72 protein-coding genes are annotated in these 88,294 nt (G+C 74.1%); 37 read left to right on the top strand and 35 right to left on the bottom strand.

Annotation, left to right across the window (positions count from 1 at the left end):
• Window positions 1-35: 35 nt before the first annotated feature.
• Both ACFVGO_RS09165 and ACFVGO_RS09160 read right to left on the bottom strand, forming a co-directional pair.
• Entirely contained in the window at window positions 36-269 is a 234-nt protein-coding gene (locus tag ACFVGO_RS09165) for a DUF397 domain-containing protein (protein ID WP_380631227.1), read from the bottom strand.
• Window positions 256-1,092, bottom strand: a complete 837-nt coding sequence (locus tag ACFVGO_RS09160) for a Scr1 family TA system antitoxin-like transcriptional regulator (protein WP_380631226.1) — start codon at window positions 1,090-1,092, stop codon at window positions 256-258. Before ACFVGO_RS09160 ends, ACFVGO_RS09165 begins: the two co-directional genes overlap by 14 nt.
• 130 nt (window positions 1,093-1,222) lie before the next feature.
• Here ACFVGO_RS09160 and ACFVGO_RS09155 point away from each other — a divergent pair, with 130 nt between their 5' ends.
• Window positions 1,223-1,543, top strand: a complete 321-nt coding sequence (locus ACFVGO_RS09155; protein WP_380631225.1) for a hypothetical protein — start codon at window positions 1,223-1,225, stop codon at window positions 1,541-1,543.
• Between the two features lie 8 nt (window positions 1,544-1,551).
• Window positions 1,552-1,794 carry a hypothetical protein gene (locus tag ACFVGO_RS09150; protein ID WP_380631224.1) on the top strand — a complete coding sequence of 81 codons (243 nt, stop codon included), beginning with the start codon at window positions 1,552-1,554 and terminating at the stop codon, window positions 1,792-1,794.
• Window positions 1,795-2,008: 214 nt separating this feature from the next.
• On the opposite strand, the gene ACFVGO_RS09145 is transcribed toward ACFVGO_RS09150, so the two are convergent.
• From ACFVGO_RS09145 to bioB, 4 genes are read right to left on the bottom strand one after another with little or no spacing between them, the layout of a single operon-like run.
• Window positions 2,009-2,455 carry a hypothetical protein gene (locus ACFVGO_RS09145; protein WP_359913369.1) on the bottom strand — a complete coding sequence of 149 codons (447 nt, stop codon included), beginning with the start codon at window positions 2,453-2,455 and terminating at the stop codon, window positions 2,009-2,011.
• Window positions 2,456-2,507: 52 nt separating this feature from the next.
• A complete protein-coding gene (gene bioD, locus ACFVGO_RS09140) occupies window positions 2,508-3,266 on the bottom strand; it encodes a dethiobiotin synthase (RefSeq protein ID WP_380631223.1) in 759 nt (252 codons plus the stop codon).
• Window positions 3,263-4,567 (bottom strand): adenosylmethionine--8-amino-7-oxononanoate transaminase, encoded by a 1,305-nt coding sequence (locus ACFVGO_RS09135; protein WP_359913348.1) that lies wholly within the window; start codon window positions 4,565-4,567, stop codon window positions 3,263-3,265. The genes bioD and ACFVGO_RS09135 overlap by 4 nt, the downstream gene beginning before the upstream one ends.
• 27 nt (window positions 4,568-4,594) lie before the next feature.
• Window positions 4,595-5,848: a biotin synthase BioB gene (gene bioB, locus ACFVGO_RS09130; RefSeq protein WP_380350633.1), complete on the bottom strand. Its 1,254-nt coding sequence runs from the start codon at window positions 5,846-5,848 to the stop codon at window positions 4,595-4,597.
• Between the two features lie 282 nt (window positions 5,849-6,130).
• On the opposite strand from bioB, the gene ACFVGO_RS09125 reads away from it, so the two are divergent.
• On the top strand, window positions 6,131-6,985 hold the full coding sequence (locus ACFVGO_RS09125) for a hypothetical protein (protein WP_359913343.1): 855 nt from the start codon (window positions 6,131-6,133) through the stop codon (window positions 6,983-6,985).
• Between the two features lie 201 nt (window positions 6,986-7,186).
• Here ACFVGO_RS09125 and ACFVGO_RS09120 read toward each other — a convergent pair whose 3' ends face one another.
• From ACFVGO_RS09120 to ACFVGO_RS09095, 6 genes are all read right to left on the bottom strand, one after another.
• Complete coding sequence (locus ACFVGO_RS09120) at window positions 7,187-9,679, bottom strand: DEAD/DEAH box helicase (protein WP_380631255.1); 2,493 nt, start codon at window positions 9,677-9,679, stop codon at window positions 7,187-7,189.
• 88 nt (window positions 9,680-9,767) lie between these two features.
• Window positions 9,768-10,430: a hypothetical protein gene (locus tag ACFVGO_RS09115; RefSeq protein ID WP_380350635.1), complete on the bottom strand. Its 663-nt coding sequence runs from the start codon at window positions 10,428-10,430 to the stop codon at window positions 9,768-9,770.
• Window positions 10,423-11,178, bottom strand: a complete 756-nt coding sequence (locus ACFVGO_RS09110) for a hypothetical protein (protein ID WP_359913335.1) — start codon at window positions 11,176-11,178, stop codon at window positions 10,423-10,425. Before ACFVGO_RS09110 ends, ACFVGO_RS09115 begins: the two co-directional genes overlap by 8 nt.
• 28 nt (window positions 11,179-11,206) lie before the next feature.
• On the bottom strand, window positions 11,207-11,917 hold the full coding sequence (locus ACFVGO_RS09105; protein ID WP_380350637.1) for a hypothetical protein: 711 nt from the start codon (window positions 11,915-11,917) through the stop codon (window positions 11,207-11,209).
• 41 nt (window positions 11,918-11,958) lie between these two features.
• A complete protein-coding gene (locus tag ACFVGO_RS09100) occupies window positions 11,959-14,190 on the bottom strand; it encodes a hypothetical protein (protein WP_380631222.1) in 2,232 nt (743 codons plus the stop codon).
• A gap of 32 nt (window positions 14,191-14,222) precedes the next feature.
• Complete coding sequence (locus tag ACFVGO_RS09095; protein ID WP_359913327.1) at window positions 14,223-14,675, bottom strand: hypothetical protein; 453 nt, start codon at window positions 14,673-14,675, stop codon at window positions 14,223-14,225.
• 176 nt (window positions 14,676-14,851) lie between these two features.
• Between ACFVGO_RS09095 and ACFVGO_RS09090 the strand changes: the two genes are divergently transcribed.
• The gene (locus tag ACFVGO_RS09090; protein ID WP_380350639.1) at window positions 14,852-16,075 is read left to right on the top strand and encodes an 8-amino-7-oxononanoate synthase; all 1,224 of its coding nucleotides are present in this window, start codon (window positions 14,852-14,854) and stop codon (window positions 16,073-16,075) included.
• Window positions 16,076-16,244: 169 nt separating this feature from the next.
• On the opposite strand, the gene ligD is transcribed toward ACFVGO_RS09090, so the two are convergent.
• Window positions 16,245-17,252 (bottom strand): non-homologous end-joining DNA ligase, encoded by a 1,008-nt coding sequence (gene ligD, locus ACFVGO_RS09085; protein ID WP_359913322.1) that lies wholly within the window; start codon window positions 17,250-17,252, stop codon window positions 16,245-16,247.
• A 66-nt stretch (window positions 17,253-17,318) separates the two neighbouring features.
• Here ligD and ACFVGO_RS09080 point away from each other — a divergent pair, with 66 nt between their 5' ends.
• Complete coding sequence (locus ACFVGO_RS09080; protein ID WP_380631221.1) at window positions 17,319-18,380, top strand: ATP-dependent DNA ligase; 1,062 nt, start codon at window positions 17,319-17,321, stop codon at window positions 18,378-18,380.
• A 112-nt stretch (window positions 18,381-18,492) separates the two neighbouring features.
• Here ACFVGO_RS09080 and ACFVGO_RS09075 read toward each other — a convergent pair whose 3' ends face one another.
• The gene (locus tag ACFVGO_RS09075; RefSeq protein ID WP_380631220.1) at window positions 18,493-19,956 is read right to left on the bottom strand and encodes a serine hydrolase; all 1,464 of its coding nucleotides are present in this window, start codon (window positions 19,954-19,956) and stop codon (window positions 18,493-18,495) included.
• Window positions 19,957-20,544: 588 nt separating this feature from the next.
• On the opposite strand from ACFVGO_RS09075, the gene tdh reads away from it, so the two are divergent.
• Entirely contained in the window at window positions 20,545-21,573 is a 1,029-nt protein-coding gene (gene tdh, locus ACFVGO_RS09070; RefSeq protein ID WP_380631219.1) for an L-threonine 3-dehydrogenase, read from the top strand.
• A gap of 80 nt (window positions 21,574-21,653) precedes the next feature.
• Window positions 21,654-22,847 carry a glycine C-acetyltransferase gene (locus ACFVGO_RS09065; RefSeq protein ID WP_380631218.1) on the top strand — a complete coding sequence of 398 codons (1,194 nt, stop codon included), beginning with the start codon at window positions 21,654-21,656 and terminating at the stop codon, window positions 22,845-22,847.
• 206 nt (window positions 22,848-23,053) lie between these two features.
• On the opposite strand, the gene ACFVGO_RS09060 is transcribed toward ACFVGO_RS09065, so the two are convergent.
• The 4 genes from ACFVGO_RS09060 to ACFVGO_RS09045 all read right to left on the bottom strand — a co-directional run bounded on the left by ACFVGO_RS09060 (window position 23,054) and on the right by ACFVGO_RS09045 (window position 29,428).
• Entirely contained in the window at window positions 23,054-24,646 is a 1,593-nt protein-coding gene (locus tag ACFVGO_RS09060; RefSeq protein WP_380631217.1) for a TolB family protein, read from the bottom strand.
• A gap of 164 nt (window positions 24,647-24,810) precedes the next feature.
• Window positions 24,811-26,220 carry a hypothetical protein gene (locus tag ACFVGO_RS09055; RefSeq protein WP_380631216.1) on the bottom strand — a complete coding sequence of 470 codons (1,410 nt, stop codon included), beginning with the start codon at window positions 26,218-26,220 and terminating at the stop codon, window positions 24,811-24,813.
• Between the two features lie 193 nt (window positions 26,221-26,413).
• The gene (locus tag ACFVGO_RS09050; RefSeq protein ID WP_380631215.1) at window positions 26,414-27,823 is read right to left on the bottom strand and encodes a hypothetical protein; all 1,410 of its coding nucleotides are present in this window, start codon (window positions 27,821-27,823) and stop codon (window positions 26,414-26,416) included.
• A 150-nt stretch (window positions 27,824-27,973) separates the two neighbouring features.
• Window positions 27,974-29,428, bottom strand: a complete 1,455-nt coding sequence (locus ACFVGO_RS09045) for a hypothetical protein (RefSeq protein ID WP_380631214.1) — start codon at window positions 29,426-29,428, stop codon at window positions 27,974-27,976.
• Between the two features lie 228 nt (window positions 29,429-29,656).
• Here ACFVGO_RS09045 and ACFVGO_RS09040 point away from each other — a divergent pair, with 228 nt between their 5' ends.
• Entirely contained in the window at window positions 29,657-30,568 is a 912-nt protein-coding gene (locus ACFVGO_RS09040; RefSeq protein WP_359911184.1) for a LysR family transcriptional regulator, read from the top strand.
• 277 nt (window positions 30,569-30,845) lie between these two features.
• The gene (locus ACFVGO_RS09035) at window positions 30,846-31,388 is read left to right on the top strand and encodes a TetR/AcrR family transcriptional regulator (RefSeq protein ID WP_380631213.1); all 543 of its coding nucleotides are present in this window, start codon (window positions 30,846-30,848) and stop codon (window positions 31,386-31,388) included.
• 73 nt (window positions 31,389-31,461) lie between these two features.
• On the opposite strand, the gene ACFVGO_RS09030 is transcribed toward ACFVGO_RS09035, so the two are convergent.
• Entirely contained in the window at window positions 31,462-32,478 is a 1,017-nt protein-coding gene (locus ACFVGO_RS09030) for a hypothetical protein (protein ID WP_380631212.1), read from the bottom strand.
• Window positions 32,479-32,744: 266 nt separating this feature from the next.
• On the opposite strand from ACFVGO_RS09030, the gene ACFVGO_RS09025 reads away from it, so the two are divergent.
• The 7 genes from ACFVGO_RS09025 (at window position 32,745) to ACFVGO_RS08995 (ending at window position 42,659) form a co-directional block, all read left to right on the top strand.
• Window positions 32,745-34,304, top strand: coding sequence for a DUF3604 domain-containing protein (locus ACFVGO_RS09025; protein ID WP_380350656.1), 1,560 nt, complete (start codon window positions 32,745-32,747; stop codon window positions 34,302-34,304).
• A 125-nt stretch (window positions 34,305-34,429) separates the two neighbouring features.
• The gene (locus tag ACFVGO_RS09020; protein WP_380631211.1) at window positions 34,430-35,227 is read left to right on the top strand and encodes a heparin lyase I family protein; all 798 of its coding nucleotides are present in this window, start codon (window positions 34,430-34,432) and stop codon (window positions 35,225-35,227) included.
• Window positions 35,228-35,276: 49 nt separating this feature from the next.
• A complete protein-coding gene (locus ACFVGO_RS09015) occupies window positions 35,277-36,839 on the top strand; it encodes an ABC transporter substrate-binding protein (RefSeq protein WP_380631210.1) in 1,563 nt (520 codons plus the stop codon).
• Window positions 36,840-36,926: 87 nt separating this feature from the next.
• Window positions 36,927-37,886 (top strand): ABC transporter permease, encoded by a 960-nt coding sequence (locus tag ACFVGO_RS09010; RefSeq protein ID WP_380350662.1) that lies wholly within the window; start codon window positions 36,927-36,929, stop codon window positions 37,884-37,886.
• The gene (locus ACFVGO_RS09005) at window positions 37,883-38,734 is read left to right on the top strand and encodes an ABC transporter permease subunit (protein ID WP_359911202.1); all 852 of its coding nucleotides are present in this window, start codon (window positions 37,883-37,885) and stop codon (window positions 38,732-38,734) included. The genes ACFVGO_RS09010 and ACFVGO_RS09005 overlap by 4 nt, the downstream gene beginning before the upstream one ends.
• A gap of 14 nt (window positions 38,735-38,748) precedes the next feature.
• Complete coding sequence (locus ACFVGO_RS09000) at window positions 38,749-40,611, top strand: dipeptide ABC transporter ATP-binding protein (RefSeq protein ID WP_380631209.1); 1,863 nt, start codon at window positions 38,749-38,751, stop codon at window positions 40,609-40,611.
• Window positions 40,612-40,628: 17 nt separating this feature from the next.
• Window positions 40,629-42,659: a hypothetical protein gene (locus tag ACFVGO_RS08995; RefSeq protein WP_380631208.1), complete on the top strand. Its 2,031-nt coding sequence runs from the start codon at window positions 40,629-40,631 to the stop codon at window positions 42,657-42,659.
• Between the two features lie 43 nt (window positions 42,660-42,702).
• Here the strand turns inward: ACFVGO_RS08995 and ACFVGO_RS08990 are convergent, their stop codons facing one another.
• The 3 genes from ACFVGO_RS08990 to ACFVGO_RS08980 form a co-directional block, all read right to left on the bottom strand.
• A complete protein-coding gene (locus ACFVGO_RS08990; RefSeq protein ID WP_380631207.1) occupies window positions 42,703-44,058 on the bottom strand; it encodes a sulfatase in 1,356 nt (451 codons plus the stop codon).
• 3 nt (window positions 44,059-44,061) lie between these two features.
• Complete coding sequence (locus tag ACFVGO_RS08985; RefSeq protein ID WP_359911213.1) at window positions 44,062-45,090, bottom strand: hydroxyacid dehydrogenase; 1,029 nt, start codon at window positions 45,088-45,090, stop codon at window positions 44,062-44,064.
• A 91-nt stretch (window positions 45,091-45,181) separates the two neighbouring features.
• On the bottom strand, window positions 45,182-46,396 hold the full coding sequence (locus ACFVGO_RS08980) for an ROK family protein (protein ID WP_359911216.1): 1,215 nt from the start codon (window positions 46,394-46,396) through the stop codon (window positions 45,182-45,184).
• A gap of 108 nt (window positions 46,397-46,504) precedes the next feature.
• Here ACFVGO_RS08980 and ACFVGO_RS08975 point away from each other — a divergent pair, with 108 nt between their 5' ends.
• From ACFVGO_RS08975 to ACFVGO_RS08955, 5 genes are all read left to right on the top strand, one after another.
• A complete protein-coding gene (locus ACFVGO_RS08975; RefSeq protein ID WP_359911219.1) occupies window positions 46,505-47,320 on the top strand; it encodes a sugar phosphate isomerase/epimerase family protein in 816 nt (271 codons plus the stop codon).
• Window positions 47,321-47,487: 167 nt separating this feature from the next.
• Window positions 47,488-48,198 carry a hypothetical protein gene (locus tag ACFVGO_RS08970; protein ID WP_359911222.1) on the top strand — a complete coding sequence of 237 codons (711 nt, stop codon included), beginning with the start codon at window positions 47,488-47,490 and terminating at the stop codon, window positions 48,196-48,198.
• A gap of 162 nt (window positions 48,199-48,360) precedes the next feature.
• A complete protein-coding gene (locus tag ACFVGO_RS08965) occupies window positions 48,361-49,314 on the top strand; it encodes a Gfo/Idh/MocA family oxidoreductase (RefSeq protein WP_359911225.1) in 954 nt (317 codons plus the stop codon).
• 225 nt (window positions 49,315-49,539) lie between these two features.
• Window positions 49,540-51,408 (top strand): endonuclease/exonuclease/phosphatase family protein, encoded by a 1,869-nt coding sequence (locus ACFVGO_RS08960; protein WP_359911228.1) that lies wholly within the window; start codon window positions 49,540-49,542, stop codon window positions 51,406-51,408.
• A 129-nt stretch (window positions 51,409-51,537) separates the two neighbouring features.
• Window positions 51,538-52,071, top strand: coding sequence for a GNAT family N-acetyltransferase (locus ACFVGO_RS08955; protein ID WP_359915054.1), 534 nt, complete (start codon window positions 51,538-51,540; stop codon window positions 52,069-52,071).
• Window positions 52,072-52,100: 29 nt separating this feature from the next.
• On the opposite strand, the gene ACFVGO_RS08950 is transcribed toward ACFVGO_RS08955, so the two are convergent.
• The 3 genes from ACFVGO_RS08950 to ACFVGO_RS08940 all read right to left on the bottom strand — a co-directional run bounded on the left by ACFVGO_RS08950 (window position 52,101) and on the right by ACFVGO_RS08940 (window position 56,468).
• Entirely contained in the window at window positions 52,101-54,476 is a 2,376-nt protein-coding gene (locus ACFVGO_RS08950; protein ID WP_380631206.1) for an ATP-binding cassette domain-containing protein, read from the bottom strand.
• A 179-nt stretch (window positions 54,477-54,655) separates the two neighbouring features.
• A complete protein-coding gene (locus ACFVGO_RS08945; protein ID WP_359915048.1) occupies window positions 54,656-55,069 on the bottom strand; it encodes a VOC family protein in 414 nt (137 codons plus the stop codon).
• A 166-nt stretch (window positions 55,070-55,235) separates the two neighbouring features.
• Entirely contained in the window at window positions 55,236-56,468 is a 1,233-nt protein-coding gene (locus ACFVGO_RS08940) for a C40 family peptidase (protein WP_359915046.1), read from the bottom strand.
• A gap of 309 nt (window positions 56,469-56,777) precedes the next feature.
• Here ACFVGO_RS08940 and ACFVGO_RS08935 point away from each other — a divergent pair, with 309 nt between their 5' ends.
• The 9 genes from ACFVGO_RS08935 (at window position 56,778) to ACFVGO_RS08895 (ending at window position 70,458) form a co-directional block, all read left to right on the top strand.
• The gene (locus ACFVGO_RS08935; protein WP_380631205.1) at window positions 56,778-57,329 is read left to right on the top strand and encodes a pyridoxamine 5'-phosphate oxidase family protein; all 552 of its coding nucleotides are present in this window, start codon (window positions 56,778-56,780) and stop codon (window positions 57,327-57,329) included.
• A 157-nt stretch (window positions 57,330-57,486) separates the two neighbouring features.
• Window positions 57,487-58,443: a helix-turn-helix transcriptional regulator gene (locus tag ACFVGO_RS08930; protein ID WP_380631204.1), complete on the top strand. Its 957-nt coding sequence runs from the start codon at window positions 57,487-57,489 to the stop codon at window positions 58,441-58,443.
• 246 nt (window positions 58,444-58,689) lie between these two features.
• On the top strand, window positions 58,690-60,366 hold the full coding sequence (locus tag ACFVGO_RS08925) for an acyclic terpene utilization AtuA family protein (protein WP_380631254.1): 1,677 nt from the start codon (window positions 58,690-58,692) through the stop codon (window positions 60,364-60,366).
• The gene (locus ACFVGO_RS08920) at window positions 60,363-61,961 is read left to right on the top strand and encodes a carboxyl transferase domain-containing protein (protein WP_359915035.1); all 1,599 of its coding nucleotides are present in this window, start codon (window positions 60,363-60,365) and stop codon (window positions 61,959-61,961) included. The genes ACFVGO_RS08925 and ACFVGO_RS08920 overlap by 4 nt, the downstream gene beginning before the upstream one ends.
• A gap of 15 nt (window positions 61,962-61,976) precedes the next feature.
• Window positions 61,977-63,971, top strand: coding sequence for an acetyl/propionyl/methylcrotonyl-CoA carboxylase subunit alpha (locus ACFVGO_RS08915; protein ID WP_380631203.1), 1,995 nt, complete (start codon window positions 61,977-61,979; stop codon window positions 63,969-63,971).
• A 12-nt stretch (window positions 63,972-63,983) separates the two neighbouring features.
• The gene (locus ACFVGO_RS08910; RefSeq protein WP_380631202.1) at window positions 63,984-65,156 is read left to right on the top strand and encodes an acyl-CoA dehydrogenase family protein; all 1,173 of its coding nucleotides are present in this window, start codon (window positions 63,984-63,986) and stop codon (window positions 65,154-65,156) included.
• A gap of 345 nt (window positions 65,157-65,501) precedes the next feature.
• Window positions 65,502-67,100, top strand: a complete 1,599-nt coding sequence (locus ACFVGO_RS08905) for a 4-coumarate--CoA ligase family protein (RefSeq protein ID WP_380631201.1) — start codon at window positions 65,502-65,504, stop codon at window positions 67,098-67,100.
• Between the two features lie 113 nt (window positions 67,101-67,213).
• Window positions 67,214-67,834 carry a TetR/AcrR family transcriptional regulator gene (locus tag ACFVGO_RS08900; protein WP_359913666.1) on the top strand — a complete coding sequence of 207 codons (621 nt, stop codon included), beginning with the start codon at window positions 67,214-67,216 and terminating at the stop codon, window positions 67,832-67,834.
• 146 nt (window positions 67,835-67,980) lie between these two features.
• Entirely contained in the window at window positions 67,981-70,458 is a 2,478-nt protein-coding gene (locus tag ACFVGO_RS08895; RefSeq protein ID WP_359913663.1) for a SpoIIE family protein phosphatase, read from the top strand.
• A gap of 68 nt (window positions 70,459-70,526) precedes the next feature.
• Here the strand turns inward: ACFVGO_RS08895 and ACFVGO_RS08890 are convergent, their stop codons facing one another.
• The 7 genes from ACFVGO_RS08890 to ACFVGO_RS08860 all read right to left on the bottom strand — a co-directional run bounded on the left by ACFVGO_RS08890 (window position 70,527) and on the right by ACFVGO_RS08860 (window position 77,074).
• Window positions 70,527-72,098, bottom strand: coding sequence for an MFS transporter (locus ACFVGO_RS08890; RefSeq protein WP_380352942.1), 1,572 nt, complete (start codon window positions 72,096-72,098; stop codon window positions 70,527-70,529).
• Complete coding sequence (locus tag ACFVGO_RS08885) at window positions 72,095-72,742, bottom strand: TetR/AcrR family transcriptional regulator (RefSeq protein WP_359913657.1); 648 nt, start codon at window positions 72,740-72,742, stop codon at window positions 72,095-72,097. Before ACFVGO_RS08885 ends, ACFVGO_RS08890 begins: the two co-directional genes overlap by 4 nt.
• 175 nt (window positions 72,743-72,917) lie before the next feature.
• Complete coding sequence (locus ACFVGO_RS08880; protein ID WP_359913654.1) at window positions 72,918-73,310, bottom strand: cell division protein SepF; 393 nt, start codon at window positions 73,308-73,310, stop codon at window positions 72,918-72,920.
• 282 nt (window positions 73,311-73,592) lie between these two features.
• Window positions 73,593-74,105, bottom strand: coding sequence for a DinB family protein (locus ACFVGO_RS08875; RefSeq protein ID WP_359913652.1), 513 nt, complete (start codon window positions 74,103-74,105; stop codon window positions 73,593-73,595).
• A gap of 79 nt (window positions 74,106-74,184) precedes the next feature.
• Window positions 74,185-74,901 (bottom strand): TVP38/TMEM64 family protein, encoded by a 717-nt coding sequence (locus tag ACFVGO_RS08870; protein WP_380352945.1) that lies wholly within the window; start codon window positions 74,899-74,901, stop codon window positions 74,185-74,187.
• 62 nt (window positions 74,902-74,963) lie between these two features.
• Window positions 74,964-75,734 carry a dienelactone hydrolase family protein gene (locus ACFVGO_RS08865; RefSeq protein ID WP_380352947.1) on the bottom strand — a complete coding sequence of 257 codons (771 nt, stop codon included), beginning with the start codon at window positions 75,732-75,734 and terminating at the stop codon, window positions 74,964-74,966.
• Between the two features lie 95 nt (window positions 75,735-75,829).
• Complete coding sequence (locus ACFVGO_RS08860) at window positions 75,830-77,074, bottom strand: MFS transporter (protein ID WP_380631200.1); 1,245 nt, start codon at window positions 77,072-77,074, stop codon at window positions 75,830-75,832.
• A 109-nt stretch (window positions 77,075-77,183) separates the two neighbouring features.
• Here ACFVGO_RS08860 and ACFVGO_RS08855 point away from each other — a divergent pair, with 109 nt between their 5' ends.
• From ACFVGO_RS08855 to ACFVGO_RS08825, 7 genes are all read left to right on the top strand, one after another.
• Complete coding sequence (locus ACFVGO_RS08855) at window positions 77,184-78,368, top strand: ROK family transcriptional regulator (RefSeq protein WP_359913642.1); 1,185 nt, start codon at window positions 77,184-77,186, stop codon at window positions 78,366-78,368.
• A 91-nt stretch (window positions 78,369-78,459) separates the two neighbouring features.
• On the top strand, window positions 78,460-78,876 hold the full coding sequence (locus ACFVGO_RS08850) for a TOBE domain-containing protein (protein WP_359913640.1): 417 nt from the start codon (window positions 78,460-78,462) through the stop codon (window positions 78,874-78,876).
• Window positions 78,877-78,961: 85 nt separating this feature from the next.
• Window positions 78,962-79,408 (top strand): hypothetical protein, encoded by a 447-nt coding sequence (locus ACFVGO_RS08845; protein ID WP_380631199.1) that lies wholly within the window; start codon window positions 78,962-78,964, stop codon window positions 79,406-79,408.
• 5 nt (window positions 79,409-79,413) lie between these two features.
• Window positions 79,414-80,109: a glycerophosphodiester phosphodiesterase gene (locus ACFVGO_RS08840; RefSeq protein ID WP_359913635.1), complete on the top strand. Its 696-nt coding sequence runs from the start codon at window positions 79,414-79,416 to the stop codon at window positions 80,107-80,109.
• Window positions 80,106-81,203 carry a winged helix DNA-binding domain-containing protein gene (locus ACFVGO_RS08835; protein ID WP_380631198.1) on the top strand — a complete coding sequence of 366 codons (1,098 nt, stop codon included), beginning with the start codon at window positions 80,106-80,108 and terminating at the stop codon, window positions 81,201-81,203. Before ACFVGO_RS08840 ends, ACFVGO_RS08835 begins: the two co-directional genes overlap by 4 nt.
• Before the next feature lie 98 nt (window positions 81,204-81,301).
• Entirely contained in the window at window positions 81,302-82,402 is a 1,101-nt protein-coding gene (locus ACFVGO_RS08830; protein ID WP_380631197.1) for an AI-2E family transporter, read from the top strand.
• A gap of 103 nt (window positions 82,403-82,505) precedes the next feature.
• Entirely contained in the window at window positions 82,506-83,414 is a 909-nt protein-coding gene (locus ACFVGO_RS08825; RefSeq protein ID WP_380631196.1) for a virginiamycin B lyase, read from the top strand.
• Here the strand turns inward: ACFVGO_RS08825 and ACFVGO_RS08820 are convergent.
• The 3 genes from ACFVGO_RS08820 to ACFVGO_RS08810 are packed head-to-tail and all read right to left on the bottom strand — an operon-like array spanning window position 83,405 to window position 87,925.
• The gene (locus tag ACFVGO_RS08820) at window positions 83,405-83,962 is read right to left on the bottom strand and encodes a GAF domain-containing protein (protein ID WP_359913624.1); all 558 of its coding nucleotides are present in this window, start codon (window positions 83,960-83,962) and stop codon (window positions 83,405-83,407) included. The genes ACFVGO_RS08825 and ACFVGO_RS08820 overlap by 10 nt on opposite strands.
• Window positions 83,946-84,812: a S8 family serine peptidase gene (locus ACFVGO_RS08815; protein ID WP_380352956.1), complete on the bottom strand. Its 867-nt coding sequence runs from the start codon at window positions 84,810-84,812 to the stop codon at window positions 83,946-83,948. The genes ACFVGO_RS08820 and ACFVGO_RS08815 overlap by 17 nt, the downstream gene beginning before the upstream one ends.
• Window positions 84,809-87,925 (bottom strand): adenylate/guanylate cyclase domain-containing protein, encoded by a 3,117-nt coding sequence (locus ACFVGO_RS08810; RefSeq protein ID WP_380631195.1) that lies wholly within the window; start codon window positions 87,923-87,925, stop codon window positions 84,809-84,811. Before ACFVGO_RS08810 ends, ACFVGO_RS08815 begins: the two co-directional genes overlap by 4 nt.
• Window positions 87,926-88,294: the final 369 nt, after the last annotated feature.

Raw genomic sequence — 88,294 nt, 5'->3', positions numbered from 1 at the left:
CCCGGAGCGGGCGAGGCCCACTCCGCCACCACTTCTCAGATGCTGCCGAACTCGCCGGCGGAGGTGGCGGAGATGAAGGCGGCGAAGGCCTCGGGAGAGACGGCGAGATGGGCGCCCGGGGTTTTGGTGTCGCCGATGAGGATCAGGTCGTGGGTGGCGAGGAAGCTGGTGGCTACCTGTACGCAGTCGCCGTCGCCCTGGGGATCGCTGTAGGTCGACTTGACCCAGTGGGCAGTGGAGGGGTCCAGGGCCGAATCATGTGGGGTCATTCCGGGGATCCTCCGATGCTCTCTGCAGCCACGCCAACGACTCATCAGGCGTAAGGGCGACTGTTCGGAGCGTATCGTAGATCAGTGCCAAATCGGTCACCTGGTCTGGGGTCTCGACGAGTTGGCCCGACTGCAGTCCCTCCAAGTAGGCGACCCGAGGGGCGTCGTCGAAGTGGAGAAGGGTCAGCGAACCGCCGATGGCGCCGTGACCTCGATCGATGGGCAGAATCTGTACGGCAGCGTTCCTGCCCTGTGCGATGGCGATCACGTGCCTGATCTGTTCGCGGGTGATCTCAGGGCTGCCGACGACCCGGCGGGCAGCTGCTTCGTCCAGAACGACCCAAATGAATGGAGGTGTGGGGCCATGGAGGATTCGCTGTCGAGCCTTACGACGGTTCCAGCGTTCCCGGACTTCCTGTTCGGATGCCCGAGGTCGGCCCAGTCGTAGGAGAGCCAGGCCGTAGTTCTCGGTCTGCCACAGGCCCGGAATCGACAGCGCGAACTTCAGATGGGTGTTCGCTGCCGGTTCGAGTGCCATATAGCGCCGCGACCAGTCCGGAAAGGCCTCGCTGCTCACGAGGGGGAAGAACCGGGTGAAGAAGCCCTCGGAAGAGGGAAGCGCAGTGTCGAGCAGTGGGGGGAGATCCGGCGGTGGAGTCCGGTGTGCAGCCTCGATGTTGGCCATGTGGGACTTGCTGTAGCGAACCTGCTCGGCCAGATCGGCAATGGACAATCCGGCGCAGGTTCGGTGGTGCCGGATCTCTGACCCGAAGAAGTGTCGGGCGGAGCGGCCGGGGGTGAGGTCGCGAGGCTGGGCAGACATCTGAGGCCTCCGGATGTCTTCAAAAGGGGTGGGGACATGCCGCTTCTTCACAAGCGTAGCCCGAGGCGTGACGCTTGAATCACGAACGGTGACGGCCGAATCCGGCGAACACCTCAGTGGAGTGGCAAATATGACCAACAATCAATCTGCTGAAAGCCTCATCCTGCGGCGGAACTTTCCGCCCTGCCGCTGCGCGCAGTGCGGCGACTCCGTCCCCGAGGCGCGGGTGAACGCCTCCTCCCTGACCCCCGCGGCGCCGGCCGCGCGGCGGGTGGCGCCGCCCTCCAACCCCTACCGCCCCTCCATCGTCGGCGAGCGGGTCTTCGACGTCCGCTCGGGACGCTGGGCCGCCTTCATGGGGTGGCAGCACGGCCGCGCCTACCTCCGGCCCCCCGGCGGCGGCATCGAGTGGGACGCCGAAGCGCGTTGGATCACGAACACCGAACAGTGAGATGCCCGATGAGCAGCATGATCGACAAGACCACGGCCGAGGACCGTCGCACCGCGGCCGACGTCCTCGACGACCTCCAGGCCGTCCTGAACGCCGCCGACGTGAAACTCCCGTCCCTCGGGATCGACTGGCGCTCGGCCAAGGCCACCGGCGTCGTCCTGATCGACCTCGGGGCCGCCCGGCCGGACGTCATCGAGCGGCTGGTCGTCGTCCTCCGCAGAGGTATGCGGCCGTCGCCGCCGCCGGCGTGATCGTCGTCGGGAGTCTCGCGGTCGCCGCCGTCGCCGCCCTCATGATTCCCGAGGGCGTATCGACCCCGGCGAGTGCCATGGCGTTCGTCCTCGTCTTCCTCGCATCCTCTACGGGCGGATTCGCCTTCGCCGCAGGGTGGATGAGGGCGCACACGTAGCAGCGCGGGCTTCGAGCACTCTCGAAGCCCGCGCCGACTCGCGAATTCCCGTCCTCTCAGGTGCCGTTGAGGGCGTAGCTGCGGAAGGTGGCCAGCAGCGGCAGCACCTCGGTCTTGCTGGGGTCCTCGGTGACGGCCCGCATCGCGTCGATCACGGTGTGGGCGATGATCTTCGTCACCGAGAGGTCCTCCGCCGGAGCGAGGGTGCCCCAGGCCTTCAGGGTCTGGGTCAGCAGGGCGCTCATTCGGGCGCCGATGTTGGAGCTGACGGCGTCGGAGATCTCGGCGATCTCCTCGTCGCTCATGGTGGCGCGCAGCCCGAAGGCGAGCGCCATCAGGGTGTCCATGGCGTGCTCGCCGTACGCGGCGACCAGTGCCGGCAGCGGCCGTTCACCGGTGCCGCCCGCCGCCAGGGCGAACAGCGCCTCGTCGTCGTCCTTCCACGCCGCCTCCAGGGCGGCCAAGGCCCGCAGGGCCTCGTCTGCGGTGAGCCCGTCTGTCATGGAAAGAACGGTATTGAGCCGTCCCGGCTTCCGACAGGGGCGGAAGCCGGGATCACCCCTTCGAGCGAAGCGGGGTCGAATCGGGCCGGTGGGCGTGCGCGAAGTGCTCGGCGTCCCAGCTGCCGCCCAGCTCAGGGGCCAGCGAGGCGTACGCGAGGGCGGCGAAGTCCTCGGCGCCGCCCGCTCGTTCCGGCAGGGCGCCGAGCAGTGGGGCGCCGGCGGAGCGGGGCAGGTCGGCCAGGTTGCAGCGCTCGGCGAGGCCGGGCTCGGCGGGCCAGGAGCCGACGAGCACACCCGCGAGCGGCAGGCCCCGGGCCGCCAGGGCCTCCGCGGTGAGGGAGACGATGTTGAGCGTCCCGAGCCCGGCCGAGGCGATCAGCAGCACCTCGGCCGGAAGCCCGGCGTCGAGCACCGCCCGGGCCTGGTCGGCGAGCGTGCGGCCCTCGTCGTCGTAGCGGACCAGCAGCCCGCCCGCGCCTTCCACCAGGACCAGGTCGTGTGTGGAAGCCAGCTCGGCGACCTCGGACACCACCTCGGCGGGGGAGAGGTACGGCATCCCGGCCCGTCGGGCGGCGGTGTCGGGCGCCAGCGGCTCGGGGTAGCGCACCAGCTCACGGATCGTCAGCTCGCCCGCCAGGCACCGGACTTCGGCTGCGTCGCCGGGCTCGTCGGCCGTCACGCCGGTCTGCCCGGGCTTGAGCACGGCTACCTTCAGCCCGGCCCGCAGCGCCGCCGAGGCGACGGCGGCCGTGGCAACGGTCTTGCCGACGTCCGTGTTGGTCCCCGTCACGAAGAGGATGCGCGCGCTCATCCCTTCACCGCCGCGGCGGTCACGGCGGCAGCGATCCGTGCCACGTCCTCGTCCTCCGTCACATAGGGGGGCATCGTGTAGATCAGGTCCCGGAAGGGCCGCAGCCACACGCCTTCGCGCGCCGCCGCCTCGGTGGCCGCCGGGACGTCCACCGGGTGGTCCAACTGCACGACGCCGATGGCCCCTTGGACCCGTACGTCGAGTACGCCGGGGACGTCCGCGGCCGCCGCGAGACCCTCGGTCAGCCCGGTCCCGATCCGCTTGACCTCCGTCGACCAGTCCTGCCCGAGCAGCAGCTCCAGCGAGGCGTTGGCGACCGCGCAGGCCAGCGGGTTGCCCATGAACGTGGGCCCGTGCGCGAGCACCGGCACCTCGCCGCGGCTGATCCCGTCCGCGACCTCGCCGGTGCACAGGGCGGCGGCCAGCGTCAGGTAGCCGCCGGTCAGCGCCTTGCCCAGGCACATCACGTCCGGCGAGACGCCCGCGTGGTCGGCGGCGAACAGGGCGCCGCTGCGCCCGAAGCCGGTGGCGATCTCGTCGAAGACCAGCAGCACCCCGTAGCGGTCGCACAGTTCGCGCAGCATCCGCAGGTAGGCGGGGGAGTGGAAGCGCATCCCGCCCGCGCCCTGGACCACCGGTTCGACGATGACGGCGGCCAGCTCGTCGGCGTGACGCGCCATCAACTCCTCGAACCGAGCGGCGTATTCGGGGTCGAGCGGAGCGTCGAACCCGGCCGGCGGCTCCGGGGCGAACAGCTGGCCGGGCAGCACCCCGCCCCACAGGTGGTGCATCCCGCCGTCCGGGTCGCACACCGACATCGGGTGGAAGGTGTCCCCGTGGTAGCCGCCGCGCCAGGTGAGCAGCCGGCGCTTGGCCGGCCGCCCGATGGACTGCCAGTACTGGAGGCACATCTTCATCGCGACCTCGACGGCCACCGAGCCCGAGTCGGCGAGGAAGACGTGCCGCAGCGGCTCCGGAGTGATCTCCACCAGCCTGGCGGCCAGCCGGACGGCGGGCTCGTGGGTGAGCCCGCCGAACATCACATGGCTCATCCGCCCCAGCTGCTCGCGCACCGCCTCGTCCAGCACCGGGTGCCGGTAGCCGTGGATCGCCGCCCACCAGGACGACATCCCGTCGACCAGCTCGCGCCGCCCGCCCGCGACCGGCTCGGCCAGGCGCAGCCGCACCCCGGAGGCGGACTCGACCACGTACGGGGTGACGGTCCCGGGCATCGGCCCGTACGGGTGCCACACATGGGCGCGGTCGAGGGCGAGCAGGTCGGCCGCGGACGGCTGGAGCATGGTGCGTTCTCCGGAGGGTCGGAACTGTCAGGCGTTGGGCGCGAGTTCGGTGCCGGCGCCGCGGCGGCGGACCTTGACGAGGTCGCTGCGGAGCTCGTCCTCGGCGCCGGATCCGGCGACGGCCGCCGGGGAGACGGTCTCCGAGGGGACGGTCTCCGGGGCGGAGGCGTCCGAGGTGTGGGCGTGCCCGCCGCAGGGCCCGCAGCCGCCGCCGCTGCCGCAGGCCGAGGCCGCGGTGCCGCAGCCGCCGCCCGCCCGGTCTGCCTCGGCGACGTCCGCGCGGTGGCGCGGCAGGGTGGCCTCGCCGGCGCCCTCGACCTCGAAGCCGGCGTCCTTGATCATGTCGAGGTCGGTCTGCCCGGCCTGGCCCTCGCTGGTCAGGTAGTCGCCGAGGAAGATGGAGTTGGCGATGTGCAGGCCGAGCGGCTGCATCGAGCGCAGGTGCACCTCGCGCCCGCCGGCGATCCGCACCTCGGTGTCCGGGTTGACGAAGCGGACCATCGCCAGGATGCGCAGGCAGCGCTGCGGGGTGAGGTTCCACTCCTTGGCGAGCGGGGTGCCCTCGAACGGGATGAGGAAGTTGACCGGGACGGAGTCCGAGCCCAGGTCGCGCAGGGCGAAGACGACGTCGACCAGGTCCTCGTCGCTCTCGCCCATGCCGGCGATCAGGCCGGAGCAGGCGGACAGGCCCGCGCCGTGGGCCTTCTGCACGGTGTCCACCCGGTCCGCGTAGGTGTGGGTCTTGGTGATGGTCCCGTAGGTGCCCTCGGAGGTGTTGAGGTTGTGGTTGTAGGCGTCGGCGCCCGCCGCCTTGAGCCGCTCCGCCTGGTTGTCGGAGAGCAGGCCGAGGCAGACGCAGATCTCGACCTCCGGGTCGGCGTCCTTGATGGCGGCCATGGTGTCGGTGACCCGGTCGATGTCGCGGTCCGTCGGACCGCGGCCGCTGGCGACCAGACAGACCCGCTTGGCGCCGCCGGCCACCCCGGCGCGGGCCGCGTCGGCGGCCTGGTCGGGCTTGAGCCAGGTGTACTTGAGGATCTCGGCCTTGGACCCGAGCCGCTGCGAACAGTACGAGCAGTCCTCCGGGCAGAGCCCGCTCTTCAGGTTCACCAGGTAGTTGAGCTTGACCCGGCGGCCGAACCAGCGGCGGCGCACCTTGCCGGCCGCGGCGACCACGTCGAGCAGCTCGTCGTCGGTGGTGGCGAGGACGGCCAGGGCCTCCTCGCGGGTCGGGACTTCGCCGCGCAGGCCCTTGGCGGTGAGGGTATCGAGCAGATCCATGGGGCCGATCCTGCCTGGTGGTGATCGAGCGGCGCCAGAGCAAACCCGCCAGAAGATCGGTGTGAGGATGTGCCGATTGCCACAGTGTCGAAGGTCACGGCTCCGCCGCTGGTCACGCGCTTGACGCGAGGTCGGGCCAGAGGTTACCGGTGGGTAGGGAGCGAGTGGTGAACGGGCGGCGAGGGTGGCGCCGGGCCGGTGGCCGAGGCCTGCGGCGGACGATGATCCACAACCCCCGACCCCGTGATCCACGCCACCCCCGGGGTGCTTAGAATCTGCGCCATGACCACGCAGGGGGAGCGCACCCCGACTCCGGGAGAAGGCCGGGAAGGCCGGGCAGAGCAGCGGATCGGCGGCGACGCCGACACCGATGGGGGGACGGACCGCAGGCGGGGCCGTCGGCTGACGGTCCGTCGAACGGCCGGGTGGATCGTCGTCGTCGGGGTGGTCGCGGCCGGGGGATGGATCATCACCCGCCCGATGCCCGGCGACTACATACCCGGGCTCGGCCCGTCCAGCAAGGACGCGACCGCGACGCCGAAGGTGGTCGGCGCCCCGCCGCCGCGCACCGACCCCGAGGCCCTCAACGTCGACAACCTCTTCCCCGCCCAGCGGCCCGTCGAGGTCGGTGCCTTCAAGGCGCGGCGCAATGGCGTCCGGCAGGGCGAGAACTGCGCCGAAGTGCTCCAGGACCGCGCCCAGGACCCGCTCAAGGACACCGGCTGCCAGAGCTACCTGACCGTCAGCTTCAGCGGCCAGGACCGCCCGGTGCTCAGCAGCGTCACCCTGCTGCGCTTCCCCGACCAGCCCTCCGCCGCCAGGGCCGCCGACGCCCTGCGGGCCAAGCCCGGCGCGGTCGCCTTCATCCTCGCCGACACCACCACCGCCCCCGCCCAGCCGCCCGGCGGCGCCCGGACCGGCGGCGAGCCGCGGATCGAGGCGGTCGGGCACTACGTGACCGTCACCAGCTCGCGCTCGGGCGACGGCCGGCCGGCGGCCACCACCCCCGGCGGCACCGGGGCGCCGGCCACGCCGCTCCCGGGGGCCACCGGCACGGCGCCCAGCAGCGAACAGACCCTGGACGAGGCCACCCGCGCGCTCTCCTACGCGGCGGGCTCGCCGTTCGCCTGGATGTGACGGCGGCGGCCTGACGGCGGCCCGTGACGGTCCGACGGCGGCCCGATGACGGCGGCCTGACAGCGGCCCGATGACGAATCCCCCCGGAAGCCGCGGCCTCCGGGGGGATTCGTCATCGTCAGGACCGGGCCCGTGACCGGACCCGTGGCCGGGCCCGTGACCGGACCCGTGACCGGACCCGTGACCGGACCGGGATCCGGCTCAGCCGCCGAGCCGGTCCACCGCGGTCACCCGCAGCACCGCCCGGCCCTCCTCGTCCGAGCCGTACAGGTCGACCTCGGCGCTGATGCCCCAGTCGTGGTCGCCCTCCGGGTCGTCGAAGATCTGCCGGACCCGCCAGGAGGAGTCCTCCTCCTCGATGATCAGCATCTTGGGGCCGCGCGCGTCCGGGCCGGTGCCGAGGTCGTCGTACTCCTCCCAGTACCCGTCCATGGCGTCCGCCCAGCGGTCCGCGTCCCAGCCGTACTCGCCGTCCAGCTCGGCGAGCTCCTCGTAGTGCTCCAGCGCGCACAGCTCGACCCGGCGGAACATCTCGTTGCGCACCAGGACGCGGAAGGCGCGGGCGTTGGCGGTGACCGGCGCCGGCTTGTCGTCCAGCCGCACCTCGGCGGTGGCCGCCTCGGTCGGGTTGGCCAGCTGCTCCCACTCGTCCAGCAGGCTGGAGTCGACCTGGCGGACCAGCTCGCCGAGCCAGGCGATGACGTCCTTGAGGTCGTCGGTCTTCACGTCCTCGGGGACGGTCTGCTCCAGCGCCTTGAACGCGCCGGCCAGGTAGCGCAGCACGATGCCCTCGGTCCGGGCCAGCTCGTAGAAGCCGACGTAGTCCGAGAAGGTCATCGCCCGCTCGTACAGGTCGCGGACCACCGACTTCGGCTGCAACTGGTGGTCGCCGATCCACGGGTGCGCCCGGCGGTACACCTCGTAGGCGTGGGTGAGCAGCTCCTCCAGCGGCTTCGGGTACGTGATCTCCTGGAGCCGCTCCATCCGCTCCTCGTACTCGATGCCGTCCCGCTTCATCTCGCCGACGGCCTCGCCGCGCGCCTTGTTCTGCTGGGCGGCGAGGATCTGGCGCGGGTCGTCGAGGGTCGCCTCGACGACCGAGATCACGTCCATCGCGTACGAGGGCGAGGTCGGGTCGAGCAGCTCGAAGGCGGCCAGCGCGAAGGTGGACAGCGGCTGGTTGAGCGCGAAGTTCTCCTGGAGGTCCAGGGTGAGGCGGACGATCCGGCCCTCGGAGTCGGGCTCCGGCAGCCGCTCCACCACGCCGCCCTCCAGCAGCGAACGGTAGATGGCGATCGTGGTGCGGATGTGCCGGCGCTGCGCGGCCCGGTCCTCGTGGTTGTCGGTCAGCAGCTTGCGCATCGCCTCGAAGGCGTTGCCCGGGCGGCCGATCACCGACAGCAGCATCGCGTGGCTCACCTTGAACCGGGAGACCAGCGGCTCCGGGTCGGCGCCGATCAGCCTCTCGAAGGTCTCCTCGGTCCAGCCGACGAAGCCCTCCGGCGCCTTCTTGCGGACCACCTTGCGCTTCTTCTTCGGGTCGTCCCCGGCCTTGGCGATCGCCTTGTCGTTCTCGATCACGTGCTCCGGCGCCTGCGCCACCACCTGGCCGACGGTGTCGAAGCCGGCCCGGCCGGCCCGGCCGGCGATCTGGTGGAACTCGCGGGCGCGCAGGATGCGCACGCGCTGCCCGTCGTACTTGGACAGGGCGGTGAACAGCACCGTGCGGATCGGCACATTGACGCCGACGCCGAGCGTGTCGGTGCCGCAGATGACCTTCAACAGGCCCGCCTGGGCGAGGCGTTCGACCAGCCGACGGTACTTCGGCAGCATGCCCGCGTGGTGCACGCCGATGCCGTGACGCACGAAACGGGACAGGTTGCGGCCGAACTTGGTGGTGAAACGGAAGCCGCCGATCAGATCGGCGATGGCCTCCTTCTCCGCCTTCGAGCACATGTTGATGCTCATCAGCGACTGGGCCCGCTCCACCGCCTCCTTCTGGGTGAAGTGCACGACGTAGACCGGCGCCTGGCCGGTCTGCAGCAGCTCCTCCAGGGTGTCGTGCATCGAGGTGCGGCGGTACTCGTAGAACAGCGGCACCGGGCGGGTCGCGTTGCGCACCACCGTGGTCGGACGGCCCGTGCGGCGGGTCAGGTCCTCCTCGAAGCGGCGGACGTCGCCGAGCGTCGCGGACATCAGCAGGAACTGCGCCTGCGGCAGCTCCAGCAGCGGGATCTGCCACGCCCAGCCGCGGTCCGGCTCGGCGTAGAAATGGAACTCGTCCATGACCACCTGGCCGATGTCCGCCCGGCTGCCGTCGCGCAGCGCGATCTGGGCCAGCACCTCGGCGGTGCAGCAGATGATCGGCGCGGTCGGGTTCACGCTCGCGTCGCCGGTCATCATGCCGACCTGCTCGGTGCCGAACATCTTCACCAGGTCGAAGAACTTCTCCGACACCAGCGCCTTGATCGGGGCGGTGTAGAACGTCCGCTGCCCGTCCGCCAGCGCCGCGAAGTGCGCCCCCGCCGCCACCAGGCTCTTGCCCGACCCGGTCGGCGTCGCCAGGATCACGTTGTTCCCCGACACCAGCTCGATCAACGCCTCCTCCTGCGCCGGGTACAGGGTGATCCCCCGATCCTCCGCCCAGGCTGCGAACGTCTCGTACAGCGCGTCGGGGGTGGCGGGCTTCGGCATCAGATCAAGGAGGGTCACCCGGCTATCTTGCCTGCTCGCCGCCACCCCCGGCAAAGCCCGGGGCCGCGACGGGCCGGTCGGGAGGCCGTCAGAACGGCGCGGCGGGCGCCCGCGCGGCCAGCTGCGGGTCGTTCGTGCAGCCCTGGGCGCGGACCAGCTCCCTCGCTGTGCGCAGGGCGGCGGCGATACGGATCCGGTGGACCTCGGTGACGGGGGTGTCCGAGGACCAGCGGTCGCCGGTGATCGTGACCAGGCGGTACGGCCGGCCGGAGGGCTGCCCGTCCGTGTCCAGGTAGTCGCAGCGGACCAGCAACTGCACCGTGCCCTCGTGGAACAACCAGCCCTGGGCTCCCGGGCCGAAGTCCAGCGGCGCGGGGCGGATCGGCTCCCAGCCGGTCGACTCGGCCTTGGTCTTGGCCTGCCGGAACTTCTCGTCACGATTCTCGGTGGAGATCTTCGCGACCGCGTGGTTCAGCGGATTGTCGTCCTCCCACGTGACGTCGCAGGCGGCGTCGTGGGAGTACTCCCGGTCCGTGAGCGCCTTCCGGTCCTGCCATGCGACGGCCTTGTGTCCCTTGCCCACCAGGGCGGCCAGGTCGTCATGGGTGAACGCGTTCCAGCAGGCGCTCTGCGGCACGTCCACCCCCTGCCAGGGCTTGACGTACCAGAGCCCGCCGCCGACCCCGGCCACGAGCACCGCAGCGCCGAGCGCGATCGGCAGGACACGACGCCGGCGCGGGCGCTCAGCCACCGGCCTTCCCCTTCGACAGCTCCGGCACGGCGGGGGCGGCGGCGGGCAGCTGCACCTGGTTGGTGCACCGGTACTCGGCGGCGGCGACCCGGGCGACCTTCAGCGCGGCATCGGCGTACGCCTGGCGGGCCCCGGCCGGCGAGGCGCCGTCCACCGGGTCGCCCCCGGCCTCCACGCGGACGTACGGCGGGGCCTTCAGGTCGGGGCGGTCCCCGGGCGGCACCTGGAAGTCGCAGCGCACGTAGAGCCGGACGAAGTGATCCGAATCGTCGCTGGCCAGCCCCACCGCGCCGGGGCCGAAGTCCAGGTCGGCGACGGCGTGGTGCTCCCCGGTGTCCCGGGCGCGGTCGGCGTCCACCCCGTCCCAGGCGGGGTAGACCCGGACGTCGAGGAGGAAGCCGCCGGAACCGTCGTCCCCGTTCCAGACGACCCGGCAGTCGGTACTGCGGACCCGGGGCTCGTCCGGCACGGCCGGCGTCTGGAGCCGGGCCCGCGGCACGGCCTCGTACACCTTCCCGAACCGCCCGGCCAGCGGCTTCAGGTCATCGCGTGACAGCGCCGACCAGCAGGCGCTCTGCGCGATCTCCAACGACCGCCACGGCTGCCAGGCCCACAGCCCGCCCCCCACGGCGGCGGCCACCGCGAGGCCCCCGGCCAGCCACGGCAGCACCCGGGGCCGCCGCCACCACGGCGGTGGCGGCGGCGGGTCGTCGGGCGAGCGCGGGATGATGTGTGCGACGTCGACCACGGTTCAGGCAGCTCCTGTTGTCCGGGCGCTAGGAAGCGACGCGGGGGGCGGTAGCGGTCAGCGTCATGGTGTTCCGGCACTCGTACGCGGTCGCGGCGGCTCTGCCGATCTTGAGGGCGATGTCCGCATACGCCTGATGGGCCTTGCCGAGGGAGGCGCCGTGGACGATGTCCCCGGAGACCAGCACGCCGAAGTACTTCGGCGGGGGCTGGTCGCTGTCGTCCCTCGGGGCGTCGAAGTCGCACGGCACGTAGAGCCGGACCGACGCGTTCCCGGGGACGATGCTGCTGGCCGTGACCCACCCGGTCGTGCCGGGGCCGAAGTCGAGCGGGGTGACCGACCCGCCGCCCGCGTCGTTCTTCCGGTCGGCGTCGATCCGGTCGCGTGCCGGTCGCACCTCCGCGTCGAGCAGGATGGTCGCGTCCGGCCACATGACGCGGCAACGGGAGTCACGGCTCCCCGAGGCGGGCTTCGCCGGGGTTGCGATCTCGCGGGACGGCCGGGGCTCGGTGGCCTTCCCGTCCGGGCCCGTCAGCGGCTTGAGGTCGTTCGCATCCAGTACCCCCCAGCACGCGCTCTGTGGCAGCTCCACCGACTGCCACGGCTGCCAGGCCCACAGCCCGCCCCCCACGGCGGCGGCCACCGCGAGGGCGACGACGGCGTGCCAGGGACGGACCCGTGATCGGCGCGGGGACGGGTCTTCCGGGGACGGCGGGATGATGTGGGCGACGTCAACCATTTCTCAGCGCTCTCGGTCGTGGCAGGTGGTGGGACGCGGGGTCAGCCCTTGTGGGTGGCATCGTGGTACAAGCCCCGGCCGCTGGTGTAGCCGGTGTCCTCCTCCTGGGCGGCCCGGCGGGCCACGTCGTTGATGTAGTTCGGGTCGGCGCCCGCGTTGCGGCCGGCATCGTGGATGGCGTTGATGATCGCCTGATGCGACTTGCGCTCGGCTGCCGCCCTCGCGGTAGCGGCCTCGTCGCTGGCGTCGTTGTGGGTGTCCACCTTGTAGCCGTTGGCGACGTTGTCCATGATCTGGTTGACCGCGGTGTCGATGCCCTCGCCGATCAGGGGCGCTCGTCCCTTGATCGCGTCGCCGGCGAACGACCAGACCTGACCGGCGATCTCCCGCTTGGTGTCGATGGCGGCGTTGAACTCGGCGTCGCTGGCGGTGTGCTTCTCATAGATGGCGTCGATCATGGCGCTGGTGATCAGACCATTGACCTTCCCGGCCGGGTTGGCGACGTTCTCGACCGCCATGCCGAGATCCTTGTGCAACTCGGGGTGGGCCAGGACGTCCTGGAGCTGGGCTGTGGTGTACGCCTGCTGCGCGGCCGCGATCGACGCGTAGGCGTCCGGATCCTGGCCGAGCGCGCCGAGCAGGCGCGCGACCTCGGGCTGGCCGAGGAGGTTCGAGTCGGCGCCCGCTCCCTCCAGCGCGTTCTGGACGTCGCCGATGTAGTTGGCGGTCATGTTCCCGAGGCTGCTGTTGAGGTTCGCGAACAGGCCGCCCTTGAGTAGGTCCGGGCCGTCCTTGGTGCCGAACGTCTTCACCACGTCATTCATGATGTCGTTCATCGCGGCGGTGTGCGGGGGGAACCTGCCGTCGGCGTCGTCGTACGCCTTGCCCGTCGTGGCCGCCTCCAGGGCGTGGCCGAGCGCGGTGACGTCGAACGGGTCGGCGGTGCCCGGGTTGGGACGGGGCGGGTACTGCTGGTCGATCAGGATCGACCGGGGACCGGTGTCGGTGAGCATCTTGAGGTAGGTGTTCTCGCCGCCGGTGCTCTTGACCGTGCCGTCCGGGTTGAACGTGGTCGGTGCGTCGTGGAAGAACTTGGTGGCGGCCTCGGGGCTGTGGCCGAGTCCGTCCAGGATCGCGGACATCGGGTTGATGCCCCTGATGTTGCCGTCCTTGTCGGGCACGCCGATGAACTTGAGCTCGGTGTACGGGTACGTGGCCTTGGTGGCCGCGTCCCAGCGCATCGGGTTCTCCTGGGTGAGCTGGGTGATGTGCTGGGCGACCGGGACGAGGAAGTGGTCGTCGTACTTCCCGTTCCGCAGCAGGTTGGCCATGATCTGGTAGCCGTACGGGCTGTGCGCCGGGTTTGCGCCGGCGGGGACGGGGATCTGCGTGGCGCCGGCCGCGCGGAACCGCTTCTCCCACTCGTCCGAGACGTGCAGCGGCTGCTTGGTGTCGGTCGCGGTGGCCAGGGTGAGGCCGAGGTCCTGCTGGATGCCCTTGATCGCCGCGCTGCGGGCCGTGCTGTTGGCGTAGTCCCCGCTCTGCGCCATGGCGCCGTACTTGGCCATGAAGGTCGCCGGGTCCTGGTTGCCGTAGAAGGACGTGGCGAACCGCGGGTCGCTCTTGTGGTGGTCCAGGATGTCCTGGAGGTGCTTGAGTTGGGCGTCGCTGGCCTGGTCGCCGAGGCCGAGGATGTAGGTGGCCGCCTTGGCCTCCTCCTCCGGGATGCCGCCGACGGGGTTGGCGTTGAACGCGGTGCCGTCGCTGCCGGTGTCGTCGCCCAGGGCCCGGGAGGCGTCCTGGTCGGCTTCGGTGGCGCGGTCTATGGCGTCGCCGATGGCCTTGGCGGCGGTCTCGGCCTTGGCCTTCCAGCTCCTGGCGTACTCGGCGTCCTTCTTGTCCTCCTGGGTCGTGGGCGGCGGCCAGTGCACCGCGCCCTCGCCGTCGACGGTGAGGCCCTCGTGGGTCGCGTTCTGGACCGCGGTGGTGAGGTCGTTCTTCGCCGCCGTGATCTCGGTGTGGGCGTCGCGGAGCGTCTTGGCCAGGGCCGAGGCCTCCTCGAAGGCCGCGTGGATCTGGTCGCGGGCCCAGGTGAGCTTGGCGTTGGCGAGGCCGGCGGCGTCGCCGTGCCAGCCGGACTGCTGGATGGTGCCGATGACCTCGTTCTGCATCCGCTGGGTGAGGTCCCACTTGCGGACGAGGCTCTCGAAGTCACCGGCCGCGGAGGCGAGGCCGCCGAGGTCGACCTGCTGGAGCTGACTGAACGTCACCATGATCGTGCTGTATCCCCCCGTTCGCGCCGGCGCTAGCGTCCGGCGCCCTGCGCCTGGTTGAAGTGGGCCTGGATGTCCGTGTCGGTCCTGGTGTAACTCTGGGCCGTGGTCTGCAGGTTGGTGCCGATGTCGCCGACGGTGGTCTGCAGCCCGCCGGACTGGCTGGTCCAGGTGCCCCAGGTGGCGGTGAGCGCGCCGCCGAGGTTCCAGCCCTTGAGGGACCCGGCGGCGGCGTTGACGTGCTCGCCGGGCTGGTCGCACTCGGTCTTGACGGCGTCCCGCAGGGCGAAGGCGTTCTGCGCGGCCTGCTGGAGCACGCCGGGGTTCACGGCGACGGTCTTGCCGCCGGCCGCCGGGCTCAGTGAGACCGGTGCGGCGTTGGCGCCGGCCAGGTCCGGGAACTGCTTCTTCGCCTCTTCGGTGAGATTGCCCTTGTCGTCGAAGAGCCATGGATTCATTCGACGCTCGAATTCGAGGTCGGTCATTGTTTTCCCCCCGGATAAATGATCGGCAAGGATCGTACTATTTTTGCGGCCATGATTTCGGTGAATTGAATATTGATACCTGGTTAACAGATGGTGAATCACGACTGGATTGACCGGTTCATACTGTGCCGATCCGCACATTGCCCGACACGCGGCGGCATGCCAGAGTGCCGGGCATGAACCATCCGCTCGCGGCCGAGCCGCGCTCCGCCGTCCCCGCCCCTGCCTCCGCCCCGGCCGCCGCTCCCGCGCACGTCTTCGACTGGCTCGACCAGACGGCCGCGATGCGGGCCGAGGCCGGGCTGACGCGGACGCTGCGCAGCCGGGCCGCGGACGACCCGGTGCTGGACCTCGCGGGCAACGACTACCTGGGCCTGACCAGGCATCCGGTCGTCACGCGGGCGGCCGCGGACGCGGCACTGCGCTGGGGCGGCGGCTCGACCGGATCGCGGCTGGTGACCGGGACGACCGCGCTGCACACCGAACTGGAGCAGGAGCTGGCCGAGTTCTGCGGAACGGAGGCCGCGCTGGTGTTCTCCTCCGGGTACACGGCCAACCTCGCGGCGCTGACCGCGCTCACCGACCCGGACACCCTGATCGTCTCCGACGCCTACAACCACGCCTCGCTGATCGACGGCTGCCGGCTCTCCCGCGCCGACGTCCACCGGGCCCCGCACAGCGACCCGGCGGCCGTCGCCGAGGCGCTCGCCGGGCGGGCCCGGCCGCGGGCGCTGGTGGTCACTGACTCGGTGTTCTCGGTGGACGGCGACGCGGCCCCGCTGCCCGCGCTGTCGGAGGCCGCCCGCGCGCACGGCGCCGCCCTGCTGGTCGACGACGCGCACGGGCTGGGCGTGCTCGGCCCCGGCGGCACCGGGGCGCTCGCGGCGGCCGGGCTCGCCGGGCAGCCGGACACCGTGGCCACCGCCACCCTCTCCAAGTCGCTCGGCTCGCAGGGCGGTGTCGTCCTCGGCCCGCGCCGGGTGATCCGCCACCTCACCGAGACCGCCCGCACCTTCATCTTCGACACCGGTCTCGCCCCGGCCGCCGCCGGCGCCGCCCTCGCCGCCCTGCGGCTGCTGCGCGCCGAGCCGGCCCGCGCCGAGCGCGCCCGCGAGGTGGCCCGCACCCTGGCCCGGCAGCTCACCGCCGCCGGACTGCACAGCTGCGAGCCCGAGGCGGCCGTGGTGTCCGTCCGCGCCCCGGGCCCCGAGGCCGCCGTGGCCTGGGCCGCCGACTGCCGCCGCGCGGGCCTCGCCGTCGGCTGCTTCCGCCCGCCGTCCGTCCCGGACGGCATCTCCCGGCTGCGGCTGACCGCCCGGGGCGACCTGACCGACGGGCAGATCGCCGAGGCCGTCCGCATCATCGCCGAACTGGCCCCGGCCGGTGCGCGGGGCGAATGAGCGGACAGCGGGGAGATAGGCCGCTCGGAGCGACCGGGCCCGCCGGGCAGGACGGCGGGATGACCGATCCGCGCCGGGACGAGCACGTGGCACGGCCTCGGGTACGACGCGGCCGCCGACCGGGTCCGGGGGCTGTGGACGCCGCCGGTGGACTGACCGGGCCGGCCGACTACTTCTTCCTCGCCCGGCTCGGCTGGACCCGGGTGGGCTCGCCGGCCGCCTTGGGGTGGTCCGGCGGGTACGGGAGTTCGCCGAGGCCCTCGTCGCGCAGCTGCTTCTCGTACAGCTCCAGCAGGGGCTCCAGGCGGAACGCCAGGCCGTCCATCTCCGCGTTCAGGTCGCCGAGTTCGGCGAAGCGGGCGGGGAGGGTGCGCAGGTCGAAGTCCTCGGGGGCGGCGTCGTCCAGTTCCTCCCAGCGCAGTGGGGCGGAGGCGGTGGCGCGCGGGCGGGCGCGCAGCGAGTAGGCGGAGGCGATGGTGCGGTCGCGGGCCATCTGGTTGTAGTCGACGAAGATTCGCTCGCCGCGTTCCTCCTTCCACCAGGCGGTGGTGACCTTTCCGGGCATCCGCTGCTCCAGCACCCGGCCGAGGGCGATCACCGCGTGCCGCCCGTCGGTGAACGTCCACTCGGGCGCCAGCGGCACGTAGACGTGCAGTCCGCGCCCGCCGGAGGACTTGGGCCAGCCGCGCAGCCCGTACTCCTCCAGCAGGGCGCGCAGTTCGTGGGCGGCGCGGACGGCGTCGTGGAAGTCGGTGCCGGGCTGCGGGTCGAGGTCGATCCGCAGCTCGTCGACGTGGCCGGTGTCGGAGCGCCGCACCGGCCAGGGGTGGAAGGTGAGGCAGCCCAGGTTGGCGGCCCACAGCACGGCGGCCGGCTCGGTGGGGCAGATCTCGTCGGCGGAGCGGCCGGAGGGGAATTCGATCCGGGCGGTGGGCAGCCATTCCGGCAGGCCCTTGGGGGCGCGCTTCTGGTAGAAGAACTCGCCGTCCACGCCGTCCGGGAAGCGCTGCAGGGTGGTCGGCCGGTCGCGGAGCCCGCGCAGCACCCCGTCGGCGACGGCCAGGTAGTACTGCGCGACGTCCAGCTTGGTGAAGCCGCGCTCGGGGTAGTACACCTTGTCCGGGTTCGACAGCCGGACGGTGCGCCCGGCGACTTCCAGTTCCACGGCTGAGCCCATGCCCCACACGCTAAGCGCCGGGCGCCCGGCGCGCGCTCCGGGGCGATGCGGGCGAGGATCGGACGCATGGACCTGCCCGTGATGCCGCCGGTGGCGCCGATGCTCGCCAAGTCGGTGGCCAGGATCCCGCCCGGGATGCAGTACGAGGCGAAGTGGGACGGCTTCCGCTCCGTCGTGTTCCGCGACGGGGACGAGGTGGAGCTCGGCAGTCGCACCGGAAAGCCGCTGACCAGGTACTTCCCCGAGCTGGTCGAGGCGTTCAAGCGGGAGTTGCCGCCGCGCTGCGTGCTGGACGGCGAGGTGGTGATCGCCCGGGACGGCCGGCTGCGCTTCGAGGAACTGCTGGAGCGCATCCACCCGGCCGCGAGCCGGGTCAGGCTGCTCGCCGAGCGGACCCCGGCCTCCTTCGTCGCCTTCGACCTGCTCGCCCTCGGGGAGGAGAGTCTGCTGGACGAGCCGCTGTCGGTGCGCCGTCCGGCCCTGGAGGCCGCGCTCGCCGACGCCGCCGACCCGGTGTTCACCGCCCCCGCCGCCACCGACCTCGACCTCGCCCGGACCTGGTTCGCCGAGTACGAGGGCGCCGGGCTGGACGGGGTGGTCGCCAAGCCGCTGGACCAGCCGTACCGGCCGGGGGAGCGGACCATGTACAAGATCAAGCACGAGCGCACCGCCGACTGCGTGGTGGCCGGCTACCGCGAGCACAAGAGCGGCCCGGTGGTCGGTTCGCTGCTGCTCGGCATCTTCGACGGGGATGGCAGGCTCCAGCACGTCGGGGTCTGCGCCGCCTTCCCGATGGCCCGTCGGCGCGAACTCGTCGAGGAACTGGCCCCGTTGCGGATGGACGACCTCTCGCAGCACCCCTGGGGCGGCTGGGCGGACGAGGCCGCGCACGCCGAGGGCCGGCTGCCCGGCGCGGTCAGCCGCTGGACCGGCGGCAAGGACCTCTCCTGGATCGCGCTGCGCCCCGAGCGGGTGGTCGAGGTCGCGTACGACCACATGGAGGGCACCCGCTTCCGGCACACCGCGCAGTTCCGCCGCTGGCGACCGGACCGTACGCCGGAGAGCTGCACCTACGCGCAGTTGGAGGAGCCGGTCTCGTACGACCTCGGCAAGGTGCTGGGGAGCTGACGACGCGCCGGACAGCGCGGCGGCGCGGGAGGGCCCGACCCGGTCGACCGGGGGGGGCCCCCACCCTCCCCACTGGGTCGGGCCCTCCCGCGTGCGTGCGTGCGGGTGCGGTTCAGGAGATGTGGAGTGTGGCGGCGGCGGTGGGCGTGGCCGACGCGGTCTCCGCGGGCGAGGCCGTCGGAGAGCCGGTCGGGGAGCCGGTCGGAGAGCCGGTCGGCGAGCCCGTCGGGGAGCCCGTGGGCGAGGGGGAGGCCGTCGGGGAGGCCGAGCCGGGCGGGGTGGGCAGCGTGTAGACGTTGTTCGGCGAGACGATCTGGGTGATCGCCCGCGCCAGGAACGTCGAGGGCTCCGAACCGTCGTGCAGGATGTCGGTGTTGAGCAGGATGGCCAGGCTGGCCCTGGCCTGCGGCAGGTAGATCACCACGCTCTCGTACCCGGGCAGCGAGCCGTTGTGGCCGATCCACCCGTGGGTGGTGAACACCCCGAAGCCGTAGCCGAGGTCCGGGGTCGGCCCGACCGGCACGAACTTCAGCCGCTCCGCCTGGGTGGCGGGCTTGATCAGCGGCTCCCCGGTGGCCAGCACCTTCGACCAGGTCTGCAGGTCGGCGAGGCTGGAGATGACGGCGCCGGCCGCCCAGCCCCAGGACGGGTTCCAGGTGGTGGCGTCCTCGACCGCGCCGCTGGCCGTCTGGTTGGTGTAGCCGTGGGCGTGCGGGTCCGGGAAGGCCGCGTCGGTCGGCAGGCTGGTCCTGGAGAGCCCGGCCGGGGTGAACACCTGCTGGTTCAGGAAGTCCTGGAGCGGCTGCCCGCCGACCTTCTCGACCACCAGGCCGAGCAGGATCAGGTTGGTGTTGGAGTACTCGAACTGGGCGCCCGGGGCGAAGTTCGCGGGGTGCTTGAACGCGTACGCGAGGAGCTGGTCCGGGGTGAAGGGCTGGTTGGGGTCGCCGAAGAACGCCTGCTGGAAGCCGGAGTCCAGGGTGTAGTTGAACAGGCCGCTGCGCATCTCGCCGAGCTGGCGCAGGGTGATGCCGTCGCCGCCGGGCACGTTCGGGACGTATTTGGAGATCGGGTCGTCCAGGCCCAGCTTGCCCTGGTCCACGAGCCGCAGGATGCCGGTGGCGGTGAAGGTCTTGGACACGCTGCCGATCCGCATGTACATGTCGGCCGAGATCGGCGCCCCCGAGTTCTTGTCCGCGACGCCGAAGGTGCGCTGGTAGCTGCCGTCGGGGGCGGTGTAGCCGACGATCACCCCGGGGATGGAGACCTCGCTCATCACCTGCTTGATCGCGGTGTCCAGCTGGTTCATGACGTCCTGGGTGAGCGGCACCACCGCGCCGGAGGCGACGCCCGTCGGAGTCGCGGTCGGGCTCATCGCGGCCGGTTCGGCGGTGACGGCCGGATCGGCCTGCCGTGCGGGCGCGGCGTCCCCGGAGCAGGCGGAGACGGCGAGCAGGCCGCTCAGCGCGAGGGCGGCGGAGGCCACCCGTACGGACCGGGGGACGGCCGGGCGCGGAGTGCGGGGGACCCGCACGGAGCGGGGAACGGCCGGTCGGGGCCGTCGGGTGTCGGTCATCGGCGCAGGCGCCTCTCTGGGGCGGACGGCCCCTTGGCGAAGGGCCCCGGAGCGCTGCTCGGGCAGGCCGGGGCGCTGCTCCACGGGGCCGCGGGGGGAGCGTCGCCACCGTAAGCACCGCCGCCGTACGGGCGCGCGCGGGTCGGTGCCGGGCTGGACCGAACGGGAGCGCGGTCAGCCGAGTGCCCCGTCCCACTGGCGGCCCGGTGTCAGCCATTCCGGCCGAGCCACGCACCCCTGGCCGGCGCCACGCACCCCTGCCGAGCCACCCGTCCCCGGCCGGCGCCACGCACCCCTGCCGAGCCACCCGTCCCCGGACGGCGTCCCGTCGGACGGCGTCACGGCGGCCGCCCCGCGCTCGGCCGGACGGGTGAGCACCGGCATGCCGCACCCCCCGTCGGCCGCTGCTCGGGCACGATCGTTCAGCCCAGCTGTGGCCGCCCTTAAGAATTCCTCGATGGACCGCACCCCCTCCGACCAGGCAGATTTCTGCCTGCCCGGAGTGCACCCGTCAGGGACGGCCGAACCGGGCTCCCTCGGCCTGCCCCCGCACCCGCAGGCCGTCCCACCCGCACGTCAGGAGCCGCCGTGAAGGCACTCGTCAAGCAGCAGGCCGAGCCCGGGCTCTGGCTGATGGACGTCCCCATGCCCGAGATCGGCCCCGGCGAGGTGCTGATCAAGGTGCTGCGGACCGGCATCTGCGGCACCGACCTGCACATCCGCAAGTGGGACGGCTGGGCCCAGCAGACCATCAGGACCCCGCTGGTGCTGGGCCACGAGTTCGTCGGCGAGGTCGCCGAGCTCGGCGCCGGCGTCGCGGACATCGCGGTCGGCGACCTGGTCAGCGGCGAGGGCCACCTGGTCTGCGGCAAGTGCCGCAACTGCCTGGCCGGCCGCCGCCACCTGTGCCGCAACACCGTCGGCCTGGGCGTCAACCGTGACGGCGCCTTCGCCGAGTACGTGGCGCTGCCCGCCTCCAACGTCTGGGTGCACCGGGTGCCGGTCGACCTGGACGTGGCCGCGATCTTCGACCCGTTCGGCAACGCCGTGCACACCGCGCTGTCCTTCCCGCTGGTCGGCGAGGACGTGCTGGTCACCGGCGCCGGCCCGATCGGCATCATGGCCGCCGCCGTCGCCAAGCACGCCGGCGCCCGCAACGTGATGATCACCGATGTCTCCCCGTACCGCCTCGACCTGGCCCGCCAGGTCGGTGTGACGCTGGCGCTCGACGTCTCCGAGCACACCATCGAGGAGGGCCAGCAGAAGCTGGGCCTGCGCGAGGGCTTCGACGTCGGCCTGGAGATGTCCGGCCGTCCCGAGGCGATGCAGTCGATGATCGCCAACATGACCCACGGCGGGAAGATCGCCATGCTCGGCCTGCCCGCCGAGCAGTTCCCGGTGGACTGGGCCTCGATCGTCACCTCGATGATCACCATCAAGGGCATCTACGGCCGCGAGATGTTCGAGACCTGGTACGCGATGTCCGTGCTGCTGGAGGGCGGCCTGGACCTCAGCCCGGTGATCACCGGCCGCTACGCCGCCACCGACTTCGAGGCCGCGTTCGACGACGCCGCGGGCGGCAACTGCGGCAAGATCATCCTCGACTGGACCGCCTGAGCCCGCCCCAGCCCCGCCGGCGTTCCCCCGCCGAAGTTCCCCGCCGAACCGCCCCCGCCGAACTGATTGAGGAGACCGCAGTGTTCGACAACGTGCGTGCCGACGTCGCCGCCACCCTGGACGAGATCCGCGAGGCCGGCCTGTTCAAGCCCGAGCGGGTGATCGGAAGCCCGCAGAGCGCCGCCGTCACCGTGACCGGCGGCGGCCGCCCGGGCGAGGTGCTGAACTTCTGCGCCAACAACTACCTCGGCCTGGCCGACCACCCCGAGGTGCTCGCCGCGGCCAAGGACGCCCTGGACCGCTGGGGCTACGGGATGGCCTCGGTCCGCTTCATCTGCGGCACCCAGGACGTCCACAAGGAGCTGGAGGACCGCCTCTCGGCCTTCCTCGGCCAGGAGGACACGATCCTCTACTCCTCCTGCTTCGACGCCAACGGCGGCGTCTTCGAGACCCTGCTGGACGACCGCGACGCCGTCATCTCCGACGCGCTGAACCACGCCAGCATCATCGACGGCATCCGGCTCAGCAAGGCCCGCCGCCACCGCTACGCCAACCGTGACCTGGCCGACCTGGAGAAGCAGCTCCAGGACACCCAGGACGCCCGCCGCCGCCTGATCGTCACCGACGGCGTGTTCTCCATGGACGGCTACGTCGCCCCGCTGCGCGAGATCTGCGACCTGGCCGACCGCTACGACGCCATGGTCATGGTGGACGACTCGCACGCCGTCGGCTTCGTCGGCGCGGGCGGCCGGGGCACCCCGGAGCTGCACGGCGTGATGGACCGCGTGGACATCATCACCGGCACCCTCGGCAAGGCGCTCGGCGGCGCCTCCGGCGGCTACGTCGCCGCCCGCCGGGAGATCGTCGCCCTGCTGCGCCAGCGCTCCCGCCCGTACCTGTTCTCCAACTCGCTGGCCCCGGTGATCGCGGCCGCCTCGCTCAAGGTGCTCGACCTGGTCGAGAAGTCCAACGAGCTGCGCGAGCGGCTCGCGGCCAACACCGCGCTGTTCCGGGCGCGGATGACCGAGGCCGGGTTCGAGATCCTGCCCGGCGACCACCCGATCGCCCCGGTGATGATCGGCGACGCGGCCGAGGCCGGCCGGCTCGCCGAGCTGCTGCTGGAGCGCGGCGTGTACGTGATCGGCTTCTCCTACCCGGTGGTGCCGCACGGCCAGGCCCGGATCCGGGTGCAGCTGTCCGCGGCGCACTCCACCGAGGACGTCGAGCGCGCCGTCGCGGCCTTCGTGGACGCGCGCGCCGCCCTGGAGGGCTGACCTCCACCCAGGCTGCCCGTGGGCCGGACCGCTCGGAACCGGACCGTCCCACGGGCTCACAACCGCCGCGCGGCGGAGGCGAATCGACGCGCCCCCGCCGTACGGCCCCCAGACCACCTGCCCCACCCTCCCGCAACGGGGGCGGGACGCCGGCCGCGCCGACGTCCCGCCCCCGTCGTGGTTATCTATCGGAGGACGGCTGCCGGTCAGTCGTCCTCGTTCTCGCCCTGGTCGTCGCCGGCACCGCTCCGGTGGAACCCGGCGGGCTTGGCGAAGACCTGGCCGTTCTCGACCGCCGGGCCGGTGCCGCCGGTGACCAGGTTGCCGCTGGTCGAGTCGAACACCACGGTGTTCCCCGAGGCGGAGACGAACGGCTGCGTCGACGAGCCGTTGCCGAGCGAGCCGTCCGGCGCGGCGGCGACCCGCTCGGTGCGGCCGGTGCGAAGGTCCTGGCGGTAGACGTCCCAGCCCGGGTGCTGGGGGCCGGCCACCAGGTTGTCGGCGGCGGACTCGAAGTAGATCCAGCGGTTGTCGGCGGTGATCGAGCCGTGGTCGGAGGAGCCGACCGAGCTGGTGCCGGGCAGGCCGCCGCTGACCTTCGTCACGGTGCCGGTCCGCAGGTCCCGCACGTGGAGCACGGTGTGGTAGCGGTGGCCGCCGGTCGAGCCGCCGGGCTCGGACAGGGTGTAGATCGCGCGCCGCCCGTCGGGGCTGATCGTCGCCTCGAAGCTGGAGCTGCCGATCGTGCCGTCGAGGCCCGCGCTCACCGGTGTGAGCGTCCGGGAGCGGACGTCGTAGGTGTAGTAGGGGGCGGCGGTCGGGCGGGCCAGGCTCGGCTGCGCCGCGGACTGCGGGATGCTGCGGCGCGCGGCCTCGACGGCGCTCGGGGCGAGCTCCACGTCGGCGGAGGCGTCGGCGGAGGCGGAGGCCGTGGCCGCCGCCGCGGCGGTCGCGGCGGCGAGGCCGGGGGCCTGCTCGTCCGGCAGCAGGCTGGAGATGGAGCCGAAGCCGATGGTGCGGCCGTCCGCGCTGATCGTCGGTCGGAAGGACGTGCTCTCGCCCGGCTTGCCGTTCACGTCGTGGGAGACCAGCCGGGTGGTGTGGGTCCAGCGGTCGGTGAGGTAGACGTTGATCTTCCAGGTGTAGGGCCGGGCGAGCGAGGGCTCGGGGGCGGGCTCCGGCTCGGGGTCCACGACGGTCGGGTCCAGGTCGGTCCGGGAGGACACGTAGACCACGTACCGGCCGTTGCCGCTGACCTGCGCGTTGTACGAGGAGTGGTACTGGTCGGTGTCGGTGTTGGTGGGGCTGCTGCTGACCAGCTCAGTGCGGCCGGTCCTGCGGTCCCTGATGTACACCTCGGTGCGGTTCTTGACCTGCGCGCCGGGCGCCACGTTCTCGTCCTCGCTCTCGAAGACGACGTAGCGGCCGTCGGCGCTGATCCCGGCCTGGTCGGTCGAGCCGCTCAGCGCCCCGCCCGCGTCGGACAGGTTGACCTGTTCGAGGCGGCCGGTGCGCAGGTCCTTCACGTAGGCGTTGCTCCAGCCCACCGAGGGGTGGGGCAGCAGGTTCGTGGCCCGGGAGGTGAACAGGGCGTAGCGGCCGTTCGCGCTGATGCCCTGGGCCGTCGACTGGTTGTCGGGCGCCGCGCCGTTCGGCCCGAGGCTGACCTGGGTGGTGCCGCGCGGCACCGGTCCGGCCTGGGCCGGGGCGGCGGCGACGGCGAGCAGGGCGGCCGCGACCAGGACGCTGCCGCCGCCCGACAGCCAACGGTTGCGGGTCGTCCGGGTGGTTCGTGTCATGAAGGTGTTCCTCCCCAGCGATCACCCGGCCGGGCTCCCTCCCGGCAACGGGCTTTCGGCAGAGCCAATCGTCGGGAGGGCCGGGGGGTCAACGCCCTCCGGTAATGTCGGCGTAAAATACGTCAACGGACGTATGCCGCAAGGGAATCAAGCCATCCGGATCATCACGGGCGGCGCACGAAGACGTCCGCGGCGGCGTTGGTGTCGCCCGGGACGAGGTCACCGTCGTCGGCGGTGAAGACCACCGTCCCGCCGCCGGCGTCCACGAACGGGTCCGAGGAGTCGGAGGTGCTCTGCCCGCCGTCCCGGGTGAGGCTGACCCGTTCGATCGCGCCGGTCCTCAGATCGCGGCGGAAGACGTCGCTGACGCCGTTGGTGTCGCCGGGGACGAGGTTGTCGGCGGCGGAGTCGAAGTAGACCCAGTGGCCGTCGAAGGTCATGGCGGGGTCCTGGGCGCTCGCGGTGGTCGTGGTGCCGGGCAGGAAGGCGTTGAGCCGCGTCAGCCGGCCGGTGGCCAGTTCCCGGGCGTACAGGTCCGACCGGAAGTGGTTGGAGCCGGGCCCGCCGATGCGGAACGGCAGGCCGAACAGGGCGTAGCGGCCGTCGGGGCTGATCCGGGAGCCCCTGCTGACGCCGCGCAGGGCGCCCTCGTCGTCCACGCTGGCGCCGGAGACCTTCCCGGTGTCGGCCTTCCAGACGAAGTACGGGTAGAAGCGGGCCGGGGCCAGCCCGGGTGCACCGGCGTCGGTGCCAGAGGCGGTGTCGGCGGCGGGGGCGGTGCCGGGGGCGGCATCGGGGCCGGCGGGCGGGTCCTGCGGGAGCAGGTTGGTCGCCCGGGAGGTGAAGCCGACGGTGGCGCCGTCCGCGCTGATCGTCACGCCGTAGGAGGTGTTGTTGGCGGCCCCGCCGTCCGCACCGGTGGTGACCACCCGGGTCGTGCCGGTCCAGCGGTCGGTGATCAGGACGTTGAAGTGGCGCGGGTCCGAGCCCGGGGCGAGGTCGGTGCGGTTGGAGGTGTAGGCGACGTAGCGGCCGTCCCGGCTCAGGGACGGACTGTCGGAGTAGCCCTCGTCGTCGCCGGACCCGCCCCCGGTGACCAGTTCGGTGCGGCCGGTCCAGCGGTCGCGGACGAAGACGTCGCTGAAGCGCCTCGGCTGGCCGGGTACCACGTTGGTGGCGCTGGTGCTGAAGGCCACGAACCGGCCGTCGGCGCTGATCGAGGCGTCCGCGGTGGGTGCGTCCAGCCGGGAGCCGTCGTCGGCGACGCTGACCCGTTCGACGTGTCCGTTGCGCAGGTCGCGGACGTAGACCTCCTCCGCGTTCGGGGTGCCGGGCCCGGGCAGCAGGTCGGCCGCGGTCGAGGTGAACAGCGCGGAGCGGCCGTCCTCGCTCAGCCCGATCGCGATCGAACGCCCGTTGATCTGCCCGCCCTTGGCGGTCTCGCTGACCCGGGCGGTGTCGCCCTTGGGCGGCCTGGCCTCGGCGGCGGGCAGCGCCGCTCCGGCGGCCACGGCGGTGGCGGCCAGCACGGCGGCGGTGCGGGCGAGCCGGCGTCGGGTGCGTGCGTGCGTCATGGATCGTCCTCCCCTGATGGCGGTCCCGGGCCCACGGCCCCCGCGGCCCGGTCGGGGAGAGCCAAGCGTCGTGCGGACGGTTGGTCAACGACCGGTGGCGATTCCGCTCGGAAATACGCCACCGGTCGTATGCCGCAAGGGAGTCAGGGCATCGGACCGTCGGACCGTCGGAGCTTCAGGGTGCGTCGGGCCGTCACAGCCGGCGCAGGAAGACGTCCAGCACCTGGTTGGTGTCGCCCGGCACCAGGTCGCCGTCGTCGGCGGTGAAGAGCACGGTGTCGCCGGTGGCGTCCACGAACGGGCTGAAGGACGAGGAGGTGCTCTGCCCGCCGGCCCGGGTGAGACTGACCCGTTCGATCCGGCCGGTCCACAGGTCGCGGCGGAAGATGTCGCTGGCGTCGTTGGTGTCGCCGGGGACCAGGGTCTCGGCGCTGGAGTCGAAGTAGACCCAGTGGCTGTCGGCCGTCATGACGCCGCCGGACGAGGACCACTTGGTGCTGGTGCCCGGCAGATCGGTGTTGACCTTGGTGACCCTGCCGGTGGCCAGCTCGTGGACGTAGAGGTCCAGCCGGGTGCCGTGGGCCGGGCCGGGGAAGCCGCCGACGAACACCGGGACGCTGTAGATCGCGAAGCGGCCGTCCGGGCTGACCCTGGCGTCGTAGGAGACGCCGGTCAGCTCGCCGGCGTCGTTCAGGCTTGCACCGACGATCTTTCCGGTGTCGGCCTTCCAGACGTAGCACCGGTAGTAGTGGGGCCCGGCCAGCTGGGGCGAGTCGGCGGCGGGGTCGGCGTCGGTGGTGCTGCCGGCGCCGGGGTCGGTGGCCGGGGGCTCCGGCAGCAGGTTCCCCGCGCGGGAGGTGAAGGCGACGGTGGAGCCGTCCGCGCTGATCGTCGGGGCGAAGGAGCCGTTGTCGGCACCCTCGCCGTCCGCGCCGACGGTGACCAGCCGGCTGGTGCGGGTCCAGCGGTCGGTGACGTAGACGTTGTTCCTGCCGCGCCGCAGGGTGCCCGGGGCGAGGTCGCTGCGGTTGGAGACGTAGGCGACGTAGCGGCCGTCGCGGCTGATGCTGGGGCTGAGGGCCCCGAACCCGCTCTGGTCGTCGGTGCTCGGCACGGCGGCGGCGGTGACCAGTTCGGTGTGTCCGGTCCAGCGGTCGCGGACGAAGATGTCGCTGGGGTGGCTCGGCCGGCCGGGCACCACGTTGGTGGCGGTGGTGCTGAAGGCCACGAACCGGCCGTCGGCGCTGATCGAGGCGTCGGTGGTGGCGGCGTTCAGCGCGGAGCCGTCGTCGGCGACGCTGACCTTCTCGACGTGCCCGTTGCGCAGATCGCGGACGTAGACCTCGTCCGTGTTCGGGGTGCCGGGCCCGGGCAGCAGATCGGTCGCGGCGGAGGTGAAGAGTGCGGACCGGCCGTCCTCGCTCAGCCCGAGCGGCGTCGAGTAGGCGTTGAGCTGGGCGCCCTTGGCGGTCTCGCTGACCCGGGCGGTGTCGCCCTTCGGCGGCTTGGCCTCGGCGGCGGGCATCACGGCCCCGGCCACGGCGGTGGCGGCCAGGACGGCGGCGGCGCGGGCCGGCCATCTGCGGGTGCGTGCGGTGGTCATGGAACGTCCTCCCCTGGATCGCCCGACCGCGCTCCCTCCCGGCGGCGGGCCCTCGCAGAGCCAACCGTCGGGAGGGCCGGTGGTCAACGGCCGGGGGTGATCCCGTCCGGAAATACGTCAACGGACGTATCCCGCAAGGGAGTCGGGACCTTACAGGCGGCGCCGGAAGACGTCCGTGGTGGCGCTGTCGGCGACGGGCGCCAGGTTGCCGTCCTCGGCGCTGAACAGCAGGGTCGTGTCGTCGGCGTCGACCTGCGGGAAGAAGGCGGAGGTGGTGCTCTGCGAGCCGTCCTGGGTGAGGGTGACCCGCTCGGTGTGCCCGCTGCGCAGGTCGGTGCGGAAGATGTCGGCCTGCCCGTTGGTGTCGCCGGGCACCAGGTCGGCGACGTCGGAGGTGAAGTACACCCAGCGGTCGTTCAGCGGCATGACGGGGTTGTAGGAGGATTCGAGGGCGCTGCCGGACAGCGGCTGGTTGACCTTGGTGGTCCGGCCGGTGGCCAGCTCGCGGGCGTAGACGTCCTGGTGGACACCGTGCGAGCCGGGCCGGCCGCCCTCCTCGTAGACCGTGTAGAGCGCGTAGCGGCCGGAGGGGCTGATCCGCCCGTCGTTGCCGGCGCCGATGAGCTCGCCGGTCCCGTCGTAGCTGGCGCCGGTGATCTTCCCGGTGCGGGCGTCCCAGACGTAGTACGGGTAGGCGCGGATTCCGGTCAGCTCGGCGCCGTCGGCGGTGTCGGCGGTGTCGGCCGCAGACGCGGCGGAGGCGGCTCGGTCGGCTGCGGCGGCTTGGTCGGCTCGGTCGGCTCGGTCGGCGAGCGAGGACGGGGCCTGGTCGGCCGGGAGCAGGTTGCCGGCCCGCGAGGTGAAGCCGATCACGGTGCCGTCGGCGCTGATCGTCGGGCGGGAGGAGTTGTGGTCGGCCGGGGTGCCGTCCGCCCCGGTGCTGACCACCCGGGTGGTGCGGGTCCAGCGGTCGGTGACGAAGACGTTGAACCTGCCGCGGCGCACGCCGGGTGCGAGGTCGGTGCGGTCGGAGGAGTAGACCACGTAGCGGCCGTCCCCGCTGATGGCGGCGTCGAAGGCGTTGCGGGCGCTCTGGTCGTCGCCCGCGCCGGAGGTGCCGTCGCCCGTGGTGACCAGCTCGGTGCGGCCGGTCCAGCGGTCCCGGACGAAGACGTCGGTGGTGTGCTTCGGCCGGCCGGGCACCACGTTGGTCGCGTAGCTGCTGAACGCCACGTACCGGCCGTTGCCGCTGATCGCCGCGTCGTTGGTGCCGGCGTCCAGCGCGGAGCCGTCGGCGGCGACGCTGATCCGCTCGGTGCGGCCGTTGCGCAGGTCCCGGACGTAGACGTCGCCGACGGCCCCGGCGCCGCCGGGCAGCAGGTTGGTCGCCGACGAGGAGAACAGCGCGTACCGGCCGTCGCCGCTCAGCCCGAGCGCGAACGAGGGCCCGTTCAGGGCCTCGCCCTTGGCGCCCTCGCTGACCCGGGCGGTGTCGCCCTTGGGCGGGCGGGCCTCGGCGGCGGGCATCGCGGCTCCGGCCGCCGTGACGGCCGCCAGGACGGCGGCGGTACGGGCCAGTCGGTGGCGGGTGCGTGCAGTGGTCATCGATCATCCTCCCCTGATGACTGCCCCGGGCCCTCGGCCCCCCGTGGCCCGGTCGGCACGAGCCAAGCGCCGCGCGGATGTCCGGTCAACGGACAGGAGCGATCTCGTCCGGAAATGCGCCACCGCGCGTGCCTCCGGCCGAAACCGCCGCTCCGGCGGGCCCGCCCGGCCCGCCCGGGTTCCGGCCCGCCGGTCCGGCACGCCGCGCCGCGCTGGCAGAATTGGTCCGTGATCGACGCACGACGGCTGCGGACCCTGCGGGCCGTGGCGGACCACCGCACCGTGACCGCCGCGGCGGCCGCCCTCTACCTGACCCCCTCCGCGGTCTCCCAGCAGCTGGCCGCCCTGGAGCAGGAGACCGGCCACGACCTGCTCGCCCGGGAGGGCCGGGGCGTACGGCTGACCGCCGCCGGGGAGATCCTGCTCGGCCACGCCGACGTGGTGCTCGCCCAGCTGGAGCGCGCCGAGGCCGACCTCGCCGCGTACAGCGCGGGCGTCTCCGGGGAGGTCACCGTCGCCTCCTTCGCGACCGCCATCGCCTCGGTGCTCGCCCCCGCCGTCGGCCTGCTCGCCGAGCGCGCCCCCGGGGTGCGGCTCAAGGTGCTGGACGCCGAGGGCGACGCCAGCCTGCCGATGGTGCTGGACGGCCGGGCCGACCTCGCGGTGGCCGTCGAGTACCGGGGCGCCCCGCGCGCCGACGACGCCCGGCTGACCCGGGTGCCGCTGTACGCCGAGCCCTTCGAGGCCGTCCTGCCGCTCGGCCACCGGCTGGCCGACGAGTCCGGCCCGCTGGCCGTCGCCGCGCTGGCCGACGAGCCGTGGATCGGGCCGTACCCGGGTAACCCCTGCCACGACGTGGTGCTGCTGGCCTGTGAGCACGCCGGGTTCCAGCCCCGGCTGCTGCACTCCTCCGACGACTTCCGGGCCGTGGTGGCGCTCGCCTCGGCGGGCCTCGGGGTGGCGCTGGTGCCGCGCTCGGCGCTGCGCGGCGTCGACCTCCGCGAGGTCGCGGTGCGGCCGGTGGACAGCGAGCTCGCCACCCGGCGGGTCTTCGCCGCCGTCCGGACCGGTGCCGACGGGCACCCGCTGGTCCGGCCGGTCCTGGACTCCCTCGCGCAGGCGGCGGCCGCGGGCGCGTGAGCCGACCGCGCGCGGGGCGGCCGCGGGTCCTGCGGCCCTCGGCGCCTGCGGCTGCTCGGGCCCTGCGGCTGCTCGGCGTCCCGGGTCGGGCGGCCCGCCGTGGTGCTTCCGGCGTGGCGTCCCGGTCCGGGCGGCCGTGCAGCCGCTGGTCCGTGCGGGCGGTCGAGGTTCGGCGCCCCCCTCGGGACCGCCCCCGCTAAACGGTACCGACCGGTACCGACTGGAGGACGGTACCGACCGGTACCGTTTGGCGTCAAGAGTGGATAGGATCGGCCGCGTGGCAGTCAACGCACGGGCGCGCCTGCTGAGCACGGCCGAAACCCTCTTCTACGCGAACGGCATCCGCGCGGTCGGCGTGGAGCGCATCCTCTCCGAGTCCGGCGTGGGCCGGGCCTCCTTCTACCGGCACTTCACCGGCAAGGAGGAGCTGGTGACCGCGGTCCTGGAGGGCCGCGACGTCCGGTGGCGGGCGTGGCTCTCCGAGCGGGTCGCGGCGCACGGCGGCCACCCGCTGCACGTCTTCGACGCGCTGGCCGAACGGTTCGCGACCCAGGACTTCCGGGGCTGCGTCGCGATCAACACGATGACCGAGATCGCCGACCCGGCCAGCCCGGCCCGCCGGATGGCGGCCCTGCACAAGACCCGCGTCATCGACCTGGTCGAGCGGCTGATGCGGGACGCCGGCGTCCCCGAGCCCGGGGAGCGCGCCCGGCAGTTCGCCCTCCTGATGGACGGCGCCATCGTCACCGCCCTGCGCGAGGGCACCCCGGACGCCGCCTGGCGGGCCCGCTGCATCGCCGAGGCCCTGCTGGCCGCCTGACGCCTGAGGTCTGAGGCCTGAAGCCCGAGCCTGACGCGGCGGCCCGGGCGGACCGGGCCGCCGCTCCCCGCGCTCAGGCGTGGTGCGGCGGCGCCGGGGTGCCGTCGGGGCGGACTCCAGCGAACTCGTCCAGGACGGCGACCCGCAGCTCGTGGGCGCCGTCCGGCCGACTCTGCTCGTAGTAGAGGTACCAGCGGCCGCGGGCCGGGACGAGGTCGGCGTACCGGATGTCCAGCCAGGGGCCGTCCGGGGTGAGGCGGTGCCAGCCGCGCAGGTCGGTGGAGGCGGCCAGGCCGCAGCGCTCCTCGTAGTTGCCGGCGGCGTCCGCCGAGCCGTCGTAGAGCGCGAGCCAGCCGCCCCGGCCGTCGGGCAGGACGGTGGTGATCCGGGACTCGTAGCCGTCCCAGGCGCCGGCCGGGCCGACGTCCAGCGCCTCGGCGGCGCGGCCCGGCGGGGCGGTGAAGCGCAGCCCGTCCGGGGACACCGCGAGCGCGGTGGGCTGGACGGTGAGGCCGGTGGTGTGGATGTCGGCGTCGGCGTGGGCGCGGTCCTGTTCCTCGGGGGTGAACGGCCGGGCGCGGGAGACGGTGGCGAACAGGTGGACGCCGGCGTCGGTTTCGAGCAGGTACGGGTCCTTGACGCCCTCGGTGCCGGTGGTCGCGGCGGTGAGGACGGGGGTGCGGGTGGCGAGGTCGAAGGACTCGGGGGCGTCGGCGCGCAGGGCGTCGACGCGCCAGCGGTTGTCGGCCGGGTCGACGTAACTGAGGTGGAGCAGGTAGTCGCCGTCGCGGCGCAGCAGGGCGAGGCGTTCCATCGAGGGGGAGCCCAGTTCGTCGCGCCGGACGGACCACAGGTCGTGGAAGGCGATGCCGTCGGTGCTCTCGGCGACGGCGCAGCGCCAGCCCCGGTCGGGCCCGTGCGTCGCGCCGCGCGGGCGGCGCTCGCGGTAGGTGAGCAGGAAGCGGTCGAGGTCCGGCTCGTACCGGACGCCCGGGCAGCCGGCCCAGTAGCCGGGTTCGGGGCGCTCGGGGGCGCGGACGAGGTGGGAGGCGCCGAGGTCGGGCGCGGCGGGCAGGGCGGGGTGCGGCATGGATCCGTCCTTCGGGGGAGGGGTGTCGCGAAGTTTCTATCAGATCGATCAAAAGTCCGGGCCAGGCGCGGTCGGTCGTCGTCGACCGGCTGACCAGCAAGATGGCCAGCTTCACCAGCAGGTCTTCTATGAAGACGATGTTTCGCCCGATGGCGATCGCACGACACCGAACCGCCGAGCCTTGACCGTTCCCTGGAGATCGCGGCTACCTTCTTCTCAGAGTCGATCAAACATGGCCGACCAGGACCCGAGGAAGCCCCGCCCCGATGACCGCCCCCAGCACCGACGCACCCGGCTACGCCGGCCTGGGCCTGTACGTCGGCGACCTCCACAACCACTGCGGCATCAGCTACGGCCACGGGAGCATCGAGGACGCCTACGCCAACGCCCGGCTCCAACTCGACTTCGCCAGCGTCACCGGCCACGGCTGGTGGCCCGACCTGCCCGAGCGCACCCCCGAACTGGCGAGCCTGGTCGACTACCACACCGAGGGCTTCGCCCGGCTGGCCCGGCTCTGGGACCACGTCCAGGACGTCACCGCCGCCGCCCACGAGGACGGCCGCTTCGTCACCTTCCAGTCCTTCGAGTGGCACAGCCTCGCCCACGGCGACCACTGCGTGTACTTCGACGGCCCGCGCGGCGAGATCATCCGGGCGGCGGACCTGGACGAACTGCGCGCCCGGCTGCGGGTGCTCGCCGCACAGGGCGTGCGCACCTGGGCGCTGCCGCACCACATCGGCTACGGGCCGGCCCGCCGCGGCATCGACTGGGCCTCCTACACCGAGGAGTTCGCCCCGGTGGTGGAGATGATGTCGATGCACGGCTGCGCCGAGTCCGACGAGGCGCCGCGCAGCTACCTGCACACCATGGGCCCGCGCGCCGGCGCCGCCACGGCCGTCCACGGCCTGCGCCTGGGCCACCGCTTCGGACTGATCGGCTCCACCGACCACCACAGCGCCTTCCCCGGCAGCCACGGGCACGGCCGGGTGGCGGTCTGGGCCCCGGAACTGACCCGGGACGGCATCTGGAACGCCGTCCAGCAGCGCCGCACCTACGCGATCACCGGGGACCGCATCCTGCTCGCCACCTCCGTCAACGGCGCCCCGATGGGCGCCGAGGCCGCCTCCGCCGACCGGCGCCGGATCCACGTCACGGTCCAGGGCCGGGACGCGCTCGACCACGTGGAACTGCTCCGCAACGGCGTACCCGTCCACCGGGTCAGCCGGCCCGAACTCCTCTCCGGCGCCGGCGGATCGGACGCCTTCTCCGGCACCCTGGGCTTCGCCGTCGGCTGGGGCCGGCGCGGCGAACCCGTGCACTGGGACGTCGTGCTGCGGATCGAGGGCGGGCGGCTGCTGGACGTCCAGCCCCGGTTGCGCGGCCCGGAGACCGTCGCGCCGGCCGAGGCCGAGCCGGACACCTACCGGCCGTCCTGGTGGGAGCGCACCGGGCCGGGCGAGATCCGGCTGCGGACGGTCACCGACGGCAACCCCAACACCGCCACCGACAGCACCCAGGGCTTCTCGCTGCGGATCGAGGGCGACACGCGCACCCGGCTGGTCGCCGTCGTGAACGGCGCCGAGAGCGCCCACGCCGTCGGCGAACTCCTCGCCGGCGCGCGGACCGGATTCACCGGCGGGTTCGTCTCCGGCGCCTACCGCTTCGACCGGGCCGTGCCCGACCGGGAGACGACCGCCGAATTCGAGCTGACCGACGAACGCCCCGGCGGCGACGGGGACTTCTACCACGTGCGGGTCCGGCAGCTGAACGACCAGTGGGCCTGGTCCAGCCCGACCTGGGTGGGACCGGCCGACTCCTGTAGTTAGGGCCTGTCGTCGAACTCCCGTCTGCGGGGCGTTCGACGACAGGCCCTTGGCCGGCTGACGCCGTCCCCCGTCAGCCGGCCGCGCCCCCGGTCGATCAGTCCCGAACCCCCAGAAGGAGAAGAACCATGTCCCGCTTCCCCGGCCGCCTCGCCGGCGCCGTGCTCACCGCCGCCCTGGCCGTGACCGCCGCCGCCCCGGCCCACGCCGCCGTCCCCGCCCCTGCCGCTCCCACCGCTCCCGCCCTGGTGTCCGGTACCGACGTCTTCGCCGACGACTTCGAATCCGGCACCGTCTCCGCCTGGACCCGCCAGCGCGTCGACGGCAACGGCAGCATCACCGTGGCCGGCGCTCCCGCCGGCGGCAGCGGCCTGGCCGCCCGCTTCGCCGTGCCGAACGACGGCGTCTCCTACCGCTCCGAGGTCGCCGTCAACTCCCTCGGCTGGGGCAGCTACCGCTTCGCCCTCGCCGACTACCTGCCCGCCGACTGGGTGCGGACCCCCACCGAGACGATCGTCGCCCAGTGGCACGGCTACCCGCTCGCGGACGGCAGCGACACCAAGCCGCCGATCGCCCTGACCGTCAAGGACGGCAGCTGGCGGCTCAAGGTGCACTGGCTGTCCGACCCCAGCACCGTCCAGGAGGCGGTGATCCCGCTCGGCGACGTGCAGTTCGGCCACTGGAACCAGTGGGCCTTCGACATCACCTGGTCCACCGACACCACCCCCGGCGCCGTCACCGTCTTCCGGGACGGCGCGCAGGTCGGCGCGTACAGCGGCCTCAACAACTACCACCAGAACCAGTCGCCGTACTTCAAGACCGGCATCTACCGGGCCAACTGGAACCCGGCCAAGAACATCCCCTACCCGACCGGCGGCCCCGACGTGGTGGCCTGGAGCGACAGCGTCGTCGTGACCAGGTACTGACCCGCGCGCACCGACCCCGGACCCCGAGAACCGAAGAGGTAGCACCACCATGAGCGACGCAGCCCGTCACCGCGGCCTTCCCCGAAGAGGCTTCCTCGGCCTGAGCGCCGGAGCGGCCCTGCTGGCGGCGGGCTGCCGCTCGGCCACCGAGGACGCCGCCGGCGGGGCCGCGGCCTCCGCCACCGCCTCCGCGCCGGACCTCCAGATCGTCTACGGCGCCGCCCCCGACCCCACCCAGCTGCTCCACCGCGGCCCGGACACCCCGGTGTTCGTCAACCTGGTGCTGGACCGGCTGGTCGACCTCGACCCGCAGACGCTGCAGCCCGTGCCCTGGCTCGCCTCCTCCTGGGAGTGGAGCGCCGACCGCACCCGGCTGGTGCTCAAGCTGCGCGAGGACGTCACCTTCCACGACGGCCGCCCGCTCGACCCGGACGACGTCGTCTTCTCGCTCACCGGCGCCGCCAAGTCCTCCCAGGTCAAGCCGCTGCTGGAACGGCTCGCCGACATCAGGGCGAGCGCCCGCAACGAGGTCACGCTCACCCTCGCCAGGCCCACCAGCAACCTGTTCGACGCGCTCGCCTTCAACCCCGTGGTGGACGCCCGCAGTTACGTCGACGGCAAGGCCGCCGAGAAGGTCAACGGCACCGGGCCCTTCACCTGGCAGTCGTTCAAGGGCGGCAACCAGCTCGACCTGGCCCGCTACGACCACTACTGGCAGAGCGGGCGGCCCCGCTTCGAGCGGATCACCGTCCGGTCGGTGACCAGCAGCCAGGCCGCGCTGTCCGCCCTCCAGTCGGGACAGTCCCACCTGATCGGCGCGGTGCCCGGACGCGACCTCAAGGTGCTGGGCGGGAACCCGGGCTTCGCCGTGCAGTCCGCCAAGTCCTCCTACCAGCAGGCGTTCCTCGGCGTGAACACCACCAGCAGGCCCTTCGACGACCGCCGGGTGCGCCAGGCCCTGCAGTACGCGGTGGACCGCGAGCGCATCGTCGCCCAGGTGTACGGCGGCCACGCCGAGGCGAGCAGCCTGCCCTGGCCGTCCAACACCCCCGGCGTCACCCCCGACCAGGTCACCCGCTACCCGCACGACCCGGAGAAGGCCCGCGGGCTGCTCCGGGAGGCCGGTGCGGAGGGCGCGCGGGTGCCGCTCACCGCCGCCAACTCGCCGGTGTTCGCCTCCCTCGTGGAACTGGTCAAGTACGACCTGGAGCAGGCCGGCTTCGGCGTCGACGTCCAGCTGCTCGACAACGCCGCGCTCCAGCCGAAGATCCAACAGGGCACGCTGGAAGGACTGTTCATCGCCAACCACGGCATGGTCAGCGTCTCCCCGCTGAGCGGGATCACCGTCTCCGGCCCGCTCCAGGTCGGCCGGAACACCTCGCACGTCACCGACCCCGCCTACGCCGAACTCCAGTCCCGCGCCTTCGCCGCCGCCGACGAACAGGCCCGGGCCGACGTCAACCACGAACTGTCCGAGTACCTGCTCGCCGAGTCCTTCCACATCACCCTCGCGCACGCCTGGGAGACCTACGCCTTCGCCTCCTCGGTCCACGGCGTGGCCACCAGCGCGCTCGGCTACCTGCGGCTCGACGACACCCGCCGCACCGCCTGACGCGCCGCAACGCGACCGCCGTCCCAGGGCGACCCCCACCGTCCTGGGACGGCGGCCCCCGCCCGCCCGACCACCCGGAGTACTCCCGTGCCCTACTGGACCAGAAAGGCGGCCGGCGCGCTGGCCACGCTCTGGCTCGCCTCCGTCGCCGTCTTCCTGCTGCTCCGCCTCGCCCCCGGCGACCCGGTGTCCGCCGCGCTCGGCGCCGAGGCCGACCAGGAGCAGCGCGACCGGCTCGCCGACAGCCTCGGCGTGGACCGGCCGATGCCCGTCCAGTACCTGGGCTGGCTGCACGGGCTGCTCACCGGCGACCCCGGCAGCTCCTTCCACTACCGGGAACCGGTCACCCGCCTGATCGGCCAGAGCGTCGGCAGCACCGTTCAGCTCGCCCTCGCCGCCGGCCTGCTGATGCTGGTCCTCGGCCTGCTGCTGGGCGTCGCCCTGGCCTCCGAGCGGCGGGGCCGGCTCGCCCGGGTGCTCGACCCGCTGGCCACCGCCCTGCTGGCGCTGCCGGTGTACGTCACCGCCGTGCTGTTCGTCTTCGTCTTCGCGGTGCTGCTGCGCCTGCTGCCCGCCGGCGGCGAGCGGGACCTGTTCGCCGCGCCGGACCTCGCCGTCCAATACCTCGCCCTGCCCGCGGTGGCGCTCGCGCTGCCGGGCTCGGCGGTGCTGGCCCGGCTGCTCGCCACCGAGCTGCGCCGCACCCGCCAGGAGGAGTTCGTGCTGACCGCCGTCGCCAAGGGGGCGTCGCCCCGGCGGGTCCTGGCCCGCCATGTGCTGCCCAACAGCCTGGCGCCGTTCTTCGTCGAGTTCGGCCTGCACCTGGGCGAGCTGCTCGGCGGCGCGGTGGTCGCCGAACAGCTCTTCGCCCGGCACGGCCTCGGCCAGCTGCTGCTGGACGCCATCAACCAGCGGGACTACCCGGTCGCCCAGACCCTGATCATGCTCGCCGTCGCCGTCGCCGTGCTCGTCCAGCTCGGCTCGGAGCTGCTGGTCGGCCGGCTCGACCCGCGGATCGCCCGCGCCGGCACCGGGGAGGACCGGTGACCGCCACGACCACCCCCGCTGCGCGCCGCCGGCGGCTCGCCCCGCCCGCGCTCCCGGCCGCGCTGCGCACCCGGCGCGGCCGCACCGGCGCCCTGCTCGTCCTCCTGGTGGTGCTGCTGGGGCTGCTCGGCCCGCTGCTGGCCGCGGACCCCTACCGGCAGGGCCCGGACGCCCTGGCCGGGCCGTCGGCGGCCCACCTGCTGGGCACCGACGAGGTCGGGCGCGACCTGCTCGCCCGAGCGCTGGCCGGGATCCGCACCGAGCTGCTGGTCTGCCTGCTGGCCGTCCCGGCGGCCGCCGTGCTCGGCACCGCGCTGGGACTGCTCGGCGGGCTGAACCGGCTGCTGGGCGAGGCCGTCCAGCGGCTGTTCGACCTGCTGCTGGGCCTGCACGGCGTCCTGCTCGGACTCGCGCTCGCCCTGCTGGTGCGCCCCGGAATCGGCACCGTGGTGGCCACCATCGTGCTCAGCGCGCTGCCCTCCTTCGGCCGCCAGGCACGGGCCGCGCTGCTCGCCCAGCTGGCCCGCGACCACGTGGTGGCGGCCCGGGTGCTCGGCGTGCCGCGCGGCCGGATCCTGCGCCGCCACGTGCTGCCGAACGTCGCCGACGCCACGACCGCGCTGCTGGCCGTGGCGATGGCGCACGCCGTCAAGACCGAGGGCGGACTGAGCGTGCTGGGCCTCGGCATCCAGCCGCCCGCCCCCTCGCTCGGAACGATGATCAACACCGGCTCCAAGTACCTCTTCCTCCACCCGGGTTACGCCCTGGCGCCGGTCCTCCTGCTCGGCCTGCTGGTGTTCGGCCTGACCCTGCTCGCCGACTCGTTCAACCGGGAGAGACTGCGTTGACCACGACTGATCCGGTGACCACGACCGATGCGGTGACCACGACTGATCCGGTGACGACGACCGGTGCGGTGACGACGACCGGGACCGACCGGGCCCCGACCGCCGCCGCGGTGCCGGGCCCGCCGCTGCTGGAGGTACGCGGCCTGCGCGTCACGGCGGGCGGCGGCGAGGCGGTGCGCGGGGTGGACTTCACCGTGCGGCCGGGCGAGATCCTCGGCCTGGTCGGCGAGTCCGGCTCGGGCAAGACCCTCACCGCGCTGGCCGTCAACCGGATGCTGCCGCCGGGCTGCCGCACCACCGGCGGCACCGTCCGGTTCGACGGCACCGACCTGCTCGCCCTGCCCGAACCCGCCGTGCGCGCGGTGCGCGGCCGACGCATCGGCATGGTCTTCCAGGACCCGCTGGCCCACCTCAACCCCCGGATGCCGGTCGGCCGCCAGCTCGCCGAGGCGGCCCTGGTGCACGGCGCGAGCCGCCGGGCCGCCCGCGACCGGGCGCTCGAACTCCTCGACCTGGTCGGCATCGCCGAGCCCGCGCGCCGCTACCGCGACCGGCCGCACGAGTTCTCCGGCGGCATGCGCCAGCGCGTGCTGATCGCCATGGCGATGGCCAACCGCCCGGACCTGCTGATCGCCGACGAGCCGACCACGGCGCTCGACCCGAGCACCCGGGTGGAGATCCTGGACCTGCTGGTCCGGCTTCGTGACGAGACCGGCACGGCCGTCCTGCTGATCACCCACGACCTCGGCGTGGTGGCCCGCGGCTGCGACACCGTCCAGGTGATGTACGCCGGACGGATCGTCGAACGGGCTTCCACCGCCAACCTGTTGGCCGCACCCCGACACCGGTACACCGCCGGGCTGCTGGCCGGCGTGCCCCGGCTGGACGGTCCGCCCGGCGCACCGCTCGCCGTCATCGGCGGACGCCCGCCGGCGGCCGGCCGGGCACCGGACGGCTGCGCCTTCGCTCCGCGCTGCGCGGCCGCCGACGACCGCTGCACGGCCTCGGCGCCGCGGTGGACCGGTGCGGCCGACTCCGGCTTCGCCTGTCATCTCCCGGTGTCCCAAGCTGTGGTGACGGAGCGTCAGGACAGCGGGCCGCGACGGTCGGAGCGGGCCGCCGAGCCCGTCCTGGTCGCCGACGGCCTCACCGTCCGCTACGGCCGCCGCCGCCCGCCCGCCCTGGAGGGCGTGAGCCTGAGCGCCGCGCCCGGCCGCGCGGTCGGGGTGATCGGCGAGTCCGGCTCCGGGAAGTCCACCCTGGCCCGCGCGCTGCTCGGGCTGGTGCGCCCGCAGGCCGGGACGGTGCGGGTGGACGGCCGGTCCTGGGCCGAGGCCGACCGCGCCGAGGAACGCGAGCTGCGCCGCCGGGTGCAACTGGTCTTCCAGGACCCGTACGCCTCGCTCAGCCCCCGGATGACGGTGCGCGAGGCGCTGGCCGAACCGCAGGCCGCCCACGGGCCGCGGGACCGCGATCCGCGCGGGCTGTGCGAGCTGGTCGGCCTGCCGGAGGCGGTGCTCGACGCCCGGCCGCACCGGCTCTCCGGAGGCCAGCGCCAGCGGGTCGCGATCGCGCGGGCCCTGGCCGTCGGCCCGCAGGTGCTGGTCGCCGACGAGCCGACCTCCGCGCTGGACGTCTCGGTCCAGGCGCAGATCCTCAACCTCTTCGCCGAACTGCGCGAACACCACGGCGTCGGGCTGGTGTTCATCTCGCACGACCTCGCGCTGGTCCGGCACCTGTGCGACGACGTGCTGGTGCTGCGGCACGGCCGGGTGGTCGAACGGGCCCCCGCCGCCGAGCTGTTCGCCGCCCCCGCCCACCCGTACACCCGGGAGCTGCTGGCCGCCGCCGGCGCCCCCGGCCCGACCCGCCCATGACCGGACTCTGGAGCCCCATGCCTGCCGTGCCCCCTTCGCGTCGCCAACTCCTGCTCGGCACCGGTGCGGTGGCCGCGCTCTCGGTGCTCGGACCGGCCGGGACCGCCGTCGCGGCGCCGCCGAACGGGCCGTCGACCCGGCCGCCGACCCGGCCGTCCAGCGGACCGGACGTGACCGAACTCGGCCCCGGGAACAGCGACTTCCCACTGATGAGCGCGACGCTGATCGGCGACACCCTGTGGATCGGTTCGCGCAACCTCGCCCCGGCCCGGGTGATCGGCCACCACCTGCCGACCGGCCGGGTCACCGCCACCGTCGAGCTGCCCACCGGCAACTTCGTCCAGGGCTCGGCCGCCCGGGACGGCGTGCTCCACCTCGGCGTCACCGACGCCCCGGGCGCGGCCAACCTCTACCGCTACGACGGCACGCTGACCGCGCTCGGCAACGTCCCCGGCGCCGACGTCCGCGACGTGGCCGTCGCACCGGACGGGACGGTCTACGCGACCGGACGGCAGAAGGGCCGGGCCGCCGGTCCCGGCCTCTACGCCTGGAGCCCGGCCACCGGCGCCGTCACCGAGGTCGCCTCCCCGGCGCCCGGCGCCACCCAGGGCCGCGCCGTGGCGGCCACCGCGACCCACGCCTACCTCGGCGTCGGCAGCAACCTCGCCGGCGGCGGCGGAGCGACCCGGGCGAGCCTGTACGCCGTCGAGCGGGCCACCGGCGCCGTCACCGACATCACCCCGCCCGACCTGCGCGGCGACACGATCATCCGCCGGATCACCGTCCTCGGCGACGACCTGCTGGCCGTCTCCACCGAGGGGGCACCCGCCCACGTCGCGCTCCTCGACCCGGCCGGCCACCGGGTGCTGCGCTCCTTCGCCGTCCCCGGCACCAAGAGCGTCACCAACTTCCAGCGCCGCGGCGACACCCTCTGGTTCACCTCCACCGAGCACGGCGTGCTGTGGCGCCACGACCTCGCCACCGGCGCCCTCGACCAGCTCGCGGTGCCCGTGCCGGACGGCAACTCCTGGGGCCTCGGCCGGCTCGGCGACACCCTGGCGGGCGTCACCGAGGGCGGCACCGTCTGGACCCTGGACCTCGGCACCGGGACCGTCACCACCCGGGACCTGGTCGAGGCCGGCGCGCCCGCGGCCCCCCAGCTCGGCATGTCGGTGGCGGCCCGCGCCGGGCGGGTGTACGTCGGCGGCAACGGCTCGATCGCCCTGCACGACCTGGCCGCCGGCACCGTCCGCAAGCTCCCGGTGCCGGGCGAGGCCAAGGACACCCTGGTCCTCGACGACGGCACCCTCTACCTGGGCGTCTACTCCTCGCAGGGCATCTGGCGCTACCGGCCGGGCGCCGACCGGGCACCGGTCGAGGAGGCGGCGCTGCCCCAGGAGCAGAACCGGCCCCAGGTGATCCGCCGGGACCCCGACAGCGGCCTGCTGCTGCTCGGCGTCCAGGCCGACACCACCGGCGGCGGCTCCTTCGTCACCTACCGCCCGGGCAGCGGCCGGCCCACCGTGCACACCGACCCGCTCGGCCCCGAGCAGATGGTGCGCGCCGTGGCCGCCGGGCGCGGACAGGCCTTCCTCGGCGGCGACAACGCCCGGCCCACCGGCCCGCGCGGCGACCTGGCCGGCTGGGACCCGGTGGCCGGCCGTGAACTGTGGCGCACCGCGACCGACCTGGGCGCGGGCGTCAGCAGCCTGGCCGTGCACGGGCACACCCTGTACGGGCTCACCGTGAACGGCCGGGCGTTCACCGTCGACCTGCGGGGCTCCGGGAGGCGCGGGTTCACCCCGGTGATCGGGCGGCGCGCCGACCTGGGGGCGGTGTCCGGCGCCAACCCGCGGCTGCTGGCCCTCGGCGGGGCCCTGTACGGGGTCAGCGAGCGCACCCTGTTCCGGCTGGACCGCGACACCCTGGCCGCGACCGTGCTGGTCGAGCTGGACGCCGAGTGGTACAGCGGCGCCCGGCTGGCCGCGGACGAGGACGGGGTGCTCTACACGCTGCGCGGGCGCGAACTGATCGCCGTCCGGCCGTAAACGGCGGGGGAGGGGCCGGCCCGGGCGGGCCGGCCCCTTCGCGTCAGTGCGCGGCGTGCGGTTCCCCGGCGGCCCGCGGTTCCCCGGCGGCCCGCGGTTCCCCGGCGACCGACGGTTCCCCGGCGACCCGCGGGACGAAGCGCGCGAACGGGTCGGCGACCTCCGCGCAGTGCTCGGACAGCAGGGCCCGGAAGCGGTCGAGCAGTGCCGCGTGCCGGGCGTCGACCGCGAGGTTGACCAGTTCGCCGGGGTCGGCCGCGAGGTCGAAGAGCTGCTCCCGGTGGTCGCCCCAGGCGTAGCACACGTACTTGTGCCGCCCGGCGCGGACCATCCGGCCCAGGGCGTTGTTGAAGCCGGGGATCTCCCAGCGGGTCTCGACCACCACGCTGTCGTGCGGCCGCGGGGCTCGGACGCTGCGGCCGGGCAGCCCGTCGGGCCCCTCGATGCCGGCCAGGTCGCAGAGCGTCGGGATGAGGTCCAGCCCGGCCGCGACCAGCCGTTCGTCGACGGCGCCGGCGGCCACCCCGGGCGCGGAGACCACCAGGGGCACCCGCACGCACTCCTCGTACAGGGCCCACTTCTGGTTCCAGCGGTGGGCGCCCGCGCCGTCGCCGTGGTCGGAGCTGAACACCACCACGGTCCCGCGGTCCGTGCCGCGCTCCGCCAGGGCCGCCAGCAGCTGTCCGATGTGCCGGTCCACCCGCTCCACCAGGGCGTAGTAGGCGTGCCGGTAGCGGCGCCAGTCGTCCTCCCGCCACTCGGCGGTCGGGTGGGTGTGCGGCTGGGCCAGCCGGGCCAGCCGGGGCAGCGCCGGATCGTACGGCCCGACCGGGAAGTTGGCGGGCAGCGGCGGGAGTCGCGGGACGGGCGGCGCGGGCGGGAGCGGACCGGTGCGCGGGTCCTGGCCGCGGGCCCACTCGCAGATGCCGTGCGGCTCCAGGAAGGAGGCGACCAGCAGGAACGGCCGCTCGCGCGGGGCGCGGACGAACTCCGCGGCCGCGCGGGCGAGTCCGGCGTCGTCCCCGCCCGCCGGGTGGATCCGGCGAAAGCCCCGGTCCGCGGGCAGGTCGAGCTCGGGCAGGTGCCACTTTCCGCCGTAGCCGCAGTCGTACCCGGCCTCGGTGAACAGCCGTCCGAGCAGCGGGTCCTCGGGGCCGCCGGTGTTGCCGGTCACGCCGACCGTGCTGGGCAGGCGGCCGGTCATCAGACTGGCCCGGGAGGGGGTGCAGAGCGGCTGGGCGCAGTAGGCGTTGGGGTAGCGGGTGCCGGCGGCGGCCAGCGCGTCCATCGCGGGGGTGCGCAGGTACGGGTTCCCGGCGGCGCTCATCGCGTCGGCGGTCTGCTGGTCGGTCAGGATCAGCACCACGTCCGGGCCGCTCCGGTTCAGGGGGTCGGGCACGGGTCAGGCCATCCGTTCGTAGGTGTGCGGGTCCAGCGCCCGGCGCAGCGGCGCTCCGCGCAGCCAGCTCTCGAACTCGTCGACGACCAGATCGCCGAGGCGGCGGCGCTCCAGCCCCCGGCTGCCCGCCAGGTGCGGGGTGACGACGACGTTGGGCAGGGTGAACAGCGGGGAGCCGGGCAGCGGCGGCTCGGGGTCGGTGACGTCCAGCACGGCGAAGAGGTCCGGTCGTTCGGCGAGGACGGCCAGCAGCGCGGGCTCGTCCAGGACGGCTCCGCGCGAGGTGTTGACCAGGGTGGCGCCGGGCTTCATCGAGGTCAGCAGCCGCCGGCCGACCAGGCCGCGGGTCCCGGGCAGCAGCGGGGTGTGCACGCTCACCACGTCGGCGGTGGCGAAGAGTTCCTCCGGGCCGACGGCCCGGACCCCGGGCGGCGGCGCCGGGGCGTACGGATCGTGCGCGAGGACCTCGACGTCGTAGCCGCGCAGCATCTCGCAGACCAGCCGCCCGGTCGCGCCGAGCGACAGGACGCCGACGGTGGAGCCGTACGCGCCCGGGGTGCGGGCGGCCGGGACGGCGGCCCGGGCGGCCCGGGCGGCGAGGACGTGGCGCCAGCCGCCCTTGAGGGCGTAGACGATCTGGGCCACGGTGAACTCGGCGACCGGGACGGCGTTGGCGTGCGCGGCGGTGACGATCGGGATGCCCGCCGCCCAGAACGCCTCGCCGGCGATCCGGCGCACCGAGCCGGCGGCGTAGAGCACCAGTCGCAGGCGGGGGAGCCGGGCCAGGGCGGCGGCGTCCAGGACGGGGCCGCCCCAGCCGGTGAACAGCACCTCGACGTCGCGCAGCGCCTGCGGTGCGGCGGCCAGCCGTTCGGCGCTCCACACCCCGTCGGGCGAGGCCGGGTCGGCCAGCACCTCGGCCCGGGCGGCGACCCGGGCGCGCGCCCGGGGGCCGTACACGTCGGGGAAGCGCTCCGGGTCCATCGCGAAGGCGGCGGTGGGCATCCGGTTCTCCTCGGGTCGCTGACGCACAAGGAGTTTCTATCATAGTGAGAAATAGTGGGGGTTCCGTCGTGCCGGCGTCGTGCCGGCCGTCGCGCCCGTGACGCGTGGCCCGCGGGCCTCAGCGGGTGATGAAGGTCGCCCCGTCCGCGAGCCGCACCGCCGCCGAGGCCGCGCCGACCAGCTCGGTGGTGGTGCTGTGCACGACCACCAGGCGCGGCAGCACCGGCACCCGCCCCTGCAGCCGGCTCTCGATCGCCGCCGGGAGCTCGCCCCCGCTCTCCCAGAACAGCCGCCCGCCCAGGGCGATCAGCTCCGGCGCCAGCACCGCGCTCAGGTTGGCCACCACCAGCGCCAGGTCGTCGGTGAGTTCGCCGATCAGCCGGACCGCCGCCGGATCGCCCTCGCGGCCCAGCCTGAACAGGCCCGCCACCCGCTCCGCCGGGGTGCCGGACACCGTCAGGCCGGCCTCGGTGATCCGCCGGTCCACCGCGTGGTCGCCGATCCTCGCCTGGGTGTCGCCGGTCCGTCCGAGCGGCCGGTCCAGCGCCGCGTGGCCGGACATCAGATGGCCCAGCGCCCCGGCCGCGCCCAGCCGGCCCCGGTGCAGCCGACCGTCCAGCACGATCCCGGCGCCGACCTCGATGCCCACCACGACGGCCGCCAGGTCGCCCACGCCGGACGCGGCCGGCGACTGCCGCACCGCCAGTGCGACCAGGTTGACGTTGCTCTCGACCGCCACCGGGACGCCGTAGCGCTCCTGGAGCAGCACGCCCAGCCGCAGCCCGGGCCAGTCCAGGGCGGGCGCGAACTCCACCAGCCCGGTGCGGTCCCGGACCACCCCGGGCACGCCCACGACGAGGGCGCGCGGCGCCCCCGCGTGCCGCCCGGCCCAGTCCCGCAGGCCGTCCACCAGCGCGAGCAGCGGGCCGGTCAGGTCGCCGGCCGCGATCTCCCGCGGCCGGTCCGGGCCGGGGAACGCCCAGTGGTGCTCGGCCTCGTGCAGCACCGTGCCGTCCAGGGCGGCCACCACGCCGACGATCCGGCGCGGGCGCATCGCGATCGCCAGCACGGTCTGCGCGCGGGCGTTGTACCGGATCAGCTGCGGCGGCCGGCCCCCGCTGGACGGCGCCCGTTCCGTCTCCACCTCCACCAGCCCCTCGGCGCGCAGCACCTCGACCAGCCGGTGCACGGTCGCGGTGCTCAGCCCGCTCTCGGCGGCCAGCTGCTGCCGGGACAGCGTGCCGTGCCGCCGCAGCACCTCCAGCAGGACGGTCTGGTTCACCTGGGCGACGGTCTGCGTCGTGGCGGTGGCGGGGGTACGGCTCGGGGGCATCGCGGGCTCCTCGGCCCGGGTCGGGCCCGGGCGGTCAGGACTTTGTCTCAGCTTGAATATATCCTTGGCCCGGCCGTCCGGGGCCGCCCGACAAGCCATGGAGCCGCCATGCCGCTCGCCTACTCCACGCTCGGCGTCCCCGGGCTCCCGCTGGCCGAGGCCGCCCGGCTCGGCGCCGACCACGGCTGGGACGGGCTCGAACTGCGCTGCGCCGAGGGCGAGTCCGTCCACCCGGCGATGACCCCCGGGGAGCGCCGCGCCGCCGCCCGCACCCTCCGCGCGCACGGCCTCACCCCCCTCGCGCTCGCCTCCTACGTCGGCGTCGCCGCCCCCGGACCGGACGCCCCGGTGACCGACGCGCTCCGCTCCCACCTGCGGCTCGCCGCCGACCTGGGCGCGGGCGCCGTGCGGGTCTTCCCGCGCGGCGGCGACGGTCCGCGGGCCGAGGCCGACGACCGGGGCGCCCGGCGGCTCGCGGCGGTCGCGCGGGAGGCCCGGGCGCTGGGCGTCCGGGTGCTCGTCGAGACCCACGACTCCCACCGGGGCGGACGGGCGGTGGCCGGGTTGCTGGCCCGCGTCGCCCACCCGTCCGTGGGCGCCCTGTGGGACCTGATGCACACCCACCTCGCGGGCGAGACACCCGCCGAGACCCGGGCCGCGCTCGCCCCGTACCCCGGCCACGTGCAGGTCAAGGACATCGCCGGACCGCACGACCGCACCCCGCTCCCGCTGGGCGCCGGCGTCCTGCCGATCACCGACTGCCTGCGCCTGCTGCCGCCCGGCGCCTGGGTCTGCTGGGAGTACGAGGCGCCCTGGCACCCGGCGGCCGCCCCGCTGCCCCCGCTGCTCGCGTCCGGCGCGGCCTTCCTCGCGGCAGCGGTCGAAGGAGCGTCGGGGCCGGGAGCCGTGCCTGACGGGGCGTGACCGGTGCGAAGCGGTCCGGGCGTTGCCGTTCGGTGACACGGAATGCTCCATTCCGTCGACTGTTCGCACTAGTTTCGAATTGCACCCGGCGCCCGCCCTCCGGCCCACACAGGAGGGACGACCCGCACCGGCTGCTCCTCACCCGTACTGCGCTCAGGAGAACCCGCATGCCCCTCTCGACGATCCGCCGTGCGACCGCCACCCGTACGCTGGCCGGAACCGTCCTGGCCGCGGCCCTGCTGGTTCCCGCCGCGACGGCCTGCTCTCCCACCTCGGACACCCAGGGCTCGGCCGCACCGGCCACCGCGCCCGCCGCCACCGCACCGGCCACCACCCCCGCCGCCACGGCACCGGCCACGACGCCCGCCGCGTCCGGCACCCCCGCCACGCGCGGCGCCACCGCCCCGACCGCCGCCCCCACCGGGCGCGCCGCGACGACGCCGGGCACGCCGCCCAAGACGGCCCCGGGCGTCCGCACCGAGACCCTGGTGGACGGCAGCACGGCCGAGATCAAGGACCTCGGCAACATGCACTACGTCGCCAGGATCCTCAACAAGGGTCAGGTCCTCGCCACCATGGAGACGAAGGAGCACGACGACGGGCTCGACGCCAACGGCATGTTCGTCATGCTCTCGCTGGACGGCCGGATCCACTCCTGGATGGGCGGGAGCCACCAGGGACCGGGCACCTTCAAGCTGGCGGGCGGCTGGACGGCCAAGGTCACCAAGCTCGGCGAGCTCCGGTACCGCGCGGAGATCCTCGGCAACGACAACGCCGTGTACGGCACGCTGGAGACGGACCAGCACGACGTCGGCGTCGACGCCAACGGCGTCTCCATCGTGCTCTCCGCCGGCGGTGAGATCAGCGCCCACGCGTGAACGCGCGGGGCCCCGCCCCGCGAGGCGCGCACCCCGACCCCGCGCCCTGATCCGACACGATCCGCCCCGGCCGTCCCGGGGGTGCCGGCGGCGGGTTGGTGGCGCGGGGGAGCCGGTGCATAGGGTGGGGCCGATGGTGTCGCCGTATCCGTGGAGAATCCGATGAATTCGACCCCTGTTTCCGACGGCCTTCTCCCGGTCGGGGTGATCGGGCTCGGTGACATCGCGCAGAAGGCGTACCTGCCGGTGCTCACCGCGCTGCCGGGGCTGGACGTCCGGCTGATGACCCGGGACGCGGCGAAGCTGGACAGGATCGGCGAGGCCCACCGGATCGCGCCCGAGCACCGCTTCACCGACCTCGGCGCCCTGATCGGCAGCGGGATCCGGGCGGCGTTCGTGCATGCCGCGACCAGTCAGCACGTGCCGATCGTCGAGCAGCTGCTCACCGCCGGGGTGGACGTCTACGTCGACAAGCCGCTCGACCAGACCCTGGACGGCGCCCGCCGGCTGGTCGACCTCGCCGACCGCACCGGCCGCTCGCTGATGGTCGGCTTCAACCGCCGCCACGCGCCCGGCTACGTCCAGGCCAAGGAGCGCCCGCGCGATCTGATCGTGCTGCAGAAGAACCGCGAGGGCCTGGCCGAGGCGGCACGCCCGCTGGTGTTCGACGACTTCATCCACGTGGTGGACACCCTGCGCTTCCTGGCCCCCGGCGAGATCGAGCACGTGGACGTCCGCTCGCGGGTCCGCGACGGCCTGGTCGAGCACGTCGTCCTCACTCTGGCCGGCGACGGCTTCACCGCCCTGGGCATCATGAACCGGGTCTCCGGCTCCACCGAGGAGGTGCTGGAGGTCTCCGGCGGCGACTCCAAGCGCGAGGTGCGCAACCTGGCCGAGGTGGTCGACCACCGCGGCCAGCCGACCGTCCGCCGCCGCGGCGACTGGGTGCCGGTGGCCCGTCAGCGCGGCATCGAGCAGTGCGTGCTGGCCTTCCTGGCGGCCGTCCGCGCCGGGCACACCCTGGACGCCCATGACGCGCTGCGCACCCACGAGCTGTGCGAGCTGGTCGTGGAGCGGATCGGGGCTTCCTGGGAGTCGGCTGGGAGCGGGCTGTGAGGATTCCGGGCTGACCTGGTGTCAAGTCATCTCCGGGGAACCGACAGTTCACCGGCAGGGTCTTGTCGGGGCATTTTCTACGCGCGTATCTTGAGGGGCGCCGCGGGGGGTGGGTGTCCGTCCCCCGCTTCTTCTCTACGCGAGTAGCGCGCGCTCGAAGCGCGCCTCCGCCCGGACCGCCGTGCCACGCCAGTGCCGCACGACGGAGCTAGGAGTCCAGCCCCGGTGACCACCGCCCCCGCATCCCGCCCCCGCAGAGCCCTGCTGCGCGCCGCCCTGATCCCGGCCTCGCTGGCCGCCTCGCTGGTGCTCGTCCCGCTGCCGGTGGCCAACGCCGCCGCGCCCGCGACCCCCGCCCCGACCGAGGTCGGCCCGCTGCGGATCCACGACATCCAGGGCGGCACCCGGATATCCCCGCAGGCCGGCAAGCCCGTCACCGGCGTGCCCGGCATCGTCACCGGCGTGCGCGCGTACGGCAGTTCCAAGGGCTTCTGGCTCCAGGACCCGAACCCGGACGCCGACCCGGCCACCAGCGAGGGCGTCTTCGTCTTCACCGGCGGCAACCCGACCGTGAAGGTCGGCGACTCGGTGCTGGTCAGCGGCAAGGTCACCGAGTACTACCCGAACTTCGGCGGCGGCTCGCAGTCCCTCACCGAGATCTCCGCCCCGGGCGTCACCGTCCTGTCGGCCGGCAACCCGCTGCCCGCCCCGGTGGTCGTCGACACCCGCAACATCCCCGGCACCTACGCCCCGCCGGCCGGTGCGGACGGCTCCGTCGACGGCGTGGCGCTCAACCCGGAGAAGTACACCCTGGACTTCTACGAGTCCCTGGAGGGCATGCTCGTCCAGGTCAAGGACGTCCGGGTGATCCAGGCGACCGACAAGTACAACGAGCTGTGGGTCGCCGCCGACCGCCAGGACCAGCGCAGCAAGCGCGGCGGCGTCCTGTACGAGTCCTACCGCGAGCCCAACGTCGGCCGCCTGATGATCCAGCAGCAGGCCGCGGTCACCCAGCAGCCCTTCCCGGTCGCCAACGTCGGCGACGAGCTGACCGGCACCACCACCGGCCCGCTGGACTACAACAACTTCGGCGGCTACACCCTGGTCGCCGGCACCATGGGCACGCTGAAGGACAACCACCTCCAGCGCGAGGTCACCGCCCAGGCGACCGACCGCGAGCTCACCCTCGCCACCTACAACGTGGAGAACCTGGCCCCGGGCAACCCGGACGCCAAGTTCGCCGAGCTGGCCCAGGGCGTCGTCACCAACCTGCGCTCGCCCGACATCGTCGCCCTGGAGGAGATCCAGGACAACAACGGCGCCAAGAACGACGGCACGGTGGACGCGAGCCAGACCGTGGCCAAGTTCATCGCCGCGATCAAGGCGGCCGGCGGCCCGGCCTACGACTGGCGCTCGGTCGACCCGCAGGACGGCAAGGACGGCGGCGAGCCCGGCGGCAACATCCGCCAGGTGTTCCTGTTCAACCCGCAGCGGGTGTCCTTCACCGACATCCCCGGCGGCGCCGCCACCTCGGCCGTCGGCGTGACCGGCACCGGCGCGAGCACCGCGCTGACCGCCTCGCCCGGCCGGATCGAGCCGAACGACGAGGCCTGGACCAACAGCCGCAAGCCGCTGGTCGGCCAGTTCTCCTTCCGCGGCAAGAACGTCTTCGTCATCGCCAACCACTTCAACAGCAAGGGCGGCGACCAGGGCATCGACAGCCGCTTCCAGCAGCCGGTCCGCAGCTCCGAGGTGCAGCGGATCAAGCAGGCCACCGTGGAACAGGCCTTCGTCGCCCAGCTGCTGGCCGCCGACAAGGAGGCCAAGGTCGTCTCCCTCGGCGACTTCAACGACTACCAGTTCTCGCCCGCGCTCGGCGCGCTCACCAAGGACGGCGTGCTGCGCGACCTGGTGAACGAGCTGCCGGAGACCGAGCAGTACTCGTACGTCTACCAGGGCAACTCCCAGGTGCTGGACCACATCCTGGTCAGCCCCGAGGTCGGCTACGCCAAGTACGACGTGGTGCACATCAACGCCGAGTTCGCCCAGCAGGCCAGCGACCACGACCCGCAGGTGGTCCGCATCAAGCCGTAGGGCCGCACGGAGCCGTAGGGCCGTATCGAGCCGTGGGACCTCGGGAATCCGGGGACCCCGGCACGGCTATCCTGCCTCCGCCGCCGGTGATCACCGGCGGCGGAGGCAGCGTCGTGCGACGGGGAGACCATGGACTACCGGATCGAGCGGATCGGGCGCGCGGACTGGCAGCGCCTGCGGAAGGTGCGGCTGGCCCAACTCCTCGACACGCCCCTGGCCTTCGGCGAGACCCACGAGGACGCGAGCCGCCACGGCGAGGGCGAGTGGATGGCCCGGTGCGGCTGGGTCAACGAGCCCGACCGCCTCGGCCTGGTCGCGGTGGACGCCGCGGGGGAGTGGGTCGCCACCATGCTGTCCGTCCCGAACCGGAGCCAACCGGGCGCGCTCGACCTGATCGGCGTCTGGGTGGACCCGGCGCACCGCGGCCGGGGCCGCGGCGTCGCCGACGCCCTGCTGGACGCGGTGCTCGCCTGGGCGCGGGTCCGGGGCGCCGGGCGGATGCTGCTCGGGGTGCACGAGGCGAACCCCCGCGCCGCCGCCTTCTACCTGCGGCGCGGGTTCGCCTACACGGGACAGGAGACGCCGTACGTGCTGGACGCCTCGGCGCGGATCCTGGAGATGGCCCTCCCGCTCGACCGGGCGGGAGCGGACCGGCCCCGGTAGGGCCGGCCCGGGCGCGGCCCGGGTACGGCTCAGCCCAGGTACTGGGCCAGCGCCTCGCCGGTCGGCGTGGAGCGGGCGGCGACCAGTTCGGCCGGGGTGCCCTCGAAGACCACCCGTCCGCCGTCGTGGCCCGCCCCCGGACCGAGGTCGATGATCCAGTCGGCGTGCGCCATCACCGCCGGGTGGTGCTCGATCACGATCACCGACTTGCCGGACTCGACCAGCCGGTCCAGCAGCCCGAGCAACTGCTCGACGTCGGCCAGGTGCAGCCCGGTGGTCGGCTCGTCCAGCACGTAGACGCCGCCCTTGTCCGCCATGTGGGTGGCCAGCTTGAGCCGCTGCCGCTCGCCGCCGGACAGCGTGGTGAGCGGCTGGCCCAGGCTGACGTAGCCGAGCCCGACGTCGGCGAGCCGCTCCAGGACGCGGTGCGCGGCCGGGAGCTTCGCCTCGCCCGAGCCGAAGAACTCCTCCGCCTCCGTCACCGACATCGCCAGCACCTCGGCGATGTCCCGCCCGCCCAGGCGGTACTCCAGCACCGCCGGCTGGTACCGCTTGCCCTCGCAGTCCTCGCAGGTGGTGGCCACCCCGGCCATCATCGCCAGGTCGGTGAAGACCACCCCGGCGCCGTTGCAGGTCGGGCAGGCGCCCTCGGAGTTGGCGCTGAACAGGGCCGGCTTCACGCCGTTGGCCTTGGCGAAGGCCTTGCGGACCGGTTCGAGCAGACCGGTGTAGGTGGCCGGGTTGCTGCGCCGGGAGCCCTTGATCGCTCCCTGGTCGACGGAGACCACGCCCTCCTCGCGCGGGATCGAGCCGTGGATCAGCGAGCTCTTGCCGGAGCCCGCCACCCCGGTCACCACCGTGAGCACCCCGAGCGGGACGTCCACGTCCACGTCCCGCAGGTTGTGGGTGCCCGCGCCGCGGATCTCCAGCTTCCCGGCGGGCTTGCGGACGTCCTCCCGCAGCGCCGTCCGGTCGGACAGGTGACGGCCGGTCACCGTGCCGCTGGTGCGCAGCCCCGGCACGTCGCCCTCGTAGCAGACCGTGCCGCCGGCCGTGCCCGCCCCGGGGCCGAGGTCGACCACGTGGTCGGCGATCGCGATGGTCTGCGGCTTGTGCTCCACCACCAGCACCGTGTTGCCCTTGTCGCGCAGGCGCAGCAGCAGCTGGTTCATCCGGTCGATGTCGTGCGGGTGCAGGCCGGTGGTGGGCTCGTCGAAGACGTAGGTGGTGTCGGTGAGCGAGGAGCCGAGGTGGCGGACCATCTTGACCCGCTGGGCCTCGCCGCCGGAGAGGGTGCCGGAGGGGCGGTCGAGCGAGAGGTAGCCGAGGCCGATCTCCACGAAGGAGTCCAGGGCCTGCCGGAGCGTGCCGAGCAGCGGCGCCACCGACGGCTCGTCGAGGTCGCGGACCCAGGCGGCGAGGTCGCTGATCTGCATCGCGCAGGCGTCGGCGATGCTGATCCCGGCGATCCGGGAGGAGCGGGCGGCCGCGCTGAGCCGGGTGCCCTCGCAGTCGGGGCAGGCGGTGAAGGTGACGGCCCGCTCCACGAAGGCCCGGATGTGCGGCTGCAGCGCGTCCTTGTCCTTGGACAGCATCGACTTCTGGATCTTGGGGATCAGGCCCTCGTAGGTGAGGTTGACGCCGTTGACCTTGACCTTGGTCGGCTCCCGGTACAGGAAGTCCCGCATCTCCTGCTCGGTGAACTCGCGGATCGGCTTGTCCGGGTCGAGGAAGCCCGAGTTGGCGTAGACGCCGACCGTCCACCAGCTGTCCGTCTTCCAGCCGGGGATGGTGAACGCGCCCTCGGAGATCGACTTGCCGTCGTCGTACAGCTGGGTGAGGTCGATGTCCGAGACGCTGCCGCGGCCCTCGCAGCGCGGGCACATGCCGCCGGTGATGCTGAAACTGCGCTGCTCCTTGACGGTCTTGCCGGCGCGCTCGACGGTGACGGCGCCGGCACCGCTGATCGAGGGCACGTTGAAGGAGAAGGCCTTGGGGGAGCCGATGTGCGGGGTGCCGAGGCGGCTGAAGAGGATGCGCAGCATCGCGTTGGCGTCGGTGGCGGTGCCGACGGTGGAGCGCGGGTCGGCGCCCATCCGCTGCTGGTCGACGATGATCGCGGTGGTCAGGCCTTCGAGGACGTCCACCTCGGGGCGGGCTAGGGTGGGCATGAAGCCCTGGACGAAGGCGCTGTACGTCTCGTTGATCAGCCGCTGGGACTCGGCGGCGACGGTGTCGAAGACCAGCGAGCTCTTGCCGGAGCCGGACACCCCGGTGAACACCGTCAGCCGGCGCTTGGGGATGTCGACGCTGACGTCCTTGAGGTTGTTCTCGCGTGCGCCGTGCACGCGGATCAGGTCGTGGCTGTCGGCGAGGTGCGGCTGCGCGTCCGTCCGCTCGGTCATCGTTCTCTTCGCTCCCTGGCTCTCGGCGGTCTGTGGAGGGGCCTGCTGGGCGGGCCCGTCCCGCGGCCGCCGTCGGTGTGCTCGAACCGTTCGATCCAACCATCGATCCGGCCGGGATCGAACGGGTTTCGGGTGCGGTCGACGAGGGGCGGGGCGGGCCCGGTGCCCGTGGGCCCGGCTCAGCCCAGTTCGTTGAAGCGGACCATGTTGCCCGCCGGGTCGCGGAACGCGCAGTCGCGGACGCCGTACGGCTGCTTGGTCGGCTCCTGGACCAGCTCGGCGCCGCCCGACTTCAGCCGGTCGTACACGCCGTCCAGGTCGCGGGTGCCCAGGACGACCCGGGCGTAGGTGCCCTTGGCCATCATCTCGGTGATGGTCCGCTGCTCCTCCTCGGTGCGGCCCGGGTCGGCGGACGCCGGCTCCAGCACCAGGGAGACGTCGGGCTGGCCGGCGGGGCCGACGGTGATCCAGCGCATCGGGCCGCCGCCGATGTCGCTGCGCACCTCGAAGCCCAGCAGGTCGCGGTAGAAGGCGAGGGAGGCCTCGGGGTCGGTGTGGGGGAGGAAGGTCCAGTGAATGGTGATGTCGCTCATGACTGCAACGCTAGGCGCGCACCCCGGCCGGGCGCTTCTCGAATCCTGATCGGTCCGGGCGGCCGCGAATCCCGTCGGGTAGAGCGGCCGTGCCGGCCGCGGCCCCCGGGGGAGGGGCTGCGACCGGCACGGCCGGAACGGGTCCTGAACGGGTCCTGGACGGGTCCTAGCAGTCGGGGATGGTGGTGCCGTTGTTGTCCTTGGCCACGTCGTTGCCCCACCGGGACAGGTAGTAGGCGGACACCCACTGGCCGGCGGGGCCGCCGTCCGAGTCGGTCTTCAGCCACCAGTGGTTGTAGCCGGCGCCGCTGGAGACCTCACGGCCCCAGGCCTTGCAGTACACGTAGTTGGTCCCCTGGTACAGCGTCCCGGTGGCGTTGGTGGAGGTCGGCGAGGCGTAGACGTTCGCGGTGGCGTTGGTGTCCACCCAGTACTTGCCGGTGGCGGGCGGGGTGCCGCCGCCCGGGCAGTCGGGGATGGTGGTGCCGTTGTTGTCCTTGGCCACGTCGTTGCCCCACCGGGACAGGTAGAGCGCGGACACCCACTGGCCGCCGGGGCCGCTGTCCGGGTCGGTCTTCAGCCACCAGTGGTTGTAGCCCGCGCCGCTGGAGACCTCACGGCCCCAGGCCTTGCAGTACACGTAGTTCGTGCCCCGGTACAGCGTTCCCGTGCTCGTGGTGGAGGTCGGGGAACCGAACACCGGCGCGTTGGCGTTGGTGTCCACCCAGTACTGGCCGCTGTTCGACGGAGGCGGGGTGGTGGGCGGCGTCGTCGGGGAGGTGCTGCCGGGGCCGTACAGCCGGATCGCGCCGTAGTAGTCGCCGTGCGAGGAGAGCGCCGCCACCTGGACGTAGCCGCCGGAGTAGGGGGCCTCGACGATCCAGCCCTGCCCGAGGTACATCGCGACGTGGTGGATGGTGGAGGCGGTGTTGCCGAAGTACACCAGGTCGCCGGGGAGCAGCGGTGCGGTCCCGTCCGCCCGGTAGTAGCGGGCGACCGCCCGGGAGGTCGGCCACTGGGTCCGGGTGGTGCCGTTGATGACGTCCGCGCCGACCGCCAGGTCGTAGGCGTAGCGGACCATGCCGGAGCAGTCCAGGCCCCGGACGTTGCAGTCGTTGGGGGCGCCGTTGGCGGGGTCGCAGAGGCCGTACGTCGGACCGGGCTGCGAGCCGTGGCCGCCGCCCCACGAGTACGGGGTGCCTATCAGCCCGCAGGCGGAGCGGACGGCGGCGGTCGCCTGCGGCGCCGCGCCGGTGGAGAGCACCCCGCAGGCGGGTGCCGCCTGAGCGGCTCCGGCCCCGGCGAAGAACACGCCGACCGACACCAGTACCGACAGCAGAGCCGCCCACCGCAGCGGGGCGACCAGCCACCGCGACAGAAGGTTTACGCGCGTAGTCATGGTCGCGAATCTTTCCGGAGGCGCTGACTCCGGGTCAATGGTTCGGCGGCACACGGATCCTGGGGTTCCGGTAGTTGCCGGTTCGCTGGTCACGGGCGCGGAAACCGGCAACTGCGCGGCAGGCGGCGAGGGCGTTGCCGGGTGATCCGCCGAGGGCCGGGGGCCCGTCGCGCCCGCGCAAGTCGCGGGGGAAATACGACAGAGGATGTCGGGTTCTGCGGAGACAGTGGGGTCACCGGCCGGCGCCGAGACGCCGGCCGGGACGACGCACGGAAGACCCACGGAAAGACGCACGGAAGAAGGACCCCCATGCGCGAAACACCCGACGAGCTGCGCCGGCTCCAGGCCCTCCTCGACACCTCGCTCTCCCGCTCCACGGCGCACCTGCGGTCGATCATCAGCAGCGAGCGCACCCTCACCGCCGGGCAGCTCACCGGCGTGCTCACCGGCATGTGCACGCTCGCGCTGTCCACCGTGACGGCGAAGGGCGAGCCCCGGATCAGCGGCGTGGACGGGCACTTCCTGCACGGCGCGTGGCACTTCGGCACCGCCCGGGGCGCCGCCAAGGCGCGGCACCTCGCCGCCCGGCCCGCCGCCAGCGCCGCGCACCTGCGCGGGGAGGACCTGGGCGTGTTCACCCACGGCACCGTGGAGGTCCTCAACCCCCACGGCGGCGAGCCGGCCGCGGACTGGCCGGACCTGCTCGCGTACTTCCGGGACTTCTACGGCGCCGACGCCTTCGACTGGGACAACGACGTGGTCTACTACCGGCTGCACCCGCAGTGGATGGCCGCGTTCGCCCCCGACCCCGCCGAGCTCGGCGAGGCCGGCCAGCTCGGCGGGAGGGCGGAGGAGGCCTGACCCCGCCCGCACCGGACCCGTGCGCACCGGACCCGTGCGCACCGGGCCCGCCCCCGGGCCGGGGCGGGCCCACGGCGCCGCGCTCGGCGAGAATGGTGCCGGCGCCGCCGTGGGACCACCGGGCGCCCGACGACGGCGGACGAGCGGAAGGAGCGACGTGCGGGCGAGCCGGGCCATCGCGCTGCTGCTGCTCCTCCAGTCCCGGCGGGAGATGACCGCCGCGGAACTCGCGGTCGAGCTGGAGGTCTCCGAGCGCACCGTGCAGCGGGACGTCGCCGCCCTGGTCGAGGCCGGGGTGCCGGTGTACGCCGAACGCGGCCGGGGCGGCGGCTACCGACTGGTCGACGGCTACCGCACCCGCCTCACCGGCCTCGAACGCGCGGAGGCGGAAGTCCTGCACCTGGCCGGCCTCCCGGGCCCGCTGCGCGACATGGGCCTGGCCGGGCGGGCCCTGGCCGCCCGGCTGAAGGTCGCCGCCGCGCTCGGCGACGCCCCCGCGGCCGCCGTCCAGCGGTTCCACCTCGACGCACCGGCTTGGTTCCGCGAGGCCGGGACGCCCGCGCTGCTCGCCGAGGTGTCGCGCGCGGTGTGGGAGGACCGGGTGCTCCACGCCCGCTACGCGGCGCGCGGCGGCACCCGGGACCGGCGGCTGGAGCCGTACGGCCTGGTCCTGAAGGCCGGGCAGTGGTACGCCGTGGCGCGCGGGCCCTCCGGCCGGTTCGGCTCGTACCGGGTGGACCGCTTCGAGACCGCCGAGGCCGGCGAGGAGCGGTTCGAACGCGACCCGGAGTTCGACCTCGCCGAGCACTGGGCCGCGGCGGCACGGGAGTTCACCCGCGCCATGCTGCGCGAACGGGCCCTGGTGCGCCTGAGTCCGTTCGCCGTGGAGAACCTCGCCGTCCTGCTGGAAGCGACCGCCGCCGCCGACGCCCTCGCCACCGCGGGCCCGCCGGACGCCGACGGCTGGGTCACCGTGACCCTGCCGGTCGAGAGCTGGGACATCGGCTTCTTCGAACTCCTCCGCCTCGGCCCGGAGGCCGAGGTCCTCCAACCACCCGAATTCCGCGCCCGCCTCGCCGAGGCCACCCGCCGCGCCGCCGCCCTCTACACCTGACGGGCGGTCCCCGGGGAAGCGCCCGGCCGGTCGCGGCCGGCAACGGCGGAGGGCCGCGAGCAGCACAGGTGCAAGAAAACAAGCAAGCATGATTGCTTTTTTCTGTCGACGGTGCCACGCTGCTGCCCGGTGGCGCCCGTCCGAGGGTGCGCCCAACTCACCGGCAGGGGAGGCGCCTTGGTGTGCGACGGCACGGTACTGCGGATCGGCAACGCCTCGGGGTTCTACGGGGACCGCTTCACCGCGATGCGGGAGATGCTCACCGGCGGGCCGCTGGACGTGCTCACCGGGGACTACCTGGCCGAGCTGACGATGCTGATCCTCGCCCGGGACCGGCTGAAGGACCCGTCGCTCGGCTACGCCCGGACCTTCCTGCGCCAGATGGAGGAGTGCCTCGGCCTGGCCCGCGAACGCGGCGTGAAGATCGTGGTCAACGCGGGCGGCCTCAATCCGGCCCGGCTCGCCGATGAGCTGCGGGCGCTGGCGGGGCGGCTCGGGGTCGAGACGGCCGTCGGCCATGTCGAGGGCGACGACCTGCTTCCGCGCCGGGCCGAACTCGGCCTGCCGGGCGGTCTGTTGGCCGCCAACGCCTACCTCGGCGGGTTCGGCATCGCCGCCTGCCTGGCCGCCGGCGCCGACGTGGTGGTGACCGGCCGGGTGACGGACGCGGCACTGGTCGTCGGCCCCGGGATCGCCCACTTCGGCTGGACCCCGGAGGACCTGGACGCCCTGGCCGGCGCCGTGGTGGCCGGGCACGTCCTGGAGTGCGGCGCCCAGGCGACCGGCGGCAACTACGCCTTCTTCCGCGAGCACGACGTCACCCGGCCCGGTTTCCCGCTCGCCGAACTGCACGCCGACGGCTCCAGCGTGATCACCAAGCACCCGGGCACCGGCGGCGCCGTCACCACCGGCACCGTCACCGCCCAACTCCTGTACGAGACCGGCGGACCGCACTACCTCGGCCCGGACGTCACGGCCCGGCTGGACAGTGTGCGGCTCACCGGGGAGGGCCCGGACCGGGTCCGGATCGACGGCGTGCGCGGCGAGGCCCCGCCGCCCACCCTGAAGGCGGGCCTCAACCGGCTCGGCGGCCACCTCAACGAGGTGGTGTTCGTCCTCACCGGCCTGGACATCGAGGCCAAGGCCGACCTGGTGCGGCGGCAGTTCGCCGACGCCCTGCCGCCCGACGCCCGGCCCGCCGAACTGCGCTGGACCCTGGCTCGCACCGACCACCCGGACGCCCCGACCGAGGAGGGCGCCTCCGCCCTGCTGCGGCTGGCCGCCCGCGACCCGGACCCGGCCAAGGTCGGACGCGAACTCGGCAAGGCGGCCGTCGAGTTGGGTCTCGCCGGGTACCCGGGCTTCCACCTCACCGCCCCGCCCGGACCGGGCGCGCCGTACGGCGTGTTCAGTGCCGCGCACGTCGACGCGAAGGCCGTCGAGCACACCGCCGTGCTGCCGGACGGCCGCCGGATCGCCGTACCGCCGGCGCCCGTCACCACCGCGGCCCAACAGCCCCACCGGGCCCGCCCGGTGGAGGCCGAGCTGCCCGAACCGCTGCCGGCCGGCCCCACCCGGCGGGCGCCGCTCGGCCTGGTGGCCGGCGCCCGCAGCGGCGACAAGGGCGGGGATGCCAACCTCGGTGTCTGGGCCCGCTCCGCGGACGGCTGGCGCTGGCTGGCGCACGCCCTCACCGTCGAGCGGCTGCGCGAACTCCTTCCGGAGACCGCCGGGTTGAGCGTCACCCGGCACGTTCTGCCGAACCTGCGCGCGGTCAACTTCACCCTCACCGGCCTGCTCGGCGAGGGCGTCGCCGCCCGGCACCGCTTCGACCCGCAGGCCAAGGCCCTCGGGGAGTGGCTGCGCTCGCGCCACCTCGACATCCCGACCCTGCTCCTGGACAGCCCGGAGGCCCCGCTGTGACCGTCCTGACCACCCGTGTCGACCCGGCCGGGCCCGATCACGCCGAGCACCGCGCCGCGATGGTCGCCAAGCTCGCCGAACTCGACGCCGAGCACGCCAAGGCGCTGGCGGGCGGCGGCCCCAGGTACGTGGACCGCCACCGCAAGCGCGGCAAGCTGCCGGTCCGCGAGCGGATCGAGCTGCTGGTCGACCCGGACTCCCCGTTCCTGGAGCTGTCCCCGCTGGCCGCGTGGGGCAGCGACCACCCGGTGGGCGCGGCCCTGGTCACCGGGATCGGCACGATCGAGGGCGTGGAGTGCGTGATCACCGCCAACGACCCGACGGTGCGCGGCGGCGCCAGCAATCCCTGGACCCTGCGAAAGGCCCTGCGGGCCAACGAGATCGCGCTGAACAACCGCCTCCCGCTGGTCAACCTGGTCGAGTCGGGCGGCGCCGACCTGCCCAGCCAGAAGGAGATCTTCATTCCCGGCGGCGCCCTCTTCCGCGACCTCACCCGGCTGTCCGCCGCCGGAATCCCCACCGTGGCCGTGGTGTTCGGCAACTCGACGGCCGGCGGCGCCTACGTGCCGGGCATGTCCGACCACACCGTGCTGGTCAAGGAGCGCGCCAAGGTGTTCCTCGGCGGCCCGCCGCTGGTCAGGATGGCCACCGGAGAGGAGGCCGACGACGAGTCGCTGGGCGGCGCCGAGATGCACGCCCGCGTCTCCGGCCTGGCCGACCACTTCGCGGTGGACGAGGCGGACGCGCTGCGGATCGCCCGCCGGATCGTCGCCCGGCTCGACCACCGCAAGCCCGGCCCCGGCCCGGACCGGCTCGCCGAACCGCCCGCGTACGACGAGGAGGAACTGCTCGGGATCGTCCCCGGCGACCTCAAGGTGCCCTTCGACCCGCGCGAGGTGATCGCCCGGATCGTCGACGGCTCCGACTTCGACGAGTTCAAGCCGCTCTACGGCACCAGCCTGGCCACCGGCTGGGCCCGCCTCCACGGCTACCCGGTCGGCGTGCTGGCGAACGCCCAGGGCGTGCTGTTCAGCCAGGAGTCCCAGAAAGCAGCCCAGTTCATCCAGCTGGCCAACCAGCGGGACACCCCGCTGCTCTTCCTGCACAACACCACCGGCTACATGGTCGGCAGGGACTACGAGCAGGGCGGCATCATCAAGCACGGCGCGATGATGATCAACGCGGTCGCCAACTCGAAGGTCCCGCACCTGTCGGTCCTGATGGGCGCCTCGTACGGGGCCGGCCACTACGGCATGTGCGGGCGGGCCTTCGAGCCGCGGTTCCTGTTCGCCTGGCCGAGCGCCAAGTCCGCGGTGATGGGCCCGCAGCAGCTCGCCGGAGTGCTGTCGATCGTCGCCCGGCAGTCCGCCGCGGCGAAGGGACAGCCCTACGACGAGGACGCGGACGCGGCGATCCGGGCGATGGTCGAGCAGCAGATCGAGGCCGAGTCGCTGCCGGTGTTCCTCTCCGGCCGGCTCTACGACGACGGCGTGATCGACCCGCGCGACACCCGGACGGTGCTCGGCCTGTGCCTGTCCGCGATCCACAACGCGCCCGTCGAGGGCGCGCGCGGCTACGGCGTCTTCCGACTGTAAAGGACCCCCGAGACGATGATCACCAATCTGCTGGTCGCCAACCGGGGTGAGATCGCCCGCCGGGTCTTCCGCACCTGCCGGGAGCTCGGCATCGCGACCACCGCCGTCCACTCCGACCCGGACGCCGGCGCCCCGCACGTGCGCGAGGCCGACGCGGCCGTCCGGCTGCCCGGCGCCGCGCCCGCCGACACCTACCTGCGGGCCGACCTGATCGTCCGGGCCGCGCTCGCCGCCGGGGCCGACGCAGTCCACCCCGGCTACGGATTCCTCTCCGAGAGCGCGGACTTCGCGCGGGCCGTGCAGGACGCGGGACTGCTCTGGATCGGCCCGCCGCCGGCCGCGATCGCCGCGATGGGCTCCAAGACCGCCGCCAAGGAGCTGATGGCCGCGGCCGGGGTGCCGGTGCTCGGCGCGCTGACCGAGCCCACCGAGGCCGACCTGCCCCTGCTGGTCAAGGCCGCGGCGGGCGGCGGCGGGCGCGGCATGCGGGTCGTCCGGAGCCTGGCGGACCTCCCCGGCGAACTGGCGGCCGCCCGCGCCGAAGCGGCCAAGGCCTTCGGCTCGGACGAGGTGTTCTGCGAGCGCTACCTGCCCGCCGGACGGCACGTCGAGGTCCAGCTGCTGGCCGACGCCCACGGCACCGTCTGGGCGGTCGGCGACCGCGACTGCTCGCTGCAGCGGCGGCACCAGAAGGTGATCGAGGAGGCCCCGGCCCCCGGCCTGCCCGCGGAGGTGCGCGCCGGCCTGCACGCGGCGGCCCGCGAGGCGGCCAGGGCGATCGGCTACACGGGTGCCGGCACCGCGGAGTTCCTGCTCACCGGGGACGGCCGGTTCTTCTTCCTGGAGATGAACACCCGCCTGCAGGTCGAACACCCGGTCACCGAGGCCGTCACCGGGCTGGACCTGGTGGCGCTGCAGCTCGCCGTCGCCGAGGGGGAGGCGCTGGCGCCCGAGCCCCCGGCCTCCGGCGGCCACGCGATCGAGGCGCGGCTCTACGCCGAGGACCCGGCCAAGGACTGGCAGCCCGCGACCGGGACCCTGCACCGGCTCGAACTCACGCTCCCGTACCAGGAGTTCACCGGAGCAGGAGCAGGAGCAGGCACAGGAGCAGGCGCAGGCGCAGGCGCAGGAACGGGCACGTTCACCGGACGAGGCACCGGACTGCGGCTGGACTCCGGGGTGGAGGCCGGCAGCGAGATCACCCCGCACTACGACGCGATGCTCGCCAAGGTGATCGCCTGGGCGCCCACCCGCGCGGCCGCCGCCCGCCGGCTCGCCGACGCGCTCGCCCGGGCCCGCATCCACGGCCCGGCCACCAACCGGGACCTGCTGGTGCGCGCCCTGCGCCACCCGGCCTTCCTGGCCGCGGAGCTGCACACCGGTTTCCTGGCCGAGCACGCGGCCGAACTCACCGCCCCGGACGGCAAGGGCGCCGACCGCGCCGCGCTGGCCGCCGCCCTCGCCGACGCCGCCGGCCGCCGCGGCGCCCTGCCCTCCGGCTGGCGCAACCTGCCCTCGCAGCCGCAGCTCAAGCGCTACCGGGCCGAGGACGGCACCGAGACGGCCGTCCGCTACCGGCTGACCCGCGCAGGTCTGCTGGCCGAGGACCACCCGGGCGTCGAGCTCGTCGAGGCCGCGCCGGACCGGGTGGTGCTGTCCGAGGACGGGCTGCGACGCACCTACCGGGTCGCCCGCTACGGCGACCGGGTGCACGTCGACACCCCGGCCGGCGGCACCGTGCTCACCGCCCTGCCGCGCTTCCCCGACCCCACCGTCCGCACCGAGCCCGGAGCGCTGCTCGCCCCGATGCCCGGCACCGTCGTCCGGGTCGTCGCAGCTGTCGGGGACACCGTCACCGCCGGCCAGCCGCTGCTGGTGCTGGAGGCGATGAAGATGGAGCACCGCGTCGCCGCCCCGTCCGACGGCACCCTCGTCGAACTGCGCGCCACCCCCGGCCGGCAGGTCGAAACCGGCACCCTGCTGGCCGTCGTCCAGCCCATCGAAGCCTGAGGAAGGACCCGCATGTCCACCATCGGCAGTCAGCTCCTGGAGACCCCCGAGCGCCAGGCCCTGCGCCGGGCCGTCGGCGACCTCGGCCGCCGCTACGGCTCCGCCTACTACCTCGCCAAGGCCCGGGCGGGCGAACCCGCCGACGAGCTGTGGGCGGACGCCGGCAAGGCCGGCTACCTCGGCGTCAACCTGCCCGCCGAGTACGGCGGCGGGGGCGGCGGCATCACCGACCTCGCCATCGTCCTGGAGGAGCTCGGCACCGCCGGCTGTCCGCTGCTGCTGCTCATCGTCTCGCCGGCGATCTGCGGCACGGTGATAGCCCGCTACGGCACCGAGGAGCAGAAGCGCCGCTGGCTGCCGGGCCTGGCCGACGGCAGCCGCCGGATGGCCTTCGGCATCACCGAACCGGACGCCGGCTCGAACTCCCACCGGATCTCCACGGTGGCCCGCCGGGACGGCGAGGACTGGCTGCTGACCGGCCGCAAGGTGTTCGTCTCCGGTATCGACCACTGTGACGCGGTGCTGTTCGTGGCCCGCACCGAGGACGCTCGTACCGGCAAGCTGAAGCCCTGCCTGTTCATCGTCCCGCGTGAGACCCCCGGCTTCGAGTTCCGGGCGATCCCGATGGAGCTCGTCGCCCCGGAGAAGCAGTTCCAGGTCTTCCTGGACGACGTCCGGCTGCCCGCCGACGCCCTGGTCGGCGACGAGAACGCGGGCCTGCTCCAGCTGTTCGCCGGCCTCAACCCCGAGCGCGTCCTCACCGCGGCCTTCTCGCTCGGCCTCGCCCGCCAGGCCCTCGGCAAGGCGGTCGAGTACGCGAAGACCCGCACGGTCTGGTCCACCCCGATCGGCGCCCACCAGGGCCTGGCCCACCCGCTCGCCCAGTGCGCGGTGGAGATCGAGCTGGCCCAGCTGATGACCCAGAAGGCCGGGCTGCTCTACGACGCGGGGGAGGACCTCGCCGCCGGGGAGGCCGCCAACATGGCCAAGTACGCCGCCGGCGAGGCCGCCGCCCGTACCGTCGACCAGGCGGTGCAGACCCTCGGCGGCAACGGCCTGACCCAGGAGTACGGGCTGGGCGCGCTGCTGGCCGCCACCCGGGTCGGCCGGGTCGCCCCGGTCAGCCGGGAGATGGTGCTCAACTACGTGGCCCAGCACACCCTCGGGCTGCCGAAGTCGTACTGATGCACGAGACCTCGCCCAGGTGTGCGATCGAGCCGGTGCTGTCCCCGGTGTGCTGCGGCCGGTCCGAGGGCGGTCGCCGGGGCGTCGGGCGCGAGCGCGGGGAGCCGGATCCCGGGTGAGTGGCGCGGCGGGCGGCGGTGCTCACCCGGACGGTCCATTCGAGCCCGTGGTGCACACCGTCCCGTCGGGCGCCCCCCGGGAGCAACCGCGCCACGCACGGACGGTCACGGGTTCCCCACAATGGCCGAGCCGGACCCCCGACTGTCCGTATGCTCCTGAACGCGCCCCGCACGGAACTGCTCGCCGGTTTTGTTGCTACGTCAACTTCCTTACTGGAGGCTCACCTTGGTGTTCCGCAGCGAGTTCCCCGACGTCTCCGCGGTCGACCAGCCGATCCACGAGGCGGTACTCGGCGCCGCGCACAGGTACGGCGACCGCCCGGCCCTGATCGACGGCGTCACCGGCGAGAGCACCAGCTACGCCCAACTCGCCGCCGCCGTCGAGCGGGTGGCCGCCGGGCTGGCCGAGACAGGCGTGCGCCGCGGTGACGTCGTCGCCCTCTTCAGCCCCAACTCGACCGCCTACCCGATGGCCTTCTACGGCGCGACCAGGGCCGGCGCCACCGTCACCACGGTCTCCTCCTTCGCCAAGCCCGCCGACCTGGCCGGCCAGCTGCGCGACAGCGGCGCCCGCTGGCTGGTCACCGTCTCCGCCTTCCTGCCGACCGCCCGTGCGGCCGCCGAACTCCTCGCCGAACAGGGCCACCCGCTGGCCGGGACCGTCGTCCTGGACGGCGCCGAGGGCCACCGCTCGCTCGCCGACCTGCTGGCCGCCACCGGCCCCGCCCCCGAGGTGACCATCGACCCGGGCGAGGACATCGCCGTGCTGCCGTACTCCAGCGGCACCACCGGCCTGCCCAAGGGCGTGATGCTCACCCACCGCTCGATCGCCACCAACCTCGCCCAGTGCGACGCCCTCTACCGCCCCGCCGAGGGCGAACGGGTGCTCGCCGTCCTGCCCTTCTTCCACATCTACGGGCTGGCCGCGCTGCTCAACCAGCCGCTGCGCTGCGGCGCCACCGTGGTCGTGCTGCCCCGCTTCGACCTGGAGCAGTTCTGCCGCACCGTCCAGGACCACCGGGTGCAGGCCCTGGTGGTCGCCCCGCCGATCGCCCTCGCACTGGCCCGGCACCCGATCGTGGACCAGTACGACCTCTCCTCCGTCGAGTACCTGCTGTGCGCCGCCGCCCCGCTGGACCATGAACTCGCCGACGCCTGCGCCCGGCGCCTGGGCCTGCCGCACCTGCTCCAGGGCTACGGCATGACCGAGCTCTCCCCGGTCACCCACGTCGTCTCCCCGCGCGAGGGCGACCCCTCGCCCGGCTCGGTCGGCCGGATGGTCCCCTCCACCGAGCTGCGGATCGCCGCCCTGGACGGCTCCGACGGCGACCTCGGGCCCGGCGAGCGCGGCGAGCTGCTGATCCGCGGCCCGCAGGTGATGAAGGGCTACCTCGGCCGCCCCTCCGAGACCGCCGCGGTGGTCGACGCCGACGGCTGGCTGCACACCGGCGACGTCGGCTTCGTGGACGAGCGCGGCTACCTGCACATCGTCGACCGGGTCAAGGAACTGATCAAGTACAAGGGCTACCAGGTCGCCCCCGCCGAGCTGGAGGCCGTCCTGCTCGGCCACCCGCAGATCACCGACGCCGCCGTGATCGGGGTCCCGGACGCCGAGGGCACCGAGTGCCCCAAGGCCTTCGTGGTCCGCGCCCCGGGCAGCGCCCTGACCGAGGAGGAGGTCACCGGGTACGTCGCCGGGCAGGTCGCCCCGTACAAGAAGGTCCGCGCGGTGGAGTTCGTGGACGCCGTCCCCAAGTCCGCGGCCGGCAAGATCCTCCGCCGCGAACTGCGCGCCCGCGAGGCCGGGCGCGCCGGCGTCCGCTGACCGGACCGGGCCGCCCCGGCGGCCGAAGACCGGCGCCCGTCTGTGAGGATCTTCCTGCCGCGCCCCGACCGGGACCCGCCGCGCCCCGATCGGAACAGGAACCGCCCGCCGCCATGACCAGCCACCCCGCCGCCCGCGCCCCTCAGCAGGACCGCAGCCGAGCCACCCGGGCCCGGCTGCTCGCGGCGGCCGTGGAATGCCTGGCCGAACTCGGCTGGCACGGCTCGACCGTCACCGTCGTCGCCGAGCGGGCCGGGGTCTCCCGGGGCGCGGCCCAGCACCACTTCCCGACCCGCGAGGACCTCTTCACCGCGGCCGTCGAGCACGTCACCGCCGAGCGGCTGGCAGCCGTCCGCGCCCACGCGGACGAACTGCCGGCCGCCGGGCCGGACCGCACCGGGGCCGTGGTCGACATGATCGTGCGCCTCTACACCGGCCCGCTGTTCCGCGCCGCCCTGCACCTGTGGACCGCCGCCGCCACCGAGGAGGTGCTGCGTGAGCGGATCATCGCCCTGGAGGGCCGCGTCGGCCGGGAGGCCCACCGGGCCGCCGTGGAGTTCCTGGACGCCGACGAGAGCCGCCCCGGCGTGCGCGAATCCGTGCAGGCCACACTGGACCTCGCCCGCGGACTGGGCCTCGCCAACCTGCTCACCGACGACAGCCACCGACGTTCCGGAGTGATCCGGCAGTGGGCGGGCGTTCTGGAGAGTACGCTGCGGCCGGTACGCCCATGACGCCCGTACAACCGGAGCGGCCGGACGCCCCCTGACCAAGGGGTCGCCGGGCGGCCGATGTCCGTGCAGTCTGGAGAAGAATCCCGGCCGGCACGGACCGCGAGGCCCCCGGCCGGGCACGAGCCGAACCGGGGTGCTGCCTGATCATGCACGGACACGAGTGGGACGCGACCGACGCCGCCCCGGCACCGGGCGGCAATCCCGGACGTTCCGACGGCACGTACCCCGAAGGCCATCGGCTCGTCCCGCTCGCCACGGCGCTGCTCCAGGACGACGGACTGATCCTGCACTGGAGCGAGGACGCCGAGGCCCTGCTCGGCTACTCCTCCGAGGAGGCCGTCGGCAGCTACGCCGCCCAACTGCTCACCGACGAGTCCGACCGCTCGGAGGTGCTCGGCCTCTTCCAGCGGATCATGGGCGGCAGCGGCTGGTCCGGGGTCTTCCCGGTGCGCCACCGCGACGGCCACAAGGTCGACCTGGAGTTCCGCACCTACCCGATCGCCGGACCGGGCGGCACCCTGCTGCTGCTCGCCACCGCCTCCGACACGCGCGCCCTGCACGCCGTCGAGGCCGACCTCGCGGTGCTGGACGGCGTCTTCGACCGCTCGCCGATCGGCATGGCCGTCTACGACACCGAACTGCGCTACATCCGGATCAACGAGGCGCTGGCCCGGATGAACGGGGTGCCGGTCGCCGCCCACCTCGGCCGCCGGATATCCGCCGTGCTGCCCGGCATCAACAGCGCCGAGATCGAGCAGATCATGCGTCAGGTGCTGAGGACCGGCAAACCCGTGGTGGACGCCCGCTCGCACGGAAGGGTCCCCGGTGACCCCAAGCGGGACCACGCCTGGTCCGCCTCCTACTTCCGGCTGGAGGACTCCACCGGCCGGATCTTCGGGGTCTGCTCCTCGATCATCGACGTCACCGAGCGCTTCCAGGCCGAGGCCCGTGCCGCCCGCGCCCAGGAACGGCTCGCCACCATCGCCGAGGCGACCGCCCGGATCGGCACCACCCTCGACCTCCAGCGCACCGCCGAGGAGCTGATCGAGGCGGTCGTCCCCCGGTTCGCCGACTTCGCCACCGTCGACCTGCTGGAGCCGGTGCTGCGCGGCTCCGAGCCCACCGTGATCCCCTCCGACCGGAACATCACGCTGCGTGCCGTCGCCGTCGGGGAGTCCTACGAGAGCGGCCTCGCGCACGCCGTGGACGTGGTCGGCGAGACCTCCGAGTACTCCCCGGACCGCAGCTACGTCCAGTGCCTGCGCAGCGGGAAGCCGCTGCTGCGCTCGCACGTGGACGAGGAGGCGCTGCGCGGCCTGGTGGCCAGCGAGGACCGGGTGGCCCCCGGCATAGCGGCGGGCATCCACTCGTACCTGATGGTGCCGATCACCGCCCGGGGCATGGTGCTCGGCGGCTCCGAGTTCATCCGGATGCGCAACCCCGAGCCGTTCACCGCCGCCGACGTCGCCCTCGCCGAGGAACTGGTCGCCCGCACCGCGCTGGCGCTCGACAACGCCCGGCTCTACCGCCGCGAGCGGGAGACCGCGCTCACCCTCCAGCGCAGCCTGCTGCCGCAGGAGGTGCACCGCACCCTCGGCCTGGAGATCGCCTACCGCTACCTGCCCAGCAGCGTGGTCAGCGAGGTCGGCGGCGACTGGTTCGACGTGGTGCCGCTGTCCTGCGGGCGGGTCGCCCTGGTGGTCGGCGACGTGATGGGCCACGGCATCCGGGCCGCCGCCACGATGGGTCAGCTGCGCACCGTCGCCCGGACCCTCGCCACCCTCGACATGCCGCCCGAGCAGGTCCTCACCCGGTTGGACGAGACCGCCACGGGGATCGGCGAGGGCCAGTTCGCCACCTGTATCTGCGCGGTGTACGACCCGCTGGAGCGCACCGTCCAGATCGCCGCGGCCGGGCACCTGCCGCCGGTCCGGGTGGGCCCCGACGGCACCGCCGCCCGGGTGGACGTGCCGCCCGGGGTGCCGCTGGGCGTCGGCGGGGTGGCCTTCGAGTCGATCGAGTTCGACATTCCCGAGGGCGGCATGGTCGCGCTCTACACCGACGGCCTGGTCGAGCGGCGCGGCCAGGACCTGGACGCCGGCATCGACCTGCTCGCCCGCACCCTGTCCGGCCCCGGCCGGACCCTGGAGGAGAGCTGCGACGCCGTCCTCGCGGCGCTGGTCACCGACGGCACCGAGGACGACATCGCGATGATCATGGCCCGGGTGCTGCCGCTGCCCGCCGACCGGATCGCCACCCTGCCGCTGTCCGGCGGGGGCCGGGTGCCCGGCAAGGCCCGCCGCTTCACCCGCGCCACCCTGGAGGCCTGGGGCCTGTCGGCGCTCACCGACTACGCCGAGCTGCTGGTCAGCGAGCTGGTCACGAACGCCCTGCTGCACGCCGACGCCCCGCGCCGGCTGCGGCTGTTCCGCGACCGGGTGCTCACCGTGGAGGTCTCCGACGCCGGCGGCCAGACGCCCCAGCTGCGCCCGTTCGCCGAACAGGACGAGGGCGGACGCGGGATGTTCCTGGTCAGCGAGCTGGCCCAGCGCTGGGGCAGCCGGCTGACCCGGGACGGCAAGGTGGTCTGGGCGGAGCTGGAGCTGCCCTTCGGGGCTTCCTGAGGGAACGGCCGCTCCGCAGACGGGAACGGCCGTTCCCCCGGCGGGGAAACGGCCGTTCCCGGGCACTGCTACGCGGTGACCTTCGGCTGCTCGGCCGGTGCGTCGACCGCGCCCTGCGAACCGGTCGCCGCCCCCGGCTTCGGCTCGGACAGCCCGCGCAGCAGCCGCCAGGCCATCACGGCCGCACCGACCAGCAGCGCGGCGGCCAGCAGCCCGGCGCTGTTCATGCCGTTGACGAAGGACTCCCGGGCGCTCGCCAGCAGCGGCCGGGCGAGCTCCGGCGACAGGCCCTGTGCCGTCTCGACGGCCGAGCCCAGCGATTCGCCGGCCCGGGCGGCCGCCGCCGGGTCCGTCCCGGCCGGGACCGCCAGCCCGCTCGCGTAGATCGAGCCGACCACCGAGCCCACCAGGGCGATGCCGAGCGCGGTGCCCAGCTCGTACGCCGTCTCCGAGACCGCCGAGGCGGCCCCGGCCTTGTCGGCGGGCGCGGCGGTCAGCACCAGGTCGGCGCCGAGCGTGTAGACCACGCCCTCGGCCGTCCCGACCAGCAGGAAGGAGGCGGCCAGCAGCAGGTAGGTGGTGTCCTGCGACAGCCAGCCGAGCGCGCCCACGCCCAGTCCCATCGCCAGCAGGCAGGCCGTCAGCGCCTTGCGGGCGCCGAAGCGCCGGGCGATCGCGGCGGTGAGCAGACCGCCGGCCACCGAACCCGCGAAGGCGGGCAGCTCGGCCAGGCCCGCCTGGAGCGGCTGGTAGCCGCGGACCAGCTGGAGGTACTGCGAGACCACGAAGATCACGCCGGAGAGCCCGACCAGGGAGATCAGCGAGGCCGAGACGGCCGCCGTGAACCGCCGGTCGCGGAACAGCCGGACGTCGAGCAGCGGGGTCTCCAGCCGCAGCTGGCGGCGGACGAAGAGGAACAGCGCGGTGGCGCCGAGGACGAAGGTGACCGGCACGTCCCAGCGGTCCACGCCGTGCGCGGCGGCCTCCTTGATCGCGTACACCGTGCCGATCACGCCGGCCATCGACAGCAGCACGCTCAGCACGTCCCAGCGGCCCGGCTTCGGGTCCTTGGACTCCGGCAGCAGCCAGGCGCCGGACACCAGCAGCAGGATCAGCACCGGGATGTTCAGCAGGAACACCGAACCCCACCAGAAGTGCTCCAGCAGCACCCCGCCGACGACCGGCCCGAGGGCGGCGCCGGCGGTGGCGGCCGCGCCCCAGATGCCGATCGCGGTGGCCCGCTCCCGGTCGTCCGGGAAGAGGCCGCGGATCAGCGAGAGCGTGGACGGCATGATCGTCGCCCCGGCCACGCCGAGCAGCGCGCGGGCCAGGATCAGCCAGCCGGCGCTCGGCGCGTAGGCGGCCAGCAGCGAGGCGGCGCCGAAGGCGGCGGACCCGGCCAGCAGCAGCTTCTTGCGGCCGATGCGGTCGCTCAGGGCGCCCATGCTGACCAGCAGGCCGGCCAGCACGAAGGAGTAGGAGTCGCCGATCCAGAGCAGCTGGGTGCCGCTGGGGCGCAGCGTTTCGCTGATCGACGGGATGGCGAGGGAGAGGACGGTCGCGTCCAGGGCGACCACGGTCACGGCCAGGACGAGGACGGCGAGGCCGGTCCAGCGCTGGCGGGCGGTCAGGGTGTTCATGGTTTATCGGTGTCCGGCCTGTGGTCGGAAGTGCTGTGGACAGGGGTGGCGGTGCTGTGGGCGGTGCTGCCGGCGGTGGCGCCGGCGGGGGTGCGGGTGTCCGGTCTGCGCAGCGCGCCGCCGAGGAACAGCTCGGCGAGCGAGAAGGCGGCGTCGCGCGGGGCGAGCCGGCCGTCCTGGATGGACCAGCCGACGCCGGCCACCAGGTCGAAGAAGGCCTCGCTCAGCCAGGCGGCGCTCAGTTCGATGCGGAACACGCCCTGCTGCTGGCCGCGCAGGAAGAGCGCGTGCAGCCGGGCGATCTGGACCTCCCAGAGGTCGTTGATGTCCTCGTGCTCGTAGAGCTGGTTCTCGCCGGCCAGGAAGGCGCAGAGCATGGCGTCGGGGACGGAGGCGTCCACCAGGCGGCGCAGCGCGGCCTCGGCGTCGCCCCGCTCGACGTCGGCGGTGTCCAGCGCGGAGGCGAAGCGGCGCAGCCCGAGCAGGCCGATCTCGCGGATCAGCGCGTCGCGCCCCGGGAAGAGCCGGTGCAGCGTGGCGCGGCTGATGCCGGCGGCGCGCGCGATCTCGTCCAGGTGGGCGGTCGGGCGGCGGGAGAGGACGCCGACGGCGGCTTCCAGGACAGTGTCGCGATCGGTGGCCATGCATCGAGTCTAGTTCACATGAGACGCGGATGTCTCATTCTTTTGTTCGGGCTCTCAGGTGAGGCGTCGGGTCTCGGTGGGCGGGCAGCAAAAAACCGGGGACGGTGGGTGTACCGTCCCCGGTCCGGGGTGCCGCCGCTGTCGGCCGGAGCTTCAGCCGTCGCCGGGCGGCGGCTCAGCTCTGGTTGTAGAAGCCGGTCTCGTCCATCGGGCGGTCGATCACCATGACCTCGACGTCGGCCGGGGTGAGCAGGAAGACCCTCCGGGCGATCCGCTCGATGCCGCCCCTGGTGCCGAAGATCAGCCCGGAGGCGAAGTCGACCATGCGCTTGGCCTCGGCCTCGTTCATCTCGGTGAGGTCCATGACCACCGGGATGCTCGCCCGGATGTGCTCACCGACCGTCCGGGCCGCCTCGAAGCCCGTCGGCCGCAGGGAGACGATCTTCGTGGGCGCGGGGGCGGCCGGAACCGTCTCCTGATCCACCCACTCGTCGTCGTACACCGCGGCCGGGTAGTTCCCCGAGGGCATCAGCCACCCGTTGTGGTGCTCGTCGCGAAGTGCTCCCATGCCGCGCCTCCCTGCCTCGTCCCGTCCTGGTCCCCCGGGGTCGCGTGCCGTTCTTGACACGTCATCCACTCGTCGGAACTGTCCGAGTATCGCACTGTTCACCGGTCCCGTGCCCGCTCGCAACCCCCGTACGAGTCGTGCCGCGCCGGAAACCCGGGCGAACCCGGGCACTTCCAGTGACGCGGCGCGGCACCGTACGGTTGCGCGCGTTGACCTTATCGGTCGCGGTCACGGCTTAATTGACCTTCTGTCAACAATGAGGAAACGATTTCACCCGTCGCGTCACTCGCCGGTCGCGCCGTCGATCAATTCGCGCAGAAGATCCGCGTGGCCGTTGTGTCGCGCGTACTCCTCGATCATGTGGGTGAGGATCCAGCGCAGCGTCACCGGCTGTCCCCGGCGCGGGTTCTTGCCGACGGTGTCCAGCGGCAGGCCGGCGACGGCGAGGCGGGCGGCCTCGACCTCGGCGCGCCAGGTGGCGAAGTCGGCCGCGACGTCAGCGGTGTCGACGTCGTCGAAGTCGGCGTCCTCGTGCTCCTCGGTCCAGAAGTGCCCGGTGATCTCCCGGCCGAGCAGGACGGACTGGAACCAGTACAGCTCCACCTCGGCCATGTGCCGGACCAGGCCCAGCAGCGAGAGGCTCGACGGCGGGACGGAGCGCAGTCGCAGCTGGTCGTCGGTCAGATCCTCGCACTTGAGGGCGAGGGTGCGGCGGTGGTAGTCGAGGAAGGCGGTCAGGGTGGCGGCCTCGTCGGCCGTCATCGGCGGGTCCACCCGCGGGTTCGGTTCGGTCATGCGCGCCATCCTGGCGTCCGGTCGCGCGCGGGCGCGAGCGATTTTGCTCCCGGCTCTGCTGCCGGCCCCGTGGAGCGGCTCAGCCGGCCGTCGCCCGGTGGCGGGTCCGGACCGTCCGCCAGAGGCCCACCACGCTGCCCAGCACCAGCAGGGCGATCACCCCCGCCGACAGCAGGAAGGCCGCCGAGCCCGGCCGGCCCGCGCTGGCCGCCGCCGTGACGTACACCGCGGTGGTCGGCACCACGCCGATCGCGGTGGCCAGCACGAAGGGCAGGAAGCGGACCCCGGAGAACGCGGCGCCGTAGTTGGCCGCCTGGAACGGCATCCCGGGCAGCAGCCGCAGCACCAGCACGCTGCGGAAGCCCTGCTCGGTGAACCGCCGGTCCAGCGCCCCGAGCACCTTCCCGCGCAGGTACGGGCGCAGCGCCTCCCGGCCGAGGCCCCGGCCGAGCCCGAAGGCCAGGGCCGCGCCCACGGTGGTGCCGAGCACGGCCAGCAGCACGCCCTGCTGGATGCCGAGCAGCAGACCGGCCACCGCGTTCAGCGCCGGCCGGGGTACGAAGGCGAGCGTCCCCACCGCGTAGACCAGGGCGAACAGCGGGCCGAACCAGTACCCCGGCATCCGGTCCGCCAGCCCGCCGGACAGCAGCTCCGTCGGGCTCCACAGCAGCAGCGACCCGGCCGTCGCCGCGAGCACCACCACCAGCAGCGCGAACCGCCACCACGGGGAACGCGGTGCGACGGCGGGCGCCTGCGGCACGGCGGGCGGCACGGGAACGGCATCGGGCTCGAACACCGCCCGAGCCTAACCGGTGCCCGGGCCCCGCCGGCGCCCCGGGCCGACCCGCGGGACGGACCTCAGCTCGGTCGGGAGAGGAACCCCAGCAGGCGCTGCCACGAGTCGCGGGCCGCGTCGGCGTGTTCGACGGCGGCGAGCTCGAAGAAGTTGTGGGGTGCCCCCGGATAGCTGACGAACTCGTGGGGGCAGCCGGCCGCGGTGAGCGCCGCGTCGAAGGCCTCGACGGCGGCGGCCGGGATGTGCTCGTCGGCGCCGCCCCAGAAGGCGAGCACCGGGGCGGTCAGCCCCCCGGCCAGTTGGGTGGGCCCGGGGGCGCCGTTGAGGGTGTCCGGGTAGCCGTAGTAGCCGACCGCGCCGGCCAGGCCGAAGCGCGGGGCGGCGGTGCGGAAGGCCTGTCGGCCGCCGAAGCAGAAGCCGAGCGCGACCACCTCGGCGGGCCCGGCGGCGCGCAGCCGTTCCAGTGCGGCGGTGATGTCGGCGTCCAGTCCTGCGGGGGTGAGCGCGAGCAGGTGGGGGAGCAGGTTCGGCATTTCGCCGAATTCCGCCGGGCGCTTTTCCGGGGCGGCTCCGGCGGTGCGGCCGTAATAGTCGAGGACGAGGGCCGGGTGGCCGTGTTCGGCGAGCCGGGCGGCGGTCCGGCGGTAGAACGGGGAGAGGCCCCTGTTGTCCGGCAGGACGAGCACCCCGGGCCCGGTGGCGGTCTCCGGCCGGGCCAGGAAGGCACCGAACCGGGTGCCGTCGGCCGAGGTCAGGGTGAGTGGGGCGGCCTCGGCCAGGGGCCACGGGGCGGGGCCGAGGACGGGCGGGGCGGCGTCCGGGTCGTAGCACACGGGGGAATTCCTCTCGCGGAGCACGAAAACCGCCGGGCGCGGTGTGCGCCCGGCGGTTCGAGACCTTAGCGGGAAATTCCCTCAGGAATTCATCATCATATCGCGGAGAGATCTTTTCCGGAAGGCTTTTCCGGTGACATTGCGGTCACGTTCTCACCGCCGGAATTCCGTTCGGCCAGCCGCAGCGCCCCGGCGCTCAGCAGCAGGGCGCAGGCGAGCGCGGTGACCAGGCCGAAGGAGACGGTCAGCGAGGTGGCCTGGGCGAGGGCGCCGATGACCGCGGGGGCGATCAGGCCGGAGGTGTAGGTGACGGTGGCGACGCCCGCGATGGCCTGGCTGGGGTTGGTGCCGATCCGGCCGGCCGCGGCGAAGGCGAGCGGGACGATCACCGCGATGCCGATGCCGATGAGGGCGAAGCCGGGGATGGCCAGTGCCGGGCTGTCCGCGGCGACCACCAGCAGGCCGCCGACGGTGGCGACGGCGCCGCCGATGCGGGTGGTGCGGACGGCGCCGAGGCGGCGGATCGCGGCGTCCCCGGCGAGCCGGCTGACCGCCATGGTGAGCGAGAAGGCGGTGTACGAGGCGGCGGCGACGGTGGCCGAGGCGCCGGTGACGTCCCGCAGGTAGACGCCGCTCCAGTCCATCGAGGCGCCCTCGGCGAAGACCGCGCAGAAGCCGACCAGTCCGATCACCAGCGAGCTGCGCGGCGGCAGCGCGAACCGCGGCGGCTCCTCCGCGCCCTCCTGTGCCCGGAGGTCGGGCAGGCCGCGGCAGACGGGCTGGGCGAGCGCGAGCAGGACCAGCGCGGTGACGGCGAGCTGGATCCGGGCGTCGAGGTCCAGGTGGGCGGCGAGGATGCCGAAGGGGGAGGCCAGCAGTCCGCCCGCGCTCCACATCCCGTGCAGCCCGGACATGATCGAGCGGCCGAGCCGCTCCTCGATCTCCACGCCCTGGGCGTTCATCGCGACGTCGGCCATCCCGGAGGTGGCGCCGTACGCCAGCAGGGCCGCGCACAGCACCGGCAGCGAGGGGGCGAGTGCGGGCAGGGCGAGGGACAGGCACCAGAGCGAGATCAGCCCGCGCACCGCGGCCCGGCCGCCGTAGCGGTGCACGAAGCGGCCGGCCAGCGGCATGGCGAGGGAGGAGCCGACGGCGGGCATGACCAGGGCCAGGCCGAGCTGGCCGGTCGAGAGGTCGAGGTGGTGCTGGATCCAGGGGATGCGGGTGACGAAGCTGCCGGTGACGGCCCCGTGCACCAGGAAGGTCAGGGCGATGCTCCTCCGGGCCCGGCGGGGCGCGGCCAACGGCTCCGGCGGTGGTGGTGCGGTGGTTCCGCTCATGGGTTCTTCCCTCCCGGTCGCGCGGTGAGGGGCGCGACAGTGCCCTGTGACGGTCGCTAAATTATCAGGAAGGGACCCTGATAGAAATGCTCTGGAAGGATGAGCTGCCATGACCACCGCGCGTACGGCCACGCCGAGTACCGCCCGGGCGATCAACGACCGGTTGGCGCTCAACCTCCTGCTCGAACAGGGCCCCCTGACCGCGACCGAGCTGCGCGACCTCACCGGCCTCTCCCGGCCGACCGTCGCCGACCTGCTCGAACGCCTCCAGCGCACCGGACTGGTGGCCGTCGTCGGCGAGCGCGGCGAACAGCGGCGCGGCCCCAACGCCCGGCTCTACGCGCTGGTCGCCTCCCGGGCCCACCTCGCCGCCTTCGACGTCCGCTCCGGCGGCGTCAGCCTGGTCGTCGCCGACCTGGCCGGGCGCGGCCTGGCCACCGCCGAGGTCCCGGTCGAGGGCGACGGCGGGCCGGACACCGCCGGGACCATCGTCGCCGCCCTGCTGGACACCGCTCGCGGCGTCGGCGTCGAACGGCTGCACACCGTCGCGGTCGGCGCCCCCGGACTGGTCGACCAGGCCACCGGCCGGCTGCAGAGCACCGGCAAGCTCCCCGCCTGGCACGCCGAACTCCTCGCCGCGCTGCGCGAGCTGCCCGGCACCGAGGTGATCCTGGAGAACGAGGTCAACCTGGCCGGGCGGGCCGAGTACCGGGTCGGTGCCGCGCGCGACCGCGACACCTTCGTACTGCTGTGGCTCGGCCACAGCGTCGGCGCCGCCGTGATCCTGGACGGGCGGCTGCGCCGGGGCTTCTCCGGCGGCACCGGCGAGATCTGCTTCCTGCCCGTTCCCGGCACCGTCGCCCTGCCCAGCGCCGACAGCTGCGAGGGCGGCTTCCACAGCCTGGTCGGCAGCGCCGCGATCTGCGCGCTGGCCCGCGCCCACGGGCTGCCCGCCGGCCCGGCCGGGGACGCCCCCGCCGCCGAGGCCGCCGTACGGGCCGCCCTGGCGGCCGGCGCGGCGGGCGAGGTCTTCCTGGACGAGCTGGCCGAGCGGATCGCGATCGGTGCGGCGAGCGTCTGCGTGGTGCTGGACCCCGGCTGCGTGGTGCTCGGCGGCGAGGTCGGCCGGGCCGGCGGCCCGGAGCTGGCCGGACGGGTCGAGCGGCGGCTGGCCCGGCTCTCCCCGCTGAGCACCGAGGTGCGGGCCGGCACGGCGGGCGGCGGCGCGGTGCTCGCCGGGGCGGTGCTCACCGCCGGGGACGCGGTGCGGCGCGACCTCTTCGGCGAGCCGTGACCGCCCTCGCGTGATCACCCGCGCCGTCCGTACGGCAGGATGGCGCAGGGGCACTCGCCCCGGGAATCAGAACCACCGTCAGGAGACGCTCATGGGCCAGCCCGAGGTGCCGGCCAACCCGTACCGCATCGGCGAGGCCGCGGCGCTGCTCGGCGTCAGCGCCGACACCATGCGGCGCTGGGTGGACGCCGGGCGGGTCGCCGCCGCGCGGGACGAGCACGGGCACCGGATCATCCCGGGGGCCGAGCTCGCCGCCTTCGCCCGGGAGCTGGCCCGGCCGGAGAACTCCGAGGCGGAGGGCCGGCCGTCCTCGGCGCGCAACCGGTTCCCGGGGATCGTCACCCACGTGGTGCTCGGCGACGTGGCCGCGCAGGTGGAGATCCAGGCCGGGCCGTTCCGGGTGGTGTCCCTGATCAGCCGGGAGTCGGCGGAGGAGCTGAACCTGGTCCCCGGCGCACCCGCCACGGCGGTCATCAAGTCCACCAATGTGATGGTCGAACGACGCTAGTCGGGGCCCGTCGCCCGAGCACGGGCCGCCCCGGCCGCCCCGCCCCACGAGCCCCACGAGCCCCGGAACCGAAGGAGAGGCCCGGATGCCACCCCCGCACCTGCCGACCACCCAGAGCGCCGTGCTCGCGATCGAGGCCGTGACCGCCCGGCACGGCCGCACCGTCCGCGCCCAGCACGACATCGGCCGCGACCGGACCTTCGCCGGGCTGGTCGGCCCGGGCGGTCCCGACGGGGAACCGGACGCCCTCCCGCACGAGGCACTGCTGGAGTTCGACGGCCGGCCCGCCGTCACCGTCCGGCTGTTCACCCACGACGAGGTCACCGTGACCGTCGAGGGCATCGCCTTCGACGTCGACCGCGACCGCGTCCCCGGCTTCCTGAACGCCCTCTGGTCCGACCTGGTGCACGTCAAGGCGCGCACCTTCCCGCCGTCCACCACGCTGATCGTCACCGTCCCGGGGGAGCCGAGCCACCGCGAGGCCATCGGCGTCCACGACCTCACCCCCTGGCTCGCCGGAAGGATCCGTTGAACGCCATGGCCAAACCGCTCGCCGTCGCCCACCGCGGCGACCCCTACCGCCACCGCGAGAACACCCTGCCCTCCGTCGAGTCCGCGCTCGCCGCCGGGGCCGACGCCGTCGAGGTGGACGTCCGGCTCACCCGCGACCGGGTGCCCGTGCTGCTGCACGACGAAACCCTGGAGCGGCTCTGGCGCGACCCGCGGTCGATCGACCGGGTCACCGCCGACCAGCTGGAGGAGCTGCGACAGGGCCCGCTCACCGTCCCCACCCTCGCCGAGGCGATCAAGGCGGTCGCCGCCGTCGACGGCCGCAGGCTGCTGATCGACCTGGACGACGCCGGACCGGCCGCGGCGACCTGGTCGGTGGTCACCGGGCTCGGCGCCGAACGCGCGGTCGCCTTCTGCGGCCCCACCACCGCCATGCTCGCGGTGCGCGAACTGAGCCCGGACGCCGAGATCGCCCTCACCTGGAAGCAGCCCGGGATGCCCGTGCGCGCCCTGCTCGACGACCTGCGCCCGCGCTACCTCAACCCGCCGTTCGGCCTGGTCACCCCCGCGTTCACCGCCGCCGCGGCGGAGCAGGGGCTCGCCGTCTCCACCTGGACCGCCGACCTGCGCCGCACCATGCGCCGGCTGCGCGAGAGCGGCGTCGCCTCCATCACCTCCAACCGGATCGGCGTCCTGCGCTCCGTGCTGGACGGCCGCCGGTGACCGCACCGGTCCTGAGCCGACGGGCGCTCGGCCGGGCCCTGCTGGCCCGTCAGCACCTGCTCGCCCGCACCGACCAGCAGCCCGCCGAACTGATCCACCACCTCGGCGGCCTCCAGGCCCAGGCCGCACCCCAGCCGCCCTACCTCGGACTGCTGGCCCGGCTCGACGGCTTCACGCCCGAGCGGCTGAGCACCCTGATCGAGCAGCGGGCGGTGGTCCGCACCGCCCTCCAGCGCGGCACCATCCACCTCGTCACCGCCGAGGACTGCCTGACGCTGCGCCCGCTCCTCCAGCCGATGCTGGACCAGGCGATGCGCACCACCTTCGGGAAGCGGCTGACCGGCCTGGACCTGGACGCGCTCGCCGCCGAGGCCCGCACCCTGGTCGAGGAGCGGCCGCGCACCTTCCAGCAGCTCGGCGCGCTGCTCGCCGCGAGCCGCCCGGACCGCGACCCGGCCGCCCTCGCCCAGGCCGCCCGCTGCCGGCTGCCGCTGGTGCAGGTCCCGCCGCGCGGGCTGTGGGGGCGCGGCGGACCGGCCGCCCACACCACCGCCGAGGCCTGGCTCGGCCGCCCGCTCGACCCGTCACCCGGCCCGGACGGCCTGGTGCTGCGCTACCTCGCCGCGTTCGGCCCCGCCTCCGCGGCCGACCTGCGCCAGTGGTGCGGCCTGGCCGGCCTCGCCCCGGTGCTGCGGCGGCTCGCACCGAGCCTGCGGGCCTTCCGGGACGAACAGGGCCGGCAGCTGTACGACCTGCCCGAGGCGCCCCGCCCCGACGAGGACACCCCCGCGCCGGTCCGGCTGGTCGCCCCGTTCGACAACCTGCTGCTCTCGCACGCGGACCGCACCCGGGTGCTGTCCGAGGAGCACCGGGGCCGGGTGATGACCCGCAACGGCATCGTGCACGGAACCCTCCTGGTGGACGGGCTGGTCGCCGGGACCTGGCGGCTGACCGGCGACCGGGAGGTGACCGTCGCCCCGTTCGCCCCGCTGCGTCCGGCCGACCGGCGGGCCGCCGAGGCCGAGGCGCAGCGGGTACTGGTCTTCGCGGGGGCGGGCGAGGACGGCGCGGTGCGGTTCGAGGCCCCCGGGTAGCTCGTTCGGGTGCTCCCGGCCGGTCCGCCGCGCGGGCCGTCGGAACCTCTGCTGAGCTGGGGCGGTCCGGAATCGTCGAGACCCCGGCGGAGGCGACCGTGTCCGTGGAGCGCGCGCCCGGCGAGGAGCGGCGGCCGGACCACCGCAGGCCGTACCTGATGCTGCCGCCCGCGCTGCGGCAGGCGGCGGCCTGGTCGCTGGCGGTGATCCTGCTGATCGCCGTCGCCTCGCTGGTGGTCTTCGCGCTGGTCGAACTGCGGGCCGCGACCGTGCCGTTCCTGCTGGCCCTGCTCGGGACCTCGCTGCTCTACCCGGTGGTGCCCTGGCTGGTGCGCCGGGGCGTCGGGCGGGGCCTGGCCGCCGGGCTGACCTGCACGGTGCTGGTCACGGCGGTCGGCGGGGTGATCGCCCTGCTGGTCAACTCCCTGGTGCACAGCGCCCCGCAGATCGCCGCCTCGCTCCCGGAGGCCGGGCGGCGGCTGGCCGGCTGGCTCGGCCCCTTCGGGTCGAAGATCCAGCACGCGCTGAGCAACGCCAAGGGCGAGACCAATTCGCTGGTGTCCACCCTCACCAACGGCGTGCTCTCCGGGCTCGGCCTGCTCACCCAGCTGATCACCGGCGGGGTGCTGGCGCTCGCCCTGGTGTTCTTCTTCCTGCGGGACGGCCACCGCACCGGCGACGTCATCCGCTCCTACCTGCCCGAGCGCAGCGCCACCACCGTGATCGCCTGCGCCGGGCGGGCCTTCGACGCGATGGCCGGGTTCATGCGCGGCACCACCCTGATCGCCCTGATCGACGCGAGCTTCATCACCATCGGCCTGCTCGCCCTCGGTGTGCCGGGCGCGCCGGGGCTGGGCGCGCTGGTCTTCATGGGCGCCTACATCCCCTTCGTCGGGGCCTTCCTGTCCGGCACGGCGGCGGTCCTGGTCGCCCTCGCCGACGGCGGCATCGGTACGGCGCTGTGGGCGCTCGGCGTGGTGCTCACGGTGCAGATGATCGAGGGGAACATCCTCCAGCCGGTGATCCAGAGCCGCACGGTGGAGCTGCACCCGGCGACCATCATGGTCGCCGTGGTGGCCGGCGCCGGTATCGCCGGCATCATCGGCGCCCTGCTCGCCGTCCCGGTCTGCGCGGCCGGAATGGGCGTCGTCTCGGTGCTGCGCGGGGATCCGGACCGGTCGGCGGTGCCGGACCGCTGAGCAGCCGGCCGGGCGGAGCGGAAAGCGGGTTGCCGTCGGCCGGGGGATCATGTGAGCATTGCTAATGCGACATGAGTCGCAATAGTGCTTCGGGAGGGGTCGCATGGAACTGTTCGAGGTGGCCGAGGCGGGAGCCGGGCCGTACGGGGTCGCCGTGGGGCCCGACGGGGGCGTCTGGTTCACGCTGGTGCACAGCGGGGAGATCGGGCGGCTCGCCCCGGACGGGACGGTGCGGCGCTACGGCCTCGGGGCGCCAGGGTGCGGGCCCGCGGTGATCACGGCGGGCCCGGACGGGGCGCTCTGGTTCAGCCGGATGCGGGACCACCGGATCGGGCGGATCGACGTCCACGGGCGGGCCCGCTCGTTCGAGCTGCCGGGCGAGGACCCCGGCCCGTACGGGATCGCCGCGGGGCCGGACGGGGCGCTCTGGTTCACCGAGCTGAACGCCGACCGGGTCGGGCGGATCACCGTGGACGGCGAGGTGACGCAGTACCCGCTGCCGGTCGACGGGGCCTTCCCGTCGCTGATCACGGCCGGGCCGGACGGGGCACTGTGGTGCACGCTCAACCAGGCGGACGCGGTGGCGAGGGTCGGCACCGACGGCGCGGTGACCGTCCACCGGCTGCCCACCGAGGGCACCGCGCCGGTCGGGATCACCGCCGGGGCGGACGGCGCGCTCTGGTACGTCGGGATCGGCGGCGGGCTGGTCGGGCGGATCACCGTGGACGGGAAGGTGAGCGAGCATCCGCTGGCCGACCGCTCGGCCAGGCCGCACGCCGTCGCGGCCGGACCGGACGGGGCGCTCTGGTTCACCGAGTGGGGCGCCGGCCGGATCGGGGTGCTCACCCCCGACGGGCGGCTCGACGGCCACCCCGTCCCGGGCCCGGGCGCCGAGCCGCACGGCATCGCCGTCGCCCCGGACGGCACGGTGTACGCGGCGCTGGAGCGCGGGCAGATCGCCCGGCTGACCCCGGCCCGCGACGCCCGGGCTGCCCGGGGCGCTCAGGGCTGACGGCGCAACAGCTCCTCCAGGTCGGCGAGCAGGCCGAGGGCGGCGGCGCGGTCGGGGGCCGGCGCCGGGGCGGGGGAGCGCTCGGCGATCACCCGCAGGGCGGCGGCGGCCTGGCGGGCGAACATCGCCAGCAGGTCCAGCTCGGGCAGGCTGGCGCGGGCCTGCGGGGCCGGGTCCAGCACCTCCAGGACGCCGAGCACCCGGCTGCCGTGGGTGAGCGGCGCGGCCATCAGGGCGGTCGGGACGTACGCGGTGGACTCGGCGAAGTCCCGGTCGAAGGTGCGGTCGGCGCCCAGGTCGTCCACCACCATCGGCTCGCCCGAGGCGGCCACCCAGCCGGCGATCCCCCGGCCGGCCGGGAAGCGGCGGCCCACCAGCGACTCCTCGCCGCGCCCGGAGACGGCCTGGAAGACCAGCTCCCCGGCCGCCTCGTCGAGCAGGCACACCGAGCCCGCCTGGGCGCCGAAGATCGCCCGGGCGACGTCCACCACGGACTGGAGCAGCTCGCGGGCCAGCGGGTCGACGGCGGGGTCAGTGCTGAGGGTCATCGGGCGCCTCCGGGGTGGGGGTGGAAGGGACCTGGACGTTGGCCGCGGTGAGGTAGAGCGCGCTCTTCAGCTGGAAGGTGGTCAGCCTCGGCCGCCGGGACAGGATGCGGGCGCAGAGCCCGGCCACGTACGGGGTCGCGAAGCTGTTGCCGGTGGTGCGGATCGTGGCGCCGCCGAGCCAGGGCACCCGGACGTTCTGGCCGGGCGCGAAGAACTCCACCGGCGGGGCCGGGTTGTACAGGTGCAGCCGCGGGTCGTCCTCCTGGTGGCTGCCCACCGAGATGACCGAGGAGAACCGCCACGGGTAGCTCTCCACCGGGGTGTTGTGGGCGGAGGCGACGATCGCGGTACGGGCGAAGAAGGCGTCGTCGGCGATCGCGTGCAGCTCGTCCAGGAAGCGGGTCCGGGTGGTGGAGAGGCTGAGGTTGATCACGTCGAAGCGCTGCCCGACGGCCCAGCGCAGCCCGGCGATCAGCATGTCGCCGGTGCCGGTGAAGCGCTCGCCGAGGACCCGCACGCTGTAGAGCTCGCAATCCGGGGCGGTGCGGCGGATGATGCCGGCGCAGGCGGTGCCGTGCCCGCAGGTGTCGCCGGCGGAGTCCGGGCGGACGACCAGCTCCCTGGTGGCCGGGTCCCTGGCCACCGCCCAGGAGCCCTGCACCGGCCCGACCAGCGGGTGGTCGGGCTCGATCCCGGAGTCGACGACGCAGACCCGTACGCCCTTGCCGGTCCCCCCGCCCCCGCCCCCGCCGCTCTCCTCGCCGTCGGGGGCGACGGCGTCGGCGAGCACCGGCAGGTCGGCGGGGGTGCGGTCGCGCAGGCTCCAGGTGAGGCCGGCCGGGCCGCTCACCGGGTGCCCCCGAGCCGCTCGGCCCGCCGCACGCCCGGCAGGTGGCCCTTGGCGGCGAACCGGTCCCGGGCGGTGGCGGCGGCCACCGCGGCCTCGGCGGGGCGGTCGAGCAGCAGCAGGGCGTGCGCCCGGTCGAGCGCGGTCAGCGCCTGCAGCAGCAGCGACTCGGTGGCCTCCGCGGCGGCCAGGGCGGCGGCGGTCAGGTCCAGGGCCGGCGCGGCCTCGCCCCGGGCGGCGGCGAGCCGGCCGCGCAGCGCGTCCAGTTCGATCGCGAGCACCGGCGGCAGCGCGGCGAGGGCGTCCGCGTCGTCCAGGTGCCGGGCGGCCTGGGCCGGGCGGTCGGTGTCCAGCAGGACCCGTGCGCTGGTCAGGGCGAGGCGCGGCAGCGGGGCGGGGCTGCCCTGGTGGCGGGCGATCTCGGCGGCGTCGGCGAGCAGGTCCAGCGCCTGGCCGCTCTGGCCGAGGGCGGCCGCCGCCTGGGCGGTCAGCGCGGGCAGCGCCACCATCGCCTCGGCCAGCGACAGCTCCCCGGCCAGGCTGTTGGCCTCGGCGAGCAGCAGCTCGGCCTCCTCGGGGCGCTCGCGCAGGGCCAGCAGGACGGCCAGCGGGCCGTTCAGCGCGACCCGCACGGTCCGCCGGCCGGTGCCGTGCTCGCCGAGCAGGGCGCGCAGCCGGAAGGTCGCGTTGGGGACGGGCTCGGGGCCGGCCAGCAGGGAGGCGGCCAGTGCGGCCAGCACGGCGGCCCGGTCCAGCTCGGCGTCGGTGCGGCAGACCCGGTCGAGGGCCTGGTCCAGCAGCCGCTCGGCCTCGGTGTGCCGGCCGGCCAGCAACTGCTCCTCGGCGAGCCGCAGCCCGGCCCGGGCCCGGCCGAGGTCGTCCCCGGTGTCGGTGAACAGCGGCAGGACGGCGCGGGCGGTCGCGGCGGGCTGGTCCGGGCCGGGCGGCAGGCCGCGGGCGGCCAGCGCGAGCCGGGCGTGCGCGGCGTCCAGCGGGTCGGCGGCCGCGTCCCGCACCTGGGCGAGGACGGGCAGCGCCTCCTCGGCGCGGCCGAGCGCCAGCCGGGCCTCGCCGAGGCGGCGCAGCGCGGGGCCCGCGGCGCGCTCGCCCGGGTAGTGCAGCCGGACGGCGCGCTCCAGCAGGTCGGTGGCGGCGGGCAGGTCGGCGCGGGCCAGCGCGCCGGCCCCGGCGGCGCAGAGGGCGGCGGCCGCGCGGGTGCGCAGCACGTCGGTGCGGGTGTCCAGCAGGCCGAGTTCGAGCCGGTAGCGGTGGGCGCGTTCCAGGTGGCCGCCGACGGCGGCGTCCCCGGTGGAGCGGACGGCCGGCAGGTCGGCGGCGCGCTCGTGGCGCTCGGCGCGGGCCCGCTTGGACATCGACTGGTAGACGGACTCCTGGACCAGGCCGCTGCTGAACCGGTAGCCGGTGCCGGCCGGTTCGACCAGCCGCAGCTCGGCCAGCCGGGCCAGCGCGGCGTGCAGCCGCGGCGGGGTGTCGTCGCCCCCGGCGGACGGGCCGGCCGGCAGCCCGTCGATCGGGCCGGTGAAGACGTCGTCCTCCGGGTCGGCGAACGCGTCCTGGTCGCTGCCGCCGTGGGCGAGTTCGGCGAGTTCGGTGGCGGTGAAGGCGCGGCCGAGGACGGCGGCGAGGTCGAGGGTGGCGCGCTCGTCGCGCTCCAGCCCGTCGATCCGGGCGCTGAGCAGGGCCCGTCCGGTGGGCGGCAGTTCGTCGGTCGGGACGGGGCCCTCGGTCTCGGTGAGGGCGGCCAGCAGCTCCTCCAGGTGCAGCGGGTTGCCCTCGGCGCGCTCCAGCAGCCGGGTGGGAACCGCGTCCTGGTGGGCACTCAGTTCGGTCAACTGGGCGGCCAGCAGGGCGGATTCGTCCCAGGACAGGCCGCCGACCGGCAGTGCCGGCAGCTCCGGGCGGGCGGCCGGGAGCTCGGGGCGGGTCAGGCAGAGCAGCAGCACGGGGGCCGCGCCGAGCTCGGCCGCCAGCCACCCGGCGGCGTCCACCAGCGCCGGGCCGGCCCACTGGCAGTCGTCCAGGACCAGGACGGCCGGGCGCTCGACGGTGCGGCCCCGCAGGATCGCGGCCAGCAGCTCCAGCGAGCGGCGGGTGTCGAGGCCCGGCGCCGTCGCCTCGTCCAGCCGGGCCAGCGCCTCCGCCGGAGCGGCGCCCCCGGGCTCGTCCAGCAGGGTCCGGACCGCCTCGGCGATCGGCGCCAGCGTGCCCTGCTCGCCGAAGCTGCGGCAGCGGGCGGTGCCGCAGCGCGCGGTGCGCCGGCCGACCCGCTCGCGCCACTCGCGCACCAGCCGGGTCTTGCCGATTCCGGCCTCGCCGGCGACCAGCAGCAGCTCGGCCCCCGAGCCGCCCGCCACCCGCGCCAACGCGGCGTCCAGCTGAGCCAGTTCGCGATCCCGGCCGACCAGCGGGACGTCGAAGCGGCGCAGCAGCTCCGGGTCGTCCTCGTCCAGGGCGACCAGGCGGTAGGCGGTGACCGGCTCGGCCTTGCCCTTGAGGTGCAGCGGGCCGACCTCGTCCACCTGGGCGGCCGGACCGGCCGCGCGCAGCGTCTGCGGGCCGATCAGCACCTGGCCGGGGGCGGCCCGGGTCTGCAGCCGGGCGGCGATGTTCACAGTCTCGCCGGAGATCAGCGCCTGGCGCGCCGAGGCGTCCGAACCCGCCACCACCTGGCCGGTGTTGACACCGATCCGGACGTCCAGGCGGACCCCGAGGGTGGCGTCCAGCTCGGTGTTGAGGTCCTCCAGGTCCTCCAGCATGGCGAGGGCGGCGGCCAGCGCCCGGTGGGCGTCGTCCTCGCGGATCACCGGGACGCCGAAGACGGCCATCACGGCGTCCCCGATGAACTTCTCCAGGGTGCCGCCGTGCGCCTCGATCCGGCGGTGCATCCGCTCGAAGTAGCGCAGGATCACCTCGCGCAGGGTCTCCGGATCGAGCGCGCCGGACAGGGCGGTGGAGTCGACCAGGTCGCAGAAGACCACCGTGACCAGCTTGCGCTCCTCGGCGGCCAGGTCGAGGGCGGCGCCCCGGGCGGCGCCGCAGGAGGGGCAGAACTGGTCGTTGGTGCCGACGGGCTGGGCGCAGAGTGGGCAGGGCATGGTGGCCGTCCTTCGGTCGTCCTTCGCTGTGCGGGGGCGTGCGCGGCGGAGCGGGTGTACACGGGCGTTCCCGGCCAGGGTCGCGGGCGCGGCTTCGGGCCCGGTTCGGGAACGCCTGGCGAGCGGTATGGCCGCAGGCGGGGCGGGGTGCGGGGGCCTGCGGGGAGGGCCCGGTGCGGCCCGCGCGGCCCGGTGCGGCCGCGCCGACCTGCGGACATACCGGATCCCAACCGGCCCCGAAGCCGGGCGCAGCCGGTCCCGCCCAGCATGGTGGGGGGGGGGGGGGGGGCGGCCGACGGCTGCGACAACAACCCCCCAAGCGGGGGGGGGGTGGAGCCTGGACGAGGAGATGGAGTAGCAGGCCACCGG

Origin of the sequence: Kitasatospora sp. NPDC057738, from assembly GCF_042798815.1 — a bacterium.
Taxonomy (GTDB): Bacteria; Actinomycetota; Actinomycetes; order Streptomycetales; family Streptomycetaceae; genus Kitasatospora; species Kitasatospora lactacystinica.
This window is presented reverse-complemented; position numbering and strand designations above follow the sequence as displayed.

What these genes read in the sequence shown, in the direction of transcription:
- ACFVGO_RS09165 (WP_380631227.1), bottom strand. Translation starts at nt 269, where the DNA reads ATGACCCCACATGATTCGGCCCTGGACCCCTCCACTGCCCACTGGGTC.
- ACFVGO_RS09160 (WP_380631226.1), bottom strand. Translation starts at nt 1,092, where the DNA reads ATGTCTGCCCAGCCTCGCGACCTCACCCCCGGCCGCTCCGCCCGACAC.
- ACFVGO_RS09155 (WP_380631225.1), top strand. Translation starts at nt 1,223, where the DNA reads ATGACCAACAATCAATCTGCTGAAAGCCTCATCCTGCGGCGGAACTTT.
- ACFVGO_RS09150 (WP_380631224.1), top strand. Translation starts at nt 1,552, where the DNA reads ATGAGCAGCATGATCGACAAGACCACGGCCGAGGACCGTCGCACCGCG.
- ACFVGO_RS09145 (WP_359913369.1), bottom strand. Translation starts at nt 2,455, where the DNA reads ATGACAGACGGGCTCACCGCAGACGAGGCCCTGCGGGCCTTGGCCGCC.
- bioD (WP_380631223.1), bottom strand. Translation starts at nt 3,266, where the DNA reads ATGAGCGCGCGCATCCTCTTCGTGACGGGGACCAACACGGACGTCGGC.
- ACFVGO_RS09135 (WP_359913348.1), bottom strand. Translation starts at nt 4,567, where the DNA reads ATGCTCCAGCCGTCCGCGGCCGACCTGCTCGCCCTCGACCGCGCCCAT.
- bioB (WP_380350633.1), bottom strand. Translation starts at nt 5,848, where the DNA reads ATGGATCTGCTCGATACCCTCACCGCCAAGGGCCTGCGCGGCGAAGTC.
- ACFVGO_RS09125 (WP_359913343.1), top strand. Translation starts at nt 6,131, where the DNA reads ATGACCACGCAGGGGGAGCGCACCCCGACTCCGGGAGAAGGCCGGGAA.
- ACFVGO_RS09120 (WP_380631255.1), bottom strand. Translation starts at nt 9,679, where the DNA reads ATGCCGAAGCCCGCCACCCCCGACGCGCTGTACGAGACGTTCGCAGCC.
- ACFVGO_RS09105 (WP_380350637.1), bottom strand. Translation starts at nt 11,917, where the DNA reads ATGGTTGACGTCGCCCACATCATCCCGCCGTCCCCGGAAGACCCGTCC.
- ACFVGO_RS09100 (WP_380631222.1), bottom strand. Translation starts at nt 14,190, where the DNA reads ATGGTGACGTTCAGTCAGCTCCAGCAGGTCGACCTCGGCGGCCTCGCC.
- ACFVGO_RS09095 (WP_359913327.1), bottom strand. Translation starts at nt 14,675, where the DNA reads ATGACCGACCTCGAATTCGAGCGTCGAATGAATCCATGGCTCTTCGAC.
- ACFVGO_RS09090 (WP_380350639.1), top strand. Translation starts at nt 14,852, where the DNA reads ATGAACCATCCGCTCGCGGCCGAGCCGCGCTCCGCCGTCCCCGCCCCT.
- ligD (WP_359913322.1), bottom strand. Translation starts at nt 17,252, where the DNA reads ATGGGCTCAGCCGTGGAACTGGAAGTCGCCGGGCGCACCGTCCGGCTG.
- ACFVGO_RS09080 (WP_380631221.1), top strand. Translation starts at nt 17,319, where the DNA reads ATGGACCTGCCCGTGATGCCGCCGGTGGCGCCGATGCTCGCCAAGTCG.
- ACFVGO_RS09075 (WP_380631220.1), bottom strand. Translation starts at nt 19,956, where the DNA reads ATGACCGACACCCGACGGCCCCGACCGGCCGTTCCCCGCTCCGTGCGG.
- ACFVGO_RS09060 (WP_380631217.1), bottom strand. Translation starts at nt 24,646, where the DNA reads ATGACACGAACCACCCGGACGACCCGCAACCGTTGGCTGTCGGGCGGC.
- ACFVGO_RS09055 (WP_380631216.1), bottom strand. Translation starts at nt 26,220, where the DNA reads ATGACGCACGCACGCACCCGACGCCGGCTCGCCCGCACCGCCGCCGTG.
- ACFVGO_RS09050 (WP_380631215.1), bottom strand. Translation starts at nt 27,823, where the DNA reads ATGACCACCGCACGCACCCGCAGATGGCCGGCCCGCGCCGCCGCCGTC.
- ACFVGO_RS09045 (WP_380631214.1), bottom strand. Translation starts at nt 29,428, where the DNA reads ATGACCACTGCACGCACCCGCCACCGACTGGCCCGTACCGCCGCCGTC.
- ACFVGO_RS09030 (WP_380631212.1), bottom strand. Translation starts at nt 32,478, where the DNA reads ATGCCGCACCCCGCCCTGCCCGCCGCGCCCGACCTCGGCGCCTCCCAC.
- ACFVGO_RS09025 (WP_380350656.1), top strand. Translation starts at nt 32,745, where the DNA reads ATGACCGCCCCCAGCACCGACGCACCCGGCTACGCCGGCCTGGGCCTG.
- ACFVGO_RS09020 (WP_380631211.1), top strand. Translation starts at nt 34,430, where the DNA reads ATGTCCCGCTTCCCCGGCCGCCTCGCCGGCGCCGTGCTCACCGCCGCC.
- ACFVGO_RS09015 (WP_380631210.1), top strand. Translation starts at nt 35,277, where the DNA reads ATGAGCGACGCAGCCCGTCACCGCGGCCTTCCCCGAAGAGGCTTCCTC.
- ACFVGO_RS08995 (WP_380631208.1), top strand. Translation starts at nt 40,629, where the DNA reads ATGCCTGCCGTGCCCCCTTCGCGTCGCCAACTCCTGCTCGGCACCGGT.
- ACFVGO_RS08980 (WP_359911216.1), bottom strand. Translation starts at nt 46,396, where the DNA reads ATGCCCCCGAGCCGTACCCCCGCCACCGCCACGACGCAGACCGTCGCC.
- ACFVGO_RS08975 (WP_359911219.1), top strand. Translation starts at nt 46,505, where the DNA reads ATGCCGCTCGCCTACTCCACGCTCGGCGTCCCCGGGCTCCCGCTGGCC.
- ACFVGO_RS08970 (WP_359911222.1), top strand. Translation starts at nt 47,488, where the DNA reads ATGCCCCTCTCGACGATCCGCCGTGCGACCGCCACCCGTACGCTGGCC.
- ACFVGO_RS08965 (WP_359911225.1), top strand. Translation starts at nt 48,361, where the DNA reads ATGAATTCGACCCCTGTTTCCGACGGCCTTCTCCCGGTCGGGGTGATC.
- ACFVGO_RS08955 (WP_359915054.1), top strand. Translation starts at nt 51,538, where the DNA reads ATGGACTACCGGATCGAGCGGATCGGGCGCGCGGACTGGCAGCGCCTG.
- ACFVGO_RS08950 (WP_380631206.1), bottom strand. Translation starts at nt 54,476, where the DNA reads ATGACCGAGCGGACGGACGCGCAGCCGCACCTCGCCGACAGCCACGAC.
- ACFVGO_RS08945 (WP_359915048.1), bottom strand. Translation starts at nt 55,069, where the DNA reads ATGAGCGACATCACCATTCACTGGACCTTCCTCCCCCACACCGACCCC.
- ACFVGO_RS08940 (WP_359915046.1), bottom strand. Translation starts at nt 56,468, where the DNA reads ATGACTACGCGCGTAAACCTTCTGTCGCGGTGGCTGGTCGCCCCGCTG.
- ACFVGO_RS08935 (WP_380631205.1), top strand. Translation starts at nt 56,778, where the DNA reads ATGCGCGAAACACCCGACGAGCTGCGCCGGCTCCAGGCCCTCCTCGAC.
- ACFVGO_RS08925 (WP_380631254.1), top strand. Translation starts at nt 58,690, where the DNA reads ATGCGGGAGATGCTCACCGGCGGGCCGCTGGACGTGCTCACCGGGGAC.
- ACFVGO_RS08915 (WP_380631203.1), top strand. Translation starts at nt 61,977, where the DNA reads ATGATCACCAATCTGCTGGTCGCCAACCGGGGTGAGATCGCCCGCCGG.
- ACFVGO_RS08910 (WP_380631202.1), top strand. Translation starts at nt 63,984, where the DNA reads ATGTCCACCATCGGCAGTCAGCTCCTGGAGACCCCCGAGCGCCAGGCC.
- ACFVGO_RS08900 (WP_359913666.1), top strand. Translation starts at nt 67,214, where the DNA reads ATGACCAGCCACCCCGCCGCCCGCGCCCCTCAGCAGGACCGCAGCCGA.
- ACFVGO_RS08895 (WP_359913663.1), top strand. Translation starts at nt 67,981, where the DNA reads ATGCACGGACACGAGTGGGACGCGACCGACGCCGCCCCGGCACCGGGC.
- ACFVGO_RS08890 (WP_380352942.1), bottom strand. Translation starts at nt 72,098, where the DNA reads ATGAACACCCTGACCGCCCGCCAGCGCTGGACCGGCCTCGCCGTCCTC.
- ACFVGO_RS08885 (WP_359913657.1), bottom strand. Translation starts at nt 72,742, where the DNA reads ATGGCCACCGATCGCGACACTGTCCTGGAAGCCGCCGTCGGCGTCCTC.
- ACFVGO_RS08880 (WP_359913654.1), bottom strand. Translation starts at nt 73,310, where the DNA reads ATGGGAGCACTTCGCGACGAGCACCACAACGGGTGGCTGATGCCCTCG.
- ACFVGO_RS08875 (WP_359913652.1), bottom strand. Translation starts at nt 74,105, where the DNA reads ATGACCGAACCGAACCCGCGGGTGGACCCGCCGATGACGGCCGACGAG.
- ACFVGO_RS08860 (WP_380631200.1), bottom strand. Translation starts at nt 77,074, where the DNA reads ATGAGCGGAACCACCGCACCACCACCGCCGGAGCCGTTGGCCGCGCCC.
- ACFVGO_RS08855 (WP_359913642.1), top strand. Translation starts at nt 77,184, where the DNA reads ATGACCACCGCGCGTACGGCCACGCCGAGTACCGCCCGGGCGATCAAC.
- ACFVGO_RS08850 (WP_359913640.1), top strand. Translation starts at nt 78,460, where the DNA reads ATGGGCCAGCCCGAGGTGCCGGCCAACCCGTACCGCATCGGCGAGGCC.
- ACFVGO_RS08845 (WP_380631199.1), top strand. Translation starts at nt 78,962, where the DNA reads ATGCCACCCCCGCACCTGCCGACCACCCAGAGCGCCGTGCTCGCGATC.
- ACFVGO_RS08840 (WP_359913635.1), top strand. Translation starts at nt 79,414, where the DNA reads ATGGCCAAACCGCTCGCCGTCGCCCACCGCGGCGACCCCTACCGCCAC.
- ACFVGO_RS08825 (WP_380631196.1), top strand. Translation starts at nt 82,506, where the DNA reads ATGGAACTGTTCGAGGTGGCCGAGGCGGGAGCCGGGCCGTACGGGGTC.
- ACFVGO_RS08820 (WP_359913624.1), bottom strand. Translation starts at nt 83,962, where the DNA reads ATGACCCTCAGCACTGACCCCGCCGTCGACCCGCTGGCCCGCGAGCTG.
- ACFVGO_RS08810 (WP_380631195.1), bottom strand. Translation starts at nt 87,925, where the DNA reads ATGCCCTGCCCACTCTGCGCCCAGCCCGTCGGCACCAACGACCAGTTC.